Raw genomic sequence first — 89,990 nt, 5'->3', positions numbered from 1 at the left:
GCCATCATCTCCTACCTCGTCTCCGCCTACTACTCCGCCGCCGTCCTCGTCCCCGACGCCCTCGCCGTGCTGGAAAGCGCCGAGATCGGCCGGGAGGGATGATGCCCGAACCCGCCACGCCGCCCCACGCACCCGACGCACCCGGGCGCCCGCCCGTGTTGCCCGCCTCGGCGTTCGGGCCGACCGGGCTGGGCACCGCGGCCGCCCGGATCGTGCCGTGCACCGGCGGCACCCGCCCGCCCGAAACACCCGAACCCGACCGGCGCGTGACACCGTGACGGTCACGGCGGCCTCGGGCGCCGCGGCGGCCGAAGACGACGGCGCCGATCGCTGAAGCCCGCCGGACCACCGGCGGCTCGGCGCCGGACGGCCGAAACACACAGCCGTCCGGCGTGGACGGCGGCGCCCGCGTGTCACCGCTCCCGGTGGCGGCCGGGCTGGCAGGATCGCCGCATGGAACGTGTGCTCGGAATCGGCGGGTACTTCATCCGCGCGGCGGACCCCGCCGCCCTCGGCGCCTGGTACCGGGACTGCCTCGGCCTCGACACCGACGAAAACGGCGTCTGGCAGCAGGAGCCCGGCCCGACCGTCTTCGCGCCGTTCGAGGCCGGGACCGACTACTTCGGCTCGGAGACCCAGCAGACCATGCTCAACTTCCGGGTCCGCGATCTCGACGCCATGCTGGCACAGCTCCGCGCCCGCGGTGCCGACGTGGCCGACGAGGTCCAGGACATGGCCGGGGTCGGGCGCTTCGGCTGGGTCACCGACCCCGAAGGCCACCGCATCGAACTCTGGCAGCCCGTCTAAAGCACGAACCCCGTCGGGAACGGGTCGTCCGGGTCGAGCAGGTAGGTCGCGGTGCCGGTGATCCAGGCCCGGCCGGAGAACTCCGGGACCACCGCCGGCACGCCGCCCACCGTCGTCTCGGCCACCAGCTCGCCGGTGAACGTCGTGCCGATGAACGAAGCGTTCTCGAACGGCGTGTGCAGCGGCAGTTCGCCGCGGGCGTGCAGCTGGGCCATCCGGGCGGACGTGCCGGTGCCGCACGGCGACCGGTCGAACCAGCCCGGGTGGATCGCCATCGCGTTCCGCGACGCCCGCGCGTCCGAGCCCGGGGCGAGGAACTGGACGTGCTTGCACCCGCCGATGAGCGGGTCCTCCGGGTGCTTCGGCGGCCGCTGCTCGTTGATCGCCTCCATGATCGCCAGCCCGGCAGCGAGAATGCGGTCCTTCTCGGCCCGGTCGAACGGGATGCCCACCGAGGACAGGTCCAGGATGGCGTAGAAGTTGCCGCCGTAGGCCAGGTCGTAGCGGACCTGACCCAGGCCGGGCACGGACACCTCGGCGTCGCGCTCGGCGAGGAACGAAGCGACGTTGCGCAGCTTGACCCGGGAAGCACGCCCGTCGCGGACGGTGACCTCGGCGTGCACCAGCCCGGCCGGGGTGTCCAGGCGCACCACCGTCGTCGGCTCGGTCACCTCGACCATGCCCGTCTCCACCAGCACCGTCGCCACGCCGATTGTGCCGTGGCCGCACATCGGCAGGCAGCCGGACACCTCGATGTACACCACGCCCCAGTCGGCGTCCTCGCGGCAGGGCGGCTGCAGGATCGCGCCGCTCATCGCGGAGTGGCCGCGCGGCTCGTGCACCAGGAACTGCCGGAGGTGGTCCAGGTGCGCCATGAAGTACCGCCGCCGCTCGGCCATCGTGGCGCCGGGGATCGGGGCCACCCCGCCGGTCACCACCCGGGTCGGCATGCCCTCGGTGTGCGAGTCGACCGCCGTGATCGCGCGCGAAGAACGCATCTACGCCACCCCCAGCGCCGCGAGCGCGCGGCCCATGTCGGCGCGAATCTGCTCGCGGTGGACGTCCGACAGCGGCCCGCGCGGCGGACGGCACGGCCCGCCGCGGCGGCCCACCATGTCCATCCCGAGCTTGATGGCCTGGACGAATTCGGTGCGCGAGTCCCAGCGGAACGCGGCCACGAGCGGCTCGTAGAGCGCCCTGGCCTCCTCGAGCTTGCCCGCCGTGGCCAGCTCGAACAGGCGCGCCGATTCGGCCGGGAACACGTTGGGGAACCCGGCGAACCACCCGGACGCGCCCATCAGCAGGCTTTCCAGGACGACGTCGTCGGCGCCGCCGATCACGGCCAGCCCCGGCGCCCGCTCGCGGATCTCCAGCACGCGGCGGACGTCGCCGGAGAACTCCTTGACGGCCACGACGTTGTCGATCTGCGCGATCTCGGCCAGCAGGTCCGGCGTGAGGTCGACCTTGGTGTCGAACGGGTTGTTGTAGACCATCACCGGCAGCCCCACCGACGCGACGGCCTCGAAGTGGGCGAGCACCTCGCCCCGGTTGGCGCGGTAGAGCGTCGGCGGCAGGCAGAGCACGCCGTGCGCGCCGTCCTCGGCCGCCGCCTCCGCCCAGTACCGCGCCTGGTGCGCGCCGGGGCCGTGGACGCCGACGACCACGATCCCGTCCGTCCCGACGGCTTCGATCGCGGTGCGGGCGACGCGGCGGCGTTCGTCGTCGGTGAGCGAGGAGTACTCGCCGAGGGAACCGTTCGGCCCGACGCCGCGGCAGCCGTTCTCGACGAGCCACCGGCAGTGTTCGGCGTAGGCGTCGTAGTCGACGGCCAGCCCGGCCGGCGCGGCGTCGTCGGCCCGGTACGGCAGCGCGGCGGCGACGACCACGCCCCCGAGGTCGCGGGTGCTCATGCGCCCACCTCGCTGACGCTCGGTGCGGCCTGAGCCGACGGCGCAGTGTTGAATGATTCCCTCGCAAGCTCGCTCATGGAAACTCCTTCGGATCGGCGAGCTCGCCCAGGCGGATCGGCTGGGCGATCGGACGGTGGTGCCGCTCGGTGCTCCCACACAGCTCGGCGATGGACGGGCCGCACATCCGGCCCTGGCACGGGCCGAGCCCGGCGCGGGTGCCGAGCTTCAGCGCGTGCGGGCCCGGCGTGGCCGGGTCCGCGGCGGCGCTTCGCAGATCGCCGTAGGTGGTTTCTTCGCAGCGGCAGACGACGGTGTCTTCGCGCAGCCACCCGGGCCACGCCGGGCCGAGGGGATGGGCCGCGGCCAGGCGGCGTGCGAAGGCGCGGGAACGGTCACGCTGCTTGATCAGCGCGCGACCCGGCGTCCTCCCGGCGGCGGCCCACCCGGCGACCGCGCCTTCCGCCGCGGCGGCGGCCGAACCGCCGATGCCGGTGAGCTCTCCGGCGGCGAACACACCGGCGACGGTGGTGCGCTGGTCGGCGCCGACCCGGACGAACCCGCCGTCGAGGGCGCAGCCGGCCGCGACGGCGAGTTCGGGTTGCCCCGCGAAGCCGTGCCCGACGCAGAGGGCGTCGACCTCGTGGGTGCGTTCGGTGCCGGGGACGACCGACCAGTCCGCGCGGACCCGGGCGGTGACGGCTTCGCGGACCCGGTCGTCGCCGCGGGCTTCGATCACCGCCCGGCCGGTGCGGTACGGGACGCGGTGCCGGGCCAGCGTGCCGGCGTAACGAACCAGTTCGTTCATTTTGCCGAGGTGCGCCGCCGCGCGCCACGACCATCCTTTCAGGACAGTGCGAGCCGGGTTCGCCTCCAGGACGGCGACCACTCCGGCGCCGACGTCCACCAGGGACTCGGCGACCGGCAGCAGGAACGGCCCGGCCCCGGCGACGAGCACCCGCCGCCCGACGGCGACCCGCTCCCCCTTGGCCAGCGCCTGAGCGGCGCCCGCGGTGAAGACGCCCGGTAGCTGCCAGCCGGGGAACGGCAGGACGCGGTCGTGCGCGCCGGTGGCCAGGACCAGCGCGTCGGGTTCGAGGGTGTGGCGTCGCCGGTTCGTCCCGTCGGCGGGGCCGCGCAGGACGTGGACCCGCTTGCCTTCCAGGGCCCAGACCGTGCTTTCCGGCCACCACGTGCACCGGCTCAGGAGCGCTTCGAACCGGTGCGCCGCTCCCCGGTGGTACTGCCCGCCCGGGGCGTCCGCCTGGTCCAGGACGGTGACGTCGGCTCCGGCGGCGAGCGCGTGCTCGGCCGCCGCGAGCCCGGCCGGCCCGGCACCGACGATGACGACGTGCGTCACGCGCCCTCCTCCCGCGACTGGGTCCGGACCTCGTCGCCGTCGGCGGCGCGGCGGCGGCAGGCGCGGACGTCGGCGACGCCGTTGACGGTGAGCAGGCAGTCGAAGCAGGCCCCGATCCCGCAGAAGACCCCGCGTGGCGCCCCGGACCGCGTGGTGCGCCACGACAGCCGCCCGGCGGCGAGCAGGACGCCGGCGACGGTCTGCCCGGCGGCCCCGGTCACGGTCTCGCCGTCGACGGTGATCGTGATCGGCCGCCCGCTCACGCCAGCACCGCCGGACGGTCCACAGTGAACTCTTCCACCGGCATCGACGGGATCGCGCCGGTGAGCAGCTCGCGCAGCAACCGGGCCGTCCCGACGCTCAAGCCGATTCCCGCCCCTTCGTGTCCGGTGGCGTGCCACAGGTTTCCGAGTCTCGGGTCCTCGCCCAGTACCGGCAGGTGGTCGTCGACGTACGGCCGGAAACCGCCGTACGCGCGCATCACCGCGGCGTCGGCCAGTGCCGGGAACAGCCGGACCGCCTTGGCCGCGATCGCGCCCAGCACGTGCGGCCGGATCGTGTCGTCGAAGCCCACCCGGCGGCGGGACGAGCCGATCAGCACCGTGCCGCCCCGCGTCGACTCGACCACTGCCGACGTCTGCAGCTCGCCGCTGTCCGTGCCGACCGCGCCGACGTAGTCCGCGTCGTAGACCTTGTGCCGCACCACGCCCGGCATCGGCGTGGTCACCAGGACTTCGCCGCGCCGGGGCCGGACCGCGATCGGCGCTTCCAGCCGGGCCGAGCAGGCGCCCGCCCACGGTCCCGCCGCGTTCACCACGACGTCCGCCTCGACCACTTCGCCCGCCACGTGCACCCCGGTGATCCGGCCGCCTCGAACCTGGGCGCCGGTGACCTCGGCTTCGGTCCGCAGCCGGGCGCCGTGGCGCAGCGCCGAACCCAGCAGGGCGAGCGCGGCGGCGGCCGGCTGCACCTGGGCGTCCTCGGGGTAGCGGACGGCGGCGGTCAGCTCCCGGGTCAGCGCGGGCTCGGCCGCCGCGACGTCCGCCGCATCGAGCCGCTCGGTGCGGACCCCGGCCGCGGCCTGGGCCTCGGCGAACGCGAGCAGCGCGCCGGCACCGGCCTCGGTGGTGGCCACGACGATGCCGCCCTTCGGGTCGAGCTCCGTCGCGGCCGCCGCGCGCGGGTCGTCGTCGGCGATTTCGGCGAGCACCTGCGGCCACAACCGGGCCGACAGCTGCGCGAGCGCGAGTTCGGCGCCCGGGGCCTTGTCGGAGACCAGCAGATTGCCTTCGCCGTGCGACGTGGTGCCGCCCGCGGGCCGGCCGCGGTCGAGGACCAGGACGTCGAACCCGGCCAGGGCGAGTTCGCGAGCACAAGCCGCCCCGATGATGCCGGCGCCGATGACCACCACCCGCGTTCGGTTCATTGACCCTCCAGCGTTCGGTATAGCGAACGATAGGTGTCGATCGAGACGGGTGTCAATCCGGCAGGACGGGGTGCGAGCGGCCGCCGAGCCGTTCGTCCGCGCGGTACTGCAGCAGCAGCACCGACTGCACGGGACCGTCCGGTGCGGTGTAGCTGTGCGGCTCGCGGGCGTCGAACGCGACGTAGTCGCCGGGCCCGAGGTCCACGGTCCGGCCGGCCACCTCGACCCGGAGCCGTCCGGTCTGCACGACGGTGTGCTCGACGCCGACGTGCCCCTGCGAGCACTGCGGCGCGTCTCCGCGGACGACCTGGTCGTAGACCTCGAAGACGCTGTTGTCGCCCTCGATCCGGCGTAAGGGCCGCAGGTCGACACCCTCGCCGCGGAGCACCTCGACGTCGGCGGCCCGCACGACGGTCAGCCCGCCGCGCGGCCGGTGGTCGAGCAGGTCGGAGATCGCCACTTCCAGCACCCGGGAGAGGCTGAAGACGGTCTCGATGGTCGGGTTGCCGGTCCCGCCCTCGAGCTGGGACAGCGTGGCCTTGCCGATGCCGGACCGCCGGGACAGCTCGGACAGCGACAGGCCGCGCGCCGCCCGCGCCGCGCGGAGGTTGACCGCCAGCATGTCGCGGATCGACGGACCGCCGTCGTCGTTCGGTAAAGCGTCCATCAGCGGGCGCCCTTCGTTCGGTTTGCCGATCGGGCCAGGCGTCATGATGCCACGCCGTCGCTAGTCTCGACCGGGTGCAGCAATCGATCCTCGCGATGGCCGAGCTGGCCACGCCCATGGCGATCCGGGTAGCGGCGACCCTCGGCCTCGCGGACCACGAGGACGGGACGGCGGCCGAGCTGGCTTCGGCCACGGGCACTTCTCCCCCGGCGCTGGCCTGCTTGCTGGACCACCTCGTCACGGCCGGGGTCTTCGCCTTCGACGCGGAGTCCGGCCGCTACCGGCCCACGGAACTGGGTGCGCAGCTGCGTTCGGACGACGCCCGGCGGCTGCTCGACATCCACTCCGCGGGCGGGCGCGCGGAACTCGCCTTCGCGGACCTGCTCGAGACGATCACCACCGGCACGCCCGCCTACGAACACCGGTACGGCCGCGATTTCTGGACGGACATCGACGCCGAACCGCGGCTGCGGCGCACGTTCGACGCCCAGATGAACTGGCGGTTCCAGGTGCAGGCGCCGCAGATCGCCGCGCGTTTCGACTGGGGACGGTTCCCGCGGATCGTCGACGTCGGCGGCGGCGACGGTCTCGTGCTCGCGGAGATCCTGCGCGCCCATCCGGCGGTGCGCGGGGAGGTGGTGGACCTGGCGCCCTCCGCGACCGCGGCGTCGGACCGGTTCGCGGCGGACGGCCTCGCCGACCGGGCGCGGGCGGTGCCCGGCAGCTTCTTCGACCCGCTGCCGGCGGGAGCGGACGCGTACGTGCTGTCGGACATCCTCCACGACTGGGACGACGACCACGCCCGCACTATCCTGGCCGCCTGCCGCCACGCGGCCGGCGAGGACGGCACGGTGGTGGTGATCGAGCCGCTGCGCCACGGCACGTCCACGGCGATCAACCTGTTCATGCTGATGTGCTTCGGCGGCCGCGAGCGGACGGTGGCCGAACTGACGGAGCTGGCCGCGGGCTGCGGCCTGGTCCTGCGCGGGACGACGGAGGTGGCCGAGGGCCGGACGGCCCTCGAGTTCGGCGCGGCGCACGGCTGATCGGCCGGCGGTCCGTGGCGCCGAACCCGGCCGCGCGGGAGACCCAGCCCGCCCCGGTCACCGGGACCCCGCGGCCTCATCCGGCGCCGGGAGCCCGGCAGCCGCGCAGCGGACCTCCTCCGGCCAGCCGCCGCGGTCCTCGGAGCCCCAACCGCAAGCCCGGCACCCACGCGGCGGACCCCTCCAAGCGCCGCCGGGGTCGCCTGCGGCCTTGTCCGGCGCCGCGAGCCAGGCACCCGCACAGCGGCCCCCTTCAGCCGCCGCCGCGGCCCCGCGGCCCAGCCGCCATCGCGAGCCCGGCACCCCGCAGCGGACGCCCTCCGGCCAACCGCCGCGGTCCTCGGGGCCTCATCCGCCACCGCGAGCCCAGCACCCGCACAACGGAACCCCTCCAAGCGCCGCCGGCCTCATCCGGCGCCGGGAGCCCGGCAGCCGCGCAGCGGACCTCCTCCGGCCAGCCGCCGCGGTCCTCGGGGCCTCATCCGCGACCGCAAGCCCGGCACCCGCGCAGCGGACCCCGCCCACCGCCGCCGGGTTCCTCGCGGCCTCAACCGCCGCGAGGAACCCCGGCGGGCCTACCTGCTGTACGTCAGGCAGTTCGCCGCGTGGGCGCTGTCGCCCGGGCCGACTCGGATGCTGTCCGCCGTGCACTCCAGCGACGAGTTGTGCCGGCAGTCCGTCCGGGAACACGCGCCCACCTGGGCCACTACCCGGTCCAAGCCGCCCTTGGTGTTCAGCGGGACGAAGGTTCCGCAGTCCGCCGATCCGTTGCCGCCGCCCACCGTGATGGCGAAGGCGTGGCAGCCGTCGTGGTTGTAGGAACAGCCGCTGACCGTGCACTCGTGCACGGCCGGCATTTCGGTGGTGGTCATCCGCACTCCTGGTTCCGTGGTGGGAAAACAGTCGGTTCCCCGACGCTCCCACCACGAACCGGAGCTCGCAACGGACGCCACCACCGCCGGGTGACAAAGACCCCCGATAGGGCCTAGTTCGTGAGCGTGTTCGGGTCGCTCGTGCTCGGCCGCCCGGTCTCGACGTGCCCTGCCAGGCGGCGCAGGAACCGGGGATCGCGGTCCGAGGTGATCGAGACGTCGTACCAGTTGCCGCTGCGCCGCGTGTCCACCACCTCGACCACCCGCGCGCCCGGCCGCAGGACCCGCGACGTCGAGCGGCGGCCGTACGCGTCGGTCAGCGTGAGCCGCACCGGGGCCGGACCGCTGTTGGTCAGGACCAGCGCCAGGTTCCCGCTGCGTCCCTCCGGGCGCGCGCTCACCTCGGGTCCCGCCAAGCCGCCCCGGAACTGCCGGACGAAGCCGTTCGGCCCGTGGGCGGTGTAGTCGTAGCCCCCGGAGACGGGCAGCGCGGCGGCGAGCGAGCACCCCGCGCCCGTGGTGTAGGTCCGCGGCTCACCGCCGGGCGAGGTGACGTAGAACGTCGCGCCCGCTCGGCCCTGGTTGACGAACGTCAGGCTGAAAACGTCCGCAACGCGAGCATCGGCCGCCAAGTCGTATGGCAGCGCCCGCGCCGGCCTCAGCCCCGGCTCCTGCTTCGGCAGCACGGCGTTCGCCGGGACGGCGGGCACGTAGTCGGGGTGCCGCTGGCGGTCCGGCGGGAGGTAGCCCGCGGTGTCCGGCAGGGCGGGCACCCGCGCGTCGGTCCGCGCGAAGTCGAACGCCGAGGTCAGGTCGCCGCACACCGACCGGCGCCAGGCCGAGATGTTCGGCTCGTGCACGCCGAAGCGCCGTTCCATGAACCGGATGATCGAGGTGTGGTCGAACGTCTCCGAGCACACGTAGCCGCCCTTGCTCCAGGGCGACACCACGAGCATCGGCACGCGCTGGCCGAGCCCGTACGGCCCGGCCGGGTTCGAAGCCGAGCCGGCGAAGATCTCGCCGGTCGTGTCCACAGTGGACTGCCCGGCGGTCGCGTACGGCGGGACGACGTGGTCGAAGAAGCCGTCGTTCTCGTCGTAGGTGATGAACAGCGCGGTCTTGCTCCACACCTCCGGGTTCGCGGTGAGTGCGTCGAGGACCTGCGCGATGTACCAGGCGCCGTAGTTCACCGGCCAGTTCGGGTGCTCGCAGAACGCCTCGGGCGCGGTGATCCACGAAACCTGCGGCAGCGTCCCGGCCTTGACGTCCGCGCGCAGCCGGTCGAAGTAGCCCTCGCCCGCCTTGGCGTTCGTGCCGGTGCGGGCCTTCTCGTACAGGGCGTCGCCGGGCTTGGCGTTGCGGTAGGAGTCGAAGTACAGCAGCGAGTTGTCGCCGTAGTTGCCGCGGTAGGCGTCGTCGATCCAGCCCCAGCCGCCGGCGGCGTCGAGGCCGTCCCCGATGTCCTGGTAGATCTTCCACGACACGCCGGCCTGCTCCAGGCGCTCGGGGTAGGTCGTCCAGGAGTAGCCCTTTTCGTCGTTGCCGAGGACCGGTCCGCCACCTTTGCCGTCGTTGCCCGTGTACCCGGTCCACATGTAGTAGCGGTTCGGGTCGGTCGAGCCCATGAACGAGCAGTGGTAGGCGTCGCAGATGGTGAACGAGTCGGCGAGGGCGTAGTGGAACGGGATGTCCTCGCGCGTCAGGTACGCCATCGTGGTCGAGCCCTTCGCCGGCACCCACTTGTCGTAACGGCCCCCGTTCCACGCCGCGTGCGTGTCCTTCCAGCCGTGCGGGAGATCCTGGATGAACTGCAGGCCCAGGTTGTCCGCTTCGGGGCGGAAGGGCAGGATGTCGCGCTTGCCGTCCGACTGCGCCCAGACGGACTTCCCGTCGACCCGGGTCACCGACCGCGGGTCGCCGAAGCCGCGGACCCCGCGCAGCGAGCCGAAGTAGTGGTCGAACGACCGGTTCTCCTGCATCAGCACCACGACGTGCTCGACGTCCCGCAGCGTCCCGGTGCGGTGGTGGGCGGGGATCTCCGCCGCGCGGGCGATGCTGGTGGACAGCGCGGAAAGGGCGGCGGTACCGCCGGCCAGCTGCAGAAAACGTCGTCGGTTGACGTCCGTCATGGGGACTCCGGGGGTGTCGTGGTGGCGAGCCGGGTCAGTATGGGCGGCGAAAAGCGAACCTGTCCCGGGAGCGAGGCTAACGCCGGGCGAAACCCTGGTTAACGCCCGCGAGCGGACAGGCCCCGGACAGAGATGTTGACAGAGATACGGAAGCACGTACTAATGTAGTGCTTCACTATGAACGACGTACTCAACTTCCCCCGGGACGAGGACGACCGGCTCTACTCCCCCGAGGCCCGCAGCGCACTGGCCGGGTTCACCCTCGGTGAAGACACCGGCGCGCTCGAAGCCGCGGCCGCCGTCCGCACCGCCGCGCGGAGCCTCGAGGCGCTGCGCTCGCAGGGCACCGACAGCCGCGGCCTCAGCCCGGGCGCCCTCGACATCCTGATCCGGCTCGGCGCCGGCGAAGCGAACATCAAGGACCTCGCCGCCTCCGCGGGGGTGAGCTCCCGGAACGTGACCGGCCTGGTCGACACCCTGGAACGCGCCGGGCTCGCCGAGCGCGTGCCCGACCCCCGCGACCGGCGGTCGGTGCTGGTCCGGATCACCGCGGACGGCCGGACGTGGCTGGCGGAGTTCCGGCGGCCGTCGCAGCTGGCGATGGCCGCGCTCTTCCGGGGGTTCACCGCCGCCGAGACGGCCCAGCTGCGGCACCTGTGCCTGCGGCTGGCCGAAAACCAGCACCACCTCGCCCGCCACCTGGAGGACCGATGACCGCGCAGACCAAAGAAACCGTGCAGGCCTACCACCGCGCCCGCTTCGCCGGCGACGTGACCGCCGCGGCCGCGCAGCTCGCCGGCACGTTCACCTTCCGCAGCCCGCTGATCGCCTCCGCCGACGCCCGCGGCCACCTCGACGGGCTGGCGGGATTCGTCGGGATCGTCACCGGGGTGGACCTGATCAGCGAGCTCTACGGCGAGACGGAGGCCACGCTCGTCTACGACGTGCACACCGCCACCCCGGTCGGCACCCAGCACACGGCCGAGCACTTCCGGCTGCGCGACGGGAAGATCGAGGCCATCACCCTGATCTTCGACGCGACACGCTGGCACCCGCTGATGGCGGCCGTGCGGCGGTGACCGCCCGGGGTCAGGGCCGGCGGTTCTGGAACTGGAACTGGACCCGCACCGAGCCGTCCAGCGGGACGATGATCGTCGAGTTGCTCGCCGACCACTGGTCCGGCACGAGGAACATCCGGTCCTTGCCGTGGATCAGCAACCGCAGGTGCCGGTACCGGTAGTGGAAGGTCTGCCCGTCGGAGACGGGCAGCTTCGTCTCCTGGACGCCCGGGCTGCGCAGGAACAGGCTCTCCTTCGTGTCGAGGATGACGCTGGGCAGCTTGTCCAGGCGGCTCGCCTGGTACATCGCGAGCCCGCGGCCGGACCACTGCGCCACGGTGGCCGTCATCCAGAAGACGCTGACGGCGATCACCAGGTAGACGAGGACGGCGAAACTCCGGTGGAGCGAGCTCGCGGGCGTCGCGTCTCCCGCGGCTCGCGGCGGCAGCCGGATGGCCGTGCCGTACTGGAAGAGGACGCCACCCACCGCGATCAGCAGCGGGGTCACGAGCTCGTACAGCGGCCAGTCCCGCAGGAAGACGTAGCCCACCAGCAGCAGCAACCCGCCGATCAACGGGATCAGGCCGGCCGCCTGCACGCCACGGCCCAGCCGGCGCATCCGCGCCGCGGTCCGGATCCGCTTCCGGACCGCGGCGTGGACCGCGACCGCGCCCAGGCCGGCCGCGGTGAACACGAGCAGCGGGGTGAGCAGGGGCTCCGGGCTGCGCATGACGTAGTCCTGCGTGCCGAGCCCGATCGTGTCGACGTCGACACCGAAGTATTCGTACTTCGCCCGGGCGGAGACGTAGCCGAAGTAGAACAGCAGCGCGCTGAGCAACGTCAACGGCGGGATCACCGATTTGCCCGCGTCGACGAGCCGCTCGATCCGGCCGGGTGCCGTGCTTTCCCCGGCCACCGGCTCATCCACCGGGGCTCGATGAGGATTTGGTCACCGAGGATTTGGGCACGGAGGATTTGGGCACCGACGATTCCGATCCGGTGATCCCGTGCAGGGAAATGTGTCCCCCGCACGAGCTTCCCTGCCCGGGCGGGCAGGTGAACTTGCCCTTGAGCATCAGCTCCGCGTCGTCCTTGCCGAGCCCGTTCACCTGGACGGTGCAGCTGATGGCGTCCCGCCGGAAGGTGAACGAGCCGCAGGCATCACCTCCGCAGCCCCCGGCCACGCTGAAGCCCTTCGGCGGCGTGATTTCGATCTTGGCGACCGTGACGCCGTTGTCCGGGAGCAGCTCCGGCTGGTTCCAGCGGGCGGTCGCGCACTGGTTCCCGGCTTCTCCTTGGCTGCTCCCGCCGATCGGCAGCTGGGCGAGCGCGAGCGCGGGTTCGCCGTTGCCGCTGGGCCGCGGAGCCTCCGGCCCGGACGGCTCCATGCTCGGGGTGCTCCCGCCCGAAGTTTCGGCGGCCGGGGACGACTCCGGGGCGGAGCTCGGCACGCCGGGATCCGACGAAGTCGAGCAGCCGGACACCCCGAACGCCAGGACGGTGGCCGCCACGAACAGGGCGCGGCGGGTCGATCGGAACGCATTCATCGTGGTTCCTCCTCGCCTTGCAGAGCCGCGCGGGCAGGAGGTGATACGCGGTCGTGCCGCGCCCGATGAGGAACCTGCTCGATCCGCCGCCGTATTCGGCTCGGCGGTGAATACCGCGCATTCCGCGAATGGCCCGATCGATGGTGCTCCGCACGGAAGGTGCGCGCAAGGTGGTGAGCGGGTCGTAGCGCAACCGTGAACCGGTCCGGGAGGGCCCGACCGCGGCGGCTCGTCCGTACCGCCTGCGTAAACTGCCGTATGGCTCGCAGAAGGACTGGGAAAGAATACGGCCGGCCGCTGTTCGACGCCGGTTTCCGCCGGGTGCCGGCATCGCTCGCCGCCGGAAACTCCGTGCCGTGGCGCCGGAACCGGGCGGGGATCTGACGTGGGCCGCGCGGAGTACCTGGTCGTCCTCGGCGTCTGCGTGCTGGTGACGCTGCCGATCGAGCTGGCCGGCGCGCGGGTGTACCGCAGGCCGGGCCGGCTGGTGCGCGCGGTGCTGCCGGTGGCGGCGGTGTTCCTCGTCTGGGACGCGCTGGCCATCGCCGCCGGCGTCTGGCACTTCGATCCGGCGTTCGTCACCGGGCTGCGCACCCCGTTCGGGATCCCGCTCGAGGAAGTCCTCTTCTTCGCGGTGATCCCGGTGTGCGGCGTGCTGACCTACGAAGGGGTCGGCTTGACCGGGCGGCTGCTGCGGCGGGTGCGCCGGTGATGCCTTGGGGCTACACGGTTCCGGCCGTCGCCGCGGTGCTCGTCGTCGTCGCGGCGGAACTGCTGGTGGTGCGCACCGGGCTGTTCCGGCGGCCGGCGTACTGGGTCACCATGGCGATCGTCGTGGCCTTCCAGATCCCCGTGGACGGGTGGCTGACGAAGCTTTCGGCGCCGGTCGTCCGGTACGCCCCCGGCGGCATCACCGGCTGGCGGTTCCCGTGGGACATCCCGGTCGAGGACTTCCTGTTCGGCTACGCCCTGGTGACCGCCGTCCTGGTGTTGTGGGAGCGGGGAAAGTCCCGGGAGGACGGGGCTTAGGCCCGCCTCCGCTCAGCGGAGGTCCGAGGGGGGTCGACCTGCGAGCGGAGACGGGAGTTCAGGGTCGGTACGGGGGTCGCCTCGCGGCGAAAGGCACAACACGGCTCCTGCGTTACCGGTATTCCGTGAAGGCAAGGGGTGAGGCCCGGGGACACCGCCGTACCGACACTCTGTACAACGTCGCGGCCCCGCTGGTGTTCCGGCCGCGGAGGGTGACGTGCGTCGCTCAACCGGCCGGCACGGGCTGCCGCGTCCGGACCGCCCAGCGGGTCAACGCCGGCACGGGCGCGACGGCCGCGAGGAACACCACCGCGATCAGCAGCCATCCCGGGCCGCCGAGACCGCCGACCGCGAGCGTGAACACGCCGGGCCCCACCATCTGGACGGTGGCCGTGGCCGCTTCGGTCGCGCCTTGGTAGGCACCCTTGGCGTCTTCGCGCATCAGCCGCACCGAAAGCCCCCAGCCGGCGGCCACGTACGCCAGCTCCCCGACGACGTGCAGCAGCGCCGCCAACCCCACCACCGCGATCGCGCCGGCCCCCGCGCCCCCGGACGTCGTGGCGAGCAGCACACAGCTCGCCGCGAGCACCACGCCGGACACCACCGCCGTTCGCGCGGCCTGGCCCGCCGTGCGCGCGAACCGCGCGAACGGCACCTGGAACACGGCGATGCCCACCGAGCTGATCACGACCACCACGCCACCCAGGCCCAGCGGCAGGTGCGTCCGGCCGGACAGCCACAGCGGCAACCCGGCCGACAACATGGCCCAGCACAGCGAAAGCACGGCCGTGGCCGCGGTGAGGCACAGGTACGGCCGGTCCTTCAGCACCACCCGGGACGGCTTTCCCGGGGTCCGTTCCGCCGGGGCCGGAGCGGGCACCAGCAGGGTCGCGCCGGCGAGCACCAGGAAGCTGACGGCGTTCCCGGCGATGGCCAGGGTGTAGGCCCACCGGGCGTCGGCGGTCAGCACCAGGGCGCCGAGCCCGGCACCGGCGGCGTACCCGACGTGCTGGGCCACCCGCTGCCGCGCCAGCACGCGCACCCGTTCGGCGGGCTCGGTGACGAGCGCCGTGATGAGCGCGGTCCGCACCGCGGTCCCGCCGGTGGCCAAGGCGGTGAACGGCACCGTCACGGCCAGGAACGACCAGGTGCCGTCCACCGCGAGGTAGCCGGCCATGGCGGCGGCCCGCACCAGGGTGAGCACGACCAGCACCGGCCGCGCGCCCACCCGGTCCGCGAAGGCGCCCAGCGGCACGGCGGCGGCCATGCCCACCGCGCTCGCCACGGCCAGCCCGGCGCCGACCGTGACCGCCGGGAGCCCGGCGATCCGGGTGAGGTACAGCGCCCAGATCGTGAACCAGAGGCCGTCGCCGAGCGCGGAAACCCCGCGGCCCCACAGGAGGCTTCGCAGTCCAGCCATGCACCCACCCTTCACGGAGGCGTGAATGGTAACCACGGTCCGCACGGCTTCGCAATCATCATTCATGATCTCGTGAAGCGTGTTAAGCTCGCGCGCGTCGGAAGGGAACGGTGATGGGCGGACTGGTCGATCCGGGCAACGCCGTCCAGGGCGCGATCGTCGAGCTGACGCGCGAACTGGCCGATCCGGTGCGGCTCACGGCCCTGCAGGTGCTGGCCGCGGAAGGCCCGCACACGATGGTGCAGCTGGCCGACGCCCTCGGCGTCACCGCACCACGGCTGGGCAACCACCTGGCCCGGCTGCGGGCCGCCGGGCTCGTGACGGTCGAACACACCGGACGGCACGCGCTCTACCGCGTCGGCCGCGAGGACCTGCTGGGCGTGCTCACCGCCCTCGCCCGCTACGCCGGCAATGAGGGCATCACCCCGCCGGACCGCGCCGAGTCGGGCGCGGACATCGCGCACACGTGCTACGACCACGCGGCGGGACGTCTCGGCGTGGAAGTGTTCGCCCTGCTCGTCTCCCGGGGAGCGTTGCGGCCTCCGGACGGTTCCGCTCCCGAAGTCGCCCTCGGCGACGACCTCTCGGCGTTCGGGGACCTCGGCGTCTCCCCGGCGGAGGTGGCCCCGGGCCGCCGCCGCCCGGCGACGGCGTGCCTCGACCGGACCCACCGCGTCCCCCACCTCGGCGGGGTCCTGGGCCATGAGGTCCTGGAGGCGTTCCTGGCCGATGGCCTGGTTCGCCGCGGCCCGGAGGATCGCGAGCTGCGGATCACCGCGCGCGGCCGGCGCCGGTTCGGTGCCCTGCTGCCGGGGTTCTGACGGTCCCGGCCGGCGACCGGATCAGGTGAACTTCTCGCCGTACCACTCGAGTTCGGCCGCTTCGAGTTCCTGCAGCGCGCTTTCCGTCCCAGGGTCCGCGCGGTCCTCGTAACGCACGCCGTCCGGTTCTTCGGGGTCCGGCCGAGCGAAATCCATGTCCACGTACGTGAACGGGCTGGGCGAGACGAGCTCGGGCACCGTAACGAAAGCCTAGCGGCGGCCGGAGCGGGTTGCGGCGAGGTACTCGCGGTTGAGGGTCGCGATGCTCGTGAACGGGATGCCCTTCGGGCAGGACGCCACGCACTCGCCGGTGTTCGTGCAGCCGCCGAAGCCCTCGGCGTCCATCGCGTCCACCATGTCGAGCACCCGGCTCGCGCGTTCGGGGGCGCCCTGCGGCAGCAGGCTCAGGTGGGTCACCTTCGCCGCGGTGAACAGCGTTGCCGAGCCGTTCGGGCACGCCGCCACGCAGGCGCCGCAGCCGATGCAGGTCGCGTTGTCGAAGGCCAGGTCCGCGTCCGGCTTGGGGACGGGAGTGGCGTGGGCGTCCGGGGCGCTGCCCGTCGGGGCGCTGACGTACCCGCCGGCCTGGACGATCCGGTCGAGCGCCGAGCGGTCGACGACCAGGTCCTTGACGACCGGGAAGCCCCGGGCCCGCCACGGTTCCACGTCGATCACGTCGCCGTCGGCGAAGGAGCGCATGTGCAGCTGGCACGACGTCGTGCGCTCGGGGCCGTGCGCCTGTCCGTTGATCACCACGCCGCACGAGCCGCAGATGCCCTCGCGGCAGTCGTGGTCGAACGCCACCGGTTCGTCGCCGGCTTCGATCAGCCGCTGGTTCAGCACGTCCAGCATTTCCAGGAACGACATGTCCGGGCTGATGCCGTCGACCGGGTAGGCGACCAGCCGGCCTTCGGCGGCCGGCCCGGCCTGCCGCCAGACGCGGACGGTGAGTTTCATGTGTAGCTCCGCTGGGTCGGGTGGACGTGTTCGAAAATCAGGCCTTCGCGGTGCAGCACCGGCTCGGTGCCGTACTCCCACGCGGCGACGAAGGCGAAGTTCTCGTCGTCCCGCAGGGCTTCCCCTCCGGCGGTCTGGTGCTCTTCGCGGAAGTGGCCGCCGCACGACTCCTCGCGCGCGAGCGCGTCGACGAGCATGAGCTCGGCCAGCTCCAGGAAGTCGGCCACCCGGTTCGCCTTTTCCAGCTCCTGGTTGAACTCCGCGCCGCCGCCGGGCACGCGGACGTCTCGCCAGAACTCCTCCCGCAGCTCCGGCACCCGGTCCAGGGCCTTGCGCAGGCCTTCGCGGGTGCGGGACATCCCGCAGTGGTCCCACATCAGCAGCCCCAGCTCGCGGTGGAACGAATCGGCCGACCGCGTCCCCCGGACGGCCAGCAGCCGGGAAATCCGGGCGCGCACCTCGGTTTCCACCTGGCGGACGTCGGCACCGGAGACGTCGCCGAGCCGCGTGCCGCCGAGGTAGTCGTTGACCGTCGCGGGCAGCACGAAGTAGCCGTCGGCGAGCCCCTGCATGAGCGCCGACGCGCCGAGCCGGTTGGCGCCGTGGTCGGAGAAGTTCGCCTCGCCGATCACGAACAGCCCGGGAATCGTGCTCTGCAGGTCGTAGTCCACCCAGAGGCCGCCCATGGTGTAGTGGATGGCCGGGTAGATCCGCATCGGGACCGCGTACGGGTCTTCCGCGGTGATGCGCTGGTACATGTCGAAGAGGTTGCCGTAGCGGGCTTCGATCGCCGGCCGGCCGAGGCGCGCGATCGCGTCGGCGAAGTCTAGGTAGACGCCGAGACCGCCGGGACCGACGCCGAACCCGGCGTCGCACACGTTCTTCGCCGCCCGCGAAGCGATGTCCCGGGGCACGAGGTTGCCGAAGCTCGGGTAAAGGCGCTCGAGGTAGTAGTCGCGCTCGGCCTCGGGGATCTCCCCCGGCGGCCGGGTGTCGCCCGGCCGCTTCGGGACCCAGATGCGGCCGTCGTTGCGCAGCGACTCGCTCATCAGCGTCAGCTTCGACTGGTGTTCGCCCGACCGCGGGATGCAGGTCGGGTGGATCTGGGTGAAGCACGGGTTCGCGAAGTAGGCGCCGCGTTTGTGCGCCCGCCAGATCGCCGTGGCGTTGGAGCCCTTCGCGTTCGTCGAGAGGTAGAAGACGTTGCCGTAGCCGCCGGTCGCGAGCACGACGGCGTCCGCGAGGTGGGTGGTGATCTCCCCGGTGACCAGGTCGCGCGCGACGATGCCGCGGGCGCGCCCGCCGGCGACGACCAGGTCGAGCATCTCGGTGCGCGCGTGCAGCTCGACGTTCCCGGCGTCGATCTGCCGGGACAGGGCCTGGTACGCGCCGATCAGCAGCTGCTGGCCCGTCTGGCCGCGCGCGTAGAACGTCCGCTGCACCTGCACGCCGCCGAAGGACCGGGTGTCCAGCAGGCCGCCGTACTCCCGCGCGAACGGCACCCCTTGCGCCACGGCCTGGTCGATGATCTGCGCCGACACCTGGGCCAGCCGGTACACATTGGACTCGCGGGCCCGGAAGTCACCGCCCTTGACCGTGTCGTGGAAGAGCCGGTACACCGAATCGCCGTCGTTGCGGTAGTTCTTCGCGGCGTTGATCCCGCCCTGGGCCGCGACGGAGTGCGCGCGCCGCGGCGAGTCCTGGAAGCAGAACTGCACGACGTGGTAGCCCTGCTCGGCCAGCGTCGCGCCGGCCGAGCCGCCGGCCAGCCCGGTGCCCACGACGATCACCCGGTGCCGGCGCCGGTTCGCCGGGTTCACCAGCTTCGCGGCGAACTTCCGCTCGTCCCAGCGGTTTTCGAGGGGAACGGCGGGGGCCTTCGTGTCGGCGATCGGCTCGCCCACGCGATAAAGATCCATGTCAGTGCACCAGTCCCGTCATGATCGCGACCGGGACGAGCGCGTAACCGCCCGCGACCACGACCGCTGTCGTGCTGCCGAAGATCCGGATCGCCCGTTCCCGCCGCGGGCGGGTGAGGCCCATGGTGCGCGCGGCACTGGCGAAGCCGTGGTGGATGTGCAGGCCGAGCATGGCCAGGGCGGCGAGGTAGATCAGGTTCACCCACCAGACCCGGAAGTCCGCGACGAGGTTGTGGTAGGCGTCGCCGGGGACGAAGTCGCGGTTCACCGTGCCGACGGTGAAGTCGAGGATGTGCCAGACGACGAACACCGCGAGCGTCGCCCCGCCCCAGCGCATCGTCCGCACCGCGAAGGTCGCGCGCGCCGGTGGCCGGTGGACGTACCGGACCGGCCGCGCGCGGCGGTCGCGCCGGGCCAGCTGCACCGCCGCGGTGACGTGCAGGACCAGCGCGGCGAGCAGCACCGCGCGCTGGAGCCAGAGGAACCACTCGCGGCGCAGCACCGGTTCGCCGATCGTGCGCAGCCAGCCGGCGTAGTGGTTGAGCTCGGCGGCGCCCAGGAACGTCTTGAGGTTGCCGACCATGTGCGCGAACACGAAGGCGAGCAGGAGCACGCCGGTCACCGCCATGACGGCTTTCTTGCCGATCGTCGAGGCCCAGAAGCGCCGGACGGCGGAGCGCCGGTGCGGGGCGAGCGTGTTCACCACCCGATCGACGTTAGAAGCGCGTCGACCAGAGGTCAAAGACATGATAGCTCTGTTCTCCATAGGCAACAGCTATCGTTGAACCATGCAGTTCCACCAGCTCGCCTACTTCGTCGCCGTCGCCGAGCACCGGCACTTCACCCGGGCCGCCGAGCAGGTGCGGGTGGCCCAGCCGTCGCTGTCCCAGCAGATCCGCGCGCTCGAACACGACCTGGGCGCGCCGCTGTTCCACCGGATCCGCGGCAACGTCTCCCTCACCGAAGCCGGGGAAACGCTGCTGCCGATCGCGCGGCGGATCCTGGCCGACACCGAAACCGCCCGGCTGGCCATCCGGGAACTCGACGAACTCGATCGCGGCCGCGTCCGGCTGGGTGCGCCGCCGAGCCTGTGCACGGGCCTGCTGCCCGCGATGCTCGCGGCGTTCCGCCGCCGGTACCCGGGCATCCAGCTGGAGCTGCACGAAAGCGGTTCGGGCGACCTGCGGCAGCGGCTGGCCGAGGGCGCGCTGGACCTGGCGCTGCTGGCGGGCGCCCGGACGACGGCCGAGGCCGGTCTGGCGGCGACACCGCTGCTGCTCGAGGAGCTGGTGGTGATCTCGGCCCCGGACGCCGCTCCCGCCCCGGTCGCGGGCGACCGCCTCGGCATCGGCGACCTCGCCGGCGTCCCGCTGGTGATGTTCCGCCGCGGCTACGACGTCCGGGAGGCGACGGTCAACGCCTGCCGCGCCGCCGGGTTCGAACCGTCGTTCGCGATCGAGGGCGGCGAGATGGACGCGGTGCTGGAACTGGTGCGCGCGGGCGTGGGCGCGGCGGTGGTCCCGAGCACGGTGGCGGGCGACCGGTTCCGGAGGACCCGGTTCACCCCCGAGGCGGGGATGACGCGCGTGGTGCAGCTGGCCCACCGGGCGGACGTGGAGCCGACCCGGGCGGTGCGCGCGCTGCGGTCGGCGATCGCCGGGTTCGTGGCCGACCCGGCCCGGCGGGCGAGCCTGCCGCCGGGCATCGAGTCGCTGGTGGACGACGTCAGCTGAGACCGAACCGGTCGGCGAACGCGGCCATCTCGTCACGCCGTTGCGCGGGCTCGGCCGTGCCCGGGGTGACGACCAGGCGCGTCACCCCTTGCCCGGCGAGTGCTTCGACGTCCTCTGTGGACATGTCGAGGCTCCCCCAGCGCGTGTACTGCAGGCTGTCCGGGTCGCGGCCCGTTTCCTCCGCCGTCGTCCTGGCGAGGGCGAACTGGCGACGGCGCTCGTCCGCGGTGAGCGCCCCGCCGGGGAAGTACCCGTCGCCGCGCCGGCCCGCCCGCCGGGCCGCGGCCGCGCTCGAGCCGCCGATGTGGATCGGCAGCTCGCGGACGCCCACCGGCTTCGGGAAGCTGCAGACGTCCTCGAACCGGAAGAACTCGCCGTCGAAGGAGACTCCCTTTTCGCCGCCCGCCCACAGCAGCCGCAGGACGTCGATGGCCTCGTCCGCCCGGCGGCCGCGGGTGGCGAAGTCGACGCCGGCCGCCCGCGCCTCGCCCGGCAGGGCACCGACCCCGGCCGTGAGCAGCCGCATGCGGCCGCCGGACAGCACGTCGACCGTCGCCAGCCGCTTGGCCAGCACCACCGGGTGGTGGTACGGCAGCAGCAGGACACCGGTGCCCAGCAGGATGCGGCTGGTGACGGCGGCGACGAAGCTCAGGCACTCCAAGGGATCCGCGTACGGCAGGGACGGCGGCAGCGCCATCGGCCCGATCTTGGCGCCCGGATACAGCGCGACGTGCTCCGGCAGGTACAACGACTCGAACCCGCACTCCTCCGCGTCCCGCGCGAACCCCGCGATCACCTGCGGGTCCGCGCCGAAAAAGGGGGTGCTGTAACTGATCCCGAACTTCACCCTCGAGAAGCTAGCCGTTGACGCCCACGTCAAGGCAATGGCCGGATCCCCGTCAACCGCGTGAGGGCGGCGAACCCGTCATCGGTGCCGGGCCAGTGAGCACGCACGGCACCGAGCCCGGCGCGGCGCACCACCGAGCGCAGGACGGCGCTGACGATGATCGCGTCGTCGGCGTACCCGAGCACCGGGACGAAGTCCGGCACGAGGTCGATCGGCAGCGCGAGGTAGGCCAGCAGCAGCCCGAGCCGGATCCGGACGCCGCGCGGGAGCGTCTTGTCCGCGGCCAGCCGGCGGACCAGCCGCAGCACGTCCGGCAGCAGCCGCAGCGCTTCCCGGAGCAACCCACCGCGCGGCCGGACGAGCACGAGCGCGACGAGGAGGGCGGCCCAGGCGAGCAGCAGGGCGGCGGTGACGCCGAGCAGCAGGTCCCACCAGAACGACCCCGTCACCGCGCGAGGGTACGTCCGTGCGCCGCCGTGGTCCAGTTCCGTCGCGCGATCAGGGCGGCCGGGTTTTGACCTCCGGCCACCGGGGAACGCCGAACGGAAGTGGTCGGCAGGCGGAGGTCGGAGTGCTCGGAGCGGTGTTCGCGGTGACGAAGGCGGGGATGACGCTGGCCCTGGCCGGCCCGGTTCTCGTGACACAGCAAGCAAAAAAGGCCGTTTCGGCGATCGCTCCGCTCGCCGGGGAACTGGCCGCGGGGGCAGCCGGGACGGCCGCGGAAGCGACCCGGACGAGCAGCCGCACGGCCGTGCGGGCCGCGCGGGTCGTGCGCAACGCCGCGGGTCCGCGCTCCGCCGTCTGGCGCGCGGGGCGGCGGCTGCACGTCCCCCTGCGGCCCGGGGAGGACGCCGACCGCCCCGACGGGCCCGCGCTCGCCGCCGAGCTGGCCGCCCACGCCGACGTCGCCGGGGCCTACTGGGACGGCGGGCTCGGCAGTGTGGTCCTCCACCTGGCCGAGGAGGCCGCCGCCGACCGCGTCGTCGGCTGGATCGCCGAGCGCTGCGAGCGGCACGGGCTGGCCCCGGCCGAGCCGGGTGACTGCGCCCCGGCCCACCCCGGCGACACCTACGGGGTGCGGACCGCGGCGCTCGCCCTGGCGATGGACGTCGCCGGGCTGGGCGTCTCGGTGGGCACCCGCGCCGTGCGCTCCGGACGGCTGCACGAAACCGTCCGCGCCGCGGTGGCGGCGGCCCGCGAACACCCCGCCGTCCGCGCGGCGCTCGACGAGCAGTTCGGCTGGTACACGGCCGAACTGGCGCGCTCGGGCGTGTCCGCCGCGGTACGGGGACTCAGCCAGGACCCCCTCGAACTGGTGCTGGACGCCCTCCTGCGCACCGGGCAGCTCACCGAGGCGATCGCCCGGCTCACCGCGTTCGACGCCGCCCACGACGACCTCTGTTCGCCGGAGCGGCCCAGCCTCGGCGTGACCCCGCCGCAGCGCCGGGTCCGGATCCCGATGGAGGACTACGCCCGCAACGCCGTCGGCAGCGGCCTGCTCGCCGCGCTGGCCGACCTGCTGGTGCGCCGCAATCCCCGCGAAGCCGCCGAAGCGTTCCTCGCGGCGTCGCCGATGCCGGCCCGGTACGCCGGCACCGCCTTCCACACCGCGATGGGCACCGCGTTCGCCCGCGAAGGCGTGCTCGTCCGCGACCCGGACCGGCTCAAGGCACTGGACGCCGTGGACACCGTCGTGCTGCACGCCGACGCGCTGCACGGCGAAGACGGCCTCGATCCGCACGCCGAAGCCGTGCTGGACGCGGCCCGCCGGGCCGAGGCGCGGGTGGTCATCGCCGGCGACGACGCCCGCGACCGGCTCGGCGAGTTCGCCTCGCTGGCCGACGACGTCGCCCGGGAATCGTTCTTCGAGCTGGTGACACGGCTGCAGGACGAAGGCCGGGTCGTGCTCACCGTCGGCCGCCCGCCCGCGCGGTGTGCACCGCACTGCGACGAAGTGGCGGGCCTGCTCGCCGGCGACCTCTGCGTCGCCCTCGCCGATCGCCACGCGCCGGTGCTCTGGGGCGCCGACCTGGTCGTCCGGCCGGGGCTGACCGGCGTGTGGCGGGTGCTGCGGGCGGCCGGCGCCGCGCGGGTGAACGGCAAGCGGGCCACCCGGGTGGCGACCGCGGGCAGCCTGATCGGCGGCCTGCTGCTGATGTCACGCCGACGGCGCACGCTCGTGCCGTTCGTGCCCCGGCTGGACCCGGCGCTGCTCGGCGGGCTGACCGGGCTGGCGATGGGCACCCTCGCCGCGGCGCGGGTGGCCGCCGCCCGGCTTCCGGCCGGCCGCACGCGGATCGCCTGGCACGAGCTGACCGGCGACGAGGTCCTCCGACGACTCGCCGACGCGGAAACCGAGCCCACGAACCGGGAGCTGACGGCCCGGCGGGTGCGGGCGGTGGCCGGCGCGCTGGCCCGGCACCCGGCCGCGGCGCCGGTCCGGTTCGGGACGGGCCTCGCCGCCGACGTCGTCGCCGAACTGAACGACCCGCTGACCCCGGTGCTGGCCCTCGGCGCGGTCGCGTCCGCGGTGGTCGGCTCGCCGGTGGACGCGCTGCTGGTGGCCGCGGCGATGGGCCTGAACGCCGTCGTCGGCGGCGCGCAGCAGTTCCGCGGCCGCCGCGCGCTGGCGAAGCTGCGGGACGGCGAGCGGCAACGGGCCCGCCGGGAAGGCGGCGGGGTGGTCGACGCGCGGGCGCTGAAGGCGGGCGACCGGATCGAACTGCGGGCCGGCGACGTCGTCCCGGCCGACGCCCGGCTGCTGACCGCCAACGACCTCGAAGCGGACGAATCCGCGCTGACCGGCGAGTCGCTCCCGGTCGCCAAGCAGCTCGCCCCGGTGCCGGGCGCGCCGATGGCCGAGCGCAGCTGCCTGGTCTTCGCCGGCACCACGGTGGTCAGCGGCGAAGGCACCGCGGTCGTCGTGGCGGTCGGCTCGGAGACCGTGGCCGGCCGGGCGGTCGAGCTGGCCACCCGGACCGCCGCCGCGGTGGGCATCCAGGCCCGGCTGCAGGACCTCACCCGCCGCGCCCTGCCGCTGACGATGCTCGGCGGCGCGCTCGTCACCGGCCTCTCGGCGATCCGCGGCCGTCCGCTGCGCCGCGCGCTGGCCGGTGGCGTGGCGATCGCCGTCGCCGCGGTGCCCGAAGGCCTGCCCCTGGTGGCGACCGTGGCCCAGCGGGCGGCGGCCCGGCGGCTGTCCGCGCGCGGCATCCTGGTCCGCGCGCCCCGGGCGCTGGAGGCGCTGGGACGCCTGGACGTCGTGTGCTTCGACAAGACGGGCACGCTGACCGAGAACCGGCTGCGGGTGGTGACCACGACCGGGCCCGGCGGCGAGGCGCGCGAGGCCGGGCCCGGGGACGCCGTGCTGCGGGCCGCCGCGCGGGCCTGCCCGGGCACGCTCGACGACCCCCACGTGCGGGCCCACGCCACCGACCACGCCGTGCTCGACGCCGCCGGCCCGGACGAGGGCTGGACCGAGCTCGCCGGGCAGCCGTTCGAGGCGAACCGGGGCTACTCGGCGACCGTCGGCCGCGAGGGAGACGGCGAGGTGACGCTGGTCGTCAAGGGCGCCCCGGAGGTCGTGCTGCCCGCCTGCGCCGGCGCGGACGAGCTGGCCCGCGCCGCGGAAGCGTTGGCGGACAACGGATTGCGCGTGCTGGCGGTGGCGTCCCGGAAGGCTCCGCCCGCGCTCGACGGCGACGACGAAGAAGTGCTGGCGGACCTGGAGTTCCTCGGGTTCCTCGGGCTGGCGGACACGCTGCGGCCCACCGCCGGGCCGCTGATCTCCGGGCTGCGCGCGGCCGGCGTGTCACCCGTGATGCTCACCGGCGACCACCCGAACACCGCGCGGGCCATCGCGACGTCGCTCGGCTGGCCGTCCGACGCCCCGGTCGTCACCGGCGACGAGCTCGCCGCCCTCGACCGGGCCGGCCGGGCCCGGCTGCTGTCGGGCGCCGGCGTGATCGCCCGCGTCGCCCCGGAGCAGAAACTGCAGGTCGTGGAGGCGCTGCGCGAAGCCGGGCGGGTGACGGCGATGGTCGGCGACGGCGCGAACGACGCGGCGGCCATCCGCGCCGCGGACGTCGGCATCGGCGTGCGCGCCCGGGCGTCGACCGCCGCCCGCACCGCGGCCGACGTCGCGCTGACCGGCGAGGACCTGACCGTCCTGCTGGAGGCGGTGGCAGAGGGCCGGGCGCTGTGGCGCAGCGTGTCGGACGCGGTGGTGATCCTCGTCGGCGGCAACGCGGGCGAGATCGGGTTCTCGGTGCTGGGCACGCTGCTGTCGGGCGACTCGCCGCTGGGCACCCGCCAGCTGCTGCTGGTCAACCTGCTGACCGACCTGTTCCCGGCGATGGCGGTGGCGGTCACCCGCCCGGACGACGACGGCGGTTCCGGCCCCGGCGGACTCGGCGACGGCCTGACCCGCGCGATCACCAGCCGGGGCGTGACGACGGGCGTCGGCGCGACGACGGCGTGGCTGATCGGGCGGTTCACCCCGGGAACGGTGCGCCGCACGAGCACGATGGCGCTGTGCGGCCTGGTCGGCACCCAGCTGGCCCAGACCCTGCGCGGCCGCCGCCGCAGCCCCCTGGTGGTCGGCACGGCGGCCGGGTCGGCGCTGGTGCTGGCGGCGATCGTGCAGACGCCGGGGGTGAGCCGGTTCTTCGGCTGCACCCCGCTCGGCCCGCTGGCGTGGGCCGGAGTCGGCGCGGGGGTGGCGGCGGGAGCACTGACGTCCTCGCTGCCGATCCTGCGGCAGCCGTAATCCGCGGACCGGAACCGGAGCCGGGGTAGCGCTGGCGCTACCCCGGATCCGGTGGTCCGCACTGCTGATCTTCGCACCGGATCCCGGCATCGTGGGCGGTGTCCGAATCCGGTGACGAAGGAGCGAGAAAATGACAACTTCCTTGGTGCGCAAGGGTGTGGTGGTCCTGGCGGTGGCGGGCCTGCTGGGCGCGACGGTCACGACGGCCGAGGCGGGGCCGCCCCGCCACGGCGCCCTCCAGGAGAAACTCGACGCGCTGGTGGGCCAGTTCCCGGCGGCGCTCGCCTCGGTGAGCCGCGGCGGCCGCACGGAGTCGCTGGTCGCCGGCTCCGCGCGGCTCGGGAGCCGGGTGCCGGTCCCGGCCGACGGGCGGGTGCGGGCGGGCAGCAACACGAAGTCGTTCACCGCGGTCGTCGTGCTGCAGCTGGTGGCCGAGGGCAAGGTGGAACTGGACGCGCCGATCGAGCGGTACCTGCCCGGCCTGGTGCCCGGCGGGGCGGCGATCACCGTCCGGCAGCTGCTGCAGCACACCAGCGGGCTGCCGAACTACACCGAGTACCTCGGGCTGGACGACATCGCGAAGCTGCAGCACCGGTACTTCCAGCCGCACGAGCTGCTCGCCCTGGCGCTGGCCCACCCGGCGAAGTTCGCCCCCGGCACGAAGTGGGAGTACAGCAACACGAACTACGTGCTGGCGGGCCTGCTGATCGAGCGGGTCACCGGGCGCCCGGTGGCGGAGCAGATCACCGAGCGCGTGATCCGGAAAGCGGGCCTGCGCAACACGTACTGGCCCGAAGTCGGCGACCAGGCCATCCGGGGCCCGCACCCGCACGGCTATGCGCGTTCGGGCAGCGAGGTGATCGACGTGACCGAGCTGGACCCGTCGTGGGGCTGGGCGGCCGGTCAGCTGATCTCGACCCCGGGCGACCTCGCGCAGTTCTCCCGCGCGCTGCTGGACGGCAAGCTGCTCCCGGCACCGCAGCTGGCCGAGATGCGCAAGACGGTCGACGCGCCCCTGCTGCCGGGCTGGCGCTACGGACTGGGCCTGTTCAGCGTCCCCCTCAGCTGCGGCGGCGTGTACTGGGGCCACGGCGGCGACATCCACGGGTTCGAAACCCGCGGCGGCGCCACGGACGACGGCCGTTCGGTCGGCTTGGCCGTGACGGCACTGCCGGGCACCTTCGGCGACCCCGACCAGGCGGCCCAGGCGGTGGTGTCCGCGGTGGACACGGCTTTCTGCCGCTGACGCCGGATCGGCCGGAGCCCTCGGGTCTTCCTAGCGGCCGAGCACCTCGGCGCTGAACCCGGCCGCCGCGGCGAAGGCGGTGAGGTCGTCTCCGCGGGTGGCGGGCAGGAGGACGAGCGGGTAGCAGTCGGACTCGATGTCGAGGACCGCGAGGGCCGTTCCCGTGCTGTGCAGCCGCTTTCCCGCGGCTTCGAGGAACTCGTAGGTGGGCAGCTCACTCCGGGCCAGTGACGTCCAGAGCTCGTCGGCCGGCGGCGCGGACCGCAGGGCCCGCAACCGGCCGGTGATTTCGCCGGGCGACTCCTTCCAGTCGGCTTCGGCGAGCAGCCCGTGGTCGGCGAGGGCGTTCACCAGCGCGATCCACGCCAGCAGGGGGAAGGGTTCGTCGATCCCGCGCTCGTCGAGCCGCTCGGCGTGCTCCAGCAGGAAAGCGCCGGGATCGTCGTGGGCGGCGCCGGCGTGCTCGGCCACCCGCGGCGCGTCCGGCGCCAGCAGGGCGGCGACGGCGAGGAGCGCGTCACGAGCGGGTGCGGTCATCGACGTCCTCCGTGGGCCGGTGTCCGACGGGACAGATCATGGCAGCCCACCTCACCGGCCGGCCGCTTCCGGGTACACGTGGTGGGCGCCGGATCCCGGCCGGACCGGGTCCCGGTCGAACAGCCGCCACTGCTCGACCGGGCCGCCGCGTTTCCGTCGTCCCGCGGGCGAACCCGGTTTCCTCGAGGCTCAATCGCGGCCTGCCGCTTCCGGGTACACGAAGTGCCCTTCGCCGTCGCCGAGCCCGAACAGGCGCCAGCTCTCGATCCACGGCCCCGAACAGTCCGGAAAGACTTCGAGCCGGATCGGATCGCCGTCGCCGGTGGCCTCGACGGCCAGCCGGCCGCCGGGGCCGAGTTCCGTGCCGGTCACCCGGAAGTCGCTCGTCGCGAACCGGGCCGTCAGGAATTCCGCCTGCGCGTCGTACTTCGTGGTGCCGTTCTCGAACGCTTCGTCACGGTCGGTGCCGCGCTCCCGCGGCCAGTTCAGGTCGCGTGAACCCAGCAGGATCACGTCGCCGTGCGTGATGCGGAAGGGGCATTGCGCGTGGATCGTCCAGCCGGGCCCGTCGCCGGGACGGAACACGACGATCGCGAGGTTCGCCACCCGCCGGACTTCGGTCAGGCGCGTGCCGGCCAGTGCCCGGACCGCGGCGGAAATCGCGCTCATCCGGCCCGGCCGGACAGTTCGGGTCTTTCGCGGGGAATGTCGTGACTCCTCGGGTCAGGTGGTGCGCTGCCTCTTCGCCGCGGTGGCCCGAGCGTAGCCGGAATCGCCGGGTGATCGCGGCGAATTTCTCAGTGCGCGCGGGCCCGCAGGTGCGCGCGTTCCCCGTGGCGGCCGAACAGGATCAGCAGCTCGACCGCCTTTCCGTCGGCACTGCCGAGCCAGTGCGGGATCGTGGTGTCGAACTCCGCCGCCTCGCCCGCGGGCAGCACCAGGTCGTGCTCGCCGAGGACCAGCCGCAGGCTTCCGTGGAGCACGTACAGCCACTCGTGGCCTTCGTGGGTCTGGTGGTCCGGCACCGGTGGCCGGTCGGTGCTGGGGATGATCATCTTGTACGCCTGCATGCCGCCGGGCCGCCGGGACAGCGGCACGAACGTCATGCCGTGGCGGTGGATCGGGGAGAGGTGGATGCGGGGATCGCCGGTCCGGGGTGCGCCGACGAGGTCGTCGAGCGGGACGTCGTAGGCGCGCGCCAGCGGCAGCAGGAGTTCCAGGCTGGCGCGCCGCTGTCCGCTTTCCAGCCGCGACAGCGTGCTCTCCGAAACCCCGGTGGTGGCCGCGACGTCGGCGAGGGTCATCCCGCGGTGCCGGCGCAGCGCCCGCAGCCGGGGCCCGACCGCGTGCAGCACGTCCTCGAAGTCGTCGCTCACCCCGGCCATCTTGCCGGAACCGCAAGAAACCGTGCCAGTTGCGCCGGTGCGGGGTCAGGGTGGGCCCATGACCACCTCCACCACCGAAGCGTCCCGGTTCTGGGACGGCCACTACACGGCTCACCTCCCCGGCGGCGAGCCGCGCGCCAACGTCCGGCTCGTCGAGGTCGTCTCCCGGCTGGCCCCGGGCCGGGCCCTCGACGTCGGGTCCGGCGCCGGCGGGGACGCGCTGTGGCTGGCCCGGCGCGGCTGGCGGGTGACCGCCGCCGACATCTCCGCCGTCGCCCTCGCCCACCTCGGCCGCCGCGCCCGGGACCTCGGGCTCGCCGGCCGGATCACCGGGGAACGGCACGACCTGGCGGCGACGTTCCCGGCGGGCCCGTTCGACCTCGTCTCGGCGCACTACCTGCACACGTCCTTCCCGCTCCCCCGCGACCGCGTGCTGCGGCAGGCCGCGGAAGCGCTTTCCCCCGGCGGCCGGCTCCTGGTCGTCGAGCACGGGTCCGTCGCGCCGTGGTCGTGGAACCAGGACCCGGCGGCTTGCCCGCCCCTCGAAGCGCCGTCGCTCGATCCGGCGGTGTGGACCGTCGAGCGCGCCGACGCCCTCACCCGCCGTGCCACCGGCCCCGGCGGGCAGACCGCCGAAGTCGTCGACCACCTCGTGCTGATCCGCCGCACCAACTGAAAGGCCCGGCCATGCCCCGAACCCGGCGGCGGGACACCCCGCCCCCACGCACCGGACCGGCCGAAAAGGAGGTGCTGCGCGGTTTCCTCGACCACCTGCGGGCCGCCGTGGTGGCCAAGGCGCAGGACGTGCCGGAGCCGCAGGTCCGGACGCCCGGCGTCCCGTCGGGCACGTCGCTGCTGGGCCTGGTCCGGCACCTCGCGCACGTCGAACGCTTCACGTTCCTCGGCGAGGACACCGCGGACTGGCCCGGGACGTTCCGGCCGCGCCCGGACGAGACCGTCGACTCGGTCGTGGCGGACTACCGCGCCGCGTGCGACCGGGCGAACGCGGTCATCGACGCCTGCACCGACCTGACGCGGCCGGTGGCCCGGCCCGGCCGCCCCGCACCATCGATGCGCTGGGCGCTGGTTCACCTGATCGAGGAGACCGGCCGCCACGCCGGGCACGCCGACATCCTGCGCGAGCTGATCGACGGCAGCACCGGCCGCTGACCACCGGCCCGCGTCGGGTGGCCGGGCGCGGACGAGGTGCCGCGGCCACCACCACCGCACCTCGCCGGATCTTGCGGGTTTTCGCTCCCCGGCCCGGGAACCGCTTGCGAATCCACTGTGGAACGGCGACCGGGAGGGGAATTCCCGCGTGCGGACCGGTGCCGGAAAAGGGGCGGCCGGGAACGCCCGTCCCGTTCGCCCTGCGCGTCACCCGCAAGAGTGCTATTTGATCCTTTATGAGTGAATCACCGAACTACCCGCAGTCGTCCGCTTCGACGGGCCCGGCGCCCGCTCCGGCCCGGCCGGGCACGGTCGAAGGCGCCTTCTGGGCGTTCATCGTCGCGCCGGTGATCGGGCTCATCGGGGGCCTGCTGCTCTTCGGCAACCGGGACCAGATCGCCACCACCATGCGTGACACGAACAGACAACGCGGCGGCAACCTCACCGACGCGCAGATCGACCAGGCGGTGAACGTCACGATCATCACCGCGATGGTGATCGCGGTGATCATCGCCGGGTTGTACCTGCTGTTCGCGTTCAAGCTGCGCGCCGGCCGCAACTGGGCGCGCATCGTGCTGACGGTGCTCGCCGCCCTGCAGCTGCTGTCGGTGCTGATCGGCCAGAGCACGATCGGCGGCTACCTGGCGGTGCTCGCGGCGGTGGTCGGCGTGGTGCTGTCGTTCACCGGCCCGTCGAACGCCTACTTCGCGGCGGCCAAGGGTCAGCCCTGAGGAGCTTCGCGCGGCGGCCCGGTGCGGACCGCCGCGCGAATACCGGTCCCCATCCATGACGGCCACCTCGCCGACCGGCTCGAAACCCCTGCCCACCACGGCGATCGAGTGACCTTTCGCGCGGCCTTGGCCAGCGGGCGTCAGGTGACGTCATCGGGAACCCGGAACCCCGCCGGCAGACCGTCCGCTGTGGACGGTCAGCTGTTCCACATCCGGGCGGTCAGCCGGAGGAACTCACGACCGTCGCCGGCATCCAGCGCTGCCCCTCGATCGGGGTAGACGTCCAGCACCCGGTCCACCCCGGTCAGCCGCAGCGCCCGGCTCACCACCGCGTTCTCGCCCGTGACGACGCGGAGCCGGGCGTTCTGGGCGGCGGCCTGGTCGGTCATCGCGCTCAGCACGCGAACGCCCGCCGCGCCGAGGAAGTGCAGCCCGGCGAGGTCCACCACGATCACCCGCGGTTCCGGGCTGCCGGCCAGCGCGGCGGCCACCGATCCCACGACGACCAGCACCGTCCCGGCGTCGAGCTCGCCCGTCAACGCCAGGAGCACCGGCTCACCGTGCGAGCACGAGACCCGCAACCGCCCCGGCGGGGCACCGAAGGACGCCACGCGAAAACTCCCCATCTTCGTCGAAGGCCGGCACGAACAGGCATTGCGGCCCCTGCACGACCCGCGCGCACGCCAGATTAATGAGCGTATCCGGCTGATCACAAGCCGTGACCGCGCGGTTCGACCCGATCGTGTTTCGCCAGGGCAGGACGGGGGAAGTCACGCTGAGCGATCTGCTCACAAGGAGGTTGTCATGCCGGCAACACCCGATCCGGCGTCCACCGGGGTGCGCACGCTCATCCCGGCACGCATCGACCGGTTGCCCTGGTCCCCGTTCCACACCCGGATGGTGGTCGCCCTGGGGGTGGCCTGGATCCTCGACGGCCTGGAGATCACGGTGGCCAGCGCGGTCGCCGACACGCTCACCAAGCCCGAGACGCTGCACATGTCGTCCGCGGCCGTCGGGCTGCTGGCGACGATCTACCTGGCCGGCGAGGTGGTCGGGGCGCTGTTCTTCGGCAGCCTCTCCGACAAGCTCGGCCGCCGGAACCTGTTCATGCTGACCCTGGCCGTCTACCTCGTGGGCAGCGGCCTGACGGCGCTGACCCTCGGCAACGGCGCGGGCTGGGTGATCTTCCTCTACGCGACGAGGTTCGTGGCCGGCATGGGCATCGGCGGCGAGTACGCGGCCATCAACTCGGCGATCGACGAGCTGATCCCGGCCCGCTACCGGGGCCGGGTGGACATCGCGGTCAACGGCACCTACTGGGCCGGGGCCGTGCTGGGGACGATCGGGACCTACATCCTGCTCAACCGGATGGACCTCTCCCTGGGCTGGCGGCTGGGCTTCCTCATCGGGCCGGTGCTCGGGCTGGTGATCCTGCTGGTGCGGCGGCACCTGCCGGAGAGCCCGCGGTGGCAGATCATGCACGGCAAGGCGGAGGCGGCCGAGGAGTCGATCACCCAGATCGAGCAGGAGGTCGAGCACACCGGCCGCAGCCTGCCGCCGGTCGACGAGAAGAAGGCGATCGAGGTGACACCCGCCGAGCGGATCGGGTACGTCGCCCTGGCCAGGGTGCTGTTCCGCGACTACCCGTCGAGGGCCGTGCTGGGCGCGTCGCTGATGATCAGCCAGTCGTTCCTGTACAACGCGATCTTCTTCACCTACACGCTGGTGCTCGGCAAGTTCTACGGGGTGTCGTCCGAGGCGACGCCGATCTACCTGATCGCGTTCGCGGTGGGCAACCTGGTGGGCCCCTTCACGATCGGCCACCTGTTCGACACCCTCGGCCGGCGCAAGATGATCTCCGGGACGTACATCGTGTCGGGTGTCCTGCTGGCGGTCACGGCGGTGCTGTTCTACGCGGGCGCGCTCAACGCGATCACGCAGACGATCGCGTGGTGCGTGATCTTCTTCTTCGCCTCCGCCGGCGCGAGCGCGGGCTACCTGACGGTGAGCGAGATCTTCCCCCTGGAAGTCCGGGCGAAGGCGATCGCGGTGTTCTTCGCGATCGCGCAGTGCTTCGGCGCACTGGGCCCGGTGATCTACGGCGCCCTGATCGGCACGGGCGATCACCCGGTCCGCTTGTTCATCGGCTACCTGCTGGGCGCGGCCGTGATGATCGCGGGCGGCTTGGTGGCCCGGTTCCTGGCGGTGGACGCGGAAGGCAAGTCCCTGGAGGACATCGCCCAGCCCCTCGCCGCCGCGGGCCGTCGCGGCCGCACCCGCGCCGAGGGTGCGTCGTCGCCGTTCTCGACCTGACGACCGGCAAAATGCCGTGAATGACTCATTCCTGGCGTCGGACGCCAGGAATGAGTCATTCACGGCGCTGGAACCCGCCGAGCCGGTTTAGGCTCGGAAAGCCGCGGGTAGTCGGCCCGCGGAAGCGTCGCGGTCGGGAGGTGAGTGGTGGGACCACGGAAGTGGCTCGAATCCTGGCCCGTCTACCGGCAGCTCACCGGCACCGACCCCCTCGGCCGGGGCAAGGCCGCCGAATCCCCGCACTCCGAAGCCCTCGCTCCGCGCACCGCGAGCGCCGACCGGGTGGCCAGGTCCGTCTGCCCCTACTGCGCCGTCGGCTGCGGGCAGCAGGTCTTCGTCTCCGGCGAGAAGGTCGTCCAGATCGAAGGCGACCCGCACAGCCCCATCTCCCGCGGCCGGCTCTGTCCCAAGGGCTCGGCGAGCAAGCAGCTGGTCACCGGCCCGCAGCGCGAGCAGAAGGTCCGCTACCGCGCGCCCTACGCCACCGAATGGACCGAGCTGGACCTCGGCACCGCCATGGAGATGGTCGCCGACCGCGTGCTCGACGCCCGCCGGAAGGGCTGGCAGGACGCCGACGAGCACGGGAAGCCCCTGCGGCGCACCATGGGGCTGGCCAGCCTCGGCGGTGCCACCCTGGACAACGAAGAGAACTACCTGATCAAGAAGCTCTTCACGGCGCTGGGCGCGATCCAGATCGAGAACCAGGCCCGGATTTGACACTCCGCCACGGTTCCCGGTCTGGGGACCTCCTTCGGTCGCGGTGGCGCGACGGACTACCAGCAGGACCTGCAGAACTCCGACTGCGTGGTCATCATGGGCTCGAACATGGCCGAGGCGCACCCGGTGGGGTTCCAGTGGGTGATGGAGGCGAAGGCCCGCGGGGCCGAGGTGTTCCACATCGACCCGCGCTTCACCCGGACGAGCGCGCTCGCCGACGCCCACGTCCCGCTGCGCGCCGGCACCGACATCGCGTTCCTCGGCGGGGTGATCAACCACATCCTGAGCAACGACCTCGACTTCCGCGAGTACGTGGTCGCCTACACCAACGCCTCCTTCCTGGTGTCCGAGGACTACCAGGACACCGAGGACCTCGACGGCCTCTTCAGCGGCTACGACGAAGCCAAGGCCGCCTACGACCCGTCGACCTGGCACTACGAGAGCATCCCGCCGGCCGGGAGCGGCGGGCACGGCAAGGAGACCTCGGCGTCCGACCAGCACGGCTCGGGCGGCCCGGTGCTCGAAGGCGGCAGCGAGGAGATCGCCGCCGACCCGACGCTGCGGCACCCGCGCTGCGTGTTCCAGATCCTCAAGCGCCACTTCGCCCGCTACACGCCCGAAATGGTCGAGGCCACCTGCGGCACGCCGAAGGAACTCTTCCAGCGGGTCTGTGACGCCTGGACGCGCAACTCCGGCCGGGAGCACACCGCCGCGCTCGTCTACAGCGTCGGCTGGACGCAGCACAGCGTCGGTGCCCAGTACATCCGCGCGGGCTCGATCATCCAGCTGCTGCTCGGCAACATCGGGCGGCCCGGTGGCGGGGTGTTCGCGCTGCGCGGGCACGCCAGCATCCAGGGCTCGACCGACATCCCGACGCTGTTCAACCTGCTGCCCGGCTACCTGCCGATGCCCACCCCCGAGCAGGCCACGCTGGCCGGCTACCTCGACAGCGTCCGCGGCGACAAGCAGAAGGGCTTCTGGCGCAACGCCGACGCCTACACCGTGTCGCTGCTCAAGGAGTACTGGGGCGAGAAAGCCACGCCGGACAACGACTTCTGCTTCGATTACCTGCCGAAGATCAACGGCGACCACGGCACCTACCGCACGGTCATGGACATGGTCGACGGCAAGGTCTCCGGCTACTTCCTGCTCGGGCAGAACCCGGCCGTCGGGTCCGCGCACGGCCGGCTGCAGCGGCTCGGCATGGCCAACCTCGACTGGCTGGTCGTCCGGGACCTGACGATGATCGAGAGCGCCACCTTCTGGAAGGACGCGCCGGAGATCGAAACCGGCGAGATCGTGCCGGAGCAGTGCCGCACCGAGGTGTTCTTCTTCCCCGCCGCCTCGCACGTCGAGAAGGAGGGGACGTTCACCCAGACCCAGCGCATGCTGCAGTGGCGCGAAAAGGCCGTCGAGCCGGCCGGGGACCAGCGCTCGGAGCTGTGGTTCTTCCACCACCTCGGCCGGCTCGTCCGCGAGCGGCTGGCGGGCTCGGAAGACGAGCGCGACCGGCCGGTGCTGGACCTGGCCTGGGACTACGAAGTGCACGGTGACGAACCCTCCGCCGAGGACGTGCTGCGGCGGATCAACGGCCAGGACCTCACCACCGGCAAGGAGGTCGGCGGCTACCTGGACCTCAAGGCCGACGGCAGCACCTCCTGCGGCTGCTGGATCTACAGCGGCGTCTACGCCGACGGCGTCAACCAGGCCGCTCGCCGCAAGTCCCGCTTCGAGCAGGACTTCTACGCCCACGAGTGGGGCTGGGTGTGGCCGATGGACCGGCGGGTGCTCTACAACCGTGCGTCGGCCGACCCGCAAGGGCGGCCGTGGAGCGAACGCAAGGCCCTGATCTGGTGGGACGCCGATCGCGGCGAATGGACCGGCCACGACGTCCCCGACTTCGAAAAGACCAAGCCGCCGGACCACGTCCCGCCGCCGGACGCCGTGGGGCCGGCCGCGCTGCGCGGGGACGACCCGTTCATCATGCAGTCGGACGGCAAGGCGTGGCTGTTCGCGCCGTCGGGGCTGGCCGACGGGCCGCTGCCGACGCACTACGAGCCGCACGAATCGCCGTTCCGGAACCCCTTCTACGCGCAGCAGGCGAACCCGGCGCGGAAGGTCTACGGCCGCCGGGACAACCCGTCGCACCCGTCGCCGCCCGAGACCGGGGGCGAGGTGTTCCCGTTCGTGTTCACCGCCGCGCGGCTGACCGAGCACCACACCGCGGGCGGGATGAGCCGGACCTTGCCCTACCTGTCGGAGCTGCAGCCGGACCTGTTCGTCGAGGTCTCCCCCGAGCTCGCGAAGCTGCGCGGGCTGGCGCACCTGGGCTGGGCGCACGTCGTCACCGCGCGGGCGGCCGTCGAGGCGCGGGTGTTCGTGACCGACCGGATGGCACCGCTGCGGGTGCAGGACCGGGTCGTGCACCAGGTGTGGATGCCCTACCACTGGGGCGGCTCCGGGCTGGTCTCGCGGGACGTCGTCAACGACCTCTTCGGCGTGGTGCTGGACCCGAACGTCTTCATCCAGGAGAGCAAGGTCGCCACCTGCGACGTCCGGCCCGGGCGGCGGCCGCGCGGTGCCGAGCTGCTCGCGTTGCTCGAGGAGTACCGCGCCCGGGCGGGCATCACGCCGGAAACGGGTACCCGGGTCGCCACCGCGCACGACACCGAGCACGTCGAACCCGGCCACGCCGAGGAGGACCGTCCATGAGCGTCGAGAACCGGCTCTCCGGGCCGCTGCCGGACGTCGCCGGCGAAGCCGGGCACACCGGGCACCCACCGCGCGTGGGGTTCTTCACCGACACGTCCGTGTGCATCGGCTGCAAGGCCTGCGAAGTCGCCTGCAAGGAGTGGAACGCCGTCCCCGAAGACGGGCTCGACCTGCTCGGCATGTCGTTCGACAACACCGGCGCGCTCGGCGCGAACTCGTGGCGGCACGTGGCCTTCATCGAGCAGCAGCGCCCGCTCGGCGGCCAGTCGCCCGGGCTCGAGGGGCTGCCGACCGGGCCGTCCGCGATCGACGTGACCACCGCCTTCGTCGCCGAGGAGCTGCGGGAGGCGCCGCGGGGCGGCGGCGGCCTGGGCACCTCTCCCCTCCCGCGGGCTCCCGAAGACCTCGGCATGCCGTCGTTCGACCTGCCCGGCGCGACGACCGGGGCCGAGGGCCGGACGGACTTCCGCTGGCTGATGGCCTCGGACGTGTGCAAGCACTGCACCCACGCCGGCTGCCTCGACGTCTGCCCGACCGGCGCGCTGTTCCGCACCGAGTTCGGCTCGGTCGTCGTGCAGCAGGACATCTGCAACGGCTGTGGCTATTGCGTCTCGGGCTGCCCGTACGGCGTCATCGACCGCCGCCCGGACGATGGGCGGGCGCAGAAGTGCACGCTCTGCTACGACCGGCTCCACGACGGCCTCGAACCGGCGTGCGCCAAGGCCTGCCCGACCGACTCGATCCAGTTCGGCGAACTCGACGAGCTGCGTGAACGGGCGGCCCGCCGCGTCGAGGACCTGCACGAGCGCGGCGTGCCCGAGGCGCGGCTCTACGGGCACGACCCGTCCGACGGCGTCGGCGGCAACGGCGCCTTTTTCCTGCTGCTGGACGAACCCGAGGTCTACGGGCTGCCGCCGGATCCGGTGGTGCCGACCCGCGAGCTGCCCGCGATGTGGAAGTACGCCGGGATGGCGGCCTCGGCGCTGCTCGCCGCCGCGGTCGCGTCGTTCGGGTCGTTCGGAAGGAAGCGCCGGTGAGCCCGCGCGACGACACCCGGGCCCGCGGGTCCGGCCGCCGCAAGCGCGGTGGGTCCGGGGAAGAGCTGATGGTGCCCCGCGCCGAGTTCCGGTCCTACTACGGGCGGCCGGTGCTCAAGCCGCCGGTGTGGGAGTGGAAGGTGCCGGCGTACCTGTTCACCGGCGGGCTCGCGGCGGGCACGTCGCTGCTGGCCGCGGGAGCCGACGTGACCGGGCGGCCCGCGCTGCGCCGGGTGGGCCGCACGGGTTCGCTGGCGGCGCTGCTCGCCAGCGTCTACCTGCTGGTGGCCGACCTCGGCCGGCCGGAACGGTTCCACCACATGCTGCGCGTCGCGAAGCCGACGTCGCCGATGAGCGTGGGCACCTGGATCCTGAGCGCGTTCGGCCCGGGGGTGGGCGTGGCCGCGGCCGCCGAGGTGCTGCCCGCCGGGCTGCGCCGCGCGCTGCCCGGCCGGCTCCTGCGCGCGGCCGCCCGGCCCGCCGGACTGGCCTCGGCGGTCATCGCGCCCGCCGTCGCGTCGTACACGGCGGTGCTGCTGTCGCAGACGGCGGTCCCGGCCTGGCACGAGGCCCACGCCGAGCTGCCGTTCGTGTTCACCGGCTCGGCGGCGGCGAGTTCGGGCGGCTTCGCGATGGCGCTGGTCCCGGTCGAGGAGGCCGGCCCGGCGCGGGCGCTGGCGGTCTTCGGCGCCGCGACGGAACTGGTGGCGTCGAAGGTGCTGGAGAACCGGTTCGGCCTCACGGCGGAGGCGTACACGACGGGCAAGGCGCACCGGCTGCGGAAGTGGTCGGAGCGCCTGACCGCGGCGGGCCTGCTGGGCGCGGTGCTCGGGCACCGCAGCCGAGCGGTCTCGGTGACGGCCGGAGCGGCGCTGTTCGCCGGGAGCGCGTTGCAGCGCTTCGGGGTGTTCGAGGCGGGCGTGGAGTCCACAAAGGACCCGAGGTACGTCGTCGTGCCCCAGCGGGAGCGCGCGAACCGGCGATGACGGCCGCGGTCACGGCCGCCGCCTGGCCGAGCCGCGGTCAGTCCCGGCCGCTCCCCCGCAACCGGGGCAGCACGGCCAGCCAATCCAGCGCCGCCTCGACACTCTCGTGGATCGGCAGCAGCTGCTCCAGTCCCAGTACCCGGATCGGCCGCCGCACCGCCCGGCCGGCCCCCGCGATCGCGAAGGGCACCCCGCTCACGTGCGCCTCGGAGGCCGCCACCAGCAGCTCCGTGATCCCGCCCGCGCCGCAGAACGACACTCCCGGCAGATCGACCACCAGGGCTCGCGGGGCGAGGTCGATCTCCTCGCCGAGCCGCGTCCGGAGCCGGCTCAGCACCGGCAGGTCGATTTCGCCGCGGATCGCGACGACCGTCGCCTCCGCCGTGGCGGTCACCCGCAGGGTCATCGCGGACGGGACGTCGACGCGGAACTGCGGAGCGGCGATCTGGTCGAGCACACAGGCCTCCTCGAAGCGAGGGACGGCACCCGCGGGACGGCGCGCGGGGAACTGGCGGGCGGCTGCCTGTTGAACCGCGATGCCCCACACGGTACGCCTGTCCGGCGGCGGGTTCCGCGCCGACACCGAATTCGTCGAATTCGGACTCGCGGGGCGGCGAATTCCCGAATGCGCCGCCGCCGAGCCGGATAACGGTTCGGAGATCCCCTCGGTCCCGAAGCCCACCGGACGCCCTTCTTCTGCTAAAAAGTTCATCGTTTCACCGACCGACGCAGGGGTACGGGTGGCTTTCGAGGAACAGCTCGTCAACGGGCGGTACCGGCTACTGGGGCACCTCGGCCGCGGCGCGATGAGCCTGGTGTGGCGAGCCAAGGACGAGCGGCTGGACCGCGTCGTGGCCGTGAAGCAGTTCCTGCACGAGCCGGGCATGGGCGGCGACGTCTGCGAGCGGGCGATCCGGGAGGCGCGGCTGGCGTCCCGGCTGCGGCACCCGCACGCCGTCGCGGTGTACGACGTGTTCGAGGACGCCGGCTCGATGTACCTGGTCATGGAGTACGTGCCCGCCCGTTCCCTGACCGACCTCCTCGTCGAACGCGGGCCGCTGCCCCGGTGCGACGTGCTGCGGCTCGGGCGGCAGATCGGCGCGGCACTGGCCGCCGCGCACGGCGACTGGATCCTGCACCGGGACGTCACGCCCAACAACGTGCTCGTCACCGACGACGGCACCGCCCGGATCACCGACTTCGGCGTGTCGCGCGCGCTCGGCGAGCACCCGGCCGCCGACGAAGGCGTCGTCGTCGGCACGCTGCCCTACCTGGCTCCGGAAGTCGCGCGGGGTGGCGAAGCGGGGCTGCCGTCCGACGTCTATTCGCTCGGCGCCACGCTCTACACCGCCTTGGAGGGCACCCCGCCGTTCGGCACCAGCGACGACCCGATCACCCTGCTGCGGCGGATCACCGAGAACCAGCTCACCCCGCCGGTCCACGGCGGCCCGCTGACCGCCGTGCTGCTGCGGATGCTCGAACGCGATCCGGCCGTGCGCCCGTCCATGCAGGAGACGGTGGACCTGCTGGCCGCCGTCGGCAGGCCGGTGCCGGCCCCGCGCCGGCGGTCCCGGCTCCGCCGCGCCACCGTGATCGGGGCCGCGGCGTGCCTGACGTCGGTGAGCGTGGCGGCCGGCCTCGCCCTCGCCGACCGGCCCGCGACCACCACCGCGGCGCCCATCGAGCACCTGCCCACGACGATCACCGCCGACCACACGGTCAGCAGCACCACCACGGCGCCCGCGCCGGTGCCGGGCCGCGCGTCCGAAGGGACGGCGCGGCGCTCCACACCGCCGGCTCCGGCCGCGACCTCCGGGTGCACCGCGCGCTACGAGGTCACGAACGCCTGGCCGGGCGGGGCCCAGGCGCAGGTGACCGTGCACAACGACCGGGCGACGCGGCTCACCGGCTGGACGGTGAGCTGGGTGCAGCCCGGCGGGGCCGGCATCCGGGACCTGTGGAACGGCACCCTGACCCAGGCCGGTTCGTCGGTGACGGTCACCGACGCGGGCTGGAACGCCCTCGTCGAGCCGGACGGTTCGGCTTCGTTCGGGCTGAACCAGGACATCGCCGACGGCCACCCGGGCGTCCCGGCCCTCAGCTGCCGGACGCAGTGAGACCGTTATCGTTCCGTCACAACCGAATTGCCGATTCTTCCGTAGTGGCTGTTTCCGGCATCCGGAACGAATACGTCGAACGCATTTCGTACCCCCACCCAGGTGAGTGAATTGGTCCGACGAGCCGAACTGCGCGCCGGAACCGGCCGTGTTCCCCGATGACGGAAACGACGGAGGGGAGCGTGCCCGTGCACGAAGGGGCAGTGATCGCCGGCCGGTACCGCGTGCTGGGCCGGGCGGGTCACGGCGCGATGGGGACCGTGTGGCGGGCGAAGGACGAGCGGCTCGACCGGCTGGTCGCGATCAAGCAGCTCTTCCCCGACTCCCCCGCCGACCCGGCGGCCGCCGAGCGCACGCGCGACCGGACGATCCGGGAGGCCCGGGTCACCGCCCGGCTGCGCCACCCGCACGCGGTCGTCGTGTACGACGTCGTCGAGCAGGGGTCCGCGGCCTACATCACGATGGAGTACCTGCCGGCCCGCACGCTGACCGAGCTGCTCGAGGAGCACGGCCCGCTGGTGCCGGAGCACGTGGCCGAACTGGGCGCCCAGCTCGCCTCGGCGCTGGCCGCGGCGCACGCGGAAGGCGTGGTGCACCGCGACATCAGCCCCAACAACGTCCTGGTCACCACCGACGGCGCGGCGAAGATCACCGACTTCGGGGTGGCCCACGCGCGCGGCGAAGGCACTGCCACCGGCCGCGGGCTGGTCGTCGGCACGCCGGCCTACCTCGCCCCGGAAGTCGCCGACGGCGACGAACCCGGCTTCCCGTCCGACGTCTACTCGCTCGGCGCGACGCTCTACACCGCGCTCGAAGGGCGGCCGCCGTTCGGCACCGACGAAAACCAGCTGGCCCTGCTCAAACGCGTCGGTGCCGGCACCGTCACCCCGCCCGTCACCAGCGGTCCGGTCACCGACGCCGTCCTCCGGCTGCTCCACCGGGATCCGGCCGCCCGCCCCACGATGGCCGGGGCGGCGCGGCTGCTGACCCGGGCCACCGCGCCCGGGGTGGCCCCGGTGGCGGCCCCGGCGGACCGCGTTCCCGCGCCGGCGCGCCGGCGCCGCTCCCGGCTGGCCTTCGCCGGGACGGCGCTGGCGTTGACAGCGGCCGCCGTGGTGGCGGCGACGACGTCGATCCCGCCCGGCCGGGAGCCCGCGAGCGCGGCGGCCCAGCTCGCTTCGGCGCCGTCCACGACCCCGTCGGCGACGCCGACGGCGTCCCGGGACCCGGGACCCGCCGGCTGCGCCGCGCGCTACCAGGTGGTGAAGTCGTGGGACGGCGGCTTCCAGGGGCTGGTGACCGTCCGCAACAGCGGGCGGGCCGAAGTCAGCGGGTGGACGGTCAGCTGGCCGGCCCCCGCCGGGACGAGCATCGACGACCTCTGGAACGGCAGGCTCGTGCGGACCGGCGCCACCGCGGCGATCGCGAACGCCGAGTGGAATGCGGTGCTGAAGCCGGGCGAATCGACCACCTTCGGCTTCATCGCCCTGGCCCGCGGCGGCAACCGCGGGATGCCGGTGACCGACTGCCGTCCTGGGGAATGAATCGGCGTCGAGCCGTTTTCGATCATCCGACGAAGGTGGCTTGACCAGCCGCGTTGACCGGCATTAAGGTCGACATCCACCCCTTCTTGTTAGCGCTAACTTCCGGCCGGACAACGGATCGGACAATGGGTCTCGAGAAAGTCCTCACCAAGATGACGAATTTCCGCGACGTGGCGGACGAGCCGTCGGGCGGCGGCCGCGGCGCGGTGACGATCACCGACGTGGCGAACGCGGCCGGTGTCTCGGCGAGCACGGTGTCCTACGTGATCACCGGGAAGCGGACGATCTCGCCGGCCACCCGGCGCCGGGTCGAGGAAACCATCCGCACCCTCGGCTACCGGCGCCGCGGCGGCTCGCCGTCCCCCCGCGCCGGCGTCCTCGCGGTGGCGGTGCCGCCGCTTGGCGACCGGCAGCTGGGCATGGAGATGGAGTTCTTCTCCGCGGCCGCGGGCGCGGCCCGCGAACTCGGCTACGACCTGCTCCTGGTCACCGACGACGACGGCACTTCGGGCCTGCACCGGGTGACGTCGGCCGCACTGGCCGACGCGGTGATCGTGCTGGACGCCGGCGACGACGACCCGCGCGTGCCCGTCCTGCTGGCCTCCGGCCGCCCCGCGGTGCTGGTCGGTGCGCCGGGGCAGTACCGCGGGCTGGCTTCGGTGACGCTCGACTTCGCGCCGGCCGGCCGGGCCTGCCTCACCCACCTCGCCGACCTGGGTCACCGGTCGGTCGCCCACCTCGAGCCGTCGGCCACCCTGCCCGGCCACCGGCTCCGGTACCTGAAGGGCTTCGCGGAAAGCTTCCAGGCCGCCGCCGCAGAGCGCGGCGTGAAAGCGGTTTCCCGGCCCTGCGCGCCGGCCGCCGAAGACGTCGCCCGCTGCCTGGGCGAACTGCTCGCCGACGGCGGCCCGACCGCGCTGGTCGTGCACGACGAAGCCGCCCTCCCCCTGGTCATGGGCACCCTGCGGCAGCGCGGGCGGCAGGTCCCGGGTGACGTCTCCGTCGTCGCGGTCTGCTCGGGCACCGCGGCCGGGCAGCAGCGGATCCGGCCCGCCGCGGTGGTGCTCCCGGCGGCCGAACTGGGGGCACTGGCCGTCCGGCGGGCCGTGCGCCAGCTCGACGGCGGACCGGCCGAGCCCGGCACCGTGTTCCCCGCGTTCGTCACCGGGGAAAGCACCGCCGCCGCCCCCGCCGTCCGGGAAGGGCTGACGTTGTCCGGGGGGTGAGAATTCCCGGAAATCGGCGTCCGAACCGAACCAGTTTCCGGTTGCGGCCGTATTTCCTTTCGAGGGGTCGTCGACGTCGACAGGGGATTACGGGTGGCAGCGAAAAAGCGGGCGCTGGCCGGGCGGTACCGGATGCTCGAACCGGCCGGCGGCCATCCCGGCGCCACGGCGTGGCGAGCCAAGGACGAATTGCTGGACCGGTTCGTCGTCGTCGAACAGCTGCCGCCCGGGTGCCCGTTCGACGCGGCCCATTCCGACCGCGTCCGGGCCAAGGCGATCCGCGACGCGCGCGCGGCCGTCCGGCTGCACCACCCGCACGTCGTCGTCGTGCACGACGTCTTCGAGCACGACCTGACGCCGTACGTGGTGACGGAGGATCTGGCGGCCGGCACCCTCGCGGACCTGGTCGAGCGGCGCGGGAGCTTCCGGCCGGACCGCGTCGCGGCACTCGGCGCACAGCTGGCGTCGGCACTGGCGGCCGCGCACGCCGAGGGCATCCTCCACCGCGGCTTCGGCCCGGACAAGGTGCTCCTCACCGCGGACGGGACGGCCAAGATCGCCGGCTTCGGCCTGGGCACCGGCGGTTTCCCCGCTCCGGAAGTGGCCACCGGTTCGAGCGCGGGAGGCCCCGCGGACGTCTATTCCCTGGGCGCCACGCTGTATTTCGCGCTCGAAGGGCGGGTGCCCGGCACCGCCGTCCCGCCGCGGGCGCGCGGACCGGTCCTCGATGCCGTGCTGGACCTCGTGCGCCCGGAGCCGGGGGCCCGGCCGTCGATGGCCGAAGCCGGCCGGACGCTGACCGACCTCGCCGTTTCCCGTCTCCCGGCCCCGGTTCCCGAGCGGAGAGCTCGGCCCCGGGCCCGCGTCCTGGTGACGGGCACGGTGCTCGTGGTCGCCCTCGGCACGGCGGTGACGACGCACGCGGCCCTCCGCCGCCTCACGGCTTCCTGACGCCGCCGGGAGCCAGGAAGAAACGCGGGCGAATTCGACGGTTTCACCCGCCACCCTCATTGCGGTCCGGATTCCCCGGTGGATTCCGAACCGGATTCCGGCGCGCTCCCGCACGATTCGCGCACCACGAGCGTCGGCCAGAGCTGCAGCCGGTGCACGGGCCGCCCGGTCGTGTCGGCGAGCCGGGCCAGCGCGAGCTCGGCGGCCACCGCGCCGAGCCGGTGCTTCTGCGGGCACACCGCGGTCAGCGGCGGGTCGGAGGCCGCCGCGACCTCGTCGTCGTAGGAGACCACCGCCAGTTCGCCGGGCACCGCGATGCCGCCGTCGCGCGCCCGTTCGATCAGGCCGATGGCCTCCCGGTCGGCGTGCACGAGCAGCGCCCGGACGCCGGCCCGGAGGCAGCGGTCCAGCAGTGCGTCGTACTCCCGCGTCCAGCCCGGGGCGCCGTAGGCCGGGACGTCGAGGTCCAGCGCCGTGGCCGCGTCCAGGCCCAGGGAGCCGATCGTCTCCCGCCAGCCGGTGCGCACCGCCGGGCTGTGCGGGCTGGACCGCGAGGTGACCAGCCCGACCCCGCGGTGGCCGAGGGAAACCAGGTGCCGGACGGCCAGGCCCGCGCCGAGCGCGTGCGCCGTGGTGGCCGCGTCCAGCGCCAGCGTCGGCAGCTCCGGCGGCGGCAGGCGTTCGACGAGCACCACCGGGACGCTCAGCGAACCCAGCCAGCGCAGCAGGTCCAGCGCGCCGCGCCCGCTGGTGGCCGGGGCGACCAGCAGGGTCTGCACGCCGCGTTCGAGGAGCTTGGTGATCTGACGGCGGTCCTCGGCTGCGTCGTAGCTCGACGCCCGCAGGACGAGCCGGCCGCCGGTGGCGGCCACCGCGGACTGCGCACCCTGGACCACCGTCGGCCAGTAGTACTCGACCGACGGCGCGACCATGCCGACCAGCGCGCCGTGTGCGGCCGGGCCGAACGCCGAAGCCGCGCGCCCCGGCTCGTGGTGGCCGCCGCGGGGCCGGGTCAGCGTGACCCCGCCGTGCACCCGCGTCAGCAGGCCGCGGTCGGCCAGCTCGGTGACGTCCCGCCGCACGGTGACCGCGGTGACGCCCAGCCGCTCCACGAGCTCGGCGAGCCGGACCGCGCCGTGCTCGCGGACCACCGAAAGGATCAGCTGGTGCCGTTCGGAGGCGAGCATCACCGGACGTGCTCCAGCCGGACCCGCGCCGGGCCCTCGCCCACCAGGAGGGTGAGCCGGCTCAGCTGCTCGCCCCAGGAGGCCCGCAGCAGGGGATCGTCCAGCGGCCGCCGCTCGAGTTCCGCGGTGGTGTGCCGGGCGTCCCAGCTCAGCCGCAGCACCCGCCGGCCACCGAGGGACGCGAACGCTTCGCCCTCCCCCAGTTCGACGTCGCCCGCGAGGACGTGCCGCAGCCGGACCGGCCGGACGGACTCGTCGTCCGTCACCTCGACGTACGCGGGCGTGGCGCGGACCAGCCGCACCGACCGGGTCCAGCGCGGCACACCCGGGTAGGCCCCGGCGAGGTCCGCGGACAGCGTGGCGGCGGACGCAGTGAGCTCGACCCGGACGTCCCGCGCCGCGCGGTCCTCCCCCGGTTCCTGCGTGACGCCCGGCTCGGGGACGTTGTGCCACTCACTGCGCAGCGCCCAAGCCCGGTAGCGGTCCGGCCCGAAGCTGGCCGCGGTGTAGGTCGGCTGGCCGGCGTCGGCCACCACCGGCACCCCGTCCACCGCCACCCAGTAGGACCCGACGTCGAGGTGGTTGTGCCGCTCGCCGTTGTGGCCGGCCTTGGCCGCCACGGTCAGCCCGCGCGGCGTGCCCGCCGTCTCCCGGGCCACGAGCACCTGCACCCGCGGCAGCCACTCTTCGCGGGCCAGCCAGCTCGCGCCGGGCTCCGCGGTCACCGCCTTCCGCCAGTCCGGGTCGGCCAGGCCGGCCAGGGCGCGGCCCAGCCCGGCCGACGGCCAGACGAGCCGTCCGCTCGCGCGCGCCCGGCTCACCGCGTGCGCCCGGACCTCGTCGTCGCCGAGCCGCTCACCCCACCGGTGCAGGACGTGCCACGGCTGGGCCGGCGACAGGCGGGCCGGGGCGTCCCCGGCGTTGACGTACGCATCGCCGCCCAGGTGCATGCGGTGCGGAAAGCGGATCAGCGGAGCCAGCACGGGCAGCTCGCCCGCGTCGACGCCGGTCGCGCCGGCCAGCAGGTCGAGGCACTCCAGCAGGCGGCAGGCGCCGTGCCACCAGTAGGCGACGCCTTCGTCGATGCCGCCGTCGTCGGGCAGCACGGCGACGTAGTGGTCGAGGCCCTCGACCACCAGCCGCACCAGCCGCAGGCGCCGCTCTTCGTCGTCGACGAGCAGCAGCGCGGCGGTGAGGACGGCGCTGTGGATCCACGGGTTCCAGTTGTGCGCGTCGCCGTCGAGGCCGAGCCAGTGCCAGTCGCGGACGCGCTCGAACGGCGTCAGGACGCGGAGTTCGACTTCCCGCCGCAACCGCTTGCGCAGGCCGGGGGCCCGGCCGTCGAAGCGCGGGCCGAGGACGTGATCGGCCCAGGCGAACAGGGCCGCGACTTCGGCCGCGCCCAGGTCGAGGAAGGGGTCGTCGGGATCGGCGAGCACCTCGCCCCGGGCGGCCGCGTGCCGGTCGTGGGGCGCCCAGCACCACGTGGTCGCCTCGGCCAGCGCGACCAGCCCGTCGATCGCGCCGTCGAGGAACGCCGTCTCCTCCGGGGGCGCCAGCACGGCGGCCAGCACCAGCGTGGTGACGCGTTCGCGAAGCTCGCGGGCGGCGTCTTCGTAGTCGGTCCGGACGCCGTCGCGGAACGTCCGGGCCCACGCCGTGGCGGTCAGCACCGGCGCCGGCCGCGCGAGCAGGGCGCGGGCCTCGGCGAGCAGCTCGGTCCCGTCGGCCGCGTCCCAGACCGCCCGGTCGCGGACGTCCGGGAAGGCGGGCCGCACCACCGGACGGCCTTCGAAGACCGCGCGCAGGACCACAGTGTCCCCTTCGCTTCTGATCGTTTGTGATCGGTTTTGACCTGAATTGTTGACTCGCACTATGACACAGCCCGACAGTGACAGCCATCACTTCGACGGAGGAGCAATGACGCTTCGGGAATCGGCGGCCCTGAGCCGCCGGACGTTCCTCTCGGCCACGGCCGCCCTCGCGGCCGGCGGGCTGGTCGGCGGCTGCGCGTCGTCGACGACCACGGCCTCCGGGGCCACCCGCGTGAGCATCTGGTCCTGGCTCACCGGCATGGACAAGTACGTCGCCGCGTTCAACGCCGCCCATCCGGACATCTCGGTGGAGCTCAACGTGATCGCATCCGGCCTCAAGGGCGGCTACGCCCAGCAGACCAACGCGTTGCGCGCCCACAACGCCCCGGACATCCTGCACGCCGAGTACCAGGGCCTGCCGCAGCTGCTCACCACCGGCGGCCTGCGGGACCTCACCGGCGACCTGGCGGACCTGGAGCGCGGCTACTCCCCCGCGGCCTGGCAGGGCGTCCGGCCCGGCGGCCGCACCTGGGCGGTGCCGATGGACCTCGCCCCGATGGTGCTCTACTACCGCAAGGACCTGTTCGACCGGCACGGGATCGCGGTGCCGCGCACGTGGGACGAATTCCGCACCGCCGCGCAGGCGGTGAAGAAGGCCGACCCGGCGGCGCGCGTGACGACGTTCCCGCTCAACGACGGCTCCTTCTTCGCCGGGATGTGCTGGCAGGCGGGCGATCCGTGGTGGCGCGTCGACGGCGGCTCGTGGCGGGTGGACATCGACGGCGCCGGCACCCTGCGCACCGCCGACTACTGGCAGGGCATGATCCGCGACGGCCTGGTGGCCACGGCCCCGACGGGCGACCAGGACTGGATCGGGGCGATGCACACCGGCCGGCTGTGGGGCCTGCTCGGCGCGTCCTGGAGCGTCGGCACGCTGGTGAAGTCCATCCCGCAGGACAAGAACCGGTGGGCGGTCACCACGATGCCGACCTGGGACGGCGTCCCGGCCAACGGCGTGCAGGGCGGCAGCGCGTTCGCCGTCTCCGCCGAAAGCAAGGTGCCCGAGGCGGCGGTGAAGTTCCTGCGCTGGCTGAGCACCGACCCGGCCGTCGCGAAGATCGGCACGACGTTCACCACGCCCTTCCCCGGTTACCTGCCGAGCCGGGACGTCGCCCGGAAGGCGTACAAGGGCGGGTACTTCCTCGGTGCCCCGGTGTACGACGTGCTCGACGAAGCCGCCCGGCGCGTCCCGGACTGGACGTGGGGCCCCAACGCCCTGCGCATCTTCTCCACCGTCGTCGACCGCATGAGCGGGGTGAAGACGGGCGGGACGACCCTGGCCGCCGCCGTCCGGCAAACGCAGGCGGACGCCGTCGCCGCGCTGCGGGAGCGGGGATTGACCGTGCTGGAAGGGAAAGCCTGATGACCGTCCTCACCCCCGAACGCGCCGCGAGCGTCCCGGCGCCCGCCCGCCCCGGCGCCACCGCGCAGGGCCGCCGTGGCCGCGGCCGCGCCGGCCTCGTGCTGGCGGCCCCGTTCGCGATCCTGCTGACGGCCACCGTGCTCGTCCCGATCGGGTACGCGCTCTACTTGAGCCTGTTCACCGATCGCCTGTCCGGCTTGGGTTTCTCCGGTCCGACGCAGGCGTTCGTGGCACTCGGCAACTACGCCGACGTGCTCACCGACAGCGCGTTCCACGCGAGCCTCGGCAACGTGGCGCTGTTCGTCGTGGTCCACATCCCGATCATGCTCGGCCTGGCCCTCCTGCTCGCCCTGCTCATCGACTCCGCCGTCGTGCGGCTCAAGCGCGTGTGGTCACTGGCGGTCTTCCTGCCCTACGCGGTGCCGACCGTGATCACCGGGCTCATCTGGGCCTACCTCTACAGCCCGAACTCGGGGCTGACCGCGCTCCTGCCGTTCGACCCGCTGGGCAAGACCGGCATCCTGCCCTCGATCGTGAACATCGCGACCTGGCAGTGGGTCGGCTACAACATGATCATCTTCTACACGGCACTGCAGGCCGTCCCCCGTGACGTCCTCGAAGCCGCGCGCGCCGACGGCGCCGGGGGCTTCCGGACGGCGTGGTCGGTCAAGGTCCCGATGATCCGGCCGACGATGTTCGTCGCCCTCGTGTTCACCGTCATCGGGTCCCTGCAGCTGTTCACCGAACCCCTGGTGCTGCGCGGGTTCACCGGCTCGGTGACGAGCACCTGGTCCCCGAGCCTCTACGTGTACGAGGCCGCGTTCATCGCCAACGACTACGGCCGCGCCGCCGCCGCGTCCGTGCTGCTGGCGCTGGTTTCCGCTCTGCTCTCGGCGCTGGTCATGCGCCTGTCCAACCGGAGGTCCCGGTGACCCTGTCCCCTGCCGCTGCGACATCCGGGGCTTCGCCCCGGGCCGGGGGCTCCGCCACCCGGAACCCCCGGACAGCAGGTTCGCGATGGACGTCACGCACGGTCGTGCACGTCCTGCTGGTGCTGGCCGCGCTGTACGCGGTCCTGCCGCTGATCTGGCTGGTCACCTCGGCCACCAAGTCCGTCGGCGACTTCTCCACGACCGGCGCGTTCGAGTTCGGGCAGTTCAACCTCGGCGCCAACCTCAGCGCGCTGTTCACCCAGGAGAACGGCGTCTTCCTCGCCTGGATCCGCAACTCCCTGCTCTACGCGGGCCTCGGCGCGGTGCTCGGCTCGCTGATCTGCGCCGCCTGCGGGTACGCGATCGCGAAGCTCGATTTCCCGGGCCGCCGCGCGCTGTTCGCGGTGACGCTGACCGGGGTTCTCGTGCCGACCACCGCGTTGGCCCTGCCGCTGTACCTGCTGGCCTCGCAGCTGGAGATCGTCGGCACGTTCTGGGCGGTGTTCATCCCGTTGCTCACCAACCCCTTCGGCGTCTACCTCGCCCGCGTCTACGCCGAAGCCGCGGTGCCCGGCGAGGTGCTCGAAGCCGCCCGGACCGACGGCGCGGGCGAGCTGCGGACGTTCTTCACCATCGCGCTGCCGATGATGCGGCCCGGCCTGGTCACCATCTTCCTGTTCCAGTTCGTGGGGATCTGGAACAACTTCTTCCTCCCGCTGGTGATGCTCACCGACCCGAAGCTGTTCCCGATGAGCCTCGGCCTGTACCAGTGGAGCACGCGCGTCACCCAGTTCCCGCAGTACAACCCGCTCGTCATCACCGGCTCGCTGCTGGCCGTGCTGCCGCTGGTCGTCGCGTTCGTCCTGCTGCACCGGCAATGGCGGTCCGGGCTGGCGGCGGGCAGCGTCAAGTGACCCGGCGTCCGGAGACCCTGCTGGTGATGGCGCGGGACACGAGAGAACTGCAGTTCGGCGCCGCGGAACTGGCCCGGCTGCGCGCCACCGCCCGGCTGGGCGAGCCGCTGTGCACCGACGAGCTCGCCTCGGCGCCGGTGCGCGCGCGGCTGGCCGAGGTGGAGGTGCTGATCACGTCGTGGGGCTGTCCCCCGCTCGACGACGCGGTCCTGCGGGCCGCGCCGAACCTGCGGGCGGTGCTGCACGCCGCCGGCAGCGTCCGCGACCACGTCGGCGCGGCCGTCTTCGACCGGGGCCTGCTGGTCACCACGGCCGCCGACGCCAACGCCGAGCCGGTCGCCCAATACACCCTGGGCGCGATCCTGTGGGCGTTCAAGAAGGTGCCGTTCCTGGCCGCCGACGCCCGGAAGTTCCGCGAGGACTGGAGCTACCGCGAACAGCGCGGCGAACTGTCCGGCCGCGACCGGACGGTGGTGCTGGTCGGCTTCTCCCGCGTCGGCCGCCGGGTCGCCGCGCTGCTGCGGCTGCTGGACCTGGCCCGGGTGCTCGTCGTCGACCCGGTGGCCGACGCGAACGAGATCCGGGCGGCCGGGGCCGAGCCCGCGACCCTGGCGGAAGCCCTGCCGCAGGCCGACGTGCTGAGCCTGCACGCGCCGTCGCTGCCGGAGACGCGGCACATGATCGGCGCCGCCGAGCTGGCCGCGCTACCGTCCGGCGCCGTGCTGATCAACACCGCGCGCGGCGCGCTCGTCGACACCGCGGCCCTCGAACACGCCTGCGCCACCGCCGGCCTGCACGCCGTCCTCGACGTCACCGAGCCCGAGCCGCTGCCCGCCGGCTCCCCGCTCTACGACCTGCCCAACGTGGTGCTGACCCCGCACGTGGCGGGCTCGCTGGGCTCGGAGACCCGCCGGATGAGCGCCGAGGCGCTCGGCGAGCTGGAGCGCTACGCCGCGGGCCTGCCGCCCCGGGCCCCGGTGACCCGGCATTCCCTGGCCGTGCAGGCATGACCGCCGTCGAAGACCGGCGGCTCTCGCCGTACACCGGCTGGACGCGCGGGCACTGGGCGGCGTACGCGGACCGGCTGCTCGCGGCGGCCGGGAAGTACCGTTCCCCGGCGGGCGCCCGGATCGACCTGCCGGGCCCGGCCAGCCGCAACGGCCGCGTCTCGGACGGCCTGGAAGGGTTCGCCCGGACGTTCCTGATCGCCGGCTTCCGCGTCGCCGGGGAGGGCGGCGCGGACCCGGGCGGCTTTCTCGAGCACTACGCGCGCGGGCTGGCCGCCGGCACCGATCCGGCGTCACCCGAGGCCTGGCCGCGGCCCGACGAACTCGGTCAGTCCAAAGTGGAGGCCGCGTCGATCGCGCTGGTGCTGCAGCTGACCCGGCCGTGGCTGTGGAACCGCCTGGAAGACGCCGTCCGGGAGCGGGTCGTCGCCTGGCTCGCCACGGTGATCGGGCAGCCCTACCCGCCGATCAACTGGGTGTGGTTCCGGATCGTCGTGGAGTCGTTCCTGCGCGAGGCGGGCGGGCCGTGGTCGGCGGCGGACGTCGAAGAGGACCTCGCCGTGCACGCGTCGCTGCGGCGGCCGGGTGGCTGGCTCAGCGACGGCGACGAGCGCGCCTACGACCACTACACGGGCTGGGCCCTGCACCTGTACCCGCTGCTGTGGACGCACCTGTTCGACGTCACCGGCACCCTCTGCCCCGGCTCGCTGCGGCACCAGTGGGGCGCGGACCTCCGCGACTACCTCGACGACGCCGTGCGGCTGGTCGGCAGCGACGGCTCGCCGCTGCTGCAGGGCCGCAGCCTGGTCTACCGCTTCGCGGCCGCGGCGCCGTTCTGGGTCGGCGCCCTCACCGGGACCACCGGGCTGTCCCCGGGCCTGACCCGGCGGGTGGCCGGCGGCATGGTGCGGCACTTCGCCGGCCGGGGCGCGCCCGGCGGCCTGCTGGATCTCGGCTGGCACCACGCCTGGCCCGCGATGCGCCAGGCCTACTCCGGGCCCGGTTCACCGTACTGGGCGGCCAAGGGCCTGCTGGGGCTGGCCCTGCCCGCCCACCATCCCGTGTGGACGGACGTCGAGGAGCCGCTGCCGATCGAGACCGGGGACGTCGCCCGCGTCGTCCCCGCGCCGGGCTGGCTGGTTTCGGGACGGCGTCGCGACGGCATCGCGCTGGTGGTCAACCACGGCACGGACCACGCGCGCCCGGGCGACCCGCGCGCCGACTCGCCGCTCTACGCCCGGCTCGGCTATTCGACGGCGACGTTCCCGCCGGCTTCGGTTCCCGAGGTTCCCGACAACGCGGTGTACGTGCTCGACGCGGACGGCCGGGCGAGCCACCGGGCGGGGTTTTCGACTTGCTACGCCACCGAACTGCCGGGTGGCGTGCTGGCGGCGGCGTCCCAAGGGCGGGTCCGCTGGGTCGACACGGCCGGCGACGACTCCCCCGACCACGGCTCCGGCCGCAGCGGTCCGGTGGTGCCGGGCCCGGTGCTGACGGTGGCTTCCGTGGTGCGGCGGGGCGTGGAGGTGCGGCTCGCGCGCCTCGACGACCCGGTCCGTTCGCGCCCGGATGCGGTGAATGACTCATTCCTGGCGTCTGACGCCAGGAATGAGTCATTCACTGCGCTGCGGCTGAGCGGATGGCCGGTGTCGGCCGAGACCCGGCCGGTGACCCGGGCCGGTGCCGAGCCGGGAGCCCGGTGCGGCCCGGAGGTCACCGCCACCGCCGAAACCCCCGAGCTTCGCTCGACGCTGCGAAACCTGCGCGGCTTCACCACGGCGGACGTGGCGGTCGAGGCCGGTGCCTCGCCGTTGGGTGAGTGGACCGCGCTCCCGTTCGTCGCCACCGACGGGCCGCCGGAGCCGGGAGCCGTGTTCGCCGCGGTCGTCGTCCTGGACCGCGGCGGCCCGGAGGACGCCGACCCGTCCCTGGCGATCGCCGCGGACGGCCAGGGCGGCCACCACGTCACGCTGAGCTGGCCCGACGGCGTCACCGCCGAAGTTCCCCTGCCCTCAGTGCCGTCCTGAAAGCGTGGCGAGCGGTTCTCCGGCCGGGACGGTGTGCCGGCGGCGAACCGGAGCCATCGAGGTCGGGTGCGAGACGCTCCAGGCCGCGCTCTTGCAGATGATTTCCTTGAGGCGCGCGGCCATCCGGCCGGTGACGGCGGACGGTTTCGGCCGGTCGTCCGGGGTCACCCACTGCACGACCGCGTCGCGGCGGCCGAGGCTGATGCACTGGGCGGTGTAGCCGATCTTGTTCTCCGGGAGCGGGCGGCCGGTCAGCCGGGCGGCGATGGCGTCGGCCGCCAGGTAGGCCGAGGGAACGCCCGAGGCGCACGACATCCGCAGCGGATCGCCGCTCGCGCCCGGGGCGAGCGCGGCGTCGCCGACGGCGTAGACGCCCGCGTGCGAGACCGACCGCATCGTCTCGTCGACCACGATCCGCCCGGTCGCGGAGACCGCCAGCGTGGTGGCCGCGGCGAGGGGGTGCACGGCGAACCCGGCCGTCCAGACGGTCACCCGGGCCGGGATCGTGCGGCCGTCGGCGGTGACCGCCGCGGCCGCCTCGACCTGCGCGATGGCCGTGTTCTCGTGCACGGTGACGCCGAGCCGGCCGAACGTCTCTCGCAGGTGGTTGCGGGCCTTCTCGCTCAGCCAGTCACCGAGGCCGCCGCGGGTGGCGAGGGCGACCTCGAGATCCGGGCGCGCTTCGGCGATTTCGGTGACGGCTTCGATGCCGGTGAGGCCACCGCCGACGACGAGCACGGTCCCGCCCGCGGGGAGCTCGGCCAGCCGCGCCCGCAACCGCAGCGCGGACTGCTTGCCGGCGAGGTGGTGGGCGTGCTCGGCGACGCCGGGAACACCGCTGCCGGCGGCCGTGCTGCCGAGGGCGTAGACGAGCGTGTCGTAAGCCAGCTCGTCGCCGTCAGCGAGGGCGACCGTCCGGCGATCCGCGTCGACGGCGGTGACCTGCGCGATCCGCACCTGCACACCCGTGCCCGCGAAGACGCCGGTCAGCGGGCGGGGCTTCAGGTCCTGGCCGGTCGCCAGCTGGTGCATGCGGACGCGCTCGACGAACTCGGGGTCGGCGTTGACGAGGGTGATTTCGGTGTCGGCGGGGTGCAGCCGCTTGGCGAGGCGACCGGCCGCGTTGGCTCCGGCGTACCCGGCCCCGAGGACGATGATGCGGTGCTTCATGGTCTTGCTCCTGTCCGGTCGGTGTGTGCTCCCTGAACCGGGCAGGGCCGCGAAACCTGACAGGAGTTCGACGTGACCTGGGTCACCAGTCGCCGGCGAGGGGCTCCCCGTGCTCGGAAGCGTCCCACCGGCGCGTCGCGCGGGCCAGCTTGGCCGGGTTGGCCTGCGCGTGCACGGCCGCGATGCCGTCGGCCGTCACGTCCAGCGCGAAGACGCCGGCGACCCGGTCGCCGACCACCATGACCAGCGCCGGCACGCCGTTGGCGACCGCGGCGTACAGAGCGGGGCGGCCGCCGACCATCTCCCACTTGGCCTCGCCCGGTGTGAACAGCGTGCGCAGGAACCGCGCCACCCGCAGGGCACCGGTGATCGGCCGCGGCACCGAGAAGACCACGCCGCCGCCGTCGCCGATGCTGGTCGCGTCGTCGGTCAGCAGCTTCACGAGTGAGTCCGTCCGGCCGCTGAGGGCCGCGGCGAGGAACTCCTCGACGATCTTGCGGGCGGCGGCCGCGTCGACCTCGACCCGGCGCCGGTCGGCGGCCAGGTGCTGCTTGGCCCGCCGGTGGATCTGCTGGCAGTTCGCCTCGGTGAGGTCGAGCACCCCGGCGATTTCGCCGTGCGAGTACCCGAACGCCTCCCGCAGGACGTACACGACGCGTTCCCTGGCCGTCAGCCGCTCCATGAGCGTGAGCATCGCGATGGAGACCGATTCCCGCTGTTCGACGGTGTCGGACGGACCGAGCATCCGGTCCCCGGCGAAGACGGGCTCCGGAAGCCATTGGCCGACGTAGGTTTCCCGCCGGGCCCGCGCCGACGTGAGCCGGTTGAGGCAGAGGTTGGTGAGCACCTTCGTCAGCCACGCCTCGGGCGTCTCGATGAGCTCCCGGTCCGCGGACTGCCAGCGCAGGTACGTGTCCTGCACCGCGTCCTCGGCGTCGCCGGCCGACCCCAGCAGGCGGTAGGCGATCGCCTCCAGCCTCGCCCTGGCCGCCTCGAACACCGCGACCTCGTGCGTCCCCACCGACATGAACCCAGTCAACCACCCGTGCCGGGGCACGCGTGCGAAGATCCCGAGGTGCCTTCGACTTCCTCCCGCCCGCGTTCGTTCTGGGACGACGCGGTGGTCTACCAGCTCTACGTCCGGTCCTTCGCCGACAGCGACGGTGACGGCGTCGGTGACCTCGAAGGGGTGATCCGGCGGCTCGGCCACATCGCCGGGCTCGGCGCGGACGCGATCTGGCTGAACCCCTGCTACCCCTCGCCGCAGGCGGACCACGGCTACGACATCGCCGACTACCACGGCGTCAACCCCGAGTACGGCAGCCTCGAGACGTTCGACCGCCTGGTCGCCGAGGCGCACGGCCGCGGCCTGCGGATCCTGATGGACCTCGTCCCCAACCACTGCTCCGAGCGCCACCCCTGGTTCACCGCGGCGCTGGCCGCCGGCCCGGGCTCCCCCGAGCGCGGGCGGTTCGTCTTCCGCGACGGCCGGGGTGACGAGCCGCCGAACAACTGGCAGTCGGTCTTCGGCGGGCCCGCGTGGACCCGGGTCACCGAACCCGACGGCACGCCCGGGCAGTGGTACCTGCACCTGTTCACCCGCGAGCAGCCGGACTTCGACTGGCGCAACCCGGAAGTCCTGGCCTACTTCGACGACGTCCTGCGCTTCTGGTTCGACCGCGGCGTGGACGGTTTCCGCATCGATGTCTGCCACGGCCTGATCAAGGACGCCGCCCTGCGCGACTGGGACCCGGCCGACGACGGCTACAACGCCTACAGCTGGAACCGGCCGGAGGTGCACGAGATCTTCCGGCGCTGGCACGCGCTCGCCGCCGGTTACGGCCGCGAGCGCGACCTGCTGCTGGTCGGGGAGGTCTGGGTCCCGGACCCGGCCGACCTGGACCGGTACCTGCGCCCGGACGAGCTGCACCAGGCGTTCTCGTTCGACCTGCTCGTCCAGCCGTGGGAGGCGCGCGCCCTGCGCGGGGCCATCGAGCGCGCCACGGCCCGCACGGCGGTGCACGGCGCCCCGGCGGCGTGGACGCTGGCCAACCACGACGTCCACCGGGCGGTCACGCGCTACGGCATCGTCCGCCCCGAGCCCGCCCCGGCGAGCAACGACGCCTTCGCGGCCCTGATGCGCCCCCGCGGCGAAGTCGACGCGGAACTCGGCGAGCGCCGGGCCCGGGCGGCGCTGCTCCTGGTGCTGGCCCTCCCCGGCTCGGTTTTCCTGTACCAGGGCGAAGAACTCGGCTTGCCGGAAGTCCAGGACCTCCCCGACGAAGCCCGTCAAGACCCGGTGTTCCACCGCACCGGCGGCGCGGAGAAGGGCCGTGACGGCTGCCGGGTCCCGCTGCCGTGGGCCGCGGACGCCCCGGCGTTCGGGTTCGGCACGGGGGTGCCGTGGTTGCCGCAGCCGCCGTGGTTCGCCCGGTACGCCGTGGACGTGCAGGAGAAGGACGACACCTCGACGCTGCAGCTGTACCGCCGCGCCGTCCGGGCCCGGCGGGAATTCCGGCTGGGCGAACCGGGTCCGGTGGAGTGGCTGGACACCGGCGACGACGCGGTCTCGGCGTTCCGGCGCGGGAAGCTGGTGTGCGTGGTCAACACGGGCAGCACGCCGTTCACCGCACCGGAGGGCTGGGGCGAAGTCGTGCTCGGCAGCGACGGATCCGGTCGCGTGGCGGGCGATTCCGCGGTCTGGCTGGTGTCCTGAGGGGTGTGTTACGCCGGGGCCGCGGGTTCGTCGCCGAGCGCCGCGACCAGGTCGGCCACCCGGTGGTGCGCCTCCAGCGGGTGGCGCAGCCGGCCTTCCGGGTGAATCTTGTAGTGGTTGCGCCGGCCGACGCGCTCGCGCTCGAGGTAGCCCTCCGCGATCAGGTCCGCGAGGATCAGCTGCACCCCGCGTTCGGTGATGCCCACCCGCTCGGCGATCTCGTGCAGCGTCCGATCGGGATTCGCGGCCACGCACAGCAGGACGTGCGCGTGGTTGCTGAGGAACGTCCACGAAGCCATATCGGCCACAGTAGACGTCCGAACTTGACAGACGAAGTGCAGTTCGTCATTCTGGAGTAGCGGAGGGGAGTACCCGCCCGGTCCGGCATCGTCAATCCGGCTGCCCCAGAGCAGCCCGGTGCCGGCGTCACCGTCAGGTGACCGGGGAGACCTCCGGTTCGTGATCGAACCGGAGGAGTGTCTCGTGACCGTCCCGATCTGGGCCTGGGCCGCCGTGCTCGGCGTCATCCTGGCCATGCTCGCCGTCGACCTGCTCGCCCACCGGCGCGCGCACGCCGTCGGCGTCCGGGAAGCCCTCGCGTGGTCCGCCGTGTGGGTGGCGCTCGGGCTCGCCTTCGGCGCCGTGATCTGGTGGGCCTGGGGCGCGGAGTTCGCGGGCCAGTACTTCGCCGGCTACGTCATCGAGAAGTCCCTGGCCGTCGACAACGTCTTCGTCTTCGCGATCATCTTCGGCTACTTCGCGGTCCCCCGCGAATACCAGCACCGCATCCTCTTCTACGGCGTCCTCGGCGCGCTGGTGTTCCGGGCGGTGTTCATCGCCGCGGGCTCGGTCCTGATCGCGAGCTTCGCGTGGATCCTGTACGTCTTCGGCGCTTTCCTGGTCCTCACCGGGATCCGGATGGCGCTGCACCGGGACGAGACCGTCGACTACGAGAACAACGCCGTGCTGCGGGTGTTCCGCCGGATCGTCCCGGCCACGGACCGGATGCACGGCAAGAAGTTCCTGGTGCGCGAGGCCGGCCGCTGGGTGGCCACGCCGCTGCTCACCGTCCTGGTGCTGATCGAGGTCACCGACATCGTCTTCGCGGTCGACTCGATCCCCGCGATCTTCGCGGTCACCCAGGAGCCGTTCCTCGTGTTCACGTCGAACGCGTTCGCGATCCTGGGCCTGCGGGCGATGTACTTCCTGCTCGCCGACCTCATGCACCGGTTCGTCTACCTCAAGATCGGCCTGGCCGCGGTGCTGGTCTGGGTCGGCGTGAAGATGCTGCTGCTGGACGTCTGGAAGATCCCGACGGCGCTCTCGCTGGGCGTGGTCGGCCTGATCCTCGCGACCGCGGTCGGCGCCAGCCTGATCCGCACCTCGGCTCTCTCCCGAAAGGAATGACCATGCGCCTGACCACGACGCTCCTCGCCGGAGGCCTCCTGCTGACCCTCACCGGCTGCGGGGTGGCCGAGACGGCGGGGCAGGTGAGCGACGCCGCCTCGACGGCCGCGGTCTGCACGGACGCGGTCCGGATCGCCACGGCCGACCCGGACCTGACGAACCCCCAGGCGGCGGCCGACCGCGCCCACGCGGCGGCGGACGAGCTGACGGGCCTGGCCTCGAAAGCCGCGAACACGACGGCGGCCGACGCGATCAACGGCCTGGCGACGACGATGCGCGAGACGACGGTCGACGACCTGGTGAAGACACCGGCGGACTGGGTGCAGAAGAAGGCCGACCAGGTGGCGGCGCTGACCAAGGCCTGCACCGGCTGACCCCGGGCCCGGGCGCGGCCCCGCACCGAACGTCGCGAATGACTCATTCGGGACCTCAGACGTCCCGAATGAGTCATTCGCGGCAGCGGGGGCCGTCGCCGTGCCCGACGTTCGCACCCGTCCCGGAAGGACTCATGACCGAACTCACCGGGGTGGCCGGCTGGGCCGTGGGGCTCATGGAGTCCCTCGGCGGGCCCGGCGCGGCCCTCGTCGTCGGGCTCGACAACCTCTTCCCGCCGCTGCCCAGCGAACTCGTCCTGCCGCTCGCCGGGTTCGCCGCCGGGCGGGGCAGCTTCAGCCTCGGCGGCGCCCTCTTCTGGACCACCCTCGGGTCCGTGGCCGGTGCCGTGGTCGTCTACCTCGCGGGCGCGCTGCTGGGGCACGACCGGATGCGCCGGCTGGCCGGGCGGATTCCGCTGCTCGGGACGGCCGACTTCGATCGCACCGCGGCCTGGTTCGCCCGGCACGGCGGCAAGGCCGTCTTCTTCGGCCGGATGGTCCCGGTCTTCCGGAGCCTCGTCTCCGTTCCCGCGGGAGTCGAACGGATGCCGTTCGGGCGGTTCCTCCTCTTCACCACGGCGGGCAGCCTGATCTGGAACACCGCCTTCGTCGTCGCGGGCTTCCTCCTCGGCGAGAACTGGCCGCTGGTCGAGCGGTATGCCGGGTTCTTCCAGTACGCCGTCCTGGCGGCCGGCACCGTCGCGATCGGACTGTTCGTGGTCCGCCGGGTCAAGGCGCGCAAGGGCGTTTAAGGTTCCGCCCATGAGCCAAGCCGTCGTGTCCGCCCTGCGGGAACGCGTGTATGCGACGCTGGTCGGCCTGTCGACCGTGCTGGTCCTGGTCAGCTACGCGAACGAGACATCGGCGACGGAGGCCGTCGCGGACATCGCGTCCGCCATGGGCGCGCTGTGCCTGGCGGGCGGGTTCGCGGATGTGAGCGCCCACCGCATCGCCCACGGCCGGTTTCCCCGCGGCCACGACCTGCGACACATCCTCAAGGCGGCGAGCCATGTCCTGGAAACCGCCCTGCTGCCCCTTCTCAGCGTCGGTGCCGCGGCACTGGGCTGGCTGCCGCTGAGCACCGCGCTGTGGCTCGCCGCCCTGTCGCTCGTGCTCACGATCGCCGTGCTGGCCCTGCTCGCGACGCGGCGCACCACCGTCCGGTGGCCGGTCAAGCTGCTCCTGTTCGTCGTGGAAGTGGCGATCGCCCTCGCCGTCGTGGGCGTGAAGCTGCTGGCCCACTAAAGCCGCTCCGGCAACCCGGCCGCCGTCACCAGCCGCGGGTCGTGGAACTTGACCGCCCGGGAGAAGCGGCCGCCGGTCACCGTGAACACCCACAGCCCGTCGGCCCGCCGGACGCCCGCGGCGTCGGGGCGGTAGCTGCCCGCGGCGGGCTGGCCGTTGGCGCGGGTGGGCAGCAGCCGGGCGGCGCCGCCCGGGGCGGAGAAGGCCCGCTCCAGGAACGGCAGGCACACGGCCACGCCCCGGAACCAGACCGGGTGCGGCACCGCTTCGATGCTGAAGTCGTCCTGGATGACCGCCCGCAGCGCCGCGGTGTCCTCGGCCTCGAACGCCGCGATGTAGCGGTCGAGCAGCGCGCGCTCGTCCCCCGGGCCGGGCGGCGGCTCCGGCCGGCCGTCGAGGTCCAGTTCGTCGAGCCGGACGCGGGCCCGCTGCAGGAGGCTCTTCACCGCGGGCACGCTGATGCCGAGGACGTCCGCGATCTCGGCGGCCGACCACGAGAGGACTTCACGCAGCAGGAACGCGGCGCGCTGCCGTGCCGGGAGGTGCTGCAGGGCCGCGACCAGCGCCAGCCGGACCGACTCGCGCCGCACCACGACCTCCCCCGGATCGCCGAGCACGGCGTCGGGCAGCGGCCCGAGCCACGCGACCGAGTCGTCGGCGAACACCCGCGCCCCCGGATCGCCGGACGGCGCGCCGAGCCCGGCGGGCAGCACCCGCCGGCCGCGGTGGTTCAGCTCGGTGAGGCAGGTGTTGGTGGCGATCCGGTAGAGCCACGTCTTGAGCGACGACCGCCCTTCGAAGGCGTCCACGCCCTTGGCCGCCTTGAGGTAGGTCTCCTGGACGACGTCTTCGGCGTCCTGGTAGGACCCGGTCATCCGGTAGCAGTGCGCGACCAGCGCCGGGCGCAGCGAGCCGAACTCGTCCCGCAGCCGCTCCTCGGAAGACACCACACGCTCCTCGTTCGTCATGGACATCGTCGATCATCCCTCCCGAGGACGGCGAGCAGGCGTGCGCCGGGCGGACGCCCCGGCGGCAGGGCGACGGGCTCGGCGAACACGCCCCGGCGGGTGCCGCGGCCGAGCACCGACGGCAGCGCGGCGAGCAACCGGGTGGCGAGCTCGCCGGGGATCGCCCGGGCCGGGTCGGCGTCCCAGCCGTGGACGGCGGCTTCGATGGCGCCCACGACGATCAGCTGGTGACACGGCAGCGCCAGTCCCTCGACGGCGACCGCGCGCCGGCCGCGAAGATCCCGGGCCGCGGCTGTGAGCGCGGCCGCGGCGTGGCCGAGGTCGCGCCGGAGGGACCGGGCGGTGACCGGACCGTTGCGCGCCGGCGTGTCCGGTGGCACGGCACCGGACACGAGTGACGTGGCCACGCAGCGGAGGGACCCCGTGAGGTGGGCCAGCGCGTCGGCGACGGTCCAGCCGTCGCAGGCCGAGGGACGGCCGAGATCGGCGAGACCGACCCCGGCCGCCGACGCGACGGCGAACTCGAGCGCGGCGGCGAGCATCGCCTCATCGGCCGGCCGCCCGGGCACCGGGCACCTCCATCCCCGCCGCGATGCGCAGTTCCGCCAGCGAGCCGCGCATCGCCGCCATCCCCGCGCGGTAGAACCGCGGCCCGAAGGACACCCTGGCGACCCCCAGCGTCGCCAGGGTGTCCAAATCCAGCTCCGCGCCCGTGTTCCCGTTGACCGGCCCGGGCACGCCGGCGACCACCTTCCCCAGGTCGGCCGCGGCCGAAATACCGATCGGGTAGACACAATCCGCTCCGGCCTCGCGATACAGCCGCCCGCGCCGGATCGCCTCGTCCGTCCGCCCGGCTCCCGAAAACCCGCTCGGCGGCAGGAAGGTGTCGATCCGCGCGTTGAGCACCAAGGACTCCCCGGCCGCCGCGCGGACCGCGGCCAGCCGGTCCGCCTGGGCCGCCGCGGGCACCAGTCCCCCGGCCCGGTGGTCGGTGTCCTCGAGGTTGCAGCCCACGGCCCCGGCGGCCAGCAGCTCGGCCACGAGCTGGTCCGGCTCCAGGCCGTAGCCCGCCTCGGCGTCGACGGTCACCGGAACCGGCACCGCGCGGGCGATCCGCGCCACGGCGGCGAACATCTCGCGCCACGGCGCCCGTTCGCCGTCTTCGTGCCCCAGCGCACCGGCCACCGCGGCACTGGACGTCGCCACGACCGGGAATCCCATGTGGACGACGAGTTCCGCGCTCGCCTCGTCCCACGCGTTCGGCAGCACCAGCGGCTTCCCGTGGTGCAGTTCGCGCAACAGACCGGCCTTCGATGCGGACATGGTGCTACTCCTTCGTTTCACGGCGGGGAATGACGGAACCGGCCAGCGCGCCGGCCGCGGCGAGCACGGCGCTGCCCACGGCGGCCGCGGTGAACCCGGCGGAAAACGCGGCCCTCGAGGCGTAGCTGCCGGCCAGCGAGAACGCGGCCACCAGGAGCGCCACGCCGAACGCCCCGCCGAGCTGCCGCATCGCGCTGAAGGCGCCGGAAGCCTTGCCGAGCAGCCGCGGCGCGACCGAGGTCAGCACCGCGCTCTGCGCGGCGGGCAGGCACATCGCGATCCCCGTACCGGACAGCACGAGCGGCACGGCGATCACGCCGTAGCCGATCGACGGCCCGGCGACCAGGGCGATCCACCCCATGGCGAGCGCGTGCAGCCCCAGTCCCGCCACGATGAACGGCCGCTCGCCGAACCGGCCGGCCAGCCGGCCCGCCAGCTGCGGGACGACCGTCGTCGTCAGTCCCCACGGCGCCAGCCCGAGCCCGGCGGCCAGCGGCCCGTACCCCAGCCCCTCCTGCAGGAACTGGGCCATGAAGAACACCGCACCCAGCGCGGAAGCCCAGTGGAAGAAGATCACGGCGTTGCCGGCGGCGAACCGGCGCGAACGGAACAGGTGCAGCGGCAGCATCGGGTGGGCGGCTCGCCGCTGCCACGCCACGAACGCGCCGAGCGCCACCAGCCCGGCCGCCGGCGGCCCCAGCACGGCCACGCCGGTCCAGCCGGCCGAGTTGCCCTGGACCAGGCCCCACACCACCCCGAAGGAGCCGGCGCCGGCCAGCACCAGGCCCGGGACGTCGAGGGCCGGGTCCGGGCCGTGGCTCTCCTCGACCCGGGTCAGCGCGAAGTACGCCAGAGCCGCCCCGATCGGGACGTTGATCCAGAAGATCCACGGCCACGAGATGCCTTCGACGACCGCGCCCCCGAGCAGCGGCCCGAGGGGCACCGCCACCCCGCTGACGCTCGCGAACACCCCGAGGGCCTTGGGCCGCAGCTCCGCCGGGAAGGCGGCCCCGAGCAGGGCGAGCGCGAGCGGCATGACGAACGCGGCCCCGGCGCCCTGGAGCACCCGCCCGGCGATCAAGACCGCCACATCGGGTGCGACGGCGCAGATCAGCGACGCCGCCGCGAACAGCGTCACCCCCGCCGCGAAGACCCGGCGCCGTCCCCAGCGGTCACCGGCCGCCGCCGCCGTCATGAGCAGGACGGCGAAGCTCAGGCCGTAGGCGTTGACCGTCCATTCGAGCTCGGTGACCGACGCGCCGAGGTCGGTCCTGATCGCCGGCAGGGCGGTCGCCACGACCAGCGCGTCGAGGACGACCATCAGCGACGCCACCGAGGTGACGGCCAGCACCCATCTTCGCTGCGCCTTCCCCACGGCCACCGGTGTGGGTGAAGTCCTGGTGCGCACTCGTCTCTCCTTGCCTCCGGTCACCGGCTTCGCGCCGCTTCCGAAGACATGGACACCGCCCGGTCCCCGAAGGAATCGGTGCCCCTCAGCTTCCGCGCGCCCGCGTGGCCGGTTCCGGCGGCGCCGCGGTGCCCACCGGTGCCTCGAACGCCCGCGCCAGGTGGTCCTGCAGCCGGGCGTGGCGGAACTGGTAGACCGCGCCCGCCTGGCGGAGGATCCCGCGGCGGTAGGCGTCGTCGAGGAACGCGGCGGTCGCCCACGGCAGGCGGCCGGTCAGGGGCAGCCACACCCGGGACACCACCAGCCACTGGCCCCACGCGGTGAAGGCGAAGACGTACGCGACCGCCCCGCCCAGGCCGCCGACCGCGCCGACGACGAGGCCGCCCGAGAGGCTCCAGGCCAGCGGCCCGAGCACCCCCTGCAGGAGCTCGACCACGATCCGGCCGCCGGCCGCGATGGCCAGGGCCAGCAGCGGGCCGAACGCCAGCACCTGGCGCAGCACGGTGGTGCGGTTGGCCCGCAGCAGCGTGCCCGGGCTGGCGGCCGAGCTGAGGTCGAGCGGCGTCTCCAGCACGGCGACGAGCCCGAACGTCGCCCCGGCGGCGAGGCCGAACACCAGCCCGCTCGCGAGCGTGTTGACCGCCGCGGTCTGCACCAGTTCGCCGAGCTCCGGCGCGAACCCGGCCACGACGGCCCGGGAAATCACCGTCACCGGGCCGTAGCCCAGCCCGACGACGAACCCGCCCAGCAGCCCGGCGCCGAACCGGCCGGCGAAGCGCCGCAGCAGGGAGCCGGGCCGTCCGGCGCGCCCGCGCACCCGGACCTGCATCCGCGACGGCTCGAACACGAGTCCGCCGTAGACCACCATGATCCCGTGGACCAGGCCGAACGCGAGGCCGACCACCGAGCCGACGAGCAGCCCGTCCACGAGCCCGGCGCGCAGGCCCGGCAGGAAGCCGAGCCCGGCGATGTCCACGGGCACGAAGACCAGCCAGTCGGCGACCGCGGTGGCGAGCATGGCCGAGAGCACGACGGCGAGATCCGCGACGACCGGCGCAGCGAGCCGCCCAGCCGCCACCACGCCAGGTCGTGCGTGCCGAGCCGGTCGAGGTGCCGGGCGAGGTAGCCGAGCCAGCGCCCGGCGCGGCCCGGTTCCCACCGCGGCCGATCGCGGTACACCGTCGGCACGAAGCTGCCCAGCAGGTGGTCTTCGACGGCTTCGGCGGTCGGGAACCGCCGGGTGTCGACCAGGATCGAGGGGTCTTCGCCGGGTGCGTCGCTGTAGACGGTCCGCGCGAGCACGACCATCAGCGGCGTGCGGAGGACGGCGGCGAGCGCGGCGCCGGCGTCGCTGTCCAGTCCCGCGAGGACGGGGTCCCACACCGTCCCGGCCGCCTCACCGGGCGCCGGGCGGCGGGTCGTGCGGGGCAGGTAGCCGAGCACGTCACCCGGGGTGAGGTCGGTCAGTTCGACCCCGGCGGCCGCGGTCAGCACGTCGGTGGCCGCGACGGCCGCGGCGTACTCGGCCGGGCGGCTGGTCAGCACCAGCGGCAGGGTGGTGCCGTTCAGCGCTTCGAGGGCGGCGCGGTGCAGGCCGTCGGCGAGTTCGTCGAACCCGTCGAGCACGGGCAGGACGTGCCCGGCCTCGACCAGCGCGGCGGCGAGCGTGGTGCCGCCGGGCGCGGCCGCGGCCAGCCCCGGGTAGTCGCGCAGCAGGCCGTCGATCAGCCAGTCGCGCAGCGGTGTCGCGCCGGGGTCCCACGAGCCGAGGCCGAACAGCACCGGCACCGGCTCGCCGGGCACGCGGGTGCGCAGCCGGTCGAGGACGAACCGCAGGGTCAGGACGGTCTTGCCGGACCCGGCGCGGCCGAGCACCACCAGCCGCCCGGACGGGATCCGCCGGTAGGTGGCCGCGATCTCGCCGAGTTCGCCCGACAGGTCCAGCGGGTCGGCGGTGGCCCCGGCCGGAACGCGGCGGACGTTGGCCCAGTGGTCGGTCAGCCGCGCCGGCAGCGGCCGCCACCGCACGGGCAGCGGGAACGGGTCGTGGATCCGGCGGTGTTCTTCTTCGCGCTGCCACCGCCCGGCGACGGCGTGGGCCAGCCGCTCGGCCGCGTCGGCGAGTTCACCGCGAGGTGCGGGGGTGCCGGGGAGGGCTGCGAGGTCGCCGAGCGCCGCCGATTCGCCGCGCAGCACAGGTTCCGGGACGAAGCTGCCCGGGAAAGCTGCGGGCTCGCCGGCCGCCGACTCGCCACCCACCGCAGACCGCGGCGCGAAACCACCCGGGAGGACTGCGGGCTCGCCAGCCGCCGCCGACTCGCCACCCAGCTCAGACTCCGGCACGCCGGGGATGGCTTCGGGCCCCGCAGTCCCGCCGTGCGCCAACTCCGCCACGACACTGTCGGGTACCTCCTCCGGCGCCGCGATGCCGCCGGCGGCCGCGGCCAGGTCGCCGCCCGCGGCGACCGCCAGGAGCCTCCGGTGGTCCGCCGGGGCGATTCCCAGTGCGTCGGCGAGCAGCTTCACCGTGCCCAGCCGGGGGTTGCTGCCTTGGTCGCGCTCGAGGCGCCCGATCGTGCGCACCGCGATCCCGGACCGCTCGGCCAGCTCGTCCTGCGTCATCCCCGCCTGCCGCCGGAATTCCCGCAGCAGCGCTCCGAACCCGCTCGTCACTTCCGCGCATCCCCCCAGCGGCGCCGGTTGCGTTCCCGATCGACCCTAGCGTGCCGACCGGCCTTATTTGGCCGGTCCGCGTCCTGGTGCCCCGACCTGCGCGAACAGCAGGCTCAGCACCGGAACGAGAGGGGAACCACCATGGAGAGCCACCTACTGCGCACAGCGGCCCTGACCGCCGTCTTCGCCGCCGCCTCGGCCTTCGCCGCACCGGTGGCGGCCGCCGAAACCGGGCCGCCGCACTTCGAGAGCGGCTTCGGGTTGACCGTCACCGCACAGCCCGCGTGGGTCGACGGCACCCACCGGACCTTCATCCTCGCCGTGCGCTCCGACCAGGTGCCCACGCCCTCGACCCTGCCGGGCCAGATCCCGGGGCAGCACGTCCTCATGGTCACCCTGCCCGCCGGCTACGACAACGCGGCCGCCACCCGCTACCCGGTGCTGTACTCGCTGCACGGCAACGCCGATCTGCCCAACACCCAGCGGAACCTGGACATCAGCGAGTCGTCGACGCGGTCGGCGCCGCTGATCACCGTGCACCCCAACGGCGGCCGCAGCTGGTACTCGAACTGGGTCAACCCCGGCGCGCTGGGCACGCAGAACTGGGAGAACTTCCACCTCACGCAGGTCATCCCGCTGATCGACGCCAACCTCCGGACGATCCCGGACCGGACCGGCCGCGCGATCGCCGGCCACTCGATGGGCGGTTTCGGCGCGGTCCACTACGCCGAGCACCGGCCGGACCTGTTCGGCTACGTCGGCAGCTTCTCCGGCGGCCTCGACCTGCAGAACCCCGAACAGCGCGCGGTGGTGGCGGAGACCACGCTGGATCCGGCGTCCGGCACGCCGACGACGTCGGTGGACGCGATCTTCGGCCCGCCGATCTGGCCGCTCGACGGGATCTGGACCGCGCAGAGCCCGGCCCAGCACGTCTCGGCGCTGCGCGGCACGGGCGTGGCGCTCTACACCGGCAACGGCGGTGACCTGACCGTCGATCCGCTTCACGCGGTGGTCGAGAGCCGGGCGCGGGAGACGAACCTGGTGACCGCGGCCAACCTGACCGCCGAGGGCATCCCGTTCACCTTCGCCGACTACGGCGACGGCAGCACGTGGGCGCCCGGCTGCACCGGCAAGCACAACCAGCAGCCGTGCCTGCAGGCGGACATGGACCACTTCGTGGGGCTGCTCATGGCGGCCCTGCGGCACCCCTGATCTTCCGGGCCGGGCGGTGACGGGGGCCGTCCGGCCCGGATCCCCCTCCCCGGAAGGAGGCCCGATGGCCGCGAACCACCGGTACTGGTGTGGCGAATGCTCCTACCGGACGCCGTGGCTGACCGAGGCGGAAGGCGCCGCGTGGCGGACCCGCCACTACGCCCGGCGGCATGTGCCGACGCCACCCGGCGGCCGCGTGGAGGTCCGCGCGAAACGCCGCGAGGGCGGCGGCTGCGTGTGGCTCGTCGCGGTGCTGTTCCTGGTGCTGCTGCTGGCTTCCACGTGCCGCCAGGAGGCCCGGAGCGCGCCGCGGCCGTGTGTCGCGCGCGAGGCTCAGCCGGCCGCCCTGCCGAACCTCGCCGCCAGCGCCCGGACGTGGTCGACGAGCTCCGGTGGCTCGTGCACCTGAAAGTCGAATCCCTTGCCGGCCACGTAGATCGCCAGCTCGTCGAGCGAGTCGGAGCCGGCGCGGAGGGTGCAGCTGTGCTCGTCGACCGGTTCCAGCGCCCCGGTGGTGGGCGCGATCCGCTCGGCCGCGGTCTCGGCGCTGACGTGCAGGGTGAACCGGCCCTGGTAGCGGTAGGCCGACGTCGAGATCGCCCGCGAGGTGTAGCCGCCGAGATCGGGGTCGGGCGGGGTGCGCGGGGTGAACCGTGGCCCGGTGGGCGTGCGGGGTTCGAGGCGGTCGACGCGGTAGGTGCGCCAGTCTTCGCGGTCGACGTCCCAGCCGAGGAGGTACCAGCGCCGTCCGGTGTGCACCAGCCGGTGCGGCTCGGTCGTGCGGACGCTTTCGGTGCCGTCGTGGGCGCGGTAGCCGAAGCGCAGCCGGACCGAGTCGCGGACGGCGGCGGCGATGGCGGTGAGGGTGTCCGGGTCGGCGGTGGGGCCGGTGCCGGCCAGCGGCACCGTCGCCGACCGCAGGGCGTTGATCCGGTGGCGCAGCCGCGACGGCAGCACCTGTTCGAGCTTGGCCAGCGCGCGCACCGACGTCTCCTCGATGCCGGTGATCGAGCCGCCCGCCGCGGTGCGCAGGCCCATCGCGACGGCGACGGCTTCGTCGTCGTCGAGCAGCAGCGGCGGCAGGTCCGCGCCGGGGCCCAGCCGGTAGCCGGCGGTGCCCGCGGTGGCCAGCACCGGGTAGCCGAGCGCGCGCAGCCGTTCGATGTCGCGGCGCACGGTCCGCGGGGTGATCTCCAGGCGTTCGGCCAGTTCCGCGCCGGACCAGTCGCGCCGGGCCTGCAGGAGCGAGAGCAGACGCAGCAGCCGTGCCGAGGTTTCCCACATGCCGCTCAGTTTGCCCTTCGCCTAGGACCGAACCTGACCTAGCCGGCTTCTACGGTGGGAGTCATGCAGAACACCGAAGAGATCCGGCCCTTCACCATCGACGTCCCCCAGGCCGAGCTGGACGACCTGCGCGACCGGCTCGCCCGCACCCGCTGGGGAGCGGACCTGCCCGGGACGGGCTGGAGCCGCGGGGTGCCGGTGGGCTACCTCAGGGAGCTGGCCGGGTACTGGCGCGACGGCTACGACTGGCGCGCCCACGAGCGGAAGCTGAACGCGTTCCCGCAGTTCGTCACCGAGATCGACGGGCAGGACATCCACTTCCTGCACGTCCGCTCCCCCGAGCCGGACGCCCTGCCGCTGATCCTGATCCACGGCTGGCCCGGATCGATCGTCGAGTTCCTGAACGTGATCGGCCCGCTGACCGACCCGCGCGCCCACGGCGCCGACCCGGCGACCGCGTTCCACCTGGTGGTCCCGTCGAACCCGGGCACGGCCTTCTCCGGGCCGACCCGCGAGACGGGCTGGGACACCGGCCGGATCACCCGCGCGTTCGCCGAGCTGATGCACCGACTCGGCTACGAGCGTTACGGCGCCCAGGGCGGCGACACCGGCGCCGTCGTCGGCCCGGGCCTCGGCCGGCTCGCCCCGGACAAGGTCGTCGGCGTGCACGCCAACGGGCTCGCCGCGTTCGGCCCGCCGGACGACGGTGCCGAGCTGACCGAGGCCGAGAAGGCGCGGCTGGAGCACTTCGCGTACCTGCGGACCGAGCAGTCCGGGTACGTGGCGATGCAGACGACCCGGCCGCAGACGCTGGCGCACGGGCTGCACGATTCCCCGGTGGGGCAGTTGGCCTGGATCGTGGAGAAGTTCAAGGAGTGGACCGACCCGGCGGCCGAGCTGCCGGAGGACGCGGTGGACCGGGACCTGTTGCTCACCAACGTGATGCTCTACTGGCTGACCGGCACCGGCGGGTCGTCGGCCCACTGCTACTACGAGACCGCGCACGCGGGCGCGTGGGGCGCGAGCGAGCGGTCGCCCGTGCCGACCGGGGTCGCGGTGTTCCCGCTGGACGTGTCGATCCGCGGCGCGCTCGACCGCGAGCACACGATCGTCCACTGGTCCGAATTCGGCCGGGGCGGCCACTTCGCGGCGATGGAGGCGCCCGACCTGCTGGTGGACGACGTCCGGGCGTTCTTCGGCGAACTGCGGTGAGGAGCCTTACGGCCGTTGTCGCACCAGCCGCAGCGCGACGACGGCCGCGGCCACCACGACCAACACGGCGATCAGGATCCACACCCAAGCCGGAACACTGCTGCCGATGTCGCTCGCCGGCGCCGCGGAACTGGCCGAGACCGCGGCGGTGCCGACCATCCACTTCGCCCCGTCCGGGCCGGTCACCGAGATCGGGTCCGGCTGCAGGGTGACCGGCTCCTCGAAGATGAGCTCGATCTTGCTCGGCGCCGCGGCGAGGCTCGCCCCTTCGGCTGGTGAACTCGACTCGAGCTCGGTGTGGGCCGACGCGGGCCCGGCCGTCAGCAGCACGCCGGTCAGGGCGACACCTCCACCTCCATTCCCATGATCCGCGTGGTCCGGCGCCGCCGGAGCCAGCCCCGGACCGGTGAATCATCCGGTACCTCCGCCAGGAACGCCTTGCGCTGGGCCGACGTCGCCGACCGCCAGCGCATGGCCAGCACCGGGCGGACCGGGGCGATGTACGCCCGCACCCGTTCGTGCGCGCCGGCCAGGCGGGTCTCGTACTCGCGGTCCGGCCGGTAGGCCAGGTCCAGGTCGATCAGCGGCGCGGCGCCGCCCGCGCGGTGGTGGCAGCGCGACAGCATCCGCGCGAGCTCGTCCATCGCGCCGCGCACGCGGCAGGGCATCTGGTCCTGCCAGCGGCCGAGCTGCGGGACGGACGCCGGTGCGGCGGTCACCTCGTCGGCGAGGACGACCAGGGCCCGGATCGCCGATCCGGCCAGCTCGACGCGGATCCGCCGCCCGTTCGCGTCGACGAAGAAGCGCGGCACCCGGCCGGCCACCACGGTGCCCGAGCGCAGCCGGACCCACTCCGCGACGGCGTCCGGTGACGGGCAGGACGACACGAACGTGAACGCCAGTTCCTCACCGGCGAGGTTCATCGTCACGGGGAACAGGGACCCGAGGTCGTGCACGAACGCCGAGCCGACGACGAGTGCGGCGCGGGAGCCGCCTCCGCTCATCCCGGGCTACACCTGCAGATCCGTTTCGATGCGTTTGAGGTAGTGCCGGGCCAGCGCCAGGTTCGCCCGGTCGCGGTCCAGCACCAGGTACAGGAACAGCGAATTCCGGGAACCCACCGAATTCAGCAGCCGGATCAGGTGGTATTGGCGGTGCAAGGTGATCAGGATGTCCTCGATGGAATCGTTGAGCGCCAGCGAGGACATCACCCGCAGTTTCGACCGCACGACCTCGGTGTTCCCGGCCGCGGCGACCTCCAGGTCGAGCCATTCACCGCCGCCGCTGGTGCCCAGGGACATCCCGCTTTCGTAGTCGACCAGCGCGACGCCGACGGCGCCGCTGATGGACATGGCTTCCTTGAGTGCCGTGTCGATGTTCATCATCGTGTGCGCTTCCTCTCCGTGAACGGGTGGTCGGCCGGCGTGCTACGCGGCCAGGATCGAGCCGATCCGCTCGATGACGGGCCGGGATTCGAACAGCAGGCGCCCGACGTTCAGGCCCTTGTCCCCCAGCACGACCATCAGCGCCAGCCGCCCGATGGCGTAGACGGCCATGTAGCCTTCGCTGCCGAACACCACGGTCTGGTTCAGCGTGCCCTTGCCGGTGATTTCGGCGGCCTGCCGGGCGATTCCGAGATCGGCCGCGGCGAGCGCGGAGATCTTCGCCGGATCGATGTCGTCGGCGGCGTCGGCGATGATCGGGATGCCGTCGACCGCGGCCAGCACCGTGTCGGTCACCCCGGCGACGTTCTCCCGCAGGTTCCGCAACTCGCCGGCCAGTGCTTCGAAATCCAAGGCTCTTTCTTTCTGCTCCGGAATCACGGAAGGCGAGTGACGAAATAATCAACCATTCGGGTTGCTCTCCCCGGGGCGACCTTACCGGCGCCATTACTTTTGGCCAACCAGCACGGGAGCCCGAATTTCAGCGTCACACGATCGAGTGAAACAGATTCTCTGTCGTAACGGAAACAGGTGACGATGTTCATTGATCACGAAACCGGGGATTTCGATGTTCGGTGTTTCCGGACGGGCGGCGGGAAATGCCACGACACGACGGCGCCGGGCAACGGCTCGCCACCGGCGGCGCTCGCCGCGAGCGGGAGGCGGCCCGGAAGCCCCCGGCCCCGGACACGCTGAGCGACGAGACCCACGGCCGAGTCCATCGCCGGTACGGGGGCCGGCCACCCGCCGGGCCGCCCTCCCGGACCGGCGGTGAATCCTTTCGGGGTGCCGGAGCCTCTTATGGGGTGTGGTCACGCCGACAGGGAGAGATGCGATGGGTTGGGTCAGCGAGCAGCTCGTCGAAGCAGCGCAGGGTGGCGACCTCGAGTCGATCACCGCGGTCGTGCACGGGGCCCACCCGCACGTGCGGCGCTTCGCCGACCACCTCTGTGCGTCGCCGCAGGACGCCGAGGACGCGGCGCAGGAGGCCCTGCTCGTCCTCTACCGCAAGATCGGCTCCCTGCGGGCCTCGGCGGCGCTGGCCTCGTGGATGTTCCGGATCGTCCGTAACGAGTGCCTGCGCCGCGCCCGGCGCCTGCTCGAAGACGCCGCCGACCCCGGCCTCGCCGCGTCGGCCGAAGACGAGGTCCTCGGGCGGCTCGAAGCCGAGCGCGTCGCCGAAGCCATCCGCGCGCTGCCGGACGTCCAGCGCCGCGTGCTCATCATGCGCGACGTCCTCGGGCACCCGGGGCGGGCGTTCGCCGGCGCGCTCGGGCTGAGCACCCCGGCGATGAAGTCCCACCTGCACCGGGCCCGGGCCGCGGTCCGGGCCCGGCTGTACACCGCCTGAAAATCCCACCCGTGAAAGGAAGTTCACCGTGCTCGAAGCCGGATCGCCCGCACCGCGGCTGGTGCTGGAAGACACCGACGGGCAGACCGTCCAGCTCCCCGGCCACCACGCCGTGCTGCTCTACTTCATGCGGTCGACGACGTGCCCGGTCTGCCGGCGGCACGTCCGTTCCCTCGCCGAGGACGCCGCCGCGCTCGAGGCGGCCGGCGTCCGGGTCCTGATCGCCGTCCCCGAGGACCGCGCGACGGCCGCCGCGTGGCGGGCGAAGCACGAGATCCCGTTCCCGGTCCTCACCGCTCCCCGCGGCACACCGCACGAACTGGCCGGGCTGAACCGGGCCGTCTTCGGGGCGCTGCAGCGGTCCGGCAGCATCCTCGTCGACGCCGAGGGGGTGGTTCGCCACGCGCACAGCGCCACCCTGCCCACCGGCAGTTACGACCGCGCGGGCATCGCCGCGGCCGTGGCCGCCCTGGGCGCCCCGGCCTGACCGGGCGGTTCAGCGCAGCGGCTCGAGCGCCTTCGCCAGCGGCTCCAGCACGGCCGGGGTGTGCGGCGGCGGCAGGTACACGATCGCCAGGTCCACGCCCGCTTCCCCGAGCGCCTCGGCTTCGGCGGCGACCTTCGCGTAGTCGAGGTCCGGGTCGAGCCGGACGTGCGAGGACAGCGTGATCTCGGCCGGGTCGCGGCCGACGTCCGCGCAGTGGCGGTGCAGGACCTCACGCTTGCGGGCGAACTCCTCGGGCGTCCCGCCGACGAAGTTCCAGTGCTGGGCGTACTTCGCAGCCGTGCGCAGGGTGCGCTTCTCGCCGCTGCCGCCGATGCAGATCGGCGGGTGCGGCCGCTGGACGGCCTTCGGCTCGCAGCGGGCGTCGGTCAGCTGGTAGTGCTCACCCCGGAACGTCGTGGTCTCCTGCGTCAGCAGCCCGACGAGGACCTCGCACGCCTCCTCGAACCGGTCGCTGCGGGCCTTGATCGAGCCCAGCTCCATGCCGTACGCGCCGGACTCCTCTTCGTTCCAGCCGGCGCCGACGCCGATCTCCAGCCGGCCGCCGGAGACGATGTCGAGCGTCGCGGCCATGTTGGCCAGCAGCGCGGGGTGGCGGTAGTGGATGCCGCTGACCAGCGTGCCCAGCCGCAGCCGCTTCGTGGCCTGGGCCAGTGCGGTCAGCGTCACCCAGCCTTCCAGGCAGGGTCCGGTCGGGTCGGAGAAGATGGGGTAGAAGTGGTCGAAGGTCCAGGCGGACTCGAACAGCTCGATTTCGTCCGCGGCCTGCCAGACGGCGAGCATGCCGGCCCATTCGGTGTTCTGGGGCGAGGTCTTGATGGCGAATCGCATGATCTTCATCGTAACCCTGGAGTTCTTCCAGGATGCGGTTCTTGTCGGGGGTGCCCGGTAACGTCCCCGGGGTGAACGCTCAGGAACGCATCCAGGAACTCGCCGACCGCATCACGGTGCTGCGTGACGCCTACTACCGGGGGTCGCCGCTGGTGGCCGACGCGGAGTACGACGCGGTCGAGGACGAGCTGCGGAGCCTGATCGAGGCGCACCCGGACCTCACGCCCGACCCGAACCCCCTCGACCAGGTCGGCGCGCCCGCGGTGCTGCACGCGCCGATCCGGCACTCGCGCCCGATGCTGTCGCTGGAGAAGGCGACCAAACCCGAGCAGGTGGCGGCGTTCTTCGACCGTTTCCCCGGCCAGCCGGTGGTCGTGATGCCGAAGCTGGACGGCCTGTCGCTCGCCGTCGTCTACGAAAACGGGCGGCTGGCCCGGGCCGTCACCCGCGGCGACGGCACGACCGGCGACGACGTCACGATGCTCGTGCGCGCCCTGACCGACGGGATCCCGGAGCAGGTCGGCGCGCCGGGCCGCGTCGAGGTCCGCGGCGAGGCCGTCATGCTGCGCTCCACCTTCGCCGCCTACAACACGGCCCATCCGGACAAACCGCTGATCAACCCGCGCAACGCCGCCGCCGGCACGCTGCGCGCGAAGGACCCCGCGACGGTGGCCGAGCGCCGGCTGCGGTTCTTCGCCTTCGACCTGCACACCGAGCCCGACAGCGCGGAGACCGACCTCGGCAGCGCGCTGCACACCCTCGGCTTCACCGCGGCCGACATGCGGCGGTGCGCCGACGCCGCCGAGGCGCAGAGCGTGATCGGCGAGATCGAACAGCAGCGCAACGACCTGGACTACGACCTCGACGGCGCCGTGCTCCGGCTGGCGAGCCGGGACGCGTACGCGGCGGCCGGCACCCGGTCGAGCTCACCCCGCGGGGCGCTGGCGTTCAAGTTCGCCGCCGAGGAGAAGACCACCGTGCTGTCCGATGTGGTCTGGGACGTCGGCAAGACCGGCAAGATCGCCCCGGTCGCCTGGCTGGAGCCGGTCTTCGTGGGCGGGACCACGGTCACCCGCGCGACCCTGGCCAACCAGGAGGTGATCCGCGCCCGCGGCATCAAGATCGGCGACACCGTGCTGGTGCGCCGCGCGGGTGACGTGATCCCGTTCGTCGCCGGCGTGCTCGACGCCTCGAAGCGCACGGGCGCCGAGCGGGAGATCGTCCCGCCGGAGGTGTGCCCGTCGTGCGGGCAGCCGCTGACCGAGCAGGGCAACAGCCGGGAACTGTTCTGCACCAACGTGTCCTGCCCGGCCCAGACCGTGCGGCGGCTGATCCACTGGGCGTCGCGGGCGGCGGCGGACATCGACGCCATCGGCGGCGTGTGGATCGAACGGCTGGCCGAGGCGGGCATCCTGGAGCACCCGTCGGACTTCTACGGGCTGACGAAGGAAAAGCTGCTCGAGTTCGACCGCATCGGCGAGGTTTCGGCCACCCGGATGATCGAGTCGATCGACGCGAGCCGGGCGGTCGGCCTGCGCCGGGCGCTGATCGGGCTGGCCATCCCGATGGCGTCCGAAGGCACGGCCGCCCGCCTGTGCCGGGCCGGGTTCGGCTCCCTCGAGGACGTCGTGGAAGCGGGGGTCGAGGGGCTCGTGGCGGTGGAGGACATCGGGCCGAAGGTCGCCGCGTCGCTGATCGAGCACCTCACCCGGCTGCGCCCCGAGCTCGAGCGCCTGCGGGAGGCGGGTGTTTCGCTGGACGTGCGCGAAGAGGACCTCCCGCCGGTCATCGCGGCGGGCGCGCCGCTGGCGGGCAAGACGGTGGTGGTCACCGGCTCGATCAGCGACCCCCGGTCGGGCGAGAAGGTCCCCCGCCCCACGTTCCAGCGGCTCTGCGAGAAGGCGGGCGCGACCACGGCGACGTCGGTTTCGGCGAGCACCGACCTGCTCATCACCGGCGCCGACGTCGGGGCGAGCAAGCTGACGAAGGCCGAGAAGCACGGCGTCGAGGTCGTCGACCAAGGCGAGATCTGGCAGCAGCTGATCTCGGCGGGCATCGTGTAGCCGGCCCGGTGTCTCGCTTCCCGGACGCGGGTCACCCGGTCGTGGAAACCGGCCAAGCGCGACACTGAGCGTGAGTACCCGACTTCGTCCGAAGGGACCGCGATGACCACGTCCGACCTCATGGTCGCCCGCCAGCTCGGGGTGCACGAGTTCCTCACCGCACGGGGCTGGCTCCTCGACGGCGACAGCGATCCGGCGCGGGTGTGGTTCGCCAACGACGTGCACGCGGGCTGGCACTACCCGGAGACCTACGGCGGCCGGCACATCAACGACGTCGGCGACACCACCCCGGTGCGGCTGCAGAGCTACTTCACGTTCGGCAACGAGGGCGAAGAGGTCTTCGCCCTGGTCCCGGCGGGCAACCTCCGCGGCAGCGGCTGCCCCGACCACGACACCCGCGAGCGGTTCTTCCCGTTGACCGCGGCGGGTGTCGTAAACCTGGACGAGATCGCGGCCCTGCTGGACACCCTCGAGCCGCGCGCGCGGTCACTCGACCCGCGGGCGTTGATCGAGTGCCGATATTTCGGGCCCTGCGAGCGGTGACCGGCGCCGGCGCGGTTTGGGGCCGCGCCGACGCTCACGGAGGTTCGCCGCCGCCGGGATCCCGGCCGGGCGAGCCCGGGCGGCACCCCGAACGCACCCGGCAGGCGAACCACCGAACCCGCCGCGACGCAGAACCGCCCCGACGCCACCACTCGCACAGGTCCGCCACCGCCCGGATCACCACCGGCCAAGCCCGAGCGGCCACCCGGACGCGCCCAGTAGGCGAGCCGGGTGGCGCGCCCGGCCCCGACCGGCCCGGCTCATTCCGAGCGCAGGGTGTCCAGCCGGGTCACCTGCCGCAGCAACGGCATCGTCAGCGCGGTCACCAGCAGGACCGCCACCACCGTGGTCGCCGCCAGGGTGAGCAGCACCGGGACGTCGACGATCATCGGCCGGTCCGCCAGCCGCAGGATCGGCGCGGTCAGCCCGAGACCCGCCGCGACCGCCAGCACCACGCCGACCACCACCGGGATCCCGGTCTGCCACAACGCTCCGCGCGCCAGCACCCCGATCGGCACGCCGGCCGCGGACAGCGCCGCCAGCGGCCGCCGCCGTTCGCTGATCTGCTCGATCGAGAGCATCAGCAGGCTCATCGCGGCCACCGCCAGCACGAACAGCGACGCGGTGATCAGCACCGCCCGGAAGCTCTCCACCATCCGCTGGTCGCGGGCGCGGAAATCGCCGAGGTAGTCGCTCTTGGAGGCCGTGGCGTTCCACGCGAGCGGCTGGACCGCCCTCGCGACAGCGTCGGTCAGCGCCTGCGCGTCGCCGGTGCCCGACACGTAGACCGCGACGGAGGACGCCGGGAGGGCGAGCCCGCCGAGCGCGCCGGGCGTGACAAGCAGGCTCTGGCCGTTCGCCGTGTCGCCCGACCGCACGACCCGGACGTTGCCCGGGACCGTCCACTCCGGACCGTTCACGTCTCCGTCGCGGGAATAGCCCTGCAACTGCACTTTGCCGGTCGGCACCGCGCCACCCTGCGCGGACGCCAGGTAGAACACGTCGCCGTCGGAGCAGTCGCCGATGTTCGCCTGCACCTTGAGCGCCACGCAGTCGCCGACCACGCCGTAGTCGCGCTGCTCCCCGGACCGGAACGTCAGGTTCCGGGCCGGGTGCACGCCGGTCACGCCGGGCGCGGCCGCCACCAGCTTGCCGACCTCGGCCTCGTGCGCGGCGGTGGTCTGCACCTGCACCGGGGCGGCGGCCACGCCGTCCGGGGTGACCTGCCGGTCGGTCCCGCTGGCGAGCGAGGTGATCACGCCCTGGATCAGGATCGTGCCGGCGAGCACGACGACCAGGCCGGACACCACGCGGCTGGCGGTGCCGCTGTCCAGCTGCAGCCGCCGGATCGCGAGCTGCCACGACGGCGAGCCGCCGTGCAGGCGTTCCACGAGCCGCTCGACCAGCCACGGCAGCAGGGCCGCGACGCCGACGAGCAGGAACACGCTCCCCACCGAGAGCGCCAGCGCGGCGGGCGTGTCGCCGGTCCCCCGCTCGAAGGCCAGGGTGGCGGCCAGGAACAGCACGCCGATCGTGGTGAGCGCCCAGCGCCACCACATCCGCCGGCGCACCGGCTTGCCCTGGCGGACCACGCCGAGCGGTTCCACGATCGTGCGGCGCAGCCCGAACAGCGCCGAGCCGACCGCGAGCCCGGGTACCAGCAGCACGATCACCACGACGAGCGGCCAGGACGGGACCAGGTCCTCCGGGAAGATCCGCAGGCCGAACGGCAGGATCTCGGCGACGAACGTGCGCAGCAGGGCGAAGAACCCGATCCCGGCCGCGAGCCCGAGCACGGCCCCGACCAGCGATTCGGCCGCCGCGATCCGTTTGACCTGCGGGGAGTCCAGGCCGAGCAGCCGCAGCGCGGCGAGCCGGCGTTCCCGTTGCGCCGCGCCCATCCGCGACGCGGTGGTCACGAAGATCAGCAACGGCAGCAGCAGGACCGCGGCGACCGGCAGGATGATGCCCAGCATGAGCGCCGACAGGCCGAGCCCGGTGTAGGGCCGGCCGAACGCGTAGACCTTCTTGCCCTCGGCGCCCTCGGCCTCGATCTGCGCGGCCGGCACCCCGTAGTACGCGGTCAGATCGCCCGCGCCGGAGACGCCTTCCCGCGAGATCCGGTCGACGACGTGCCCCGGCAGCTGCGCTTTGAGCGAGCCGCCGTCCGGTCCGGCGAGCTTCGCGGCCAGCTCCGGCGACACGGCGAGCTCCCCCTGCGCCGGCAGCCGGCTGAGCCCCGGCGGCACCGGCGAGCTCGGCCCGGTCGCCGCGACCGCGGTGACCTTCACGAAGTCCTCACCGAGCGACGCGTACCAGTTGTAGGCCAGCAGCGGGGTGACGCCCGCACGCGGCTCGGTGACCTGCGTGATCGCCGCCTTGCGTTCCGCCTGCGCGCCGACCAGGTGGTGGACGGCCGCCGCGGGCAGCAGCACGGCGACCGCGAGCGCGATCCCGAACGCGGTCATCGCCAGGCGCAGCAGCGCCGCGCCGGACATCCGGCCGCCCCCGACGGCCAGCCGGAGGCCCAGCGCCAGCTCCCGCATCACGCGACCAGCTCCCGGTCGACCGTGCGCCCGTCGAGCACCATGATCTCCCGGTCCGAATAGGCGGCCACCCGCGGCTCGTGGGTCACCAGCACGACCGCGGCGTGCGTTTCCCGCGCCGCATCGGTGAGCATCCGCATGACCTTTTCGCCGTTGAGCGAGTCGAGCGCGCCGGTCGGCTCGTCGGCGAAGACCACCTTCGGTCCGGTCACCAGCGCCCGCGCCACCGCGACCCGCTGCGCCTGCCCGCCGGAGACGTCACCGGGGCGGCGCTTGGCCAGCCCGTCGACCTCCAGCCGGGCGAGCCACTCGGTCGCCTTGGCCTCGGCCTGCTTCCGCCGGCTACCGGTCAGCCGCAGCGGAAGCGCGACGTTCTCGAGGCAGGACAGCTCGGGGACGAGCTGGCCGAACTGGAACACGAAGCCGAAGTCGGTGCGCCGCAACGCACTCCGGCCCTTGTCGTCCATCCCGGCGAGGTCGGCGCCGCGGTAGCCGATGGTGCCCGCGTCCGGCCGGATGATGCCGGCCAGGCAGTGCAGCAGCGTCGATTTGCCCGACCCGGACGCGCCCATGATCGCGAGCACCTCCCCCGCCGAGACCGACAGCGCCGCCCCGTCGAGCGCCCGCGTGGGGCCGAACGACTTGTACAGTCCCTTGCCGACGAGCAACGGCGTTCCCGGCCCGGTCATCAGCGCACCGCCTGTTCGAGTTCGCCGAGGCGCGCGGCGGTGAGCTCCAGCCACCGCAGGTCCGCCTCGAGGTGGAAGAGAGCGTGATCGCAGATCAGCTGATCGGCGAGGTCGCCCCCGCGCTTGCGTTTGGTGAGCGCCCGCATCACGTTCAGGTGCTCGCCGCGCTGGACGTGGAGCACGTCGTCGGCGCTGCGGCCGGACAACAGCGCGAGCACCACCTTGGTGTAGAGCGTGTTCTGCAGGTACGGCTGCGGGCTTTCCGGCGTGCGCAGCCACGTCTCGACGTCGGTGACCCCCGCGTCGGTGATCGTGTAGCGCTTCCGCTCCGGCCCCTCGCCGCTCTCGACGCCCGCGACCTCGACCATGCCGTTGCGCAGCAGCCGTGACAACGTCGAATAGACCTGGCCGTAAGCCAGCGGGCGGTCCTGCCCGAACTGCTCGTCGTACGCCCGTTTCAGGTCGTAGCCGTGCCGCGGGCCGGACTCGAGCAAAGCGAGCAAGGTGTGCGAAATCGACATTCGCTTGATCCCCTCCTTGCCCCCGGGAGCCGGGGGTGCGGCTGACTATACCGCAGGAGTATACCCACCGTGTATACCACCGCAGTATAGTACGTTTTCGCAGGTGAGAGGCCTACCGCAGCGGTGGTCGCCGGCTCACCGACGCGAACCGAGCACGACGCGGAAGAGCCGGCCGATCCGGGCGAGATCGACCTCCGCCGCCAAGTCGGCCTCGTCGGGCAGCTCGTCCACCGGAGCGTCGATCCCGAACAGCAGGCGCGGCAGCGTCGGGTGGAGGACGAGACCGATCAGTTCGTTCGCCACCGCCTCGGCCTCGCCGGTCGCCAGCCCCAGTGCCGCCGCCAGGTGCGCCGCGAGGTCGTCGGCGGTGGTGCCGAAGAGGACGTCGTAGAGGCCCGCCGCCAGCTCCGGCAGCCGATCGGCCTCCGCGATCCCGAGGCGCAGCATCCGGGCGACCGAGGACCACCGCACCAGCTGGAGGAACCGCCCGCAGTACCGCACGACCGCGTCCTCCGGCGACCCGGCGTACTCGGCGGGCGTGCGCATCCGGGCGCCGAACAGGGCGCGGACGCGCTCGACGACCGCGAGGAACAGCGCGTCCTTGGTCGGAAAGTGCGCGTACAGCGAACGCTTCGACGTTTCGGCGCGCGTCGCGATCGCGTCCATGGAGGTCCGCTCGAAGCCGTCCTCCAGGAAGGCCAGCTTCGCCGTGTCGAGGATGTGCTCGCGTAGCGCTTCCCCACGTCGAGCCATGGCGTCCACCTCAAAGTATACGGTACAGTTGAGTTTACTTCCGCTTCCGCTGATCGGAGCCATCATCCATGATTGTGATCACCGCCCCGACCGGGCAGATCGGCAGCAAGCTCGTCGCCACGCTGCTGCGGCGGGACGAGCCGATCCGGGTCATCGTCCGGGATCCGGGCCGGCTGCCCGCCGACGTCCGGGAGCGAGCCGAGGTCGTCGTCGGCTCGCACCGCGATCCCGACGTCCTCGACCGGGCCCTCGACGGCGCCGACGCACTGTTCTGGCTCATGCCGGCGGCCGCGACCGCGAGCAGTCCCTACGAGGCTTATGTGACCGCCTCGATCCCGGGCGCCGACGCCGTCGTGCGCCACGCGGTGCCGCGCGTCGTGATCATCTCCGCCCTCGGGCGCGGGACGCAGATCTACGCCGGCCACGTGTCCGCGTCGCACGCGATGGAGGACCTCTTCCGCAGCACCGGCGCGCACGTGCGCGCCCTGGCCCTGCCCGCCTTCATGGACAACATCCTCCGGCAGGTGGCCACGATCAGGGAGGGCGTGGTCTCGGGCACCGTGCCCGCCGAGTCGAGGATGCCCTGGATCGCGACGAAGGACATCGCGGCGCTCGCCGCGGAGTACATGCTCGACCACACCTGGACCGGGCAGGACTCGGTCGAGGTGCTCGGCGGCGAAGACCTTTCCCACCGGGAAATCGCCGAAGTGCTGACCGGCGTACTCGGCACGCCCGTCCGGTTCCGGCGCGGCGACCGCGCCGCCGTCGGGCAGTTCCTCGTCGGCCGCGGGTTTTCCGAGGCGATGGCCCGGTCCATGCTGGACATGGACCTCGCCGGCGAACGCGGCATCAACAACGCCACGCCGCGCACCGCCGCGAACACCACGCCCACCACCTTCCGCGAATTCGCCGAAGAATTCGTCAAACCGGCTGTGCACGCCCGGCAGGGCTGACGCGATCCCTCCCGGCCCCCCTCCCGAACGTAATGAATGACTCATTCCTGTCGTCAGACGACAGGAATGAGTCATTCACTGCAGCGGCCGATGTCCGGTCAGGGCAGCCCGGCGTACCAGCCCACCCTTCGGCCATCCGGCAGATCCGGTTACCCCGCGTGCCGGGGACTGCGGCATTCAGGTCATCGGCCGGGCGTTCGGCTGACCTTTTGGCCGCTTCGTGCCATTCTTGCCCTCCCGCCGGCCCGAAAACGATAAAGTTCCGGTCTTCGCGGGGAAACGGCGAAGAGCGAATGGCGTCGAGGGGGACATATGTTCGTGGGCCGGACGTCGGTCCTGGAGCTGATCGGGGAACTGACCGAACCGCGCGGGGAAAACGCGCCGGCCGGTCCGCGGCCGGTCGTGATCCTGACCGGCTGCGGCGGTTCCGGGCGGACCGCGATCCTCCACGAAGCGCTGCGGGACTGGCGGGACCGCACGGCTTCCGTGCTGGTCCAGCCGCTGGTGCCGGACGGCGACCAGACGTCGCTGCGACCGTTGCTGACCTCGATCATGCTCGGGCTGGGAGTGGGTGTCCGGGGATATCCGGTGACTTTTCCGCGTTCCCTCCTCGCCCAGCTGGCCATCACCGCGAATTTCGCCGGGCTGCCTCCCGGCGACCAGCTGACCCGGCTGCGGGAACGGCTCAACGAATACAAACGGAAACCCGCGCTCGACAATTTCCTCACGGCACTGGCCCGTGATTCGTTCGCCCTCGTGCACATCCAGGTGCCCGGGCTGTCCGAGCTGGTCCCGAGGCTGGCGGCGGAAGTCACCCGGAGCACGCTGAACCGCCTGTACCGCGGGGGCGGGCTGATGCGGTTCTCCTGGGGCGACGCCGTGGACTGGTTCCGGCACCAGGACCAGGACTTCGCCAAGAACCCCGAGACCACGCTGATCGAGCTCAGCGCCCGGGCCGGGAGCGCCGACCCGCTGGTCCGCCGCAGCGTGGACGACGTCCTGGTCGGCGCGTTCCTCGCGGACCTGCGCCGCAGCCACGCCCGGGTGCGGGGCCGGCCGCCGCAGATGCTCCTGCTGCTGGACGACGGCGACGTCCCGGAGGCGGTGACCTTCGTCCGCTCGCTGTTGCGCGTGCGCGACGCGATCGCCGGCAGCCGGCCGACGCCGGAGAACCGGCTGCCCGATCCGCTCACCGTGGTCACGACCAGTGCCGGGCCGGCCGCGGCGGGCGCCGTGCCCTGGCCGGGAGCCGATCCGGTGGACGGCCCCCGGGTACGGGTCGACGTCACCGACCTGAGTTCGTCCGAGGTGCTGCAGCTGGCCCGCAGCCAAGACTGGACGACGTCGGAACGCACCGCCCGGATGGCCTTCCGGCTCACCCACGGCCACCCGGCCGCGACGGGGTTCGTGCTGCGCCGGCTGGCGGAAAACCCGCGGTTGCTCGACGATCCGGACGCGCTCCTGGACGGCCCGGACCCGGACGAGGAGGTGCGCGCCGACCGGTACCTGCTGCGGATCTTCGTCGGCGGCCTCGACCCGCACCGACGGCCGGACGACGCCTCGGTCGAGGCGCTGATCACGCTGGCGGCCGCCCGGACCTGGCAGGAGGCCGGGACGCTCGTCCGCCTGCTGCCGCCGCCCTTCGGCCTCGGCTCGCCGCTCTACACCTCGCCGACGTTGTGGCCCGCTGCCGGCGACGGCGAACGCCGGCTCCACCCGCTGGCCCGCTACCTCGGCCTCCGGGCACTGGCCGCCCGCCCGGACGCGCGGACCGGCTGGGACGGCGTTTTCCGGCTCCTGCGCGGGAAAACCCACCCGGACGACCGGGCCGGGCGGTGGCACCACGAGCTGATGCTCGGCGGCCGCGCGAAGGTCGCGGACTCGCTGGCCGTCCTGCTGCCCGAACTGCCGTCCGCGCGGTGGCTGGAGCTGTTCGACGCCGTGGTCGTCACCCCCGATCCGCGGGTGACGGATCCGGCGGAGATCCGGGGGATCGGCCGGCCACCGACCCCGGCCGGGCACACCGACGCGCTGCTCGGCATCGTGCCGGCGCTGGAACGGGACCCGTGCGTGACGCGGCCGGAAGACATCGCCGCCCTGCGGCGGCTCGCCTGGCACGGCTTCCTGCAACTGGCCGAAAGCGAGGGCGTCGCGGACCGGCAGCCGTTCCTCGACCGGGCCGACCGCTACTCGGCGGACCGCAACCGGTACTGACCTCCCGTCCCGAAAGGACCCGCCGTGGCCCCGCGCTTCCGCTGGTTGTTCTTCCCCGATCCGAACCGGGATTTCCCGCACCGGTGGACGGACTGGTGGCGGCTTTCCGCCGTGCTCGCCGTCGTCCTCCTGCTGGCGGGCGGCCTGGTCTTCCACCGCCCGCTGCAGCGGGCGGTCACCTGCGGCTGGTTCGACGGGTCCGCCTGGTCGGCGGCCGACGAGTGCGTGGGGCTCAGCGACGGCTCGTACGACTTCGGCCTCGACCGCTTCTCCGCCGTGCTGCACGTGGTCGAGCAGCAGAACGCCGCCGCCGCGGACAAGTGCGATCCCCAGGGCACCCCGGTGACGGTCGGCGTGCTGCTGACGCTGACCGACCGCAATGCCGGCGGGCGCGCCCTGCACGAGCTCGAAGGGATGGCCGCCGGGCAGCGCCACGCCAACGACACCGGCTGCCTGCACCCGATGCGGCTGCTGGTCGCGAACATCGGCGCCTACGGGCCGGCCGGCGAGGCCGTCGAAGTGGCCCGGGAGCTCGCGGACGACCCGGCCGTCGTGGCGGTCGCGGGGCTCGGGCTGAGCCAGCAGCGCTCGGCCGAGGTGGCGGACCTGCTGGCGGCGGCGAAGGTCCCGATGGTGTCGGACCTGATCACCGCCGAGGGCTTCGACCAGACCGGGTCCCGCGACGACCAGCCGGACTTCAGCGCGTGCGACCCGGCCATCACCTACCCGCGCGGCGTCGGGAAGGACTACTTCTACCGCGTCGCCTACCGGAACGCCGTGCAGATCGAGCGGCTCGCCGCGGCCCTGCCCGGCCGTCCGGACTTCCTCATGGTGCCCACCGGCGGCTCCGACCCGTACCCGTGCACGGCGCTGCCGCTGATGCAGCGCCGGTTCGGCGGCAAGATCACCGAAGTCAAGTTCGACGCCGACGAAGCCAGCACGGTCCCGCTGACCGCGCAACGGGTCTGCGGCACGGCGAAGGACGTCGAAGTGCTCTACATCGCACGCGGCGGCGATCTGGCCCGGTTCCTCTTCAGCCTCGACGAAGCCCTGGTCGGCGGCCGGTGCGCGGCCGGGTCGGTCACCGTGGTCAGCACGTCCGACGGCCTCCGGGTCCGCTCGCCGGAGGACAACGCGATGCTGGAGGACCTCCGCCTGCGGGCGCTGCGGTCACCCAGCTTCGCCGACGGCCGGATCCGCCTGGTGTCCACCCTGGTCTCCGGCGCCGACCGCTTCCGCGGCGACAACCCGGGCTTCCGCGACCTCGAAACGGCGTTCGCCGGCGCCGGCTTCGACGCCACCCACCTCGACGACGGCTGGGCGGTCAACGGCTACGACTCGGTGACCACGATCTCGGCGGCCCTGCGGACGCTCCCGTCGGCGAAGCCGGTCCAGCGCAGCCAGGTCAACACGGCGATCAGCGGGTTTTCCTCGAGCGGCCAGGCGGTGGCGGGCGCGGGCGGGCCGATCACGTTCGACAACAGCGGGAACCGCGCGGACGCGGGTCCCCCGGTGGTCCGCGTCTGCCCGCTGCCCGCCCCGAACGGCGACCAGCCGGCGCGGACTCCGAGCGTGGTCGTCCGCCCGGACACGCCGCCGATCTGTTGACTGTTGGCCGAGTGGACAATAGCGTGGGGCCCACTCGGCCGACAGGAGTTCGATGACCCGGCGACGACGCACGCCCGAGCAGGCGCGGGAGGAGATCCTGACCGCCGCGGCCGACCTCATCGCCCGGCACGGCCCCGATGGCGTCGGGCTGCGCCGCGTCGCCGGCGCGGCCGGCGTGACGCACGGGCTGGTGACCCATTACTTCGGCACCTACCGGGCGCTGGTGCAGGCGGTGCTGCGCCGCGAGAACGAGCGGCAGCGCGAACGCGTCCGGGACCGGATGCGGGCCGACAACGGGGTGCCGTACGCGGAGGGCATGACGAAGGTCCTCTTCGACACGCTCACGGACGCGCGGTACGTCCGGCTGTGGACGTGGTCCCAGCTCCACGCCGACGACCTCGGCACCTCCTCGTCGGGGAACCTGGCCGAGCTGGTCGACGCCATCGAGCACGGCATCCGCGACGTGCTGCCGGAACCGCGGCGCCCGGACCGGGCCCGGATCGAGGCCGTCGTCCTGTTGGCCCTGTCCGGCGCCTACGGTTACGCGCTCGGCCGGCGTTCCTGGCTCGCGGGCCTCGGCCACGACCCGGACGATCCGGACCACGACGAGTCGTTTCGCGCCGCCTTGTCGTCCGCTGTGGCGGCCCATCTCACCGGAAGGTGATGCCCGTGATGCTCGTTCACCAGTACCCCGGAGCCACCGGCGACGACGGCGCCGGATCGGTGCCGATGCTCATCGGCACGGCCGTGGTGGTGCTGCTCGTCCTGGCCGGGATCCGCGGCCGGGAACTGCGGCCGCGGAAGCTGTTCCTCCTCCCGGGCATCGTGGTGCTGATCGGGCTCGCCGCGGTACTCCCCCCGCTGGCTGGCGGCCGTCCCCTCCACGGCATCGACGCCGTGCTCGCGAGCGCCGACCTGGCCTTGTCGATCGGGCTCGGCGCCGTCCGCGGCCGCACCGTGCGGATCGACCTCGTGGCCGGCGTGTCCCGGTACCGCTACGGGCCGGCGACCGTGCTGCTGTGGGGACTGTCGATCGCCCTCCGCTTCGCCTTGGGCGCCTATGGTGCGCGCCACGGCGCATCGCCGCTGGTGACCGAAGCCGCCGTGCTCCTGATGCTCGGCCTCACCCTCCTCACCCAGAACATCATCGTGTTCGCCCGGGCCGCGGCGCGCGCACGACGCGGCCTGCCCGGCGATCCGGTTGCGATTTCCGGGGCGATCCCCGGCCCGAGCCACCCCTGACGGCCGGATTCTCAGAGTTCTCCCAGCACCTCCCAGGATCCGGCCAGGCGAGGCCACCACGCTCGGGGCATGACGATCGAAATCCGGGGCCTGACCAAGCGGTACGGGCCCGAAACCGTGGTGGACGACCTGTCGTTCACCGTCCACCCCGGGCAGGTGACCGGGTTCCTCGGGCCCAACGGCGCCGGCAAGTCCACGACCATGAAGATGATCGTGGGCCTGGCCGCGCCGACGCGGGGCTCGGTCACCATCGGCGGGCGGCGCTACCGGGACCTGCCCGTACCGCTCACCGAGGTGGGCGCGCTGCTCGACGCCGGTGCCGTCCACGGTGGCCGGAAGGCCCACGACCACCTGCTGGCCCTCGCGGTGAGCAACGGCCTCCCCCGCCGCCGGGTCGGTGAGGTGCTCGGCCGGACCGGGCTGGACGGGGTGGCCGGCAAGCGGGCGGGCGGGTTCTCGCTCGGGATGCGGCAGCGGCTCGGTCTCGCCGCCGCGTTGCTCGGCGACCCGCGGGTGCTGATCTTCGACGAGCCGGTGAACGGCCTCGACCCCGAAGGGATCCGCTGGATCCGGGACTTCATGCGTTCGCTCGCCCGCGAGGGCCGGGCGGTGCTGGTGTCCAGCCACCTGATGAGCGAGATGGCGCAGACCGCCGATCACCTCGTCGTCATCGGCCGGGGACGGCTCGTCGCCGACACCACCGTGAGCGAGCTCGTGCGTGGCGAAGGCACCGTGCTCGTCCGCACCTCCGAGCCGGGCTTCGCGCGGCTGCTGGCCACCGCCGGGGCCGCCGTGCGGGAAGGGACCGAGGCGTCGCTCGTCGTGTCCGGCATGACGAGCGCGGAAATCGGGAAGGTCGCGGCCTACCACGGCGTCGCACTCGCCGAGCTCACGCCGCAGCGCGTTTCGCTGGAGGACGCCTTCATGGAGCTGACCAAGGACCGCACCGACTACCAGGGGGCCGTCGCATGAGCGTGTCCTTCGCCCACTCCGTCCGCGCCGAGTGGATCAAAGTACGCAGCCTGCGTTCCACCTGGTACACCCTCGCGTGCCTGTTCGCGGTCGGGCTCGGCATCACCGCCCTCGCCATGAACGCCGCCGCGCGGCAGTACCCCGGCGACGACCCCTGGGACCCGACCGGCCGCAGCCTGACGTCGTACATCGTCGCGCAGCTGATCGTCGGGGTGCTCGGCATCCTCGTCGTCACCTCCGAGCACGCGACCGGCCTGATCCGGACGTCCCTGACCGCGACGCCCCGGCGGCACCGGCTGCTGGCGGCCAAGGTGGTCGTGGCGGTCGCGGTCGCCGTGGTGGCGGGCCAGGTGCTGATGTTCACCGCCTTCTTCCTCGGCCAGGCCGTCCTCGCCGCCCATGGCGTGCCGCACGCGCGGATCGGCGATCCCGGCGTGCTCTCCGCCGTGGCCGGCGGCGGGCTCTACCTCGCGGCG

General features: G+C 73.3%; 90 protein-coding genes (1 of these 90 cut by a window edge). 47 read left to right on the top strand and 43 right to left on the bottom strand.

The annotated features are described in order from the left end of the window. From AB0F52_RS41825 to AB0F52_RS41815, 3 genes are all read left to right on the top strand, one after another. The coding region (locus AB0F52_RS41825; protein WP_360183287.1) for a hypothetical protein at positions 1–102 on the top strand (102 nt) is incomplete at its 5' end. Then, on the top strand, positions 102–278 hold the full coding sequence (locus tag AB0F52_RS41820; RefSeq protein ID WP_360183279.1) for a hypothetical protein: 177 nt from the start codon (positions 102–104) through the stop codon (positions 276–278). The genes AB0F52_RS41825 and AB0F52_RS41820, both read left to right, overlap by 1 nt. Positions 279–453: 175 nt before the next feature. Continuing rightward, positions 454–807: a VOC family protein gene (locus AB0F52_RS41815; RefSeq protein ID WP_360183277.1), complete on the top strand. Its 354-nt coding sequence runs from the start codon at positions 454–456 to the stop codon at positions 805–807. On the opposite strand, the gene AB0F52_RS41810 is transcribed toward AB0F52_RS41815, so the two are convergent. The 6 genes from AB0F52_RS41810 to AB0F52_RS41785 all read right to left on the bottom strand — a co-directional run bounded on the left by AB0F52_RS41810 (position 804) and on the right by AB0F52_RS41785 (position 6,167). Beyond that, positions 804–1,805 carry a proline racemase family protein gene (locus tag AB0F52_RS41810; protein ID WP_360183275.1) on the bottom strand — a complete coding sequence of 334 codons (1,002 nt, stop codon included), beginning with the start codon at positions 1,803–1,805 and terminating at the stop codon, positions 804–806. The genes AB0F52_RS41815 and AB0F52_RS41810 overlap by 4 nt on opposite strands. Then, on the bottom strand, positions 1,806–2,717 hold the full coding sequence (locus AB0F52_RS41805) for a dihydrodipicolinate synthase family protein (protein ID WP_360183273.1): 912 nt from the start codon (positions 2,715–2,717) through the stop codon (positions 1,806–1,808). It lies immediately after the preceding gene. A gap of 73 nt (positions 2,718–2,790) precedes the next feature. After that, positions 2,791–4,074: an NAD(P)/FAD-dependent oxidoreductase gene (locus AB0F52_RS41800; RefSeq protein WP_360183271.1), complete on the bottom strand. Its 1,284-nt coding sequence runs from the start codon at positions 4,072–4,074 to the stop codon at positions 2,791–2,793. Beyond that, positions 4,071–4,337 carry a (2Fe-2S)-binding protein gene (locus AB0F52_RS41795; protein WP_360183269.1) on the bottom strand — a complete coding sequence of 89 codons (267 nt, stop codon included), beginning with the start codon at positions 4,335–4,337 and terminating at the stop codon, positions 4,071–4,073. Before AB0F52_RS41795 ends, AB0F52_RS41800 begins: the two co-directional genes overlap by 4 nt. Beyond that, positions 4,334–5,500 (bottom strand): FAD-dependent oxidoreductase, encoded by a 1,167-nt coding sequence (locus AB0F52_RS41790; protein WP_360183267.1) that lies wholly within the window; start codon positions 5,498–5,500, stop codon positions 4,334–4,336. Before AB0F52_RS41790 ends, AB0F52_RS41795 begins: the two co-directional genes overlap by 4 nt. A 52-nt stretch (positions 5,501–5,552) precedes the next feature. Next, positions 5,553–6,167 carry an XRE family transcriptional regulator gene (locus AB0F52_RS41785; protein ID WP_360183265.1) on the bottom strand — a complete coding sequence of 205 codons (615 nt, stop codon included), beginning with the start codon at positions 6,165–6,167 and terminating at the stop codon, positions 5,553–5,555. Between the two features lie 74 nt (positions 6,168–6,241). On the opposite strand from AB0F52_RS41785, the gene AB0F52_RS41780 reads away from it, so the two are divergent. Then, entirely contained in the window at positions 6,242–7,213 is a 972-nt protein-coding gene (locus AB0F52_RS41780) for a methyltransferase (protein ID WP_360183263.1), read from the top strand. Positions 7,214–7,788: 575 nt separating this feature from the next. On the opposite strand, the gene AB0F52_RS41775 is transcribed toward AB0F52_RS41780, so the two are convergent. Together AB0F52_RS41775 and AB0F52_RS41770 are read right to left on the bottom strand one after the other, a co-directional pair. Continuing rightward, positions 7,789–8,085, bottom strand: a complete 297-nt coding sequence (locus tag AB0F52_RS41775; protein ID WP_360183261.1) for a DUF1540 domain-containing protein — start codon at positions 8,083–8,085, stop codon at positions 7,789–7,791. 113 nt (positions 8,086–8,198) lie between these two features. Then, positions 8,199–10,214: a phosphocholine-specific phospholipase C gene (locus AB0F52_RS41770; RefSeq protein ID WP_360183259.1), complete on the bottom strand. Its 2,016-nt coding sequence runs from the start codon at positions 10,212–10,214 to the stop codon at positions 8,199–8,201. Positions 10,215–10,391: 177 nt separating this feature from the next. Here AB0F52_RS41770 and AB0F52_RS41765 point away from each other — a divergent pair, with 177 nt between their 5' ends. Together AB0F52_RS41765 and AB0F52_RS41760 are read left to right on the top strand one after the other, a co-directional pair. After that, positions 10,392–10,928, top strand: coding sequence for a MarR family transcriptional regulator (locus AB0F52_RS41765; RefSeq protein WP_360183257.1), 537 nt, complete (start codon positions 10,392–10,394; stop codon positions 10,926–10,928). Continuing rightward, complete coding sequence (locus AB0F52_RS41760; protein ID WP_360183255.1) at positions 10,925–11,293, top strand: hypothetical protein; 369 nt, start codon at positions 10,925–10,927, stop codon at positions 11,291–11,293. The genes AB0F52_RS41765 and AB0F52_RS41760 overlap by 4 nt, the downstream gene beginning before the upstream one ends. Before the next feature lie 10 nt (positions 11,294–11,303). Here AB0F52_RS41760 and AB0F52_RS41755 read toward each other — a convergent pair whose 3' ends face one another. Together AB0F52_RS41755 and AB0F52_RS41750 are read right to left on the bottom strand one after the other, a co-directional pair. Next, positions 11,304–12,200 (bottom strand): hypothetical protein, encoded by an 897-nt coding sequence (locus AB0F52_RS41755; protein ID WP_360183253.1) that lies wholly within the window; start codon positions 12,198–12,200, stop codon positions 11,304–11,306. Continuing rightward, complete coding sequence (locus AB0F52_RS41750; RefSeq protein WP_360183251.1) at positions 12,193–12,819, bottom strand: hypothetical protein; 627 nt, start codon at positions 12,817–12,819, stop codon at positions 12,193–12,195. The genes AB0F52_RS41755 and AB0F52_RS41750 overlap by 8 nt, the downstream gene beginning before the upstream one ends. 385 nt (positions 12,820–13,204) lie before the next feature. Between AB0F52_RS41750 and AB0F52_RS41745 the strand changes: the two genes are divergently transcribed. Beyond that, positions 13,205–13,531 carry a lycopene cyclase domain-containing protein gene (locus AB0F52_RS41745; RefSeq protein ID WP_360183249.1) on the top strand — a complete coding sequence of 109 codons (327 nt, stop codon included), beginning with the start codon at positions 13,205–13,207 and terminating at the stop codon, positions 13,529–13,531. Beyond that, positions 13,528–13,848: a lycopene cyclase domain-containing protein gene (locus AB0F52_RS41740; RefSeq protein WP_360183247.1), complete on the top strand. Its 321-nt coding sequence runs from the start codon at positions 13,528–13,530 to the stop codon at positions 13,846–13,848. The genes AB0F52_RS41745 and AB0F52_RS41740 overlap by 4 nt, the downstream gene beginning before the upstream one ends. A gap of 226 nt (positions 13,849–14,074) precedes the next feature. Here AB0F52_RS41740 and AB0F52_RS41735 read toward each other — a convergent pair whose 3' ends face one another. Beyond that, entirely contained in the window at positions 14,075–15,268 is a 1,194-nt protein-coding gene (locus AB0F52_RS41735) for an MFS transporter (RefSeq protein WP_360183245.1), read from the bottom strand. 113 nt (positions 15,269–15,381) lie between these two features. On the opposite strand from AB0F52_RS41735, the gene AB0F52_RS41730 reads away from it, so the two are divergent. Continuing rightward, a complete protein-coding gene (locus tag AB0F52_RS41730) occupies positions 15,382–16,089 on the top strand; it encodes a helix-turn-helix transcriptional regulator (protein WP_360183243.1) in 708 nt (235 codons plus the stop codon). Positions 16,090–16,110: 21 nt separating this feature from the next. Here the strand turns inward: AB0F52_RS41730 and AB0F52_RS41725 are convergent, their stop codons facing one another. Genes AB0F52_RS41725 through AB0F52_RS41710 form a run of 4 tightly spaced genes read right to left on the bottom strand, consistent with a single transcriptional unit; the run spans position 16,111 to position 19,671 of the window. Next, positions 16,111–16,287 (bottom strand): hypothetical protein, encoded by a 177-nt coding sequence (locus AB0F52_RS41725; protein WP_360183241.1) that lies wholly within the window; start codon positions 16,285–16,287, stop codon positions 16,111–16,113. 12 nt (positions 16,288–16,299) lie between these two features. Continuing rightward, complete coding sequence (locus AB0F52_RS41720; RefSeq protein ID WP_360183239.1) at positions 16,300–17,046, bottom strand: succinate dehydrogenase/fumarate reductase iron-sulfur subunit; 747 nt, start codon at positions 17,044–17,046, stop codon at positions 16,300–16,302. Continuing rightward, a complete protein-coding gene (locus AB0F52_RS41715; RefSeq protein ID WP_360183237.1) occupies positions 17,043–18,965 on the bottom strand; it encodes a fumarate reductase/succinate dehydrogenase flavoprotein subunit in 1,923 nt (640 codons plus the stop codon). Before AB0F52_RS41715 ends, AB0F52_RS41720 begins: the two co-directional genes overlap by 4 nt. A 1-nt stretch (position 18,966) precedes the next feature. Beyond that, entirely contained in the window at positions 18,967–19,671 is a 705-nt protein-coding gene (locus AB0F52_RS41710) for a succinate dehydrogenase cytochrome b subunit (RefSeq protein ID WP_360183235.1), read from the bottom strand. Between the two features lie 82 nt (positions 19,672–19,753). Here AB0F52_RS41710 and AB0F52_RS41705 point away from each other — a divergent pair, with 82 nt between their 5' ends. After that, on the top strand, positions 19,754–20,698 hold the full coding sequence (locus tag AB0F52_RS41705; protein WP_360183233.1) for a LysR family transcriptional regulator: 945 nt from the start codon (positions 19,754–19,756) through the stop codon (positions 20,696–20,698). Here AB0F52_RS41705 and AB0F52_RS41700 read toward each other — a convergent pair. Together AB0F52_RS41700 and AB0F52_RS41695 are read right to left on the bottom strand one after the other, a co-directional pair. Beyond that, entirely contained in the window at positions 20,691–21,545 is an 855-nt protein-coding gene (locus tag AB0F52_RS41700; RefSeq protein WP_360183231.1) for a TIGR03619 family F420-dependent LLM class oxidoreductase, read from the bottom strand. The genes AB0F52_RS41705 and AB0F52_RS41700 overlap by 8 nt on opposite strands. A gap of 29 nt (positions 21,546–21,574) precedes the next feature. Next, positions 21,575–21,994, bottom strand: a complete 420-nt coding sequence (locus AB0F52_RS41695) for a YkvA family protein (RefSeq protein WP_360183229.1) — start codon at positions 21,992–21,994, stop codon at positions 21,575–21,577. Between the two features lie 122 nt (positions 21,995–22,116). Between AB0F52_RS41695 and AB0F52_RS41690 the strand changes: the two genes are divergently transcribed. Next, positions 22,117–26,313 (top strand): cation-translocating P-type ATPase, encoded by a 4,197-nt coding sequence (locus AB0F52_RS41690; protein ID WP_360183227.1) that lies wholly within the window; start codon positions 22,117–22,119, stop codon positions 26,311–26,313. 130 nt (positions 26,314–26,443) lie between these two features. Continuing rightward, positions 26,444–27,559 (top strand): serine hydrolase domain-containing protein, encoded by a 1,116-nt coding sequence (locus AB0F52_RS41685; RefSeq protein WP_360183225.1) that lies wholly within the window; start codon positions 26,444–26,446, stop codon positions 27,557–27,559. A gap of 30 nt (positions 27,560–27,589) precedes the next feature. Here the strand turns inward: AB0F52_RS41685 and AB0F52_RS41680 are convergent, their stop codons facing one another. The 3 genes from AB0F52_RS41680 to AB0F52_RS41670 all read right to left on the bottom strand — a co-directional run bounded on the left by AB0F52_RS41680 (position 27,590) and on the right by AB0F52_RS41670 (position 29,472). Further along, positions 27,590–28,096 carry a hypothetical protein gene (locus AB0F52_RS41680; RefSeq protein WP_360183223.1) on the bottom strand — a complete coding sequence of 169 codons (507 nt, stop codon included), beginning with the start codon at positions 28,094–28,096 and terminating at the stop codon, positions 27,590–27,592. Between the two features lie 189 nt (positions 28,097–28,285). Beyond that, entirely contained in the window at positions 28,286–28,765 is a 480-nt protein-coding gene (locus tag AB0F52_RS41675) for a hypothetical protein (protein ID WP_360183221.1), read from the bottom strand. A gap of 128 nt (positions 28,766–28,893) precedes the next feature. Continuing rightward, the gene (locus tag AB0F52_RS41670) at positions 28,894–29,472 is read right to left on the bottom strand and encodes an XRE family transcriptional regulator (RefSeq protein WP_360183219.1); all 579 of its coding nucleotides are present in this window, start codon (positions 29,470–29,472) and stop codon (positions 28,894–28,896) included. A 67-nt stretch (positions 29,473–29,539) separates the two neighbouring features. Here AB0F52_RS41670 and AB0F52_RS41665 point away from each other — a divergent pair, with 67 nt between their 5' ends. The 3 genes from AB0F52_RS41665 to AB0F52_RS41655 all read left to right on the top strand — a co-directional run bounded on the left by AB0F52_RS41665 (position 29,540) and on the right by AB0F52_RS41655 (position 31,382). Beyond that, entirely contained in the window at positions 29,540–30,157 is a 618-nt protein-coding gene (locus AB0F52_RS41665; protein WP_360183217.1) for a class I SAM-dependent methyltransferase, read from the top strand. Positions 30,158–30,168: 11 nt separating this feature from the next. After that, complete coding sequence (locus AB0F52_RS41660) at positions 30,169–30,651, top strand: DinB family protein (RefSeq protein ID WP_360183215.1); 483 nt, start codon at positions 30,169–30,171, stop codon at positions 30,649–30,651. A 236-nt stretch (positions 30,652–30,887) separates the two neighbouring features. Next, positions 30,888–31,382, top strand: coding sequence for a hypothetical protein (locus AB0F52_RS41655; RefSeq protein ID WP_360183213.1), 495 nt, complete (start codon positions 30,888–30,890; stop codon positions 31,380–31,382). Between the two features lie 197 nt (positions 31,383–31,579). Here AB0F52_RS41655 and AB0F52_RS41650 read toward each other — a convergent pair whose 3' ends face one another. Then, positions 31,580–31,993, bottom strand: coding sequence for an STAS domain-containing protein (locus tag AB0F52_RS41650; RefSeq protein ID WP_360183211.1), 414 nt, complete (start codon positions 31,991–31,993; stop codon positions 31,580–31,582). Positions 31,994–32,186: 193 nt separating this feature from the next. Here AB0F52_RS41650 and AB0F52_RS41645 point away from each other — a divergent pair, with 193 nt between their 5' ends. The 4 genes from AB0F52_RS41645 (at position 32,187) to nrfD (ending at position 39,147) form a co-directional block, all read left to right on the top strand. Then, on the top strand, positions 32,187–33,695 hold the full coding sequence (locus AB0F52_RS41645; RefSeq protein ID WP_360183209.1) for an MFS transporter: 1,509 nt from the start codon (positions 32,187–32,189) through the stop codon (positions 33,693–33,695). Positions 33,696–33,842: 147 nt separating this feature from the next. Then, positions 33,843–37,124, top strand: coding sequence for a formate dehydrogenase (gene fdh, locus AB0F52_RS41640; RefSeq protein ID WP_360183207.1), 3,282 nt, complete (start codon positions 33,843–33,845; stop codon positions 37,122–37,124). Beyond that, positions 37,121–38,161 carry a 4Fe-4S dicluster domain-containing protein gene (locus AB0F52_RS41635; RefSeq protein ID WP_360183205.1) on the top strand — a complete coding sequence of 347 codons (1,041 nt, stop codon included), beginning with the start codon at positions 37,121–37,123 and terminating at the stop codon, positions 38,159–38,161. The genes fdh and AB0F52_RS41635 overlap by 4 nt, the downstream gene beginning before the upstream one ends. A gap of 68 nt (positions 38,162–38,229) precedes the next feature. After that, positions 38,230–39,147: an NrfD/PsrC family molybdoenzyme membrane anchor subunit gene (nrfD, locus tag AB0F52_RS41630; protein ID WP_360183285.1), complete on the top strand. Its 918-nt coding sequence runs from the start codon at positions 38,230–38,232 to the stop codon at positions 39,145–39,147. 37 nt (positions 39,148–39,184) lie between these two features. On the opposite strand, the gene AB0F52_RS41625 is transcribed toward nrfD, so the two are convergent. After that, positions 39,185–39,604, bottom strand: coding sequence for an STAS domain-containing protein (locus AB0F52_RS41625; RefSeq protein ID WP_360183203.1), 420 nt, complete (start codon positions 39,602–39,604; stop codon positions 39,185–39,187). Between the two features lie 283 nt (positions 39,605–39,887). On the opposite strand from AB0F52_RS41625, the gene AB0F52_RS41620 reads away from it, so the two are divergent. The 4 genes from AB0F52_RS41620 (at position 39,888) to AB0F52_RS41605 (ending at position 44,985) form a co-directional block, all read left to right on the top strand. Continuing rightward, a complete protein-coding gene (locus AB0F52_RS41620) occupies positions 39,888–41,264 on the top strand; it encodes a protein kinase (protein ID WP_360183201.1) in 1,377 nt (458 codons plus the stop codon). Between the two features lie 158 nt (positions 41,265–41,422). Further along, complete coding sequence (locus AB0F52_RS41615; RefSeq protein ID WP_360183199.1) at positions 41,423–42,808, top strand: serine/threonine-protein kinase; 1,386 nt, start codon at positions 41,423–41,425, stop codon at positions 42,806–42,808. A gap of 125 nt (positions 42,809–42,933) precedes the next feature. Beyond that, positions 42,934–44,034 (top strand): LacI family DNA-binding transcriptional regulator, encoded by a 1,101-nt coding sequence (locus AB0F52_RS41610; RefSeq protein ID WP_360183197.1) that lies wholly within the window; start codon positions 42,934–42,936, stop codon positions 44,032–44,034. A 93-nt stretch (positions 44,035–44,127) separates the two neighbouring features. Beyond that, complete coding sequence (locus AB0F52_RS41605; protein ID WP_360183195.1) at positions 44,128–44,985, top strand: protein kinase; 858 nt, start codon at positions 44,128–44,130, stop codon at positions 44,983–44,985. 56 nt (positions 44,986–45,041) lie between these two features. Here the strand turns inward: AB0F52_RS41605 and AB0F52_RS41600 are convergent, their stop codons facing one another. Both AB0F52_RS41600 and AB0F52_RS41595 read right to left on the bottom strand, forming a co-directional pair. Beyond that, positions 45,042–46,172, bottom strand: a complete 1,131-nt coding sequence (locus AB0F52_RS41600; protein WP_360183193.1) for a substrate-binding domain-containing protein — start codon at positions 46,170–46,172, stop codon at positions 45,042–45,044. After that, positions 46,172–47,986 (bottom strand): heparinase II/III family protein, encoded by a 1,815-nt coding sequence (locus AB0F52_RS41595; RefSeq protein ID WP_360183191.1) that lies wholly within the window; start codon positions 47,984–47,986, stop codon positions 46,172–46,174. Before AB0F52_RS41595 ends, AB0F52_RS41600 begins: the two co-directional genes overlap by 1 nt. 106 nt (positions 47,987–48,092) lie before the next feature. On the opposite strand from AB0F52_RS41595, the gene AB0F52_RS41590 reads away from it, so the two are divergent. The 5 genes from AB0F52_RS41590 to AB0F52_RS41570 all read left to right on the top strand — a co-directional run bounded on the left by AB0F52_RS41590 (position 48,093) and on the right by AB0F52_RS41570 (position 54,289). Beyond that, positions 48,093–49,409: a sugar ABC transporter substrate-binding protein gene (locus tag AB0F52_RS41590; RefSeq protein WP_360183189.1), complete on the top strand. Its 1,317-nt coding sequence runs from the start codon at positions 48,093–48,095 to the stop codon at positions 49,407–49,409. Further along, positions 49,409–50,341 (top strand): sugar ABC transporter permease, encoded by a 933-nt coding sequence (locus tag AB0F52_RS41585; protein WP_360183187.1) that lies wholly within the window; start codon positions 49,409–49,411, stop codon positions 50,339–50,341. Before AB0F52_RS41590 ends, AB0F52_RS41585 begins: the two co-directional genes overlap by 1 nt. Positions 50,342–50,445: 104 nt before the next feature. Continuing rightward, positions 50,446–51,255 (top strand): carbohydrate ABC transporter permease, encoded by an 810-nt coding sequence (locus AB0F52_RS41580; protein WP_360183185.1) that lies wholly within the window; start codon positions 50,446–50,448, stop codon positions 51,253–51,255. Beyond that, positions 51,252–52,265, top strand: coding sequence for a hydroxyacid dehydrogenase (locus AB0F52_RS41575; protein ID WP_360183183.1), 1,014 nt, complete (start codon positions 51,252–51,254; stop codon positions 52,263–52,265). Before AB0F52_RS41580 ends, AB0F52_RS41575 begins: the two co-directional genes overlap by 4 nt. Then, the gene (locus AB0F52_RS41570; RefSeq protein ID WP_360183181.1) at positions 52,262–54,289 is read left to right on the top strand and encodes a DUF2264 domain-containing protein; all 2,028 of its coding nucleotides are present in this window, start codon (positions 52,262–52,264) and stop codon (positions 54,287–54,289) included. Before AB0F52_RS41575 ends, AB0F52_RS41570 begins: the two co-directional genes overlap by 4 nt. On the opposite strand, the gene AB0F52_RS41565 is transcribed toward AB0F52_RS41570, so the two are convergent. Next, on the bottom strand, positions 54,275–55,459 hold the full coding sequence (locus AB0F52_RS41565) for an FAD-dependent oxidoreductase (RefSeq protein WP_360183179.1): 1,185 nt from the start codon (positions 55,457–55,459) through the stop codon (positions 54,275–54,277). The two genes, AB0F52_RS41570 and AB0F52_RS41565, sit on opposite strands and share 15 nt — an antisense overlap. An 82-nt stretch (positions 55,460–55,541) precedes the next feature. Further along, positions 55,542–56,486 (bottom strand): RNA polymerase sigma factor SigJ, encoded by a 945-nt coding sequence (gene sigJ / locus AB0F52_RS41560; RefSeq protein ID WP_360183177.1) that lies wholly within the window; start codon positions 56,484–56,486, stop codon positions 55,542–55,544. Positions 56,487–56,534: 48 nt separating this feature from the next. Here sigJ and AB0F52_RS41555 point away from each other — a divergent pair, with 48 nt between their 5' ends. Further along, positions 56,535–58,175 carry a glycoside hydrolase family 13 protein gene (locus AB0F52_RS41555; protein WP_360183175.1) on the top strand — a complete coding sequence of 547 codons (1,641 nt, stop codon included), beginning with the start codon at positions 56,535–56,537 and terminating at the stop codon, positions 58,173–58,175. A gap of 8 nt (positions 58,176–58,183) precedes the next feature. Here the strand turns inward: AB0F52_RS41555 and AB0F52_RS41550 are convergent, their stop codons facing one another. After that, positions 58,184–58,474, bottom strand: a complete 291-nt coding sequence (locus tag AB0F52_RS41550; protein ID WP_360183173.1) for a winged helix-turn-helix domain-containing protein — start codon at positions 58,472–58,474, stop codon at positions 58,184–58,186. 184 nt (positions 58,475–58,658) lie between these two features. Here AB0F52_RS41550 and AB0F52_RS41545 point away from each other — a divergent pair, with 184 nt between their 5' ends. The 4 genes from AB0F52_RS41545 (at position 58,659) to AB0F52_RS41530 (ending at position 61,201) form a co-directional block, all read left to right on the top strand. Continuing rightward, positions 58,659–59,582: a TerC family protein gene (locus AB0F52_RS41545; RefSeq protein ID WP_360183171.1), complete on the top strand. Its 924-nt coding sequence runs from the start codon at positions 58,659–58,661 to the stop codon at positions 59,580–59,582. 2 nt (positions 59,583–59,584) lie between these two features. Further along, positions 59,585–59,956: a bacteriophage spanin2 family protein gene (locus AB0F52_RS41540; protein ID WP_360183169.1), complete on the top strand. Its 372-nt coding sequence runs from the start codon at positions 59,585–59,587 to the stop codon at positions 59,954–59,956. 134 nt (positions 59,957–60,090) lie between these two features. Beyond that, positions 60,091–60,708: a DedA family protein gene (locus AB0F52_RS41535; RefSeq protein WP_360183167.1), complete on the top strand. Its 618-nt coding sequence runs from the start codon at positions 60,091–60,093 to the stop codon at positions 60,706–60,708. 10 nt (positions 60,709–60,718) lie between these two features. Beyond that, positions 60,719–61,201, top strand: coding sequence for a hypothetical protein (locus tag AB0F52_RS41530; protein ID WP_360183165.1), 483 nt, complete (start codon positions 60,719–60,721; stop codon positions 61,199–61,201). Here the strand turns inward: AB0F52_RS41530 and AB0F52_RS41525 are convergent. The 6 genes from AB0F52_RS41525 to AB0F52_RS41500 form a co-directional block, all read right to left on the bottom strand. Next, entirely contained in the window at positions 61,198–62,148 is a 951-nt protein-coding gene (locus tag AB0F52_RS41525; protein WP_360183163.1) for an RNA polymerase subunit sigma-70, read from the bottom strand. The two genes, AB0F52_RS41530 and AB0F52_RS41525, sit on opposite strands and share 4 nt — an antisense overlap. A gap of 17 nt (positions 62,149–62,165) precedes the next feature. Beyond that, positions 62,166–62,738 (bottom strand): maleylpyruvate isomerase family mycothiol-dependent enzyme, encoded by a 573-nt coding sequence (locus AB0F52_RS41520; protein ID WP_360183161.1) that lies wholly within the window; start codon positions 62,736–62,738, stop codon positions 62,166–62,168. Beyond that, positions 62,716–63,492, bottom strand: coding sequence for an isocitrate lyase/phosphoenolpyruvate mutase family protein (locus AB0F52_RS41515; RefSeq protein WP_360183159.1), 777 nt, complete (start codon positions 63,490–63,492; stop codon positions 62,716–62,718). The genes AB0F52_RS41520 and AB0F52_RS41515 overlap by 23 nt, the downstream gene beginning before the upstream one ends. 4 nt (positions 63,493–63,496) lie before the next feature. Further along, entirely contained in the window at positions 63,497–64,900 is a 1,404-nt protein-coding gene (locus AB0F52_RS41510) for a DHA2 family efflux MFS transporter permease subunit (protein ID WP_360183156.1), read from the bottom strand. Between the two features lie 85 nt (positions 64,901–64,985). Further along, positions 64,986–65,717: a hypothetical protein gene (locus tag AB0F52_RS41505; protein WP_360183154.1), complete on the bottom strand. Its 732-nt coding sequence runs from the start codon at positions 65,715–65,717 to the stop codon at positions 64,986–64,988. Beyond that, positions 65,609–67,573 carry a helix-turn-helix domain-containing protein gene (locus AB0F52_RS41500; protein ID WP_360183149.1) on the bottom strand — a complete coding sequence of 655 codons (1,965 nt, stop codon included), beginning with the start codon at positions 67,571–67,573 and terminating at the stop codon, positions 65,609–65,611. Before AB0F52_RS41500 ends, AB0F52_RS41505 begins: the two co-directional genes overlap by 109 nt. Positions 67,574–67,714: 141 nt before the next feature. Here AB0F52_RS41500 and AB0F52_RS41495 point away from each other — a divergent pair, with 141 nt between their 5' ends. Then, positions 67,715–68,785 carry an alpha/beta hydrolase-fold protein gene (locus AB0F52_RS41495; RefSeq protein WP_360183147.1) on the top strand — a complete coding sequence of 357 codons (1,071 nt, stop codon included), beginning with the start codon at positions 67,715–67,717 and terminating at the stop codon, positions 68,783–68,785. Positions 68,786–68,849: 64 nt separating this feature from the next. Further along, the gene (locus AB0F52_RS41490; RefSeq protein ID WP_360183145.1) at positions 68,850–69,194 is read left to right on the top strand and encodes a hypothetical protein; all 345 of its coding nucleotides are present in this window, start codon (positions 68,850–68,852) and stop codon (positions 69,192–69,194) included. Here the strand turns inward: AB0F52_RS41490 and AB0F52_RS41485 are convergent. Further along, positions 69,119–70,069 carry a YafY family protein gene (locus AB0F52_RS41485; RefSeq protein WP_360183143.1) on the bottom strand — a complete coding sequence of 317 codons (951 nt, stop codon included), beginning with the start codon at positions 70,067–70,069 and terminating at the stop codon, positions 69,119–69,121. The genes AB0F52_RS41490 and AB0F52_RS41485 overlap by 76 nt on opposite strands. A 63-nt stretch (positions 70,070–70,132) precedes the next feature. Between AB0F52_RS41485 and AB0F52_RS41480 the strand changes: the two genes are divergently transcribed. Then, positions 70,133–71,281, top strand: coding sequence for an epoxide hydrolase family protein (locus AB0F52_RS41480; protein WP_360183141.1), 1,149 nt, complete (start codon positions 70,133–70,135; stop codon positions 71,279–71,281). A gap of 6 nt (positions 71,282–71,287) precedes the next feature. Here AB0F52_RS41480 and AB0F52_RS41475 read toward each other — a convergent pair whose 3' ends face one another. From AB0F52_RS41475 to AB0F52_RS41460, 4 genes are read right to left on the bottom strand one after another with little or no spacing between them, the layout of a single operon-like run. Continuing rightward, positions 71,288–71,611 carry a copper resistance protein CopC gene (locus tag AB0F52_RS41475; protein WP_360183139.1) on the bottom strand — a complete coding sequence of 108 codons (324 nt, stop codon included), beginning with the start codon at positions 71,609–71,611 and terminating at the stop codon, positions 71,288–71,290. Positions 71,612–71,616: 5 nt separating this feature from the next. Next, entirely contained in the window at positions 71,617–72,285 is a 669-nt protein-coding gene (locus AB0F52_RS41470) for a hypothetical protein (protein ID WP_360183137.1), read from the bottom strand. 6 nt (positions 72,286–72,291) lie between these two features. Continuing rightward, the gene (locus AB0F52_RS41465; RefSeq protein WP_360183283.1) at positions 72,292–72,663 is read right to left on the bottom strand and encodes a hypothetical protein; all 372 of its coding nucleotides are present in this window, start codon (positions 72,661–72,663) and stop codon (positions 72,292–72,294) included. A 45-nt stretch (positions 72,664–72,708) separates the two neighbouring features. Then, positions 72,709–73,077: a roadblock/LC7 domain-containing protein gene (locus AB0F52_RS41460; RefSeq protein ID WP_285990422.1), complete on the bottom strand. Its 369-nt coding sequence runs from the start codon at positions 73,075–73,077 to the stop codon at positions 72,709–72,711. Between the two features lie 481 nt (positions 73,078–73,558). Here AB0F52_RS41460 and AB0F52_RS41455 point away from each other — a divergent pair, with 481 nt between their 5' ends. Then, a complete protein-coding gene (locus AB0F52_RS41455) occupies positions 73,559–74,074 on the top strand; it encodes an RNA polymerase sigma factor (protein ID WP_360183135.1) in 516 nt (171 codons plus the stop codon). 28 nt (positions 74,075–74,102) lie between these two features. Continuing rightward, positions 74,103–74,561 (top strand): redoxin domain-containing protein, encoded by a 459-nt coding sequence (locus AB0F52_RS41450; RefSeq protein WP_360183133.1) that lies wholly within the window; start codon positions 74,103–74,105, stop codon positions 74,559–74,561. A 9-nt stretch (positions 74,562–74,570) separates the two neighbouring features. Here the strand turns inward: AB0F52_RS41450 and AB0F52_RS41445 are convergent, their stop codons facing one another. Then, a complete protein-coding gene (locus AB0F52_RS41445) occupies positions 74,571–75,410 on the bottom strand; it encodes an LLM class F420-dependent oxidoreductase (protein ID WP_360183131.1) in 840 nt (279 codons plus the stop codon). A 71-nt stretch (positions 75,411–75,481) separates the two neighbouring features. On the opposite strand from AB0F52_RS41445, the gene ligA reads away from it, so the two are divergent. Next, entirely contained in the window at positions 75,482–77,473 is a 1,992-nt protein-coding gene (gene ligA / locus AB0F52_RS41440; RefSeq protein ID WP_360183129.1) for an NAD-dependent DNA ligase LigA, read from the top strand. A gap of 102 nt (positions 77,474–77,575) precedes the next feature. Further along, a complete protein-coding gene (locus tag AB0F52_RS41435; protein WP_360183127.1) occupies positions 77,576–78,016 on the top strand; it encodes a hypothetical protein in 441 nt (146 codons plus the stop codon). 260 nt (positions 78,017–78,276) lie between these two features. Here the strand turns inward: AB0F52_RS41435 and AB0F52_RS41430 are convergent, their stop codons facing one another. The 4 genes from AB0F52_RS41430 to AB0F52_RS41415 form a co-directional block, all read right to left on the bottom strand. Beyond that, complete coding sequence (locus tag AB0F52_RS41430) at positions 78,277–80,565, bottom strand: FtsX-like permease family protein (RefSeq protein ID WP_360183125.1); 2,289 nt, start codon at positions 80,563–80,565, stop codon at positions 78,277–78,279. Further along, positions 80,562–81,251 (bottom strand): ABC transporter ATP-binding protein, encoded by a 690-nt coding sequence (locus tag AB0F52_RS41425; protein WP_103342024.1) that lies wholly within the window; start codon positions 81,249–81,251, stop codon positions 80,562–80,564. The genes AB0F52_RS41430 and AB0F52_RS41425 overlap by 4 nt, the downstream gene beginning before the upstream one ends. Further along, the gene (locus AB0F52_RS41420) at positions 81,251–81,772 is read right to left on the bottom strand and encodes a PadR family transcriptional regulator (RefSeq protein WP_360183122.1); all 522 of its coding nucleotides are present in this window, start codon (positions 81,770–81,772) and stop codon (positions 81,251–81,253) included. Before AB0F52_RS41420 ends, AB0F52_RS41425 begins: the two co-directional genes overlap by 1 nt. Before the next feature lie 135 nt (positions 81,773–81,907). Beyond that, entirely contained in the window at positions 81,908–82,525 is a 618-nt protein-coding gene (locus AB0F52_RS41415; protein WP_360183120.1) for a helix-turn-helix domain-containing protein, read from the bottom strand. A gap of 68 nt (positions 82,526–82,593) precedes the next feature. Between AB0F52_RS41415 and AB0F52_RS41410 the strand changes: the two genes are divergently transcribed. From AB0F52_RS41410 to AB0F52_RS41380, 7 genes are all read left to right on the top strand, one after another. Then, on the top strand, positions 82,594–83,478 hold the full coding sequence (locus AB0F52_RS41410) for an NAD(P)H-binding protein (protein ID WP_360183118.1): 885 nt from the start codon (positions 82,594–82,596) through the stop codon (positions 83,476–83,478). Between the two features lie 312 nt (positions 83,479–83,790). Continuing rightward, positions 83,791–85,692, top strand: coding sequence for a hypothetical protein (locus AB0F52_RS41405; protein WP_360183116.1), 1,902 nt, complete (start codon positions 83,791–83,793; stop codon positions 85,690–85,692). A gap of 24 nt (positions 85,693–85,716) precedes the next feature. Next, positions 85,717–87,300 carry an ABC transporter substrate-binding protein gene (locus AB0F52_RS41400; protein WP_360183114.1) on the top strand — a complete coding sequence of 528 codons (1,584 nt, stop codon included), beginning with the start codon at positions 85,717–85,719 and terminating at the stop codon, positions 87,298–87,300. A 52-nt stretch (positions 87,301–87,352) separates the two neighbouring features. Continuing rightward, positions 87,353–87,964 carry a TetR/AcrR family transcriptional regulator gene (locus AB0F52_RS41395; protein WP_360183112.1) on the top strand — a complete coding sequence of 204 codons (612 nt, stop codon included), beginning with the start codon at positions 87,353–87,355 and terminating at the stop codon, positions 87,962–87,964. A gap of 5 nt (positions 87,965–87,969) precedes the next feature. Beyond that, positions 87,970–88,542, top strand: a complete 573-nt coding sequence (locus AB0F52_RS41390; RefSeq protein WP_360183110.1) for a hypothetical protein — start codon at positions 87,970–87,972, stop codon at positions 88,540–88,542. Between the two features lie 69 nt (positions 88,543–88,611). After that, a complete protein-coding gene (locus AB0F52_RS41385) occupies positions 88,612–89,514 on the top strand; it encodes an ATP-binding cassette domain-containing protein (RefSeq protein WP_360183108.1) in 903 nt (300 codons plus the stop codon). Further along, a protein-coding gene (locus tag AB0F52_RS41380; protein ID WP_360183106.1) for an ABC transporter permease crosses the window boundary here: on the top strand, positions 89,511–89,990 show its 5' portion. The gene runs 285 nt beyond the window's last position; the window shows 480 of its 765 coding nt (coding positions 1–480); it begins with the start codon at positions 89,511–89,513; its stop codon lies beyond the right edge, outside the window. Before AB0F52_RS41385 ends, AB0F52_RS41380 begins: the two co-directional genes overlap by 4 nt.

The organism is Amycolatopsis sp. NPDC024027, assembly GCF_040638975.1.
Taxonomy (GTDB): Bacteria; Actinomycetota; Actinomycetes; order Mycobacteriales; family Pseudonocardiaceae; genus Amycolatopsis.
Note: the sequence above shows the minus strand (reverse complement) of the source record. Positions and strands in the feature narration are given on the sequence as shown.

Coding starts and splice junctions, on each gene's coding strand:
- AB0F52_RS41720 (WP_360183239.1), bottom strand. CDS start 17,046: ATGAAACTCACCGTCCGCGTCTGGCGGCAGGCCGGGCCGGCCGCCGAA.
- AB0F52_RS41660 (WP_360183215.1), top strand. CDS start 30,169: ATGCCCCGAACCCGGCGGCGGGACACCCCGCCCCCACGCACCGGACCG.
- AB0F52_RS41815 (WP_360183277.1), top strand. CDS start 454: ATGGAACGTGTGCTCGGAATCGGCGGGTACTTCATCCGCGCGGCGGAC.
- AB0F52_RS41805 (WP_360183273.1), bottom strand. CDS start 2,717: ATGAGCACCCGCGACCTCGGGGGCGTGGTCGTCGCCGCCGCGCTGCCG.
- AB0F52_RS41775 (WP_360183261.1), bottom strand. CDS start 8,085: ATGACCACCACCGAAATGCCGGCCGTGCACGAGTGCACGGTCAGCGGC.
- AB0F52_RS41785 (WP_360183265.1), bottom strand. CDS start 6,167: ATGGACGCTTTACCGAACGACGACGGCGGTCCGTCGATCCGCGACATG.
- AB0F52_RS41530 (WP_360183165.1), top strand. CDS start 60,719: ATGAGCCAAGCCGTCGTGTCCGCCCTGCGGGAACGCGTGTATGCGACG.
- AB0F52_RS41610 (WP_360183197.1), top strand. CDS start 42,934: ATGGGTCTCGAGAAAGTCCTCACCAAGATGACGAATTTCCGCGACGTG.
- AB0F52_RS41715 (WP_360183237.1), bottom strand. CDS start 18,965: ATGGATCTTTATCGCGTGGGCGAGCCGATCGCCGACACGAAGGCCCCC.
- AB0F52_RS41385 (WP_360183108.1), top strand. CDS start 88,612: ATGACGATCGAAATCCGGGGCCTGACCAAGCGGTACGGGCCCGAAACC.
- nrfD (WP_360183285.1), top strand. CDS start 38,230: ATGGTGCCCCGCGCCGAGTTCCGGTCCTACTACGGGCGGCCGGTGCTC.
- AB0F52_RS41735 (WP_360183245.1), bottom strand. CDS start 15,268: ATGGCTGGACTGCGAAGCCTCCTGTGGGGCCGCGGGGTTTCCGCGCTC.
- AB0F52_RS41420 (WP_360183122.1), bottom strand. CDS start 81,772: ATGTCGATTTCGCACACCTTGCTCGCTTTGCTCGAGTCCGGCCCGCGG.
- AB0F52_RS41585 (WP_360183187.1), top strand. CDS start 49,409: ATGACCGTCCTCACCCCCGAACGCGCCGCGAGCGTCCCGGCGCCCGCC.
- AB0F52_RS41395 (WP_360183112.1), top strand. CDS start 87,353: ATGACCCGGCGACGACGCACGCCCGAGCAGGCGCGGGAGGAGATCCTG.
- AB0F52_RS41540 (WP_360183169.1), top strand. CDS start 59,585: ATGCGCCTGACCACGACGCTCCTCGCCGGAGGCCTCCTGCTGACCCTC.
- AB0F52_RS41415 (WP_360183120.1), bottom strand. CDS start 82,525: ATGGCTCGACGTGGGGAAGCGCTACGCGAGCACATCCTCGACACGGCG.
- AB0F52_RS41480 (WP_360183141.1), top strand. CDS start 70,133: ATGCAGAACACCGAAGAGATCCGGCCCTTCACCATCGACGTCCCCCAG.
- AB0F52_RS41445 (WP_360183131.1), bottom strand. CDS start 75,410: ATGCGATTCGCCATCAAGACCTCGCCCCAGAACACCGAATGGGCCGGC.
- AB0F52_RS41750 (WP_360183251.1), bottom strand. CDS start 12,819: ATGAATGCGTTCCGATCGACCCGCCGCGCCCTGTTCGTGGCGGCCACC.
- AB0F52_RS41655 (WP_360183213.1), top strand. CDS start 30,888: ATGAGTGAATCACCGAACTACCCGCAGTCGTCCGCTTCGACGGGCCCG.
- AB0F52_RS41565 (WP_360183179.1), bottom strand. CDS start 55,459: ATGAAGCACCGCATCATCGTCCTCGGGGCCGGGTACGCCGGAGCCAAC.
- AB0F52_RS41705 (WP_360183233.1), top strand. CDS start 19,754: ATGCAGTTCCACCAGCTCGCCTACTTCGTCGCCGTCGCCGAGCACCGG.
- AB0F52_RS41425 (WP_103342024.1), bottom strand. CDS start 81,251: ATGACCGGGCCGGGAACGCCGTTGCTCGTCGGCAAGGGACTGTACAAG.
- AB0F52_RS41495 (WP_360183147.1), top strand. CDS start 67,715: ATGGAGAGCCACCTACTGCGCACAGCGGCCCTGACCGCCGTCTTCGCC.
- AB0F52_RS41680 (WP_360183223.1), bottom strand. CDS start 28,096: ATGACCGCACCCGCTCGTGACGCGCTCCTCGCCGTCGCCGCCCTGCTG.
- AB0F52_RS41535 (WP_360183167.1), top strand. CDS start 60,091: ATGACCGAACTCACCGGGGTGGCCGGCTGGGCCGTGGGGCTCATGGAG.
- AB0F52_RS41470 (WP_360183137.1), bottom strand. CDS start 72,285: ATGAGCGGAGGCGGCTCCCGCGCCGCACTCGTCGTCGGCTCGGCGTTC.
- sigJ (WP_360183177.1), bottom strand. CDS start 56,486: ATGTCGGTGGGGACGCACGAGGTCGCGGTGTTCGAGGCGGCCAGGGCG.
- AB0F52_RS41820 (WP_360183279.1), top strand. CDS start 102: ATGCCCGAACCCGCCACGCCGCCCCACGCACCCGACGCACCCGGGCGC.
- AB0F52_RS41810 (WP_360183275.1), bottom strand. CDS start 1,805: ATGCGTTCTTCGCGCGCGATCACGGCGGTCGACTCGCACACCGAGGGC.
- AB0F52_RS41760 (WP_360183255.1), top strand. CDS start 10,925: ATGACCGCGCAGACCAAAGAAACCGTGCAGGCCTACCACCGCGCCCGC.
- AB0F52_RS41615 (WP_360183199.1), top strand. CDS start 41,423: ATGACGGAAACGACGGAGGGGAGCGTGCCCGTGCACGAAGGGGCAGTG.
- AB0F52_RS41665 (WP_360183217.1), top strand. CDS start 29,540: ATGACCACCTCCACCACCGAAGCGTCCCGGTTCTGGGACGGCCACTAC.
- AB0F52_RS41675 (WP_360183221.1), bottom strand. CDS start 28,765: ATGAGCGCGATTTCCGCCGCGGTCCGGGCACTGGCCGGCACGCGCCTG.
- AB0F52_RS41765 (WP_360183257.1), top strand. CDS start 10,392: ATGAACGACGTACTCAACTTCCCCCGGGACGAGGACGACCGGCTCTAC.
- AB0F52_RS41635 (WP_360183205.1), top strand. CDS start 37,121: ATGAGCGTCGAGAACCGGCTCTCCGGGCCGCTGCCGGACGTCGCCGGC.
- AB0F52_RS41790 (WP_360183267.1), bottom strand. CDS start 5,500: ATGAACCGAACGCGGGTGGTGGTCATCGGCGCCGGCATCATCGGGGCG.
- AB0F52_RS41435 (WP_360183127.1), top strand. CDS start 77,576: ATGACCACGTCCGACCTCATGGTCGCCCGCCAGCTCGGGGTGCACGAG.
- AB0F52_RS41730 (WP_360183243.1), top strand. CDS start 15,382: ATGGGCGGACTGGTCGATCCGGGCAACGCCGTCCAGGGCGCGATCGTC.
- AB0F52_RS41600 (WP_360183193.1), bottom strand. CDS start 46,172: ATGCTCGCCTCCGAACGGCACCAGCTGATCCTTTCGGTGGTCCGCGAG.
- AB0F52_RS41550 (WP_360183173.1), bottom strand. CDS start 58,474: ATGGCTTCGTGGACGTTCCTCAGCAACCACGCGCACGTCCTGCTGTGC.
- AB0F52_RS41590 (WP_360183189.1), top strand. CDS start 48,093: ATGACGCTTCGGGAATCGGCGGCCCTGAGCCGCCGGACGTTCCTCTCG.
- AB0F52_RS41455 (WP_360183135.1), top strand. CDS start 73,559: ATGGGTTGGGTCAGCGAGCAGCTCGTCGAAGCAGCGCAGGGTGGCGAC.
- AB0F52_RS41490 (WP_360183145.1), top strand. CDS start 68,850: ATGGCCGCGAACCACCGGTACTGGTGTGGCGAATGCTCCTACCGGACG.
- AB0F52_RS41685 (WP_360183225.1), top strand. CDS start 26,444: ATGACAACTTCCTTGGTGCGCAAGGGTGTGGTGGTCCTGGCGGTGGCG.
- AB0F52_RS41570 (WP_360183181.1), top strand. CDS start 52,262: ATGACCGCCGTCGAAGACCGGCGGCTCTCGCCGTACACCGGCTGGACG.
- AB0F52_RS41485 (WP_360183143.1), bottom strand. CDS start 70,069: ATGTGGGAAACCTCGGCACGGCTGCTGCGTCTGCTCTCGCTCCTGCAG.
- AB0F52_RS41465 (WP_360183283.1), bottom strand. CDS start 72,663: ATGAACATCGACACGGCACTCAAGGAAGCCATGTCCATCAGCGGCGCC.
- AB0F52_RS41645 (WP_360183209.1), top strand. CDS start 32,187: ATGCCGGCAACACCCGATCCGGCGTCCACCGGGGTGCGCACGCTCATC.
- AB0F52_RS41405 (WP_360183116.1), top strand. CDS start 83,791: ATGTTCGTGGGCCGGACGTCGGTCCTGGAGCTGATCGGGGAACTGACC.
- AB0F52_RS41515 (WP_360183159.1), bottom strand. CDS start 63,492: ATGTCCGCATCGAAGGCCGGTCTGTTGCGCGAACTGCACCACGGGAAG.
- AB0F52_RS41770 (WP_360183259.1), bottom strand. CDS start 10,214: ATGACGGACGTCAACCGACGACGTTTTCTGCAGCTGGCCGGCGGTACC.
- AB0F52_RS41410 (WP_360183118.1), top strand. CDS start 82,594: ATGATTGTGATCACCGCCCCGACCGGGCAGATCGGCAGCAAGCTCGTC.